This window comes from Chromobacterium sp. (genome assembly GCF_041912965.1).
Classification (GTDB): domain Bacteria; phylum Pseudomonadota; class Gammaproteobacteria; order Burkholderiales; family Chromobacteriaceae; genus Chromobacterium; species Chromobacterium aquaticum.
In genome coordinates this window covers 1-110299 of sequence record NZ_JAYSGF010000002.1, presented here as the reverse complement: position 1 = coordinate 110299, position 110299 = coordinate 1, and the positions used below count along the sequence as shown (strand labels likewise).

At 64.7% G+C, this 110299-nt stretch carries 110 protein-coding genes, 1 tRNA gene, 1 other RNA gene and 1 pseudogene (1 of these 113 cut by a window edge); 78 read left to right on the top strand and 35 right to left on the bottom strand.

Features of this window, described 5'->3' with window-relative positions; all coding sequences use genetic code 11:
* Positions 1–3399, top strand: partial view of a translocation/assembly module TamB domain-containing protein gene (locus tag ACE3QM_RS01625; protein ID WP_374419742.1) — the 3' portion only. The gene continues 414 nt to the left of window position 1, outside the view; only the last 3399 of its 3813 coding nucleotides appear in the window; its start codon lies beyond the left edge, outside the window; the stop codon is at positions 3397–3399.
* Between the two features lie 17 nt (positions 3400–3416).
* Here the strand turns inward: ACE3QM_RS01625 and ACE3QM_RS01620 are convergent, their stop codons facing one another.
* The gene (locus ACE3QM_RS01620) at positions 3417–4367 is read right to left on the bottom strand and encodes a LysR family transcriptional regulator (protein WP_374419740.1); all 951 of its coding nucleotides are present in this window, start codon (positions 4365–4367) and stop codon (positions 3417–3419) included.
* Between the two features lie 171 nt (positions 4368–4538).
* On the opposite strand from ACE3QM_RS01620, the gene ACE3QM_RS01615 reads away from it, so the two are divergent.
* Both ACE3QM_RS01615 and ACE3QM_RS01610 read left to right on the top strand, forming a co-directional pair.
* Positions 4539–5729 carry a M20 aminoacylase family protein gene (locus tag ACE3QM_RS01615; RefSeq protein ID WP_374419738.1) on the top strand — a complete coding sequence of 397 codons (1191 nt, stop codon included), beginning with the start codon at positions 4539–4541 and terminating at the stop codon, positions 5727–5729.
* Entirely contained in the window at positions 5726–7027 is a 1302-nt protein-coding gene (locus ACE3QM_RS01610) for an MFS transporter (RefSeq protein ID WP_374419736.1), read from the top strand. The genes ACE3QM_RS01615 and ACE3QM_RS01610 overlap by 4 nt, the downstream gene beginning before the upstream one ends.
* Positions 7028–7064: 37 nt before the next feature.
* Here ACE3QM_RS01610 and ACE3QM_RS01605 read toward each other — a convergent pair whose 3' ends face one another.
* Positions 7065–10244 (bottom strand): EAL domain-containing protein, encoded by a 3180-nt coding sequence (locus tag ACE3QM_RS01605; RefSeq protein ID WP_231464751.1) that lies wholly within the window; start codon positions 10242–10244, stop codon positions 7065–7067.
* A gap of 106 nt (positions 10245–10350) precedes the next feature.
* On the opposite strand from ACE3QM_RS01605, the gene rnpB reads away from it, so the two are divergent.
* The 6 genes from rnpB (at position 10351) to purD (ending at position 15863) form a co-directional block, all read left to right on the top strand.
* Positions 10351–10814, top strand: an RNA gene (gene rnpB, locus ACE3QM_RS01600) — RNase P RNA component class A.
* Between the two features lie 130 nt (positions 10815–10944).
* Positions 10945–11988, top strand: a complete 1044-nt coding sequence (gene dusB, locus ACE3QM_RS01595; RefSeq protein WP_048407963.1) for a tRNA dihydrouridine synthase DusB — start codon at positions 10945–10947, stop codon at positions 11986–11988.
* A gap of 31 nt (positions 11989–12019) precedes the next feature.
* Entirely contained in the window at positions 12020–12256 is a 237-nt protein-coding gene (gene fis / locus ACE3QM_RS01590; protein WP_019100932.1) for a DNA-binding transcriptional regulator Fis, read from the top strand.
* 74 nt (positions 12257–12330) lie between these two features.
* Positions 12331–13908: a bifunctional phosphoribosylaminoimidazolecarboxamide formyltransferase/IMP cyclohydrolase gene (purH, locus tag ACE3QM_RS01585; protein WP_231464749.1), complete on the top strand. Its 1578-nt coding sequence runs from the start codon at positions 12331–12333 to the stop codon at positions 13906–13908.
* Between the two features lie 63 nt (positions 13909–13971).
* Complete coding sequence (gene pagP / locus ACE3QM_RS01580) at positions 13972–14532, top strand: lipid IV(A) palmitoyltransferase PagP (RefSeq protein ID WP_374419733.1); 561 nt, start codon at positions 13972–13974, stop codon at positions 14530–14532.
* Between the two features lie 53 nt (positions 14533–14585).
* Positions 14586–15863, top strand: a complete 1278-nt coding sequence (gene purD / locus ACE3QM_RS01575; protein WP_374419731.1) for a phosphoribosylamine--glycine ligase — start codon at positions 14586–14588, stop codon at positions 15861–15863.
* A gap of 222 nt (positions 15864–16085) precedes the next feature.
* On the opposite strand, the gene rfbC is transcribed toward purD, so the two are convergent.
* From rfbC to rfbB, 4 genes are read right to left on the bottom strand one after another with little or no spacing between them, the layout of a single operon-like run.
* Entirely contained in the window at positions 16086–16631 is a 546-nt protein-coding gene (rfbC, locus tag ACE3QM_RS01570; protein ID WP_374419729.1) for a dTDP-4-dehydrorhamnose 3,5-epimerase, read from the bottom strand.
* Between the two features lie 16 nt (positions 16632–16647).
* Complete coding sequence (rfbA, locus tag ACE3QM_RS01565) at positions 16648–17535, bottom strand: glucose-1-phosphate thymidylyltransferase RfbA (RefSeq protein WP_231464745.1); 888 nt, start codon at positions 17533–17535, stop codon at positions 16648–16650.
* Positions 17532–18458 (bottom strand): dTDP-4-dehydrorhamnose reductase, encoded by a 927-nt coding sequence (rfbD, locus tag ACE3QM_RS01560; RefSeq protein ID WP_374419726.1) that lies wholly within the window; start codon positions 18456–18458, stop codon positions 17532–17534. The genes rfbA and rfbD overlap by 4 nt, the downstream gene beginning before the upstream one ends.
* Positions 18451–19512 carry a dTDP-glucose 4,6-dehydratase gene (rfbB, locus tag ACE3QM_RS01555; protein ID WP_374419724.1) on the bottom strand — a complete coding sequence of 354 codons (1062 nt, stop codon included), beginning with the start codon at positions 19510–19512 and terminating at the stop codon, positions 18451–18453. The genes rfbD and rfbB overlap by 8 nt, the downstream gene beginning before the upstream one ends.
* A 309-nt stretch (positions 19513–19821) precedes the next feature.
* On the opposite strand from rfbB, the gene ACE3QM_RS01550 reads away from it, so the two are divergent.
* From ACE3QM_RS01550 to yedA, 4 genes are read left to right on the top strand one after another with little or no spacing between them, the layout of a single operon-like run.
* On the top strand, positions 19822–20022 hold the full coding sequence (locus tag ACE3QM_RS01550; RefSeq protein ID WP_374419722.1) for a hypothetical protein: 201 nt from the start codon (positions 19822–19824) through the stop codon (positions 20020–20022).
* Positions 20023–20080: 58 nt separating this feature from the next.
* Complete coding sequence (locus ACE3QM_RS01545; RefSeq protein ID WP_231464737.1) at positions 20081–20671, top strand: L-threonylcarbamoyladenylate synthase; 591 nt, start codon at positions 20081–20083, stop codon at positions 20669–20671.
* Between the two features lie 35 nt (positions 20672–20706).
* Positions 20707–21366 (top strand): protein TolQ, encoded by a 660-nt coding sequence (gene tolQ, locus ACE3QM_RS01540; protein ID WP_369799179.1) that lies wholly within the window; start codon positions 20707–20709, stop codon positions 21364–21366.
* A gap of 52 nt (positions 21367–21418) precedes the next feature.
* Positions 21419–22315: a drug/metabolite exporter YedA gene (gene yedA, locus ACE3QM_RS01535; RefSeq protein ID WP_374419720.1), complete on the top strand. Its 897-nt coding sequence runs from the start codon at positions 21419–21421 to the stop codon at positions 22313–22315.
* A gap of 50 nt (positions 22316–22365) precedes the next feature.
* Here yedA and ACE3QM_RS01530 read toward each other — a convergent pair whose 3' ends face one another.
* Both ACE3QM_RS01530 and ACE3QM_RS01525 read right to left on the bottom strand, forming a co-directional pair.
* Positions 22366–22893 (bottom strand): cytochrome b, encoded by a 528-nt coding sequence (locus tag ACE3QM_RS01530; protein WP_048407972.1) that lies wholly within the window; start codon positions 22891–22893, stop codon positions 22366–22368.
* A 195-nt stretch (positions 22894–23088) separates the two neighbouring features.
* Positions 23089–24252, bottom strand: coding sequence for a lytic polysaccharide monooxygenase (locus ACE3QM_RS01525; protein WP_374419717.1), 1164 nt, complete (start codon positions 24250–24252; stop codon positions 23089–23091).
* A 441-nt stretch (positions 24253–24693) separates the two neighbouring features.
* Between ACE3QM_RS01525 and ACE3QM_RS01520 the strand changes: the two genes are divergently transcribed.
* From ACE3QM_RS01520 to gap, 6 genes are all read left to right on the top strand, one after another.
* Positions 24694–25428, top strand: a complete 735-nt coding sequence (locus ACE3QM_RS01520) for a GntR family transcriptional regulator (RefSeq protein ID WP_048407974.1) — start codon at positions 24694–24696, stop codon at positions 25426–25428.
* A complete protein-coding gene (gene nagA / locus ACE3QM_RS01515) occupies positions 25425–26546 on the top strand; it encodes an N-acetylglucosamine-6-phosphate deacetylase (RefSeq protein ID WP_374419715.1) in 1122 nt (373 codons plus the stop codon). Before ACE3QM_RS01520 ends, nagA begins: the two co-directional genes overlap by 4 nt.
* Positions 26539–27549 carry an SIS domain-containing protein gene (locus ACE3QM_RS01510; protein ID WP_374419712.1) on the top strand — a complete coding sequence of 337 codons (1011 nt, stop codon included), beginning with the start codon at positions 26539–26541 and terminating at the stop codon, positions 27547–27549. Before nagA ends, ACE3QM_RS01510 begins: the two co-directional genes overlap by 8 nt.
* A gap of 159 nt (positions 27550–27708) precedes the next feature.
* Positions 27709–30213 carry a phosphoenolpyruvate--protein phosphotransferase gene (gene ptsP / locus ACE3QM_RS01505; protein WP_374419710.1) on the top strand — a complete coding sequence of 835 codons (2505 nt, stop codon included), beginning with the start codon at positions 27709–27711 and terminating at the stop codon, positions 30211–30213.
* A gap of 119 nt (positions 30214–30332) precedes the next feature.
* The gene (gene nagE / locus ACE3QM_RS01500) at positions 30333–32009 is read left to right on the top strand and encodes an N-acetylglucosamine-specific PTS transporter subunit IIBC (RefSeq protein ID WP_374419708.1); all 1677 of its coding nucleotides are present in this window, start codon (positions 30333–30335) and stop codon (positions 32007–32009) included.
* A 183-nt stretch (positions 32010–32192) separates the two neighbouring features.
* The gene (gap, locus tag ACE3QM_RS01495) at positions 32193–33206 is read left to right on the top strand and encodes a type I glyceraldehyde-3-phosphate dehydrogenase (protein WP_048407977.1); all 1014 of its coding nucleotides are present in this window, start codon (positions 32193–32195) and stop codon (positions 33204–33206) included.
* Positions 33207–33261: 55 nt separating this feature from the next.
* Here the strand turns inward: gap and ACE3QM_RS01490 are convergent, their stop codons facing one another.
* From ACE3QM_RS01490 to ACE3QM_RS01475, 4 genes are all read right to left on the bottom strand, one after another.
* Entirely contained in the window at positions 33262–33672 is a 411-nt protein-coding gene (locus ACE3QM_RS01490; RefSeq protein ID WP_048407978.1) for a PaaI family thioesterase, read from the bottom strand.
* Complete coding sequence (locus ACE3QM_RS01485) at positions 33669–34841, bottom strand: ABC transporter substrate-binding protein (RefSeq protein ID WP_197081342.1); 1173 nt, start codon at positions 34839–34841, stop codon at positions 33669–33671. Before ACE3QM_RS01485 ends, ACE3QM_RS01490 begins: the two co-directional genes overlap by 4 nt.
* 120 nt (positions 34842–34961) lie before the next feature.
* Positions 34962–35783: an IclR family transcriptional regulator gene (locus tag ACE3QM_RS01480; RefSeq protein ID WP_374419705.1), complete on the bottom strand. Its 822-nt coding sequence runs from the start codon at positions 35781–35783 to the stop codon at positions 34962–34964.
* A 223-nt stretch (positions 35784–36006) separates the two neighbouring features.
* Positions 36007–36450: an Lrp/AsnC family transcriptional regulator gene (locus ACE3QM_RS01475; RefSeq protein WP_048407980.1), complete on the bottom strand. Its 444-nt coding sequence runs from the start codon at positions 36448–36450 to the stop codon at positions 36007–36009.
* 429 nt (positions 36451–36879) lie between these two features.
* Between ACE3QM_RS01475 and phoB the strand changes: the two genes are divergently transcribed.
* The 3 genes from phoB to tal all read left to right on the top strand — a co-directional run bounded on the left by phoB (position 36880) and on the right by tal (position 40265).
* A complete protein-coding gene (gene phoB, locus ACE3QM_RS01470; protein WP_019101332.1) occupies positions 36880–37569 on the top strand; it encodes a phosphate regulon transcriptional regulator PhoB in 690 nt (229 codons plus the stop codon).
* Between the two features lie 6 nt (positions 37570–37575).
* Positions 37576–38883, top strand: coding sequence for a phosphate regulon sensor histidine kinase PhoR (gene phoR, locus ACE3QM_RS01465; protein WP_048407981.1), 1308 nt, complete (start codon positions 37576–37578; stop codon positions 38881–38883).
* Between the two features lie 320 nt (positions 38884–39203).
* Entirely contained in the window at positions 39204–40265 is a 1062-nt protein-coding gene (tal, locus tag ACE3QM_RS01460; protein ID WP_374419701.1) for a transaldolase, read from the top strand.
* Positions 40266–40355: 90 nt separating this feature from the next.
* On the opposite strand, the gene ACE3QM_RS01455 is transcribed toward tal, so the two are convergent.
* Positions 40356–40889 (bottom strand): hemerythrin domain-containing protein, encoded by a 534-nt coding sequence (locus tag ACE3QM_RS01455; RefSeq protein ID WP_231462269.1) that lies wholly within the window; start codon positions 40887–40889, stop codon positions 40356–40358.
* A 225-nt stretch (positions 40890–41114) separates the two neighbouring features.
* Between ACE3QM_RS01455 and ACE3QM_RS01450 the strand changes: the two are divergent.
* A pseudogene (locus ACE3QM_RS01450) lies at positions 41115–41531 on the top strand (GNAT family N-acetyltransferase); the annotation flags it as partial.
* Between the two features lie 15 nt (positions 41532–41546).
* Positions 41547–42134, top strand: coding sequence for a 1,6-anhydro-N-acetylmuramyl-L-alanine amidase AmpD (gene ampD, locus ACE3QM_RS01445; protein ID WP_374419839.1), 588 nt, complete (start codon positions 41547–41549; stop codon positions 42132–42134).
* 62 nt (positions 42135–42196) lie between these two features.
* Here the strand turns inward: ampD and kup are convergent, their stop codons facing one another.
* Positions 42197–44062: a low affinity potassium transporter Kup gene (kup, locus tag ACE3QM_RS01440; protein WP_231462270.1), complete on the bottom strand. Its 1866-nt coding sequence runs from the start codon at positions 44060–44062 to the stop codon at positions 42197–42199.
* A gap of 309 nt (positions 44063–44371) precedes the next feature.
* On the opposite strand from kup, the gene ACE3QM_RS01435 reads away from it, so the two are divergent.
* Both ACE3QM_RS01435 and ACE3QM_RS01430 read left to right on the top strand, forming a co-directional pair.
* Positions 44372–46081 carry a proline--tRNA ligase gene (locus tag ACE3QM_RS01435; RefSeq protein ID WP_048407985.1) on the top strand — a complete coding sequence of 570 codons (1710 nt, stop codon included), beginning with the start codon at positions 44372–44374 and terminating at the stop codon, positions 46079–46081.
* Between the two features lie 7 nt (positions 46082–46088).
* Positions 46089–46724, top strand: a complete 636-nt coding sequence (locus ACE3QM_RS01430; RefSeq protein ID WP_048407986.1) for a lytic transglycosylase domain-containing protein — start codon at positions 46089–46091, stop codon at positions 46722–46724.
* 87 nt (positions 46725–46811) lie between these two features.
* On the opposite strand, the gene ACE3QM_RS01425 is transcribed toward ACE3QM_RS01430, so the two are convergent.
* Both ACE3QM_RS01425 and ACE3QM_RS01420 read right to left on the bottom strand, forming a co-directional pair.
* The gene (locus ACE3QM_RS01425) at positions 46812–47309 is read right to left on the bottom strand and encodes a MarR family winged helix-turn-helix transcriptional regulator (RefSeq protein WP_048407987.1); all 498 of its coding nucleotides are present in this window, start codon (positions 47307–47309) and stop codon (positions 46812–46814) included.
* A 126-nt stretch (positions 47310–47435) separates the two neighbouring features.
* On the bottom strand, positions 47436–47879 hold the full coding sequence (locus ACE3QM_RS01420) for a carboxymuconolactone decarboxylase family protein (protein ID WP_374419698.1): 444 nt from the start codon (positions 47877–47879) through the stop codon (positions 47436–47438).
* Between the two features lie 91 nt (positions 47880–47970).
* Here ACE3QM_RS01420 and ACE3QM_RS01415 point away from each other — a divergent pair, with 91 nt between their 5' ends.
* A complete protein-coding gene (locus ACE3QM_RS01415; protein WP_374419696.1) occupies positions 47971–48873 on the top strand; it encodes a LysR family transcriptional regulator in 903 nt (300 codons plus the stop codon).
* A gap of 3 nt (positions 48874–48876) precedes the next feature.
* Here the strand turns inward: ACE3QM_RS01415 and ACE3QM_RS01410 are convergent, their stop codons facing one another.
* From ACE3QM_RS01410 to ACE3QM_RS01395, 4 genes are read right to left on the bottom strand one after another with little or no spacing between them, the layout of a single operon-like run.
* The gene (locus ACE3QM_RS01410; RefSeq protein WP_048407990.1) at positions 48877–49434 is read right to left on the bottom strand and encodes an RDD family protein; all 558 of its coding nucleotides are present in this window, start codon (positions 49432–49434) and stop codon (positions 48877–48879) included.
* Positions 49421–49810, bottom strand: a complete 390-nt coding sequence (locus ACE3QM_RS01405; RefSeq protein ID WP_231462274.1) for a DUF3106 domain-containing protein — start codon at positions 49808–49810, stop codon at positions 49421–49423. Before ACE3QM_RS01405 ends, ACE3QM_RS01410 begins: the two co-directional genes overlap by 14 nt.
* The gene (locus tag ACE3QM_RS01400) at positions 49803–50168 is read right to left on the bottom strand and encodes a DUF3619 family protein (protein ID WP_082150819.1); all 366 of its coding nucleotides are present in this window, start codon (positions 50166–50168) and stop codon (positions 49803–49805) included. Before ACE3QM_RS01400 ends, ACE3QM_RS01405 begins: the two co-directional genes overlap by 8 nt.
* Positions 50165–50731 (bottom strand): RNA polymerase sigma factor, encoded by a 567-nt coding sequence (locus ACE3QM_RS01395; RefSeq protein ID WP_048407993.1) that lies wholly within the window; start codon positions 50729–50731, stop codon positions 50165–50167. The genes ACE3QM_RS01400 and ACE3QM_RS01395 overlap by 4 nt, the downstream gene beginning before the upstream one ends.
* Before the next feature lie 196 nt (positions 50732–50927).
* Here ACE3QM_RS01395 and ilvB point away from each other — a divergent pair, with 196 nt between their 5' ends.
* From ilvB to ilvC, 3 genes are read left to right on the top strand one after another with little or no spacing between them, the layout of a single operon-like run.
* Entirely contained in the window at positions 50928–52694 is a 1767-nt protein-coding gene (gene ilvB, locus ACE3QM_RS01390) for a biosynthetic-type acetolactate synthase large subunit (protein WP_048407994.1), read from the top strand.
* A gap of 11 nt (positions 52695–52705) precedes the next feature.
* Complete coding sequence (ilvN, locus tag ACE3QM_RS01385) at positions 52706–53197, top strand: acetolactate synthase small subunit (RefSeq protein WP_019101853.1); 492 nt, start codon at positions 52706–52708, stop codon at positions 53195–53197.
* Between the two features lie 59 nt (positions 53198–53256).
* Positions 53257–54273, top strand: coding sequence for a ketol-acid reductoisomerase (ilvC, locus tag ACE3QM_RS01380; RefSeq protein ID WP_048407995.1), 1017 nt, complete (start codon positions 53257–53259; stop codon positions 54271–54273).
* Positions 54274–54347: 74 nt separating this feature from the next.
* Here ilvC and ACE3QM_RS01375 read toward each other — a convergent pair whose 3' ends face one another.
* Both ACE3QM_RS01375 and asd read right to left on the bottom strand, forming a co-directional pair.
* Entirely contained in the window at positions 54348–55025 is a 678-nt protein-coding gene (locus ACE3QM_RS01375; protein WP_374419692.1) for a transaldolase family protein, read from the bottom strand.
* A gap of 52 nt (positions 55026–55077) precedes the next feature.
* Positions 55078–55920: an archaetidylserine decarboxylase gene (gene asd, locus ACE3QM_RS01370; RefSeq protein ID WP_374419690.1), complete on the bottom strand. Its 843-nt coding sequence runs from the start codon at positions 55918–55920 to the stop codon at positions 55078–55080.
* 235 nt (positions 55921–56155) lie between these two features.
* Here asd and ACE3QM_RS01365 point away from each other — a divergent pair, with 235 nt between their 5' ends.
* From ACE3QM_RS01365 to ACE3QM_RS01335, 7 genes are all read left to right on the top strand, one after another.
* On the top strand, positions 56156–57964 hold the full coding sequence (locus tag ACE3QM_RS01365; protein WP_374419688.1) for a 2-isopropylmalate synthase: 1809 nt from the start codon (positions 56156–56158) through the stop codon (positions 57962–57964).
* A 300-nt stretch (positions 57965–58264) separates the two neighbouring features.
* Positions 58265–58903: a dethiobiotin synthase gene (gene bioD, locus ACE3QM_RS01360; protein WP_231462279.1), complete on the top strand. Its 639-nt coding sequence runs from the start codon at positions 58265–58267 to the stop codon at positions 58901–58903.
* A 186-nt stretch (positions 58904–59089) separates the two neighbouring features.
* Positions 59090–60193, top strand: coding sequence for a cytochrome c oxidase subunit II (gene coxB / locus ACE3QM_RS01355; RefSeq protein WP_374419685.1), 1104 nt, complete (start codon positions 59090–59092; stop codon positions 60191–60193).
* Positions 60194–60231: 38 nt separating this feature from the next.
* Complete coding sequence (ctaD, locus tag ACE3QM_RS01350; protein ID WP_231462281.1) at positions 60232–61869, top strand: cytochrome c oxidase subunit I; 1638 nt, start codon at positions 60232–60234, stop codon at positions 61867–61869.
* Positions 61870–61879: 10 nt separating this feature from the next.
* Positions 61880–62434: a cytochrome c oxidase assembly protein gene (locus tag ACE3QM_RS01345; RefSeq protein WP_374419683.1), complete on the top strand. Its 555-nt coding sequence runs from the start codon at positions 61880–61882 to the stop codon at positions 62432–62434.
* The gene (locus ACE3QM_RS01340) at positions 62431–62607 is read left to right on the top strand and encodes a DUF2970 domain-containing protein (RefSeq protein WP_081544914.1); all 177 of its coding nucleotides are present in this window, start codon (positions 62431–62433) and stop codon (positions 62605–62607) included. The genes ACE3QM_RS01345 and ACE3QM_RS01340 overlap by 4 nt, the downstream gene beginning before the upstream one ends.
* Before the next feature lie 21 nt (positions 62608–62628).
* Positions 62629–63492 carry a cytochrome c oxidase subunit 3 gene (locus tag ACE3QM_RS01335; protein ID WP_374419681.1) on the top strand — a complete coding sequence of 288 codons (864 nt, stop codon included), beginning with the start codon at positions 62629–62631 and terminating at the stop codon, positions 63490–63492.
* A gap of 78 nt (positions 63493–63570) precedes the next feature.
* On the opposite strand, the gene ACE3QM_RS01330 is transcribed toward ACE3QM_RS01335, so the two are convergent.
* On the bottom strand, positions 63571–63768 hold the full coding sequence (locus ACE3QM_RS01330; RefSeq protein WP_048408003.1) for a DUF2909 family protein: 198 nt from the start codon (positions 63766–63768) through the stop codon (positions 63571–63573).
* A gap of 85 nt (positions 63769–63853) precedes the next feature.
* On the opposite strand from ACE3QM_RS01330, the gene ACE3QM_RS01325 reads away from it, so the two are divergent.
* The 22 genes from ACE3QM_RS01325 (at position 63854) to ACE3QM_RS01220 (ending at position 80639) form a co-directional block, all read left to right on the top strand.
* Positions 63854–64477 carry an SURF1 family protein gene (locus ACE3QM_RS01325; protein WP_231462284.1) on the top strand — a complete coding sequence of 208 codons (624 nt, stop codon included), beginning with the start codon at positions 63854–63856 and terminating at the stop codon, positions 64475–64477.
* Positions 64474–64992, top strand: a complete 519-nt coding sequence (locus ACE3QM_RS01320; protein WP_374419679.1) for a hypothetical protein — start codon at positions 64474–64476, stop codon at positions 64990–64992. Before ACE3QM_RS01325 ends, ACE3QM_RS01320 begins: the two co-directional genes overlap by 4 nt.
* A gap of 74 nt (positions 64993–65066) precedes the next feature.
* Entirely contained in the window at positions 65067–66083 is a 1017-nt protein-coding gene (locus tag ACE3QM_RS01315; protein ID WP_374419677.1) for a heme A synthase, read from the top strand.
* A 24-nt stretch (positions 66084–66107) separates the two neighbouring features.
* Entirely contained in the window at positions 66108–67007 is a 900-nt protein-coding gene (locus ACE3QM_RS01310) for a heme o synthase (RefSeq protein WP_048408006.1), read from the top strand.
* Positions 67007–67594 (top strand): SCO family protein, encoded by a 588-nt coding sequence (locus ACE3QM_RS01305; RefSeq protein WP_231462288.1) that lies wholly within the window; start codon positions 67007–67009, stop codon positions 67592–67594. Before ACE3QM_RS01310 ends, ACE3QM_RS01305 begins: the two co-directional genes overlap by 1 nt.
* 93 nt (positions 67595–67687) lie before the next feature.
* Positions 67688–68404: a flagellar brake protein gene (locus tag ACE3QM_RS01300; protein ID WP_231462290.1), complete on the top strand. Its 717-nt coding sequence runs from the start codon at positions 67688–67690 to the stop codon at positions 68402–68404.
* Positions 68405–68458: 54 nt separating this feature from the next.
* Positions 68459–69100 carry an ATP phosphoribosyltransferase gene (hisG, locus tag ACE3QM_RS01295; protein WP_048408009.1) on the top strand — a complete coding sequence of 214 codons (642 nt, stop codon included), beginning with the start codon at positions 68459–68461 and terminating at the stop codon, positions 69098–69100.
* 11 nt (positions 69101–69111) lie between these two features.
* Positions 69112–70404 (top strand): histidinol dehydrogenase, encoded by a 1293-nt coding sequence (hisD, locus tag ACE3QM_RS01290; protein ID WP_374419674.1) that lies wholly within the window; start codon positions 69112–69114, stop codon positions 70402–70404.
* A 105-nt stretch (positions 70405–70509) separates the two neighbouring features.
* Positions 70510–71451 carry an ABC transporter substrate-binding protein gene (locus ACE3QM_RS01285; protein WP_374419672.1) on the top strand — a complete coding sequence of 314 codons (942 nt, stop codon included), beginning with the start codon at positions 70510–70512 and terminating at the stop codon, positions 71449–71451.
* 100 nt (positions 71452–71551) lie between these two features.
* Entirely contained in the window at positions 71552–72622 is a 1071-nt protein-coding gene (gene hisC, locus ACE3QM_RS01280) for a histidinol-phosphate transaminase (RefSeq protein WP_374419670.1), read from the top strand.
* 3 nt (positions 72623–72625) lie between these two features.
* Positions 72626–73219: an imidazoleglycerol-phosphate dehydratase HisB gene (hisB, locus tag ACE3QM_RS01275; protein WP_231462293.1), complete on the top strand. Its 594-nt coding sequence runs from the start codon at positions 72626–72628 to the stop codon at positions 73217–73219.
* Positions 73220–73299: 80 nt separating this feature from the next.
* On the top strand, positions 73300–73941 hold the full coding sequence (gene hisH / locus ACE3QM_RS01270) for an imidazole glycerol phosphate synthase subunit HisH (protein ID WP_374419668.1): 642 nt from the start codon (positions 73300–73302) through the stop codon (positions 73939–73941).
* A 20-nt stretch (positions 73942–73961) separates the two neighbouring features.
* Complete coding sequence (gene hisA, locus ACE3QM_RS01265) at positions 73962–74702, top strand: 1-(5-phosphoribosyl)-5-[(5-phosphoribosylamino)methylideneamino]imidazole-4-carboxamide isomerase (protein WP_374419666.1); 741 nt, start codon at positions 73962–73964, stop codon at positions 74700–74702.
* A gap of 75 nt (positions 74703–74777) precedes the next feature.
* Entirely contained in the window at positions 74778–75542 is a 765-nt protein-coding gene (gene hisF, locus ACE3QM_RS01260; protein ID WP_231462295.1) for an imidazole glycerol phosphate synthase subunit HisF, read from the top strand.
* 118 nt (positions 75543–75660) lie between these two features.
* Entirely contained in the window at positions 75661–76053 is a 393-nt protein-coding gene (hisI, locus tag ACE3QM_RS01255) for a phosphoribosyl-AMP cyclohydrolase (protein WP_048408016.1), read from the top strand.
* A 125-nt stretch (positions 76054–76178) separates the two neighbouring features.
* Positions 76179–76505 carry a phosphoribosyl-ATP diphosphatase gene (locus ACE3QM_RS01250; RefSeq protein ID WP_043589545.1) on the top strand — a complete coding sequence of 109 codons (327 nt, stop codon included), beginning with the start codon at positions 76179–76181 and terminating at the stop codon, positions 76503–76505.
* Positions 76506–76527: 22 nt separating this feature from the next.
* A complete protein-coding gene (locus ACE3QM_RS01245; RefSeq protein WP_048408017.1) occupies positions 76528–76851 on the top strand; it encodes a histidine triad nucleotide-binding protein in 324 nt (107 codons plus the stop codon).
* Positions 76852–76923: 72 nt separating this feature from the next.
* The gene (gene tatA, locus ACE3QM_RS01240; RefSeq protein ID WP_043589548.1) at positions 76924–77133 is read left to right on the top strand and encodes a Sec-independent protein translocase subunit TatA; all 210 of its coding nucleotides are present in this window, start codon (positions 76924–76926) and stop codon (positions 77131–77133) included.
* An 18-nt stretch (positions 77134–77151) separates the two neighbouring features.
* The gene (gene tatB / locus ACE3QM_RS01235) at positions 77152–77652 is read left to right on the top strand and encodes a Sec-independent protein translocase protein TatB (RefSeq protein WP_048408018.1); all 501 of its coding nucleotides are present in this window, start codon (positions 77152–77154) and stop codon (positions 77650–77652) included.
* A gap of 61 nt (positions 77653–77713) precedes the next feature.
* Positions 77714–78454: a twin-arginine translocase subunit TatC gene (tatC, locus tag ACE3QM_RS01230; protein ID WP_374419662.1), complete on the top strand. Its 741-nt coding sequence runs from the start codon at positions 77714–77716 to the stop codon at positions 78452–78454.
* The gene (locus ACE3QM_RS01225) at positions 78451–78804 is read left to right on the top strand and encodes a DUF2069 domain-containing protein (RefSeq protein WP_048408020.1); all 354 of its coding nucleotides are present in this window, start codon (positions 78451–78453) and stop codon (positions 78802–78804) included. The genes tatC and ACE3QM_RS01225 overlap by 4 nt, the downstream gene beginning before the upstream one ends.
* A gap of 212 nt (positions 78805–79016) precedes the next feature.
* Entirely contained in the window at positions 79017–80639 is a 1623-nt protein-coding gene (locus ACE3QM_RS01220) for a methyl-accepting chemotaxis protein (RefSeq protein WP_374419660.1), read from the top strand.
* A 70-nt stretch (positions 80640–80709) separates the two neighbouring features.
* Here the strand turns inward: ACE3QM_RS01220 and ACE3QM_RS01215 are convergent, their stop codons facing one another.
* The 6 genes from ACE3QM_RS01215 to kynB form a co-directional block, all read right to left on the bottom strand.
* Positions 80710–81504, bottom strand: coding sequence for a TatD family hydrolase (locus ACE3QM_RS01215; protein ID WP_374419658.1), 795 nt, complete (start codon positions 81502–81504; stop codon positions 80710–80712).
* Positions 81505–81519: 15 nt separating this feature from the next.
* A complete protein-coding gene (locus tag ACE3QM_RS01210) occupies positions 81520–83277 on the bottom strand; it encodes an ABC transporter ATP-binding protein (RefSeq protein WP_374419656.1) in 1758 nt (585 codons plus the stop codon).
* Entirely contained in the window at positions 83267–85039 is a 1773-nt protein-coding gene (locus tag ACE3QM_RS01205) for an ABC transporter transmembrane domain-containing protein (protein ID WP_374419654.1), read from the bottom strand. Before ACE3QM_RS01205 ends, ACE3QM_RS01210 begins: the two co-directional genes overlap by 11 nt.
* 313 nt (positions 85040–85352) lie before the next feature.
* Positions 85353–86741, bottom strand: coding sequence for an amino acid permease (locus tag ACE3QM_RS01200; protein WP_374419652.1), 1389 nt, complete (start codon positions 86739–86741; stop codon positions 85353–85355).
* A 290-nt stretch (positions 86742–87031) separates the two neighbouring features.
* Positions 87032–88285: a kynureninase gene (gene kynU / locus ACE3QM_RS01195; RefSeq protein WP_231462302.1), complete on the bottom strand. Its 1254-nt coding sequence runs from the start codon at positions 88283–88285 to the stop codon at positions 87032–87034.
* Between the two features lie 12 nt (positions 88286–88297).
* On the bottom strand, positions 88298–88951 hold the full coding sequence (gene kynB, locus ACE3QM_RS01190; protein WP_231462303.1) for an arylformamidase: 654 nt from the start codon (positions 88949–88951) through the stop codon (positions 88298–88300).
* A gap of 140 nt (positions 88952–89091) precedes the next feature.
* On the opposite strand from kynB, the gene ACE3QM_RS01185 reads away from it, so the two are divergent.
* From ACE3QM_RS01185 to ACE3QM_RS01175, 3 genes are all read left to right on the top strand, one after another.
* Complete coding sequence (locus tag ACE3QM_RS01185) at positions 89092–89562, top strand: Lrp/AsnC family transcriptional regulator (protein ID WP_231462305.1); 471 nt, start codon at positions 89092–89094, stop codon at positions 89560–89562.
* A 122-nt stretch (positions 89563–89684) separates the two neighbouring features.
* On the top strand, positions 89685–91955 hold the full coding sequence (locus ACE3QM_RS01180; protein WP_374419649.1) for a TonB-dependent receptor domain-containing protein: 2271 nt from the start codon (positions 89685–89687) through the stop codon (positions 91953–91955).
* A gap of 259 nt (positions 91956–92214) precedes the next feature.
* A complete protein-coding gene (locus ACE3QM_RS01175) occupies positions 92215–92775 on the top strand; it encodes a DUF2939 domain-containing protein (protein ID WP_374419647.1) in 561 nt (186 codons plus the stop codon).
* A 63-nt stretch (positions 92776–92838) separates the two neighbouring features.
* On the opposite strand, the gene ACE3QM_RS01170 is transcribed toward ACE3QM_RS01175, so the two are convergent.
* Both ACE3QM_RS01170 and rsmI read right to left on the bottom strand, forming a co-directional pair.
* A tRNA-Leu gene (locus ACE3QM_RS01170) sits at positions 92839–92923 on the bottom strand.
* Between the two features lie 70 nt (positions 92924–92993).
* On the bottom strand, positions 92994–93890 hold the full coding sequence (gene rsmI / locus ACE3QM_RS01165) for a 16S rRNA (cytidine(1402)-2'-O)-methyltransferase (protein ID WP_197081450.1): 897 nt from the start codon (positions 93888–93890) through the stop codon (positions 92994–92996).
* Between rsmI and ACE3QM_RS01160 the strand changes: the two genes are divergently transcribed.
* The 5 genes from ACE3QM_RS01160 (at position 93885) to ACE3QM_RS01140 (ending at position 97578) form a co-directional block, all read left to right on the top strand.
* On the top strand, positions 93885–95003 hold the full coding sequence (locus tag ACE3QM_RS01160; RefSeq protein ID WP_374419645.1) for a penicillin-binding protein activator: 1119 nt from the start codon (positions 93885–93887) through the stop codon (positions 95001–95003). The two genes, rsmI and ACE3QM_RS01160, sit on opposite strands and share 6 nt — an antisense overlap.
* A complete protein-coding gene (locus ACE3QM_RS01155) occupies positions 95000–95335 on the top strand; it encodes a YraN family protein (protein WP_048410006.1) in 336 nt (111 codons plus the stop codon). Before ACE3QM_RS01160 ends, ACE3QM_RS01155 begins: the two co-directional genes overlap by 4 nt.
* 24 nt (positions 95336–95359) lie before the next feature.
* Entirely contained in the window at positions 95360–95950 is a 591-nt protein-coding gene (locus ACE3QM_RS01150) for a phosphoheptose isomerase (RefSeq protein WP_048410007.1), read from the top strand.
* Entirely contained in the window at positions 95951–96532 is a 582-nt protein-coding gene (locus ACE3QM_RS01145; RefSeq protein WP_048410008.1) for a BON domain-containing protein, read from the top strand.
* Between the two features lie 242 nt (positions 96533–96774).
* Entirely contained in the window at positions 96775–97578 is an 804-nt protein-coding gene (locus tag ACE3QM_RS01140) for a DNA-binding protein (RefSeq protein WP_053074382.1), read from the top strand.
* Between the two features lie 13 nt (positions 97579–97591).
* On the opposite strand, the gene ACE3QM_RS01135 is transcribed toward ACE3QM_RS01140, so the two are convergent.
* The 4 genes from ACE3QM_RS01135 to ACE3QM_RS01120 all read right to left on the bottom strand — a co-directional run bounded on the left by ACE3QM_RS01135 (position 97592) and on the right by ACE3QM_RS01120 (position 101464).
* Positions 97592–98785: an EAL domain-containing protein gene (locus ACE3QM_RS01135; RefSeq protein WP_374419641.1), complete on the bottom strand. Its 1194-nt coding sequence runs from the start codon at positions 98783–98785 to the stop codon at positions 97592–97594.
* A gap of 144 nt (positions 98786–98929) precedes the next feature.
* Positions 98930–99919, bottom strand: a complete 990-nt coding sequence (locus ACE3QM_RS01130) for a Tim44 domain-containing protein (protein ID WP_374419639.1) — start codon at positions 99917–99919, stop codon at positions 98930–98932.
* 55 nt (positions 99920–99974) lie between these two features.
* Positions 99975–100673, bottom strand: coding sequence for a tRNA (N6-threonylcarbamoyladenosine(37)-N6)-methyltransferase TrmO (gene tsaA / locus ACE3QM_RS01125; protein WP_048410098.1), 699 nt, complete (start codon positions 100671–100673; stop codon positions 99975–99977).
* Positions 100674–100714: 41 nt separating this feature from the next.
* Entirely contained in the window at positions 100715–101464 is a 750-nt protein-coding gene (locus ACE3QM_RS01120) for a GNAT family N-acetyltransferase (RefSeq protein ID WP_048410012.1), read from the bottom strand.
* Positions 101465–101662: 198 nt separating this feature from the next.
* Between ACE3QM_RS01120 and mnmG the strand changes: the two genes are divergently transcribed.
* From mnmG to ACE3QM_RS01065, 11 genes are all read left to right on the top strand, one after another.
* A complete protein-coding gene (gene mnmG, locus ACE3QM_RS01115) occupies positions 101663–103558 on the top strand; it encodes a tRNA uridine-5-carboxymethylaminomethyl(34) synthesis enzyme MnmG (RefSeq protein WP_048410013.1) in 1896 nt (631 codons plus the stop codon).
* A complete protein-coding gene (rsmG, locus tag ACE3QM_RS01110; protein ID WP_048410014.1) occupies positions 103555–104196 on the top strand; it encodes a 16S rRNA (guanine(527)-N(7))-methyltransferase RsmG in 642 nt (213 codons plus the stop codon). The genes mnmG and rsmG overlap by 4 nt, the downstream gene beginning before the upstream one ends.
* The gene (locus tag ACE3QM_RS01105; protein WP_374419635.1) at positions 104193–104984 is read left to right on the top strand and encodes a ParA family protein; all 792 of its coding nucleotides are present in this window, start codon (positions 104193–104195) and stop codon (positions 104982–104984) included. Before rsmG ends, ACE3QM_RS01105 begins: the two co-directional genes overlap by 4 nt.
* Positions 104985–104989: 5 nt before the next feature.
* The gene (locus tag ACE3QM_RS01100) at positions 104990–105847 is read left to right on the top strand and encodes a ParB/RepB/Spo0J family partition protein (RefSeq protein WP_374419633.1); all 858 of its coding nucleotides are present in this window, start codon (positions 104990–104992) and stop codon (positions 105845–105847) included.
* A 90-nt stretch (positions 105848–105937) separates the two neighbouring features.
* Entirely contained in the window at positions 105938–106300 is a 363-nt protein-coding gene (locus ACE3QM_RS01095) for an ATP synthase subunit I (protein WP_048410017.1), read from the top strand.
* Between the two features lie 11 nt (positions 106301–106311).
* A complete protein-coding gene (gene atpB / locus ACE3QM_RS01090; RefSeq protein ID WP_374419631.1) occupies positions 106312–107124 on the top strand; it encodes a F0F1 ATP synthase subunit A in 813 nt (270 codons plus the stop codon).
* Positions 107125–107201: 77 nt separating this feature from the next.
* Entirely contained in the window at positions 107202–107489 is a 288-nt protein-coding gene (atpE, locus tag ACE3QM_RS01085) for a F0F1 ATP synthase subunit C (protein ID WP_019101091.1), read from the top strand.
* Between the two features lie 50 nt (positions 107490–107539).
* Positions 107540–108010, top strand: a complete 471-nt coding sequence (locus ACE3QM_RS01080) for a F0F1 ATP synthase subunit B (protein ID WP_048410019.1) — start codon at positions 107540–107542, stop codon at positions 108008–108010.
* 7 nt (positions 108011–108017) lie between these two features.
* A complete protein-coding gene (locus tag ACE3QM_RS01075; protein WP_048410020.1) occupies positions 108018–108554 on the top strand; it encodes a F0F1 ATP synthase subunit delta in 537 nt (178 codons plus the stop codon).
* Between the two features lie 8 nt (positions 108555–108562).
* Entirely contained in the window at positions 108563–110107 is a 1545-nt protein-coding gene (gene atpA / locus ACE3QM_RS01070) for a F0F1 ATP synthase subunit alpha (protein ID WP_048410021.1), read from the top strand.
* 43 nt (positions 110108–110150) lie between these two features.
* A partial coding sequence (locus ACE3QM_RS01065; RefSeq protein WP_374419836.1) for a F0F1 ATP synthase subunit gamma occupies positions 110151–110299 on the top strand: 149 nt, incomplete at its 3' end.

The following is a 110299-nucleotide window of genomic DNA, read 5'->3' as shown; positions in this document are numbered from 1 at the left end:
GCGCCGGAATCGCTGGCCTTGCCCCTGTCCATCCGCCTGGACAAGCTCAGCGTCGCCAGCCTGACGCTGGAGCCGGCCAAGCTGCGGTTGTACGGCCTGGAAGCCGGCTATGTCTACGACGGCCGGCGCCACGATCTCAAGCTCAAGCGCCTGGGCTCGCCCTGGGGCGAGGCCGAGGCCGCGCTGCAATTGGCCGACGCCAAGCCCTTCGCGCTGCAAGGCAGGCTCAGCGCCGGCGGCGAATTGGACAAGATTCCCTACCAGGCCAAGCTGGCGCTGGGCGGCAGCCTGTTGCAGCTGAGCTTTGACGGCGAGCTGGCCGGCAAGGGCCTGGTGGCCGACGTCAAGGGCGGTCTACTGCCCTTCGCCAGCAATCCCTTTAACAGTTTCACCCGGCTGGACGCGCGCATGGCCGGCATTAATCCGCAGGCCATCCTGCCGGAATGGCCGCGCGCCAAGCTCAGCCTGGCGGTGTTCGCCGAGCCGGACGCCGGCCAGCGCGTCAAGGGCGGCCTGACCCTGCTCAACGAGCAGGCAGGTCCCTTGTCCGAGCAAAAGCTGCCGCTGTCCTTGCTGGCCGGCGAATTCCGCGCCGACGACAAGGCGCTGGAGCTGTTCAATACCCATGCGCGGATCGCCGACGGCGAAATCGGCCTGGCCGGCCAGGTGCGGCCGGACCAGCTCAAGCTGGCGCTGGACATTTCCAAGCTGGGGCTGCGGCAATTGCACGCCAGCGCGCCGGATGATCGCCTGGACGGCCGGGTGACGCTGGAAGGCCCGCTCGCTGGTCCGAACATCATCGCCCAGCTCAAGGGCAAGACCTTGCAGGCCAAGGCCGATGTCGGTTTCGCGCCGGCGCCGCATGCGGCGCTGCTGATCCGGCAAGCGGAATTGACCGCCGGCGTTGGCACCCTGACGCTGGCCGGCCAGCTGGGCCTGGATGGCAAGCAGCTGTTCGATTTCAGCGGCAAGCTCAACCGCGCCGATCCGTCCAAGCTCAAGCCCGGCCTGCCCAGCGGTGATCTCAACGCCAGCCTGCAGGCCAAGGGCCAACTGGCCAGCCCGCTGAACGTGGCGGCCAAGCTGCAATTCGCGCCCAGCAAGCTGTCCGGCGCGCCGCTCAGCGGCGGCGCCGATGTGCTGCTGCAAGGCGAGCGACTGAAGTCGCTCAGCGCCGATCTGAGGCTGGCGCAGAACCGGCTGCAGGCCAATGGCGCTTACGGCGCCATCGGCGACAAGCTCAAGCTCTTGATCGACGCGCCCAATCTCGGCCTGATCGGTCCCGGCTTCTCCGGCGTGATCAAGGGTCAGGGCGAACTGGCCGGCACGCCCAAGGCGCCGCTGATCAGCGCCAATCTGCAAGCGGACCGGCTCAAGCTGCCTGGGAATATCGCGCTGCAAAGCCTGCAGTTCAGCGGCAACGTCAAGGCCGACCAGAACAGCCCGTTCCAGCTCAAGCTGGATGTGGCGGCGCTGCAGGCCGGCGGTTTCCGCGCCGAGCAGCTGCGCGCCAGCGCCAGCGGCACCCGCGCGCGCCACGGCTTGCAGCTGGATGGCCGTTTCCGCCTGGCCGACCACCCGTATGTGCTGCAACTGGCGGCCAGCGGCGGCCTGCGCGGTGAGTCCGGCCCTTGGGCCGGCACCCTGAGCAAGCTGGAATTGAACGGCAGGCCCGGCCTCAGCCTGCTGGCGCCGGTGGCGCTGGAACTGGGCGAGCAGATCAAGGTGGGCAATGCCCGATTGGCGGCGCTGGGCGGCAGCATCACGCTGGCCGAACTCAATCGCGGCGCCAACGGCGCGCTCAGCACCCGCGGCTCGGCGCGCGGCCTGCGGCTGGCGGAACTGGGCCCCTTGCTCAGCCTGCCGCTGAAGCAGGACCTGAGTTTCGATTCCGACTGGAACCTGAATCTGGCGGCCAATGCCAAGGGCCAGTTCGTGCTGCGCCGCGCCGGCGGCGATGTGCAACTGCCGGGCGACAAGGGCAAGGGCGTGGCGCTGGGTCTGAAGACCGCGGTCGCCACCCTGACGCTGGACGGCGGCCGCGCCTTGTTCGACCTGAATCTGGACAGCCGCTACGCCCAGTTGCAGGGCAAGGGCTCGATGCCGTGGAACGGCGGCGCCATCGACGCCAAGACCCCGCTCAACGCCACGGTCAGCGCCAGCGTGCCCTCGCTGGCGACGCTGGCCAGTTTCGCCGGCCCCTCGCTGGAACTGGGCGGTCAGATCAGCGCCAATATGGCGCTGACCGGCGCGCTGAGCCAGCCTATGGCGCAGGGAACGATACGCGGGGACAAGCTCTTGCTGGCCGACCGCCGCACCGGCATCCGCCTGGGTGACGGCAGCCTGCTGGCGCGGCTGGACGGCCGCAAGCTGGTGCTGGAGCGCTTGCGTTTCGCCGGCGGCGAAGGCGAGGTGGCGGCCAGCGGCGCGCTGGATCTCAGCGGTGATACCCCGGACGCGCGCGTGGCGGTGGAGTTGCGCAAGTTCGGCGTGTTCGACCGGCCCAACCGCCGCCTGGTGGTGTCCGGCCGCACCGAGCTGGCGATGGTGGCCGGAAAATTGTCGCTGACCGGTCATATCCGCGCCGACCAGGGCCGCATCGGTCTGCCCAAGTTCGGCGCGCCCAGCCTGGGCGACGATGTGTTGGTCAAGGGCCGGCCGGAGCCGGAGCCGTCGGCCTTCGCCAGCATGCCGCTGACGGTGGCGCTGGATCTGGACCTGGGCGACCGCTTCCGCTTCTCCGGCCAGGGCCTGAACGTGGACCTGACCGGCTCGGTGCGCGTCAGCGCCAATCCCGGCGAAGCGCCGGGCGCCAAGGGCCAGGTGCGCGTGGTCAAGGGCCGCTACAAGGCCTATGGCCAGGACCTGGACATCGAGTACGGCGCCATCACCTTCAATGGCCCCTTGGACAACCCCTTGCTGAATGTGCGCGCCAAGCGCCGGCTGTCGCCGGTGGGCGCCGGGGTGGAAGTCAGCGGCTCGGTATCCATGCCCAAGGTGCGGCTGGTCGCCGACGAGCCGATGTCGGAGAAGGACAAGCTGGCCTGGCTGGTGCTGGGCCGGGCGGCGAGCGGCGATCGCGACGACAATGATCTGGCGGCGTCCGCCGGCATGATGCTGGCCGGTTCGCTGAATGATCAGATCGGCCTGTTCGACGACCTGGGCGTGTCCAGCCGCAAGGAAAAGACGCTGGCCAACGGCACGGTGAGCCCGGCGGAGCAGGTGGTGACGGTGGGCCGTCAACTGACCCGCGAGCTCTATCTGGGCTATGAGTACGGCGTGACCAGCGCCAATCAGGCGGTGAAGATGGTGTACCAGCTGAGCAAGGGCTGGTCGGTGGTGATGCGGGCCGGCACCGACGCCTCGGTGGAATCGCGTTACACCCTGCGTTTCGATTGAGCGCGCCGCGGCGGGCTTTAAAACCGCAGCGTCAGCATCCGCGCCAAGGCCCGGTCCTCCGGCCGAGCCGAGCGCATGCGCTGGCGCAGCGTCTGCTGCAGACAGGCGATGAAACAGCTGGCGGCATAGCCATGAACGCGTCCCTGGCGGCCGATCACCCCTATGGTGATGTCCTCCAGCCGTTCCCGCAGCGGCAAGGCCTGCGCCTTGCCGGCGAAGTCCGGACACAATAGCAGCGGCTCCGGGCCGTAGCTGAGCATGCCGGCCTGCACCAGGCCGGCCAGCAGCGCGACCGACTGTGCGCAGACCAGCCGTTCCGGCGCGATGCTCAGGCCATGGCGGGCGAACAGCGCGTTCAGCACCTGGCGATAACTGGCCGGGCTGTAATTGACCACCCAATCCTGTTCCAGCAACTCGGCCAAGGACTGCGCGCGCAACGCCGGGTGGCCGTGGCGGGCGATGACCTGGCAGGCGTGGCTGAATAGCGGCTGCCAGTGAAACTCCTGATTGGACAGGTCGCCGGGCAATGGGCCGATCGCGCAGTCCATCTGGCCGTCGCGCAGCCGTGGCAGCGCCACCGCCTGCAGGGCTTCGAACAGCTCCAGCCGTATCGACGGCAGCCGTTGGCGGAATTGCAACACCACTTCCGGCAGCAGGGTGCGCGCCAGCCAGGGTGTGACGCCTATGCATAGCCTGGCGTCGTGCCGGCCGCGCAGCGCGTCCATCTCATCGCGAGCGCGCTCGATCTGCGTCGAGATCTGGCGCGCATGGGTCAGCAGCGCCTGACCGGGTTCGGTCAGCCGCGCGCCGCTGGCGTGACGTTGCAGCAAGGGCAGCTGTTGGTCTGCCTCCAGTTCGCGCAAGGCCTTGCTGACGGCGGCCTGGGACAGGCCCAGCATGCGCGCGGCGGCGCGGATGCCGCCGCCGTCGGCCAGCGCGATCAGCGCTTGTAATTGTTGCAGCTTCATCTCTCCTCCCTGTCGACAACCAAAAGTGTTCTCGATCACTTTTTCACATCTATTCACCTATTAAGTATTTCGTCTAGTCTTGTCCGTCGTCGCTGTCGCGGCGTCGCCTTGGTTTTCGGTCGCCGCGACAGTGTGCGGCAAGCCGTAAATACCTACCAAGGAGACCACGCCATGAACGACCGCGTCCTGCCCGGCATTCGCGATATCGCCCCGGCGATGATAGCGCTGCGCCACGATATCCACGCCCATCCCGAGCTGGGCTTCGAAGAGGTGGAAACCCGCCGCCGCGTGATCCATTGCCTGCGCGATTGCGGCTACGAGATCCATGAAGGACTGGGCCTGACTGGCGTGGTCGGCACCCTGCGTCGCGGTGAGGGGCCAACGATAGGTCTGCGCGCCGACATGGACGCGCTGCCGATACACGAGGCCACCGGCCTGCCCTGGGCCAGCCGCGTGGATGGAAAAATGCACGCCTGCGGCCACGATGGCCATACCGCGATGCTGCTGGCGGCGGCCTGCGAGCTGGCGCGGCGCGAATCCTGGCGCGGCACGGCGCATCTGATATTCCAGCCGGCGGAGGAGGGCCATGGTGGCTCCGGCGCCAAGCGCATGCTGGACGACGGCCTGTTCCGGCTGTTTCCCTGCGACGCCATCTTCGCGATGCACAATATGCCGGGTTTTCCGGCTGGCCAGCTGGGTTTTCGTCCCGGCCCCTTCATGGCTTCCACTGATACCGCGCTGATCCGCATCCAGGCCACCGGCGGCCATGGCGCGGTGCCGCACAAGGCGGTGGACCCGGTGGTGGTGGCCGCGTCGCTGGTGATGGCGCTGCAAAGCGTGGTGGCGCGCAATGTGTCGCCGCTGGACATGGCGGTGGTGACGGTGGGAGCCATCCTGGCCGGGGAGGCGCCGAACGTGATTCCGCACAGCGCCGAAATGCGCTTGAGCATCCGCGCCTTGAATCCCGAGGTGCGCGCGCTGCTGCGCCGGCGCATCGAGACGCTGGCCGAGGCTCAGGCCGCCGGTTTCGGCGCGCGCGCGGAAGTGGATTACCAGCTTGGCTACCCGGTGCTGGTCAACGATGCGGCCGCCACCGCGCTGGCGCGGCAGGTGGCGCTGGACTGGCTGGGCGAGGATGGGCTGGTGGCGGAGATGCCGCCGCTGACCGGCAGCGAGGATTTCGCCTTCTGGCTGGAGCAGGTGCCGGGCTGCTACCTGATCATAGGCAATGGCGACGGCGAGGGCGGCTGCATGGTGCACAACCCCGGCTATGACTTCAACGACCAGATCCTGCCCTTGGGCGCCAGCTATTGGGTCCGGCTGGTGGAGCATTATCTGGGCGCAGCGGAGGGCGGGCAATGACGGCGGCCGAAGCGACGCTGGCCGCGCGTCCGGCCGCGCCCAGCCGCCGCGCGATCACCGCCATCACCGTGGGCAATGCGCTGGAGTTCTACGACTTCATCGTCTACAGCGCGCTGGCCACCTTGATGGGGCGCTTGTTCTTCCCGTTCAGCGACGAGCCGTTGCTGCAACTGATGTTGTCCTTCGCGGTGTTCGGCACCGGCTTCGTCAGCCGGCCGATAGGCGGCATCGTCATCGGCCTGTACGCGGACCGCAAGGGCCGCAAGCCGGCGCTGCGGCTGAGCTTGTGGCTGATGGCGATAGGCTCGCTGCTGTTCGTGGTGGCGCCGACCTATGCCCAGGCCGGCCTGTTCGGGCCGGCGCTGGTGGTGCTGGGGCGGCTGGTGCAGGGCTTCGCCGTCGGCGGCCAGGTGGGCGCGGCCACCTCGATGCTGATGGAGTACGCCGACGACAAGTCGCGCGGCTACTACTGCAGCTGGCAGTTGTTCAGCCAGGGACTGGGGGTGCTGGCCGGCACCTTGGTGGTGAGCATGTTGAGCGGGCTGCTGCCGGCGGCGGCGATGGACGCCTGGGGCTGGCGGCTGGTGTTCGCCATCGGGGTGCTGGCGATTCCGGTGGGCGAGTATATCCGCAGCCAGCTGGACGAAACCGCCGCCATCGCGGTGGCGCCGCAGGCGGCGGCGACGGCCGAGCCGGCTGGCGTCTTGCTGCGCCAGCACTGGCGGCAACTGCTGGCCGGGGTATTGCTGACCATAGGCGGCACCGCGCCCACCTTCATCGTCGGCCACTACCTGGCCAACCACGCGGTGACGGTGTTGGGCATGCCGCTGGCGGTGGCGATCTGGGCGGCGTCGACCGCGGCCTTGCTGCAGGTGCTGTTGTCGGTGGCGGCCGGACGCTGGAGCGACCGTATTGGCCGGCGTCCATCCATCCTGTGGCCGCGGCTGGTCCTGCTGCTGCTGATCTATCCCGGCTTCATGCTGGTCAACGCCGTGCCCAGCTGGCCGGTGCTGCTCTTGGTGGTGGCGCTGCTGACGGTGCCGCTGGTGCTGACCTCGGTGCCCAGCATCGCGGTGTTGCCGGAGTTGTTTCCGCGCCGCATCCGCGCCAGCGGCATGTCCATCGTCTATTGCGTGGGCGTGATGATTTTCGGCGGTTTCGCCCAGTTCTTCGCCGCCGGCCTGATCAAGCTGACCGGCAACCCCAATGCGCCGGCGCTGTACGCGGTGCTGTGCATGCTGGTGTCGCTGATAGGCCTGAAGATGGTGCCGGAGACGGCGAACCGGCCGCTGGATTGAGCTTGGGCTGCTGGCCCGGCGTGAGGCCGGGCCGGCGTCACACCGACAGCCGCTGGCGCAGCGTGTCCATGCGCTGCTCCATCGCTTCCGCCGACAGCGGCGCGCCCAGCAGATAGCCCTGCATCGCCGAGCAGCCGAGCTTGCCCAGATAGGCCTGTTGCTGCGGATGCTCGACGCCCTCGGCCAGGGTGTCCATGCCCAGCGCGTTGGCCAGGTGCACGATGGCGGAGACGATGGCGGCGTTTTCCTCGTCCTGCGGCAGGTCGATGATGAAGGAGCGGTCAATCTTGATGGTGTCCGGCGCGAAGCGCTTCAGATAGGCCAGGCTGGAATAGCCGGTGCCGAAGTCGTCTATCGACAGCCGCACCCCCATCGCCTTGATCACCGCCAACTGGCGCGCGGCGAAGTCGGCGTCTTCCATCAGCGTGCTCTCGGTGACTTCGACTTCCAGGCAGTAGCCGGGCAGGCCGCTGGCCTGCAGCGCGTCGCGCACATCGTCGACGAAGTCCGGCCGCGTCAGCTGCCGCGCCGAGACATTGACCGCCATGCGCACCGGGCGCAGGCCGCTTTCATACCATTGCGCCGCCTGGCGGCAGGCCTCGCGCAGCACCCAGCGCCCCAGCGGCACCACCAGGCCGGTGTCCTCGGCGATGGGGATGAAGCGCGAGGGCATGATCAGGCCGTGTTCCGGATCGCGCCAGCGCACCAGCGCCTCGCAGCCCAGCAGGCGCTCGCCGCTCATATTGAATTGCGGCTGGTAGACCAGGTAGAGCTCACCGTGCTCGATGGCGCGGCGCAGCCGGGTTTCCAGGTGCAGCCGCTCCGCCACTTCCACATTCATTTCCCGGGTGTAGAAGCGGAAGGTGCTGCGACCGTGCGCCTTGGCGTGGTACATCGCCAGGTCGGCGTTCATCAGCAGGTTTTGGATGTCGCGGCCATCGTCCGGCATCAGGCTGATGCCTATGCTGCAGCTGACGCTGAGCTGGTGGGAGCCGAGTTCGAACGGCTGCTGCATCGCGGCCAGCACCCGCTCGGCCACTTGCGCGGCCTCGCCGGGCTGGTCGATGGCGGGTAGGATCAGCACGAATTCGTCGCCGCCGGTGCGGCCGACGGTGTCCAGCGCGCCCACCGCGGCGCCCAGGCGGCTGGCCGCCTGTTTCAGCAGCTCGTCGCCCAGGCTGTGGCCCAGGGTATCGTTGATGTTCTTGAAGTGGTCCAGATCGACGAACAATACCGCCAACTGTCCCTGGCGCAGTTCGGCCTGGCGGATCGCCTGCTGCAGCCGGTCGTTGATCAGCACGCGATTGGGCAGATCGGTCAGCGCGTCGTATTCCGCCAGATGCTGTACCCGCGCCTCCTGCTCCTTGCGCTCGGATATATCGGTGAACAGCGCCACGTAATGGCTGATCTCGCCCTGCTCGTTCAGCAACACGCTGATGTTCAGCCATTCCGGGAAGATGTCGCCGTTCTTGCGGCGGTTCCAGATCTCGCCGGACCACTGGCCGCGCTGGCGCAGCTGCTGCCACATGTTTTCGAAGAAGGCCGGATCGTGGCGGCCGGAGGCGAGCAGGGCCGGGGTCTGGCCCAGCGCTTCGGCCTCCTCGTAGCCGGTGATCGCGCAGAAGGCGCGGTTGACCGCCAGGATGCGGTTGTCCGGGTCGGTGACCAGGATGGCTTCATTGCTGGATTCGAACACCTTGGCGGCCAGCCGCAGCTGGCGGTCGGTCTGGCGGCGCGCGGTGATGTCGCGGCCGGTGGCGCACAGATAGTCTTCGCCCTGATAGCCCAACTGGTTGACGGTGACTTCCAGGTACTGGGTTTCGCCGCAGCACTGCAGCTTGGTCTCGAAGGTCCGTGGCAGTTCGCCGGCCGGCAGGCGGAACAGCGCGCGGGTCAGCTCCTCGGCGTCGCAGCCGCAGTCCAGCCGCTGGCGCGCCGCCTGATTGCAGTAGACGATGGCGCCGCCGGCGTCGCGCAGCGCGATCAGGTCGGTGGCGTTGTCCACCATGAAGTGGCTGAGGCGCAGATCGCGCGAGCGCTGTTCCAGCGAGTGGTGGCTTTGTTCCAGGTCCTGGCGATAGCGCTGCACCAGCACATTGAGCCAGCGCAGGAAGCACCAGCAGAAACCGCCGGCGCTGAGCAGGGCCACCAGGGTCAGCAGCAGGGTGGCGGCGATGCGCTCGCGCAGGCTGCGCTCCAGTTCCTGGCGCGCGCGCTGGCTGCTGTCTTCTATCGACTGCACATGCAGGCTGGCCACCAGGGTCCAGTCCCAGCCGGGCAACTGGCGCGCATAGGACAGATAGCGTTCGCCCTGCGGCGCGTCCAGGCTGCTGATCAGGTATTCCATGAAGCCGCCTTGCTTGCCGCGGCGCATCAGTTCGGCGATGCGGCCGCGGTCGGCGCCGGGCAGGGTCGAATAATGCTTGCCGTTCATTGTCGGATTGGCCGGGTCCAGCAGGATCACGCCGCGGTGATCGATGATCATGAAGTCGCCGCTGTCGTGGCCGAAGCGCATGCGCGCCAGCATTTCCAGACCCTGCTTCTGCATGTCGGCCTCGACATTGTTCAGGTATTCGCCGCTGCCTATCAGCCAGTCATAGGGCTGGAAGCGGCGCGCATAGGCCACTTTCTCGCTCATCTCGCCGCTGCCGGGCTGGTACCAGCGATAGGAGCTGAAGCCGCGGCGCTGTTCGTTGGCCACCGATTCGATCAGCGCGCGCATGATGTAGCGGCCCTGGTCGTCGCGGTTGGCCAGCAGCGAACCGCCTTCCAACTGCGGCGCGGTGGGCAGCAGCACGCAGCTGCCGTCCAGGCCGTCGATGAAAAAATAGCCGCGGCCGTCGAAGTAGCGCAGCGGCCGCAAGGCCTCCACGATCAGGCGCTGCACCTGGCGCGGCGGCCGGCGCAGGCGTTCCTGGCGCCAGATGGCGTCGGCCAGCGTCCAGGCCTGGTCCACCTGCTCGCGCAGTCTTTGCTTCAGGGTGTCGTTGGTACGTTCGCGCAGCGCGGACAGGGTTTGCGCGGCGTGGTCGGCGTAGGAGCGCAGATAGTCGCGCGCGCGCGCGTAAGCGTCCTGGCGTATGGTGTGCTGGCGGGCCTGGAAGTCGTTCCAGCTGGTCAACAGGAAATAGCTGGACAGCGTCAGCGCCAGCATGAACACAATGGCGAGCGTGCCAAACAATTGCAAACGGGACAGCTTGGCCTGGTTCAACTCCATGTTTTTGTCGTTATCGCTCGATGGACCCGCCAGTATAAGGGATTATCGCGTTTGTCATGGCAAAATGTCGGGCCGGCGGGCGTGGAATCGGGTAGAATGGCGCCCGGAAGTTGGCCAGACAGTCGCCGCGCGAATTCGCAAGAAGGAGCGGGGAGGAAAGTCCGGGCTCCGTAGAGCAGGATGCCGGTTAATGGCCGGACGCCGTGAGGCGATGGAAAGTGGCGCAGAGAGCTGAACCGCCGATGGCCGGAAGAAGCGTCCGCAAGGACGTGGATTCTTTATTTCGCCGCGCAAGCGGCGAGACGGATCAGGCAAGGGTGAAAAGGTGTACTGGCCGGGCGAGAGCCCGGTCGGACAGGTAGGGTGTGGTGCCCTATTCTGCGGTAAGAGCGCACCGCGGACGTGGTAACACGGACGGCAGGCAAAACCCCATCCGGAGCAAGACCAAATAGGGGGAATTATCGTTGCTCGCGTTTGTCCCCGGGTAGGTCGCTTGAGCCTGTCGGTAACGGCAGGCCTAGAGGAATGACTGTCCAACGACAAGACCCGGCTTATCGGCCAACTTCCACCTCATCCCTCGCCGGCCCATGGCTTGCCGCTATGGCGCTTGCTCAAAAAATAAGCAAAAAAAATCCACCCGCCGGGAAAAAGGCTTTACAATACCGGCCCTTCAGTCTGCTATCTCCAGAGTTGTCTCCGCATGCGCATTGGTTCGTACTCATTGAAAAACCGGCTTATCGTGGCGCCCATGGCCGGGGTGACGGATAGACCGTTCCGCATGCTGTGCAAGCGCCTGGGCGCCGGCATGGCGGTATCGGAAATGATCACCTCCAACAAGGCCTTGTGGACCACCGCCAAGACCTTGCGCCGCGCCGACCACGCCGGCGAGGTGGAGCCGATCTCGGTGCAGATCGCCGGCTCCGATCCGGCGCAGATGGCCGAGGCGGCGCGGCTGAACGTGGAGCGAGGCGCGCAGATCATCGACATCAATATGGGCTGTCCGGCCAAGAAGGTGTGCAATGTGGCGGCCGGCTCGGCCTTGCTGCGCGACGAGGCGCTGGTGGCGCGCATCCTGGACGCGGTGGTCAGGGCGGTGGATGTGCCGGTGACGCTGAAGACGCGCACCGGCTGGAGCCCCGAGCATCGCAATGCGCTGCGGGTGGCGAAAATGGCCGAGGATTGCGGCATCGCCGCGCTGGCCTTGCATGGCCGCACCCGCGAGGACATGTACCGCGGCGCGGCCGAGTACGACACGATACGCGAGGTGAAGCGGCAGATCGGGATTCCGCTGATCGCCAACGGCGACATCGACACCCCGCAGAAAGCACAGTGGGTGCTGGAACATACCGGTGCCGATGCCATCATGATAGGACGGGCGGCCCAGGGCCGGCCGTGGATTTTCCGCGAAATCCAGCATTTCCTCGAGCATGGCGAGTGCCTGCCGCCGCCGGCGGTGAGCGAGGTGCGCCAGCTGTTGCTGGAACATCTGGATGAGCTATACCGGTTTTACGGCGAATACTCGGGCTGCCGCATCGCCCGCAAGCACATCGCCTGGTACACCAAGGGACTGCAGGGCGGCAACGCTTTCCGCCAGCAGATGTACCAACTCGAGACCACGGCGGAGCAGCGCTTGGCCGTGGCGGCCTATTTCGACCGTTTGGCCGGGGACTCCGAACGGCTGGTGTATTTGGATGGCGCTGGGGAAGCGTTGGACCACGACCTGGAGACGGTGGTGGATGGCTAACTCCAATCAAGACTTGGATAAAATAATAACCATGCAGAACAATGACCATATCTCGCAGTCGGTGCGGCTGGCGATGGAGCAGTATTTTCGCGATCTGGACGGGGAGAATCCCTCGGCCATCTACGACATGGTGCTGGCTTGCGTGGAAAAGCCATTATTGGAGGTGGTGCTGATACACACCCAGGGCAACCAGACGCGAGCGGCGGAGTTGCTGGGCTTGAACCGCAACACCCTGCGCAAGAAGATGAAATCTTATGATTTGATATGAAGACAAACCGGCCACACCGTAACAGGATGGCCGGTTTTTTTTGTGTTCCTTTTTAGTTAACGCGGTAGAGAACCATGAGCAAAATCGAACGCGCGCTGATCAGCGTCTCCGACAAGACCGGCATTCTGGAATTCGCCCAGGCCCTGGCCGCCCAGGGCGTGCACATCCTGTCCACCGGCGGCACCGCCAAGCTGCTGGCCGACGCCGGCGTGCCGGTGACCGAAGTGTCCGACTACACCGGCTTCCCGGAAATGCTGGACGGCCGGGTCAAGACCCTGCACCCGAAAGTGCACGGCGGCATCCTGGGCCGCCGCGACCTGCCGGAACACGTGGCCAAGATGGCCGAGCACGAGATCGGCAATATCGATCTGGTTTGCGTCAATCTCTACCCCTTCGAAGCCACCATCGCTAATCCGGACTGTGCGCTGGAAGACGCGATCGAGAACATCGACATCGGCGGCCCGACCATGGTGCGCTCCGCCGCCAAGAACTGGGCGCATGTGGCCATCGTCACCGACGCCGCCGACTACGCGACGCTGGCCGCTGAAATGAGCGCCAACGGCGGCGCGCTGTCCAAAGCCACCCGCTTTGAACTGGCCAAGAAGGCCTTCACCCATACCGCCGCCTATGACGGCGCGATCTCCAACTACCTGACCAGCCTGGCCGACGGCGCGCTGGCGGGCAAGCCGGAACGCGTGGTCTTCCCCAAGCGCCTCAACGCGCAGTTCGTCAAGGTGCAGGACATGCGCTACGGCGAGAACCCGCACCAGGCCGCCGCCTTCTACCGCGACCTGGACCCGGCCGCCGGCTCCATCGCCCATTATCGCCAGCTGCAGGGCAAGGAGTTGTCCTATAACAATATCGCCGACGCCGACGCCGCCTGGGAGGCGGTGAAGACCTTCGACGATACCGCCTGCGTCATCGTCAAGCACGCCAATCCCTGCGGCGTGGCGGTGGCGGCGGACACGCTCAGCGCTTACCGGCTGGCCTTCGCCACCGACACCACCAGCGCCTTCGGCGGCATCATCGCCTTCAACCGCCCGGTGGACGCCGCCACGGTGGAAGCGGTGACCGGCCAGTTCCTGGAGGTGTTGATCGCTCCGGCCTTCACCGACGAGGCCAAGGCCGTCATCGCCGCCAAGAAGAATGTGCGCGTGCTGGAAATCCCGTTGCAGGCCGGAGCCAACCGTTTCGAGCTGAAGCGCGTCGGCGGCGGCGTGCTGGTGCAGAGCCCGGACATCCGCAATGTCGGCCCGGAGGAGTTGCGCGTGGTGAGCAAGCGGCAGCCGACGCCGCAGGAGCTGTCCGACCTGCTGTTCGCCTGGCGCGTGGCCAAATACGTGAAGTCCAATGCAATTGTTTTCTGCAAGAATGGTCAGACCGTAGGTATCGGCGCCGGTCAGATGAGCCGTGTCGACTCCACCCGCATCGCCGCGCGCAAGGCGGCCGACGCCGGCTTGAGCCTGCAGGGCGCGGTGGCGTCGTCCGATGCCTTCTTCCCGTTCCGCGACGGCATCGACGTGATCGCCGAACAGGGCATCAAGGCCATCATCCAGCCGGGCGGTTCGATGCGCGATGAGGAAGTCTTCGCCGCCGCCGACGAGCACGGCATGGCGATGGTATTGACCGGCGTGCGTCATTTCCGCCACTGAGCCGTTTTATCAACCGGGGAGCCGGCTGGCCGGCATCCCCAGCTTATTGACGCTGTTTTCCTGATGAGATCTATTGCATTCTGTTTGGGCGCCGGGCTGCTGGCGCTCGGCAGCCCGGCGGCGTTGGCCGCCGACAACACGGCCGCCGAACCCGGCTTTTGGCAGCGCAGCCGCGACAATGTCGAGGCGACCTGGCGTTCCGAGCGCTACGAACTGTACGTGCCGGCCGTGACCTGGCATAACCGCGCCTTCTACGACAGGGCGAAAATCGACTCCTTCAACGAGCGGCCCTGGGGTCTGGGCTTTGGCCGTTACCGCTACGACGCCGATGGCGATTGGCACGCGCTGTATGCGATGGCCTTCCTGGACTCGCACAAGGATGTCGAACCCTTCGTCGGCTACGCCTACCAGAAAACCTGGCGGCCGCTGGACGGCTGGCGGCTGGGCGCCGGTTTCACCGCCGGCGTCACCGCGCGTTCGGACTATAGCTATATCCCGTTGCCGGCGGTGCTGCCGCTGGTGTCGGTGGAGTATCGCCGGCTGGCCTTGCAGGCCACCTATATCCCGGGCGGGCACAATAACGGCAATGTATTGTTCGCCTGGCTGCGTTGGCAGCTCGATTGAGTGAAGAATCCGGCGCGTTGCGGCGCGCCGCTAAGAACAGATGGAGCATTGACATGAAAGTAATGGTTATCGGCTCCGGCGGGCGCGAACACGCGCTGGCCTGGCGCATCGCCAAATCGCGCCGGGTGTCCAAGGTCTTCGTCGCGCCCGGCAACGCCGGCACCGCGCTGGACCCCAATCTGACCAACGTCGAGCTCGGCAGCGTGGCGGAATGGGTGGCTTTCGCCAAGCAGGAGAAGATCGAACTGACGGTGGTGGGACCGGAGGCGCCGCTGGCGGCCGGCGTGGTCGATGCCTTCCGCGCCGAGGGGCTGCGGATTTTCGGCCCCACGCAATATTGCGCGCAGTTGGAAAGCTCCAAGGATTTCGCCAAGGCCTTCATGAAGCGCCACGGCATCCCCACCGCCGGCTACGAAACCTTCAGCGACGCTAGCGCCGCCCATGCCTATGTCGACGCCAAGGGCGCGCCCATCGTGATCAAGGCCGACGGACTCGCCGCCGGCAAGGGCGTGGTGGTGGCGCTGACGCTGGACGAGGCGCACGCGGCCATCGACGATATGCTGGTGGGCAACAAGATGGGCAGCGCCGGCGCGCGGGTGGTGATCGAGGACTTCCTGCAGGGCGAGGAGGCCAGCTTCATCGTGATGGTGGACGGCGACCACGTGCTGCCGATGGCCACCAGCCAGGACCACAAGCGCCTGCTGGACAACGACCAGGGTCCCAACACCGGCGGCATGGGCGCGTATAGCCCGGCGCCGGTGGTGACGCCGGCGGTGCACAACCGGGTGATGCGCGAAATCATCCTGCCGACGGTGTTGGGCATGAAGAAGGACGGCCACAGTTATACCGGCTTCCTTTACGCCGGCCTGATGATAGACGCGCAGGGCAACCCGCACACTATCGAATTCAACTGCCGCTTCGGCGATCCGGAAACCCAGCCCATCATGGCGCGGCTGAAGTCGGACTTCACCGTGCTGCTGGAGGCCGGCGTCAACGGCCGCCTGAACCAGGTGGAGGCGGAGTGGGACCGCCGCGTGGCCTTGGGCGTGGTGTTGGCGGCCGAGGGCTATCCGGACGCGCCGCGCAAGGGCGATCTGATCAGCGGCCTGCCGGCCGAGAGCGAGGACGGCATGGTGTTCCACGCCGGCGTCAGCCTGGACGCGGACAAGCAGCTGCGCAGCAACGGCGGCCGCGTGCTGTGCGCGGTGGGCCTGGGTGACAGCGTCAAGATGGCGCAGGGCAAGGCATATGCCTTGGCCGATCAGGTCCATTTCGCTGGCAAGCAGCTGCGCCGCGACATCGGCGCGCGCGCGATTGGCCGCAAACACTGAGAATCTGTTTACGATCAGCTGCGCGTCGGCGGGATAGTTAGACAAGGGCGTTGAAAACAACTTCAGAATGCTCATGTACCGTTTGTACACTCCGCTTCTTCCGCTGTTTTCGCCTTGTCTCGCGCTAGCTCGCGAGAGCGTGAACAGGTTCTGAGTCCCACCGTTTGATAGAGAAACAGCGCCGCTTGCGGCGCTGTTTTCATTTCCGGGCTTGGATCCGGCTCAGCCCAGTTCGGCCTGACGCAGGCCTGGCGCGTCGCAATCCTTGGCCGACAGCTGCGGTTCTCCGTCCAGCGGCCAGGCGATTGCCAGCTCGGGATCGTTCCAGGCTATGGTTCGCTCCAATTCCTTGAACCAGTAATCCGTGGTCTTGTACAGAAACTCGGCGCTGTCCGACAGGGTGACGAAGCCGTGGGCGAAGCCGGGCGGCACCCACAGCTGGCGCTTGTTGGCGGCGGACAGGTGCACGCCCACCCATTGGCCGAAACTGGCCGAGCCGCGACGGATGTCGACGGCGACATCGAAAACCTCGCCGGCGATCACCCTAACCAGCTTGCCCTGGGCATGCGGCGCCAACTGATAGTGCAGGCCGCGCAGCACGCCCTTGCTGGAGCGGCTGTGATTGTCCTGCACGAAGGGTGCGGCGCAGCCGATGGCGGCTTCGAAGCGCTGCTGATTGAAGCTTTCGAAGAAGAAGCCGCGTTCGTCGCCGAACACGGTGGGTTCTATGATTTTGACGTCGGCAATGGCGGTGTCGATGATGTTCATAAGCGGCTCGTCAGTATCAATAGACAGTCTGGTCCAGCATCGCCAGCAGATAACGGCCGTAGCCGGTCTTCTGCAGCGGCTTGGCCAGTTGGCGCACCTGTTCGTCGCCTATCCAGCCGGAGCGGTAGGCGACTTCTTCCGGGCAGGCCACTTTCAGGCCCTGGCGGCTTTCTATGGTGGCGATGAACTGGCTGGCTTCCAGCATGGATTCATGGGTGCCGGTGTCCAGCCAGGCGTAGCCGCGGCCCATGGTCTGCACCGACAACTGGCCCTGCTGCAAATAGACATTGTTGACGTCGGTGATTTCCAGCTCGCCGCGCGGCGAGGGTCTGATGGACTTGGCGATATCGACCACCTGCTCATCGTAGAAGTAGAGGCCGGTCACCGCGTAATTGGACTTGGGTTGCGCCGGCTTTTCCTCTATCGACAGTGCCTTGCCGTCGGCGTCGAAGGCGACCACGCCGTAGCGCTCCGGATCGTTGACGCGGTAGGCGAACACGCTGGCGCCGCTGTGCTTGGCGTTGGCGTCCTGCAGCAAGGCGGAGAAATCGTGGCCGTAATAGATATTATCGCCCAGCACCAGCGCCGATGGCGCGCCGGCCAGGAAGCCCTCGCCGATGATGAAGGCCTGGGCCAGGCCGTCCGGGCTGGGTTGCACCGCGTAGCTCAGTCGCAAGCCCCATTGGCTGCCGTCGCCCAGCAACTGCTCGAAGCGCGGCGTGTCCTGCGGGGTGGAGATGATCAGGATTTCCTGGATGCCGGCCAGCATCAGCGTGGTCAGCGGATAATAAATCATCGGCTTGTCGTAGATCGGCAGCAATTGCTTGCTGACGGAAATGGTGGCCGGGTATAGCCGGGTGCCGGAGCCGCCGGCCAGGATGATGCCTTTGCGTGCCTGGGTCATTGCTTGTCTTTCGTTTGCGGCTGGGCGCAGAGTTCGGCCAGCACTTGTTGGACGCCGGTCTCCCAGCGTGGCAGCGCGAGGCCGAAGGTTTGCCGCAGCTTGGCGCAGTCCAGCCGGGAGTTGGCCGGCCGCGGCGCCGGCAGCGGGTAGTCCGCCGTGGCGATAGGCGCGATGTCGGCTGGCCTCAGCCGCAGCACGCAGCCCTGTTTTACCGCTTCGGCGGTCAGCAGTTGAGCATAGCCGTGCCAACTGGTTTCGCCCTGCGCCGCCAGGTGGTAGCTACCGTAGGCGAAGCCGGCCGGATCGCGCAAGTAAGCGCGCAGCAGCGCCACGGTGACGTCGGCGATCAAGGCGGTGGAAGTGGGCGCGCCGATCTGATCGGCCACCACGCTCAAGCTGTCGCGCTCTCGGGCCAGACGCAGAATGGTTTTCAGGAAATTGCCGCCGTGAGCGCCGAACACCCAGCTGGTGCGCAGGATCAAATGCCGCGGCGCGGCGGCGCGCACCGCTTGCTCGCCGGCCCATTTGCTCTGGCCGTAGACCGAGCGCGGCTCGGCCGCATCGTCTTCGCGCCAGGGTTGTTCTCCGGCGCCGCTGAACACGTAATCGGTGGAATAGTGCAGCAACAGCGCCTGGCGCCGCGCCGCCCATTGCGCCAGCAAGGCCGGCGCGGCGGCGTTGACCGCGTGGGCTTGTTCGGGTTCGCTCTCGGCGCGGTCCACCGCGGTGTAGGCGGCGGGATTGACGATGATGTCGGGCTGGTGGCGTTCCAGCGCCTGGCGGATGCTGTCGGCCTGACCCAGGTCCAGTTCAGCGCGGCTCAGCGCGACGACTGCGCCCAGCGGCGCCAGCGCGCTTTGCAACTGGTGACCGAGCTGGCCGTTGATTCCGGTCAGCAGAATGGTGGGCGCGTGCTCAGCCATAGTGTTGGTTCACCCAGTCGCGATAGGCGCCGCTGCTGACATTGGCGACCCAGTCCTGATGTTGCAGATACCAGGCCACGGTTTTGCGGATGCCGCTGTCGAAGGTTTCCTGCGGCCGCCAGCCCAACTCGCGTTCCAGCTTGCGCGCGTCTATCGCGTAGCGGCTGTCGTGGCCGGGACGGTCGGCGACGAAGGCGATCTGCTCGGCGTAGCGGCGCGTCGGGTCGGTCTGCGGCGCCAATTCGTCCAGCAAGGCGCAGATGGTTTTGACCACGTCCAGATTGGTTTTCTCGTTCCAGCCGCCGACATTATAGGTTTCGCCGGGCGTGCCGGCTTCCAGCACCCGGCGGATGGCGCTGCAATGGTCTTTGACGTAGAGCCAGTCGCGCACCTGGCTGCCGTCGCCGTAGATAGGCAGCGGCTTGCCGGCCAGGGCGTTGAGGATGACCAGCGGGATCAGCTTCTCCGGGAAGTGATAGGGGCCGTAGTTATTGCTGCAATTGGTGGTCAGCACCGGCAGGCCGTAAGTGTGGTGCCAGGCGCGCATCAGGTGATCGGACGCGGCCTTGGACGCGGAGTAGGGGCTGTTCGGCTGGTAGCGGTGATTTTCTGTGAACGGCGCGTCGTCGGGGCTCAGCGAGCCGTAAACCTCGTCGGTGGACACATGCAGCAGGCGGAAGGCGGCGCGCTCCGCGTCCGTCAGTTGGCCCCAGTAGCCGCGCATGCTTTCCAGCAGATTGAAGGTGCCGACCACATTGGTCTGAATGAAATCGCCCGGTCCGTGGATGGAACGGTCGACATGGCTTTCCGCGGCGAAGTTGATCACCGCGCGTGGGCGGTGCTCGGCCAGCAGGGCATCGACCAGCGCGCGGTCGCCGATATCGCCGTGCACGAAGACATGGCGCGGGTCCTGCTCCAGGGATTTCAGGGTGTCGAGATTGCCGGCGTAGCTGAGCGCGTCCAGATTGACGACGGTTTCGTCGCTCTGCGCCAGCCAGTCCAGTACGAAATTGCCGCCGATGAAGCCGGCGCCGCCGGTTACCAAGATGCTCATAGCGTTCGTTCTTTCAATAACTTGAATCAGGAAACTGGCTCATTGCGGCCGCGGGATGGCGCGGCGGCAAGAGGATGGCAAAAATATTTTATGGGTTCAATGAATGATATCGACAGCTTGGCTAGGTTCCAAATGCTTAAAAATATCGGAGCGGGCCGGTGGAGGAAAGGGGCAGATTTATGGCATTTTTGCAGCCGGCATCGAAAATTCGACATTGGCTTGATGCGGCTTCTTCTAGATTGGAGGCGAGTGGCGCAGGCAGGGCGGTTGCCAGCCGGATACTGCGCCTGATGCCGAGGAGAAGACATCATGAGTCACATCGCACCGGCGGCAGAGCCGGAGGCCGAAGGCCGATGGCGCAAGGTTGCGCATTTCCTGCGCCATGAGCGCCGCTGCTGGCGCCGGCTGGCGTATTGGTTGAAACAATTCCACAGCGACAGGCCGCCGCTGCGTTGCTATGCCTGGCGCCCGGCGCCGGAAGACGACGATGGGGATGCGTTGAAGCGCTAGGTCGCCGTCGCGGACAGCGGTACAATGCGGCTTTATTTTCGCATCGCCGCCCATCATCATGAAGTTCACCCCCGGCCGGGAGCGGCCCTTGCCCCGGCTGCCCGGACGCCCGTTGCAGCTCAAAGCCCGCGCCGCGCTGAAACAGGGCGAGGTCATCGCCTATTCCACCGAGTCCTGCTACGGCCTGGGCTGCAATCCGCTGGATGTGCGCGCCATCCGCAAGATTCTGGCGATCAAGGCCAGGCCCAATCACAAGGGGCTGATCGTGATCGCCGCCGATGTCGGCCAGATCCGCCACCTGATCCGCCCGCTGTCCGCCGCTCAATACGCGGAACTGGCGCGCTACTGGCCGGGTCCATATACTTTTTTGCTGCCGGCCTCGCGCCGGGTGCCACCGGCGCTGCGCGGCAAGCACGACAAGATCGCGGTGCGCGTCACCGCCCATGGCGAGGCCGCCGCGCTGTGTCGCAGCCTGGGCACGGCGCTGGTGTCCACCTCGGCCAACCGCGCCGGCCAGCAATCGCTGAAAACCGCGCGCGCCTGCCAACAGGCTTTCCGCCAGCGAGTGCTGACCCTGCCGGGCCGCATCGGCAAGAGGCGCAAACCGTCCACCATCATTGATTTGGAAACAGGCCGCGTATTGCGCTGAGCCTGGCGATTACAAGAGGAGTTGCCGTGCAACAGATTTCTTTCCTGAGCCTGATCCTGGACGCCAGCTTGATGGTGCAATTGGTGATGGCCGGCCTAGCCTTGATGTCGGTGCTGTCCTGGGCGTTGATTTTCAACAAGATCGCGGTGCTGCGCGCGGCGCGGCGCAATAGCGACGAGTTCGAGCGCAATTTCTGGAGCGGCGCGGACTTGAATCGTCTGTATGAGGATGCCAGCCGCCGCAACGACACCGTGGGCATGGAGCGCATCTTCCAGTCCGGTTTTGCCGAGTTCCTGAAACTGCGCGGCCGCAACGGCACCGAGCTGTCCGACATCATGGCCGGCTCGCGCCGGGCGATGAAGGCGGCGGCGCAGCGCGAGCTGGATACTTTGGACAGCCATACTTCCTTCCTCGCCACCGTCGGCTCGGTCAGCCCTTACATTGGCCTGTTCGGCACGGTGTGGGGCATCATGCATGCCTTCATCGGCTTGGGCAATGCCGGCCAGGCCACCTTGTCCACGGTGGCGCCGGGCATCGCCGAGGCATTGGTGGCCACCGCCATCGGCCTGTTCGCGGCGATTCCGGCGGTGGTGGCGTATAACCGCTTCGCCACCGACGTCGACCGCTTGGCCACCCGCTTCGACAGTTATATGGAAGAGTTCTCCAACATTTTGCAGCGCCTGGCCACGCGTTGAGTCGGCCGCGTCCGCGGCAAAATTAGACTTGCCACGGACATTCCCATACGGCATGGTATCCGGTTCCACTTTCCCGAGCCGCACCATGCCGTTTTCGCGCATCCCCCCGCTGACCCTCGCCGCTTTCTTCGCCCTGTACGTGATCTGGGGCTCAACCTATATGGGCATACGCATAGGCATCGAGTCCTGGCCGCCGATGATGATGGCCGGCCTGCGCTTTTCCCTGGCCGGCTGGCTGATGCTGGCCTATCTGTGGCTGCGCAAATACCCGATGCCGAACGCGCGCGAGCTGGGCGGCGCCGCCTTGCTCGGCGTGCTGATGCCGGCGGTGGGCAACGGCTTGGTCACCGTGGCGGAGAAAGACGTGTCCTCGGGCGTGGCCGCCTTGGTGATCGCCACCGTGCCGCTGTTCACCCTGTTGTTCGCGCGCATGTTCGGTCAAAAGGCGCGCAAGGTGGAATGGGCCGGCATTGGTCTGGGCGTTTGCGGCATGGTGCTGTTGAATATGGGGGCCAATCTGAAGGCCAGCCCCAGCGGCGCCGCGCTGCTGCTGCTGGCCTCCGCCGGTTGGGCGCTGGGTTCGGCCTGGAGCCGCCATCTGGCTCAGCCCAAGGGACCGATGGGCAGCGCCTGGATGATGATCTTCGGCGGCGCGGCCTTGTTGCTGGCCAGCCAGGCTTATGGCGAGAAGCTGCAGGCGATGCCGACTCTGTCCAGCTGGCTGGCCTTGTTTTACCTGGCGGTGTTCGGCTCCATCATCGCTTACAGCGCCTATCTGCACTTGCTGAAGACGGTGTCTCCGGCCGCCGCCACCAGCTACGCCTACGTCAACCCGGTGATCGCGGTTTTGCTGGGCGTGGTCTTCCTCGGCGAGCACATCGGCCTGCACGAGATGCTGGCGATGAGCGTGATCGTGGCTGCGGTGGTGTTGATCAGTTGGCGGCGTTAGAGCCTGTTCAACGCCGTATCGCCGAAGCGCAGCAGACTTTGAACAGATTCTTAGCCCGTCAGTAGCGACATACGCCGTAGCAGGCGCCGGCCCTGGCGCTGGTGTTGAATCACCGCGCCGATATGGGCGGTCAATAGCAGGGCCAAGAGAACGTTGCTGGCGAAGTGCAGCCTGGCCAGCGCTTGGGTGCTTGCTCCGGCCTCCAGGCTGGGCGGCAGCGTGATCAGGCCGAACACGTCGACCGGCCGCTCCATCATCAACCAGCCGCTGGCCAGCGATAAACCACTCAGCAGATAGAGCAGCGCATGCGCGCGGCGCGCCAGCCGGTGCTTGGCCGGCGGAATGCCGGCCGGCGGCGGCATGCGGAAGCTGGCGCGGTAGACGACGCGCAGCAGGAACACGGGCATCAACAGCGTGGTCAGCGCGACGTTGAACGGCGGAATCGCCGCGGCGACGGCGGGCGGCAGCGCGCCGGAGGCGAGCGCGAAGCCGCTGATCATCGCCCACAGGATCACGACTGCGCAAATCCAGTGCAGCCAGGCGGCGATGGGCGGATAGGTCTGGGTCGAGCTTGGCATCGGAATCGGCTTTCTTGCATATCCCGCAGGCGACGCGCGGCAGCCGTCCTGCCGGCGCGCGGGCATGGCGTGGCCGCCGTCCGAGGCGTGGACCCGCGGCAGGAGGAGGGTGGGAGAAACCGGCCTTCCGGGATCGGGAAGGCCGGCGAGTCAGCGCGTCAGAGCTTCAGCCCGCGCGCCGACTAGGCGGGATGCTCAGACCGGCGCCCACAAGGCGGGCTGGCTGGACGGGGTCCAGCCGGCGCCGGCCCAGGCGGTGTGCGGCTGCAGGCAGCGGTACTTCTTGCCCTGATAGCTGACGATCTGGCCGGCGGTGTAGGACACGCCTTCTTTCCAGGCGTCGCCCACCGGCGGCGGGTTGATGCCGCCGTCGCCCTTCTTCAGGTCGATCTGGTAGGTATAGCCCTTGTAGCCGTCATTCAGATACACGCGGTTGGCGGTGGCGCTGCGTTCCGGCGTGATGTTCACCGTGCGCTGCTTCTGGTTCATCACGCCGATGCGGATCGCCTTGGAAGTCGCGTTCACTTTCACGCCCAGCTCGTACGGCCAGTTGGCCATTTGGCCGCTGACGGCGTCCAGCTTGACCTGGATGGTTTCCGCGTCGCCGCCCTTGGCGTCGAACACGCGCAGCGTGGCGGTGCTGTTGTTCGGCAGGTTCTCATAGGCGGTCACCTTGCCGATTTCCTTCCACGGATTGGTCACCGGCGGCGGTTCCGGCGGATTGGTGCCATCGCCGAACACCACGTCGGAGCACGAGTAGAACGCTTCCTCGCTGTCCGCGCGTTTCCAGACATTGAAGATGATGTGCGGACCGCTCTTGCCGGCCGGCAGCTTGGCCACCATGTGGTAGCGCTTGTTGGCGTCCAGCGGCGGATTGCCGGTCACGGTGTGGAAGGGCTGCGGATCCAGGTCCGACCATTTCAGCGGCTTGCTCTGATCCCAGCCGTTCTTGGTCACATAGAACTTGAAGTACTTGGTCTGGTGCGGCGCGGTGGCGTGGTAGACGAACTCGTAGTTGCCGTTGGCGTCAGTCACCAGCTTGGTTTTCGGCCAGTCGGTGCGCGCCAGGTTGAAGCCCTTGAACTTGTCCTGGCCGCCGGCGCAAAGCTTGCCGTCCGGCACCACCGCCGCGTGATTGTCGCCCTGCGGATTCTGGTTGATGCCGTTCCAGTCGTACATGGCCTGGGTACCGCCCACGCGGCGGGCTTCCTGGCAAGCGGCGGACTTGGGCGATTCCGCGCCTTCCTTGAAGCAGCTATAGGTACGGTTGATCGGCACTTCCATGGTGCCGTGGGCCCAGAGCGGCGCGCTGAGGCAGGCCAGGGCGAGGGCGGCGGGAAGGCGCAGTTGTGGTTTCATTCTGACTCCTTTGAGCTACGAGTGGTATGCAAGCGCCCAGCAGTTTGCCGAGCAGTCCAATCATCATATGAATGCCATATGATTTAAAATGGGACGACTATTTTTAATGTAAGTTTGGCGGTGGGTACTATTGCCATACTTACTGTGTGGTCTTGCATCCGCTTGATTCTTGCAAAAAACGCTCATCCACAGACCTGTCCCGACGGTCACGGCGCGAGAGGCCGTCATTTTTTCCTGCCAAATCATCCCTTTGTCGTTTTGCTGCCATGCAGCAAGCTGACGGCAAGGGAGGTAAATAAAATGGTATTGACGTGGTATTAATGTGGTATTAACGTTCGCGGTATGCCAGCAGCGCTGGATTCGCGCGGCGCTCGTGTCGGAGATGCCAGCTTGGGGACGCCGGTTATACACTGGTGTTTTCAGACCACTTGCAGACAACCCATGGAAAATCGCTGGCTAGCATTGAAACCGGATGAAACCCTGACCACGCCGCTGTATCTGCAGCTGTCGCGGAAACTGGCCGACGCCATCAACGCCGGCTGGTGGCAGGCGGACGAGGCGCTGCCGTCGGAGCGCACGTTTTCCGAAGAACTGGGCATTTCGCGCGTGACGGCGCGCAAGGCGATGGATGTGCTGCTGGAGCAGGGCCTGATTCGCCGGCGCCAGGGCTCGGGCACCTTCATCACGCCGCGGCTGGAACAGCCCTTGTCGCGGCTGACCGGCTTTACCGAACAATTGCGCCAGCGCGGCTTCGTGCCGTCGTCGGTGTGGCTGGAGCGCGGCGTGTTCGCGCCCAGCAATGAGGAAGTGATCAAGCTGGGGCTGTCGCCCACCTCGCAAGTGTCGCGGCTGAAGCGCCAACGCTTGGCCGACGGGGTGGTGATGGCGATCGAGATGACGACGCTGCCGGTGGCTTATCTGCCGGAGCCGCAGCAAGTGGGCACCTCGCTGTACGCCCATCTGGACGCCAACGGCCATTCGGTGGTGCGCGCGCTGCAGCATATCCGCGCGGTGAACGCCTCCGGCGACATCGCCACGCTGGCCGGCATCCGCCCCGGAGAAGCGATGTTGCTGATCACCCGCATCGGCTTCAACGCCGAGAACATCGCGATTGAATTGACCGATACCTATTGCCGTAACGACTACTACGATTTTGTTGCCGAACTGAGACGATGACCCAACACCGAGTGCTGCAAGGACGCATCCTGACCGAAGCCGGCTGGATGGACGGCGAACTGAAACTGGCTGCCGACGGCCGCATCGAGGCCATAGACGCGCGGCTGGCCTCCGGCCGCGCGGTCGAACGCTATCTGCTGCCGGGCTTCATCGACCTGCACGTCCATGGCGGCGGCGGCGTCGACATCATGGAAGGCGGCAGCGCCGCCGAAAAGGTGGCCAGGCTGCATGCGCGCTTCGGCACCACATCCTTGCTGGCCACCACCATGACCGCGCCGCCGGACGAGATCGAACAGGTGTTGCGCGCGCTCGGTTCCTCCTGTCGCGAACGCCGTCCCGGCGGCGCCCGCATCCTGGGCGTTCACCTGGAAGGCCCCTACATCAACCCCGGCAAGCTGGGCGCCCAGCCGGACGACGCCTGTCGCGCGGTGATGGCCCAAGTGGACGCCTACCGCGCGCTGGCGCCGGTGTCGCTGATCACGCTGGCGCCGGAAATCGCCGGCCATATGGACATCATCCGCCAGTTGGCGCAGCAGGGCGTCAAGGTGCAGTTGGGCCATACCTTGGGCAGTTACGAAGACGGGGTGCAGGCGCTGGAGCAAGGTGCGTCCGGCTTCACCCATCTGTTCAATGCGATGAGCGGCCTGCACCACCGCGAGCCCGGCATGGTGGGCGCGGCGCTGGCGCATGCCGAGTACGCCGAGCTGATTCCCGATCTGCTCCACGTTCACCCCGGCGCGATCCGCGCCGCCCTGCGCTCGATTCCGCGTCTGTACTGCGTTACCGATTCCACCGCCGCCGCCGGCATGCCGGACGGCGAATACAGGCTGGGTTCGCACTCGGTGACCAAGTGCATGGGCGGCGTGCGCCTGACAGACGGCACCCTGGCCGGCAGCACGCTGACCACCGATCAGGCGCTGCGCAATCTGGTGTCCATCGGACTGCCGCTGGCCGATGCGTCGAACCGCCTGTCCTTGTACCCGGCCGACTACCTGGGCCTGGCCGATCGCGGCCGCCTCGCCGCCGGCGCCTGGGCCGACATCGTGGTGATGGACGCGGATTTGAATTTGCAGCAAGTCTACGTAGAGGGAGAACAGATTGGCCTCGTTGATGCTTGAAGAAGCGCTGTACGCCGCCGAAGCGGTGGCCGCGCAGCATATGTACGCCGATGAAGCGCTGGCCGCCTTGGGCCGCGCGCTGGCGGCGGAACGCCCCAGCCTGGCGCTGACCGTGGCCCGGGGCAGTTCCGACCACGCCGCCATTTACTTCGCCTATCTGGCGATGCAGCGCCTGGGCGTGCCGGTGGTGTCCTTGCCGATGTCGCTGATCACCCTGCATCAGGCGCCGCTGGCGGTGAAGGGCCAGTTGGCGGTGGCCTTGTCCCAGTCCGGTCAGAGCCCGGATCTGATCGACACCATGAAGGCGCTGGGCGTCGCCGGCGCGCGCACCGTGGCGCTGGTCAACAAACATCAATCGCCGCTGGCCGCCGCCTGCGAATGGGCGGTGCCCTTGTGCGCCGGCGACGAGAAAAGCGTGGCCGCCACCAAGAGCTATATCGCCACCCTGTCCGCGGTGGCGCGTTTGGTCGCGCACTGGCAGGGCGATGAAGGCCTGCTGGCCGCGCTGGCCAATCTGCCGCAGCGCCTGACCGAAGCCACGCGCCAGGACTGGCGGCCGGCGGTGGACGCGCTGGTGGACGCCGAACGCATCATGGTGGTGGGCCGCGGCCTGGGCTTCACCGTGGCGCTGGAGGCCGCGCTCAAGTTCAAGGAAACCTGCGTGATCCAGGCCGAGGCCTTCTCCGGCGCCGAGATCAAGCACGGCCCGATGGCGCTGATCGACGATGGCTATCCGCTGCTGATTTTCGCGCCGCGCGGACCCGAGCAGCAGGGGCTGATCGAATTGGCCGCCGAGATGCGCGGTCGCGGCGCCAAGGTGCTGTTGGCCGCGCCGGCCGATGTCGCCAGCCGCGACCTGACGCTGGCGTTGGCCGACGACCCGGCGCTGGACCCGCTGCTGGCGGTGCAGAGCTTCTACCTGATGGCGGCGAGCCTGTCCGAGGCGCGCGGCCTGAACCCCGACGTGCCGCGCCATCTGTCCAAGGTGACCTGCACCCGCTGAGCGCCCGGCGCGCAGCACCGCACCAGAAGAAAACCGCGCCCCGATCAGCCATGCGAATCGGGGCGCGTCGCAAGCGCCCGTCCTTGCCGGCGGGCTCGCCGCCAGGGCCGATAGGGACCGGCCCGGCGCGGCGCTCAACAACAAGATGGAGGAGTCCCCATGTCTGCTACGCTCGAACTCACCGCGCCGTTCGACGGCCCGGCGGTAGCGCTGAACCGGGTGCCCGATCCGGTGTTCGCCGGCCTGATGATGGGTGACGGTCTGGCGATAGAGCCGCTGTCCGGCTCCCTGCTGGCGCCCTGTGACGGGGAGGTGGCGCAACTGGCGCGCACCGGTCACGCGCTGACGCTGCGCGCGGCCAATGGCGCGGAAGTGCTGATCCATATCGGCATCGATACCGTCAAGCTGGACGGCGACGGTTTCCGGCCCTTGGTGCGGACCGGAGAGCGCGTGCGTCGCGGCCAGCCGCTGATCGAGGTGGACCTGGACGCGGTGGCGCGCCGCGCGCCGTCGCTGCTGACCATGGTGGTGATCGCCAATGGCGAGGACTACGCGCTGGAGCATAAGGCGGAAGGCATGCTGCAAGCCGGGCGCACCCCGTTGCTGACGCTGAGCGGCGGCGGCAATGGCGCCGAAGACCTGGCCGACGAGGGCCCGCAAAGCCGCGGCCAGGCCACGGTGCGCCATGCCGGCGGCCTGCACGCGCGGCCGGCGGCCTTGGTGCAGAACGCGGCGCGCCAATATCGAGCCAGCGTGCAGGTGGAATTCAACGGCCAGGCGGCCAATGCCCGCAGCGTGGTGGCCTTGATGGGCCTGGGCGTGGCCGAGGACGACGATGTGGCGGTGCTGGCCCAGGGCGAGGATGCCGCCGCGGCCGCGGCCGCGGTGATCACCGCCTTGCAGACCCGCACCGAATCCGGCCACGGCGCGCCGGCGACGGTCGTCAGCGCGCCGGCGCGCGACCTGCCGGCCGGCTGGATAGGCGGCGTGTGCGCCGCGCCGGGCCTGGCCATCGGCCAGGTGGTGCGCCTGGACGCTTTCGAGCCGGCGCTGCCGGAGTTCGCGGTCAACGCCGACGAGGAACGCGAACAGCTGCGCCGGGCGCTGGCTCAAGTCAGCTCCGGCATTGCCACCGCCATCGACGACGCGCTGCGTCGCGGCCAGACCTCGCAGAGCGATATTTTCTCCGCGCATCTGGCGCTGGTGGAAGACCCTGAGCTGCAAGCCGCCGCCGAGCGGGACATCGCCGCCGGCCACGGCGCCGGCCACGCTTTCCGCCAGGCGGTGCGCACGCAATGCCGCGTGCTGTCCGGCCTGGGCAGCCCCTTGCTGGCGGAACGGGCAACCGATCTCAAGGACATCGAACGTCAGGTGCTGCAGGCGCTGCTCGGCGACGCGCAAGGCGCGCCCGAACTGTATCCGGCCTCCATCCTGGTGGCCGAGGACCTGGCCCCTTCCGAATTGACCCGGCTGCCGCGCGAGCGGGTGGCCGGCATTCTGTCCGCCGCCGGCGGCGCCAGCGGCCACGTGGCCATCCTGGCGCGCGCGCTCGGCATTCCGGCGCTGGTGGCGTGCGGACCGCAGGTGCTGCGGCTGGAAGCCGGCAGCCAATTGCTGCTGGACGCCGGCCAGGGCTGGTGCCAGCCGGAGCCGGACGCCGACGCCTTGGCCACCGCGCGGCAACAGATGAGCGCGCTGGAACAGCGCCGCGCGGCGATGCGCGCCGACGCCGATGGCGCGGCGGTGACGCTGGATGGCGTGCGCATCGAAGTGGCCGCCAATATCGCCAATGAGCAGGACGCGCGCGACGCGGTGCTCCACGGCGCCGACAGCGTCGGCCTGCTGCGCACTGAATTCCTGTTCATCGACCGCCAGCACGCGCCGGATCGCTATGAACAGGCCAATGCCTATCAGGCGGTGCTGGACGAATTGCAGGGCCGCGCCGCCATCATCCGCACGTTGGACGTGGGCGGCGACAAGGAAGTGCCCTATCTGACCCTGCCGCCGGAACCCAACCCGGCCTTGGGCCTGCGCGGCATCCGCACCGGCTTCGCCCACCCGGAAATGCTGGACGAACAGCTGCGCGCGCTGCTGATGCTGCAGCCCTTGTCGCGGCTGCGCATCCTGGTGCCGATGATCGCCGAGGTCGGCGAACTGCGACGCCTGCGTCGGCGCATCGACGAACTGGCCGAGGAAATGGGGCTGAGCGAGCGGCCGCAGTTGGGCGTGATGGTGGAAGTGCCCTCCGCCGCGCTGCTGGCCGACCAACTGGCCGCCGAGGCCGATTTCCTGTCCATAGGCACCAATGATCTGACCCAATACACGCTGGCGATGGACCGCTGCAACGCCTCGCTGGCCGCCAGCCTGGACGCGCTGCACCCGGCGCTGCTGCGCCTGATCGCTCAGACCGTGGCCGGCGCCAGCCGGCACGGCAAATGGGTGGGCGTGTGCGGCGCGCTGGCTTCGGATCCGCTGGCGACGCCGGTGCTGGTCGGCCTCGGCGTCGCCGAGCTGTCGGTCAGCCCCGGCCTGGTGCCGGAGATCAAGGCCAGGGTGAGAACACTGGAACAGCAAGGCTGTCGCCAGCGCGCAGAAGCGCTGCTGGCGCTGGACTCCGCCGCCGCGGTGCGCGCGCGCGCCGCCGAATGGTGGCCGCTGGATTGAAGTTCGAGGTTTGACGCGCATGCCGCGGGGACAACGCGGCAGCGAGACACTTAGCGCAACACACACAAGAAGGCTGGGACGCCATGCCTCCATGGCGACCAAACATTGGGAGATGAGACGTGAGTACCTCTGACAATAAATTCGCCGGCATCCAGCAGCTGGGCCGCGCGCTGATGCTGCCTATCGCCGTTCTGCCGGTGGCGGGCCTGCTGCTGCGCCTGGGCCAGCCCGATCTGCTCAACATCAAGATGATGGCCCAGGCCGGTGACGCCATTTTCGGCAACCTGGCGCTGATTTTCGCCATCGGCGTGGCGGTGGGCTTCGCCAAGGACAATAACGGCACCTCCGGCCTGGCCGGCGCCATCGGCTACCTGGTGATCACCGCGGTGCTGAAGGTGATAGACGAAAAACTCAATATGGGGGTGCTGTCCGGCATCCTGTCCGGCCTGGTGGCCGGCGCCTTGTACAACCGCTACAAGGACATCAAGCTACCCAGCTATCTGGCCTTCTTCGGCGGCAAGCGCTTCGTGCCCATCGTCACCGGTTTTTCCATGCTGCTGCTGGGCGCGGTGCTCGGCTATGTGTGGATGCCGGTGCAGATCGGCATCGATAGCGTGGGCCGCTGGCTGATCGGCGCCGGCGAGATCGGCGTGTTCGCCTATGGCGTGCTCAACCGCGTGCTCATCGTCACCGGCCTGCATCACATCCTCAACACCATAGTCTGGTTCCAGGTGGGCGACTTCGCCAGCGCCGCCGGCAAGGTGGTGCACGGCGATCTGACCCGTTTCTTCGCCGGCGACAAGACGGCCGGCATGTTCATGTCCGGCTTCTTCCCGGTGATGATGTTCGGCCTGCCGGCCGCCTGCCTGGCGATGTACCGCACCGCCAAGCCGGAAAACAAGCAAGCCGTCGGCGGCCTGCTGTTCTCGATGGCGCTGACCGCGATGCTGACCGGCGTCACCGAGCCGGTGGAATTCGCCTTCATGTTCCTGGCCCCGGCGCTGTACGCCATCCACGCGGTGCTGACCGGCCTGGCCATGGCCTTGATGCACGCGCTCAACATCAAGCTGGGTTTCGGCTTCTCCGCCGGCCTGTTCGATTACCTGCTGAACTTCGGCCTGTCCACCAATCCGTTGTTGCTGGTCCCGGTGGGCATAGGCTATTTCGCGCTCTACTACGTGCTGTTCGTGTTCTTCATCAAGAAGTTCGACCTCAAAACCCCGGGCCGTGAAGATGTCGTTGTGGCCATGGCTGCTGTCTCCGCCGGCAGCGGCCGCGCGCGCGCCTTCATCGCCGCGCTGGGCGGCGGCGCCAATCTGAAATCCGTTGACGCCTGCACCACCCGCTTGCGCCTGCAAGTGGCCAGCAATGACAAGGTGGACGAAGCCGCGCTGAAGGCGCTGGGTTCGCGCGGCCTGATCAAGCCGGCCGCCGGCAGCGTGCAAGTGGTGCTGGGACCGGAGGCGGACCTGATCGCCGACGAGATCCGCGTCGCGCTGGGCAATCCCGAAGCGGCTGCCGCGCCGTCCGCCACGGCGCCGGTTCAGGCCTTGGGCGAAGTGGTCGGCATCGACCGCGAACGCTGGCTGGCGGCGCTGGGCGGCGCGGCCAATGTGCGCAAGGTGGAGGCCGTGGCCGGCAGCCGGCTGCGGGTGGAAGTGGCCGACGCGGCCTTGGTGGACCAGGCGGCTTTGCAACAGCTGGGCGCCAGCGGCGTCACCGCCTTCTCCGGCACGCTATTGCATATAGTATTGAATAGCGACGCCGGCGATTACGCCGCCGCCTTGCAGGGTTGAACACCGGGCGGCGGACGGCGGAATTTGACGCACGGCAAGCGCTGGCGGAATTTCCGCACTGTCGATGTTGGTAATTCGCCCACTACTTATGTAGCGAGTTGATTACAAGCGGAATCAGGCGGACAGTGGTGGCGCAGGGCACGGGAAGATGACCTTGCGCCATTTCAACTTGGAGGATGCATCATGACGTTGCGAGTTGCTATCAATGGTTACGGCCGCATCGGCCGCATGATTGTGCGTGCATGGCAAGAGCGCTATGCCGATCAGGACATCGAGATCGTCGCCATCAACGATCTGGCCTCGCCGGAGCTGCATGAACACCTGACCCGTTACGACAGCGTGCATGGTCCGTTCGCCGCTTCCGTGGCGCTGGACGGCGATCATCTGGTGGTCAATGGCAAGAAGATCAAGCTGCTGGCCATCCGCAACCCGGCCGAGCTGCCGTGGAAAGAATTGAACGTGGACGTGGTGATGGAATGCACCGGCTTGTTCACCTCCCGCGAAAAAGCCGGCGCGCATCTGCAGGCCGGCGCCAAGAAAGTGCTGATCTCCGCTCCGGGCGGCGAAGGCGTGGACGCCACCGTGGTTTACGGCGTCAACCATCAGCAGTTGAGCAGCGCGATGACCATCGTCTCCAACGCCTCCTGCACCACCAACTGTCTGGCCCCGATGGTGCAGCCGCTGATCGACACCATAGGCATCGAACGCGGTCTGATGACCACGGTGCACGCCTACACCAATGACCAAGTGCTGCTGGACACCGATCACAAGGATCTGCGCCGCGCCCGTTCCGCCGCCGTGTCCATGATCCCGACCAAGACCGGCGCCGCCGCCGCGGTGGGCCTGGTGCTGCCGCAGCTGAAAGGCAAGCTGGACGGTTTCGCCGTGCGCGTGCCGGTCAGCAATGTGTCGCTGGTGGACCTGACCTTCACCGCCGGCCGCGATACCAGCAAGGAAGAAGTGAACCAGCTGATCACCGCCGCCGCCAACGGCCCGCTGAAGGGCGTGCTCGGCGTCAACACCCTGCCGCTGGTGTCCTGCGACTTCCTGCACAACCCGGCGTCCAGCACCTTCGACGCGACGCTGACCCGCGTGATCGGCGGTCGTGAAGTCAAAGTGCTGGCCTGGTACGACAATGAATGGGGCTTCTCCAACCGCATGATCGATACCGCGGTGGCCTGGCAGGCCGCCAAGTAAACTCGCCGGCTGTTGCACCGCTCAGGCCATGGTTCCAAGGAACCATGGCCTGATTTCATTCCGGCGCGCCGCGGTAGCGCAGGCAGGCTTCGCCAAAGGCCAGCAGCCGTCGCTGCTCGTCGAACGCTTCCGCGCTGGCATGGTAGATGCGCCGCCCCTGGCTGCGCAGGGTGGCCACCGTGTGGATGCGGCCGGCGCAGACCTGGCGAGTGAAGCTGGTGGTCAGCGACAAGGTGACGCAGGCGCGCGGCGTCTCGCCCAGCGGCCGCCAGGTGCCGCACAGCCCGCAGGCCGCGTCCAGCAAGGCGGCGTAGACGCCGCCGTGCACCACGCCGGCCGGGTTCAAATGCCGAGGGCCGATGTCCAGTTCGACGATGGCAAGGCCGGCTTCCCAGCGGACGACGTGGAAGCCCAGCAGTTCGCGCAAGCCGTGCTCGGGGGCGGCGGGGGAAACAAAGTCGGTCATTGATCCTTGCCTTTGATCTGCCACGGCACCGCTGGGTAATTCAGCTTGCCGGTGGCCTGCGCGGCGGGCGAGACCAGCACCACGCGGCCGCCGTCCTGATGCTGGCCTATGTATTGGGTGAAGTGGGGATTGTCGCCATTGGCGTCGAAGCTGAGCGGGCCGATCAAGGTGTCGCGCCGGGTGTTGCGCAGCTCCGCCGCCAGTCCGCCGGGGCGTTTCAGGCTGCCCTTGTCGGCGGCGCGGGCGATGGCCTCGAACAAAACTTGGCCTTGCACATAGGCCATCTCGCTCATGTAGTCCGGCGCGTTCCGGTAGCGCGCATGGTAGCTGGCGTAGAAGCGCCGGCCGGCCTCGGTTTTGAAACTGGGTGGATAGGACAGCAAGGCCGCTCCCAGCACATTGTTGACCAGTTCCGGGAAATCGGCGGCCATCTTCGAGGTGGCCAGGCCCCAGACCCCCAGCATGGCCTTGACCTCCGGCTTGAGCACGCGGGCGGCGCGCAGCATGCCGATATAGTCGTTTTCATAGGCGATCATCACGATGATGTCCGGCTTGTCCCGCAGCCTCACCTTGTTGAGCAAGGGCTTGAAATCCTGCACCCCGGGCTCGAAGCCATGCATGAGGTTGCGTCGGATGCCGCGCGCCTGGTTGTGCCGCAGCAGCAGCTGAGCCAGCTCCTGGCTGGCATCGCGGTTGGAATAAAGAATGGACACCGATGCGACGCCGACCTCGGCGAGGAAGCGGGACACCGCCCGCGCATAGCCGTTGTTGTCGTTGATGCGAAAGAAGTTGGACAGGCCGCGGCGGCTGAGGCCCTGGCTCAGCGCGCCGCTGGTCAGGTAGACCAGGCCCAGCCTGTTGGCGCTGTCCGAGGCCGGAGCGACGATATTGGAGCTGTAGCCGCCGACGATGGCGACGACGCCCTGGCTGGCCAGCCGTTCGACCGCGGCCACCGCCTTGGCCGGCGCGGACTCGTCGTCCTGCACCAGCAAGCGGATGCGATGGCGCGACTGGGACTGGTTGAAGTCGGCGGCGGCGGTGGCGATGCCGCGTTCCATTTCGCTGCCGACGCGAGCCAGGCCGCCGCTGAGCGACAGCGGCACGCCGACCAGGAATTCGGCGGCGCGGCAGTCGGCGGCGAGGGCGCTGGAGATGAGGATGCCGAGCAACAGCCCGCCGTTTAAGACCGGCGCCGGACGCGCCCGTGGTGCCGGTTTGTGCAAGCGCCGCGTGGTTTCCGGCCGGGGGCATTGTGGATTGGGATCGTGAATCATCATCGACTCCTTTTGCTAATGGTCGTCGTCGAAGTCCATCGCGGCCAGCCTACGCGCCATGTCCAGCAGCCGCGGTCCGATGTCTTCCTCCAGCCGGCGGCGCTTGAGCTGGAAGCTGGGTCCGCCGCAGTTGAAGGAGATCAGGCCGTGGCTGGGATGGCGCATCGCGACGCCGACTGAGTTGACGCCGCGCTGCCACTCGCCCAGAGACAGGCAGAAACCGCGTTCGGCGTAATCGCGGAATGCCTGTTCCAGCGACAGCCGGATGGCGGCCCAATCGTCGGGGCGGCGGCGGCGGAGGTGTTCCAGCAGAAAGGCGCGTTCGGTTTCCGGCATGGCCGCCAGGCAAGCCTTGCCCATGGCTGAGCTGTGCAGCGGAATGCGCGAGCCGACCTGGCGGCGCATGGTGAGGTGGGCCTCGCTGTGCGCCACGTGCAGATACACCATGTCCAAGCGGTCGCGGGCGCCTATCGCCACCGCGGCCTGGGCCTGGCGCGCCAGCGCCGCCATCGGCGCATGCGCGGCGTCGCAGATGGCCAGGTTGTCCAGCATCGCATAGCCGAAGGCCAGCACGCCGATTTCCAAATGGTATTTGCCGGAGGCCGGCGTGTAGCGCAGATAACCCAGCCGGGTCAGCGTATGCGTCAGGCGCGACACCGTGGGGCGGGGCAGACCGCTGCGGCACGCCAGTTCCTGATTGCCCAGCGCCTTGCCGTCCGGAGTGAAGCAGCGCAGCAGTTCCAGGCCGCGCGCCAGCGCGGTGACGAATTGCCGCTTATCGTCGGCTTCCACCATGTCTGGCGCCAGCAGCGGCCAGTCCGGAAAGCTGGGTTTCATCGCATCCCCTTCGCTGACGGGCCAGCCATCGGCAACCGGCCCAGAGTGCGCTTCCACTGTATGCGCCGGGGTGGCGGAAGGGGATTATTTCGAAGTTAAGTTTCGCTGTGCGAAATTGCCAGCGTCATTGCAGCGGCCTATCGGCACAGGAATGATTAAAAATCAGATATTTGGGAGCGGAGGAACATTGATGCGGCTTGTCGCCATTTGACCACAAGCGTTTTCAGTCGTCCTGCTGCAGATCGGGTAGGCGTGGCGGCACCGGAACCTCGATCACGATCGAGGTCTTGGTGTCGCCGAACTGCATCAGGCGCGCGATCAATGCCTGCAGCGTGGGCATATTGTCCACCACCACCTTCATCATCAGCCCGCTGGTGCCGGTCACCGACATGCATTCGATGATCTCCGGCATGGTGCGGATTTCCTCTATCACCGCGAAGTACTCCAGATGCTTGACCGTCAGCTCTATCATGCAGCAGATCGGCATGCCCACCTTGTTGGGATCGATGGTGGCGCGGTAGCCGGTGATCACTCCGCCGCGCTCCAGTTTGCTCACCCGGTCCGCCACCGCCGGCGGCGACAGGTTCACGCGCCGGGCCAGTTCCGCGAAGCTGATGCGGGCGTTTTCGTGCAGTGCGGCGATGATTTTTCTATCAAACTTATCCATACTTCGATTATAAGGAAATATGACGAAACAAACTTATAAAAAAAGGTGAAATGGCTGAAAATCCAATCAACCATCTGATCAAAACGCCTGTTTGCTACGTAAAATGCTGGCCGTATCAGGGTTGGCCGCACTGTCCCGCGGCCCGCCTGTCCAGATCCGTTGCGGATGAGAACAGTCCCAATACGCTCTCATTTGAAACTGTCCTGGTGATCTCTTTGTCCCTGGTCTCTAGTCAGATCAAATCTGTATTGACGACGACCATTCCGGGCCTGTTCACAGCAACAGGCCCGTTTTTTTTGGCTTTGGCGACGTCTACGGCTGGCGCGTTAAAATAATCTGCGCCAAAGTGGGAAAGTTTGACGAAATGTCATATTTTTGTAATCACCCGTTTTTATCCTTGCCACACACTCAAACGGGAATGGATCAACCATGCCAGCCAATATCTTGCTTGTTGAAGACGAACCGGCAATCCAGGAGCTGATTGCCTTCAACCTGGCGCAGGCCGGCCACCATGTGCTGCGGGCCAGCACCGCCGAAGCGGCGCTGACGCTGGTGCGCAACGCGCTGCCGGATCTGGTGCTGCTGGACTGGATGCTGCCGGGCGCCAGCGGCGTGGACATCGCCAAGCGCCTGCGCGCCGACGAGCGTACCCGCCATGTGCCCATCATCATGCTGACCGCGCGCTCGGACGAGCAGGACAAGATCACCGGTCTGGAAACCGGCGCCGACGATTACATCACCAAGCCGTTCTCGCCGCGCGAGCTGCTGGCGCGCATCAAGGCGGTGCTGCGCCGTCGCGCGCCGCAGATGACCGACGACGCGGTGGACGTGCAAGGCCTGCGGCTGGACCCGGTCACCCATCGCGTCACCGGCAACGGCGGCGTCATCGATCTGGGCCCCACCGAATTCCGCTTGCTGCACTTCTTCATGACCCATCCGGAGCGGGTGCATTCGCGCTCCCAGTTGCTGGACCAGGTATGGGGCGACCATGTGTTCGTGGAAGAACGCACCGTGGACGTGCATATCCGCCGGCTGCGCAGCGCGCTGGAGGGCACCGGCCACGATGCGCTGATCCAGACCGTGCGCGGCACCGGCTACCGCTTCTCCACCCAGCAGTGAGGCCTGATGCCTGAATTCCTGAAACGCACGCTGGCCTCGCTACTGGCGACCGCCGTCATCGGCCTCGGCTTCTGGCTGGGTTCATCGGCGGAAGACGGACTGATCGCGGTGGCCATCTGCCTGGGCAGTTGGCTGGCCTTCAATCTCTACCATGTGGCGCTGCTGCTGCGCTGGCTGCAACGGCCGACGCCGGAGCGGGTGCCGGATGGTTTCGGCGTCTGGCACACCATCTTCATGACGCTGTACCGCATCACGCGCACCCAGAGCCAGAGCCAGAGAAAACTCACCCACGCGCTGGAACGTTTCATCAACGCTGGCGAGGCGATGCCGGACGGGGTGGTGGTGCTGGACGAGCACGACCGCATCGAGTGGATCAACCCGATGGCGGTGGAGCATCTGGGCCTGGACCGCAAACGCGACGTGGGCAACCAGGTTCTCAATCTGATCCGCCAGCCGGCCTTTCACGCCTATATGAGCGAAGCGCGCTTCAGCCAGCCGCTGGTGCTCAACTTCGTGCAGCCGCGCGAACTGGTGATCTCCTTGCAGATGGTGCCCTTCGATTCCACCCGCAAGCTGCTGCTGACCCGCGACATCACTCAGCTGGAACGGGTGCAGACCGTGCACAAGGATTTCGTCGCCAATGTCTCGCACGAATTGCGCACGCCGCTGACGGTGGTGGGCGGCTTTCTGGAGACGCTGGGGGATATGCCGCAGGTGGACGACACCACCTTCCGCCAGTTCCTGCCGATGATGCTGGAACAGTCACGGCGCATGCAAAGCCTGGTCGAGGACCTGCTGACCCTGTCCAAGCTGGAGAACAGCCCCAAGGCGACGGTGTCGGAGCGGGTGGACATGCAGGACATGCTGGACACGCTGATGGTGGAGGCCGAGGGCCTGTCCCACGGCCGCCACCAGGTCAAGCTGGACCGGCACAGCGACGCCTGGTTGTGGGGTAGTCAGCAGGAACTGCATTCGGCCTTTGGCAACCTGGTGTCCAACGCGGTGCGCTACACGCCGGAAGGCGGCTGCATCACGTTGAGTTGGAAGGAGGAGGGCGAGCAGTTGCGCTTCTCTGTCAGCGACACCGGCATCGGCATCCCGCGCGAGCATATCCCGCGGCTGACCGAGCGTTTCTACCGGGTGGACCGCGGCCGTTCGCGCGGCAGCGGCGGCACTGGCCTGGGCCTCGCCATCGTCAAGCATGTGCTGGCGCGCCACCATGCGCGGCTGGAGATCCGCAGCGAGCCGGACAAGGGCAGCGTGTTTTCCGCGGTGTTCCCGCGCGACCGCCGCAGCGGCTCGCAAGCGGCCTGAGCGCCGCGCCGCGGGGCCGCATGCGGCGTATTCTTGCAAGCTTGGGTCGGCGCTCTTGGCGCGCCGCTCCAAGCGGGTTAGGATGTCCGTTTTAGCCCGCCGATTTTAGAACCTGTTCAAAGTCTGCTGCGCTTCGGCGATACGGCGTTAGAAACCCGCTTCGAAATGCTCATGTACCGTATGTGCATTCCGCTTCCTCGGCTGTTTTCGTCTTGTCTCGCCCTTGTGCGCGAGACTCTGAACAGGCTCTATGGCGCGGCCACCACCGGCCGGCTCGGCGACGCCGGGCCCGCTCTGACTTTATCCTGGATCGTTCCACCATGAATCGACTGCAATCCATCCGCCCCTTCGGCCAGCGCATCTGGCTGGACAATCTGTCCCGCGAACTGATCGCTTCCGGCGAACTGGCGCGCCTGCTGGCCGACGACGGCATCGCCGGCGTGACCTCCAATCCGGCGATCTTCTACAAGGCGATCAGCGGCGACGCCAGCTACCAGGCCGATCTGGCCCGTCTGAAGGCGGACGCCGGTCTATCGGCCGAGGCGCGTTACGAAGCGCTGGTGGTGCCGGACATCCAGGCCGCCTGCGATCTGTTGCGCGGCCAGTACGACGCCAGCCAGGGCAATGACGGCTATGTCAGCCTGGAAGTGTCGCCGGAGCTGTCCAACGACGAGGCCGGCACCCTGGCCGCTGCGCGCCGCCTGTGGGCGGAAATCGCCCGCCCCAACGCCATGATCAAGATTCCGGCCACCGCCGCCGGCATCCGCGCGTTTCAGGCGCTGACCCGCGAAGGCGTCAACGTCAACATCACCCTGCTGTTCTCGCTGCCGCAAGTGGAAGCGGTGTGGGACGCCTACATCGCCGGCCTGTCCGCCCGTCTCGCCGACGGCAAGGATGTGTCCGGAATCAAGGCGGTGGCCAGCTTCTTCCTGTCCCGCGTCGACAGCCTGCTGGACCCGCAAGTGGGCGCCGCTCATCAGGGCAAGGTGGCCATCGCGCTGTCCAAGGCCGCTTACGCCCGCTACCGCGAGCGTTTCCATGGCGCCGAGTTCGCCGCCTTGAAAGCCGCCGGCGCGCGTCCGCAATACCTGCTGTGGGCGTCCACCGGCACCAAGAACGCCGCTTACTCCGACGTGCTCTACGTGGAAAACCTGATTGGCGACGAAACCGTCAACACTGTGCCGGACGGCACGCTGGCCGCCTTCCGCGACCACGGCCAGGCCGCGCTGACGTTGCCGCAAGGCATGGACGACGCGCAGACCCTGCTGCATGCGGTAGAGGCTGCCGGCGTGGATCTGGCAGCCGCCGGCGAAAAGCTGCAGCGGGATGGCTTGAAGCTGTTCGAGGATGCGTTCGAGCAGTTGCTGAAGCTGACCGCCTGAGAATGTAAACAGGCGCTGAGCGCGGCAAGATAAAAAGGCTGACCGCGCTGGTCAGCCTTTTTTGCGCGTGCGGCCGGGAGCGGCCGTCGTTCAGGCGGCCTGCTGCATCCGGCGCGCCGCCATGCGCTGCCCGGCGGCGCTCATTTCCTCGGCGCTGATGGCGGAGGCGGCGGTGGGAAACAGCCAGCTTTCCTCGGCGGCGGCGTGTTCGCGGTACTGGCGCGCGAACTCTTCCAGCTCATTGCGGCTGATGCTGTTGATCTTGCCGTCGCGCAGCGCCAGCAGATCGTCGCGGATCGCGTTCCAGCAGGAATGCAGATAACCGTGTTCGGCGCTCAGCTGCTCCAGCCGCGAGGCGGCGGTGGGCACCCGCTGCAAAATCAGCGGGAACAGCTCGTCCTCCTCGTCGGTATGATGGGCGGGGCCGGCCAGGTCGAAATAGCGGACCACGCCGTCTATCGTATTGCGGGCGGCCTCGTTGACGCCGTGTTGCTCGATATAGGATGGCAGCTGGTCCAGCTGATCGCAGAAGCGGCGAATCTTGTCATGGCAGGCCAGCAGCATTTCCAGCGGCTGTTCGAAGCTGGGCGCGGCGGCGCTGCTCAAGGTGTCCAGGGTCAGCATTGGCGTTCTCCTGTAGTGGGTGACGGGCTGCATTCTGCGGCATGGAGCGGGCTGCGGCCATGATCCGGCTCAAGCCGGCGCGTGGCGGCGCTAGAATGCCGGGGCGGCCTTGCCGCTCCCCGGTTGTTCTTGATACTGCGTTGGCCGGCAGAAAACAAGTGAGATATTGGACTGTTCCGATGACTAAAATGTTGCGTGCGCAAGCGCAGTGCCACAGGAGGTTGGATGCAAGCCCCGTTTGAAGTGAAATGCCTGGATCTACGCGAGGCGGCGTTGGCCGCGCGCGCCTTGGAGTTGCAATTGGCGGCCCACCAGTTGGAAGCGGAATGGCTGTCCTATCCGCAGCTGCCCTTGCTATGGGCGGATCTGGCCGCGGCGCGGGCCTGCGCCGACAGAGTCTGGGGCGCGTTCGAGGGCGAGGCGCTGCGCGGCCTGCTGGTGGCCTCGCGCCGCGACGACGATGGCTTGCACATTGAACGAGTGGTGGTGGATCCGCAACACTTGCGCGCCGGCTGGGGCTATCGTCTGCTGAACCGGGCGCTGGTGGGTGAGCGCGAGGTCAGCGTGGACACCGCCGAGGTCAATATCGCCGCGCTGTCCTTGTATCGCAAGGCCGGCTTCGTCGCCGAGCAGCGCTGGTCCACGCCGGATGGGCTGATGCTGTGGCGCTTGAATTATCAGCCGCCGCAGCCGCCGGAGTTCCAGCTATTGGACGATGGCTGGGTCGACGGCGCGCGCAGGCTGCCCTCGCCCAATCACGATGAACGCGCCGAGGGCATGGCGCCGGAGTTGCTGGTGGTCCATAACATCAGCCTGCCGCCGTATCGCTACGGCGGGCTGGGCGTGGAGCAGCTGTTCCAGAACCGGCTGAATCCGGACGAGCATCCGTTCTATGCCGAGATCCAGCAGCTGCGGGTGTCGTCCCATTTCTTCATTCGTCGCTCCGGCGAGCTGCAACAGTTCGTGCCGGTGACGCGGCGCGCCTGGCATGCCGGCGTGTCCAGCTGGCGGGGGCGTGAGCGCTGCAATGATTTTTCCATAGGCGTGGAACTGGAAGGCTGCGATTTCGAACCGTTCAGCGAGGCGCAATACCGCACGCTGCAAGCGCTGACGCTGGCATTGCGGCGCAAGCTGCCGCTTAGCGCCATCATCGGCCATGAGCACATCGCGCCGGGTCGCAAGACCGATCCCGGCCCGTTCTTCGATTGGGCGCGGGCGGAGGCGGACAGCGGTCTGCAGCGCTAGAGTCGGCCACGAAAAAACCGGACGGGCAAGGCCGGTCCGGCTTGTGAGCGGGGCGGGAGGCGTTACAGCTCGACTTGCGCGCCCAGCTCCACCACTCGGTTGGTCGGCACCTGGAAGAAGTCGGTGGCGCGCATCGCGTTCTTGCTCATCCACACGAACAGCTTCTCGCGCAGTCGCGACATGCCTGGACGCTCGGTGGACACGATGGTCTCGCGCGACAGGAAGAAGGACGTGTCCATCAGTTCGAAGGCCAGGCCCTGGGCGGTGCAGTCCTCCAGTACCTGCAGCACGTTCGGGTCTTCCTTGAAGCCGTAGCGGGCCACCACGCGCCAGAACGAGGCCGACATCTGCACGATCTCCAGCCGCTCCTCCTCCGCCACATAGGGCACATCCTCGGTGCGCACCGTCATCAACACCACCCGCTCGTGCAGCACCTTGTTGTGCTTGAGGTTGTGCAGCAGCGCGTGCGGCACGCCGTGCAGGGTGCTGGTCAGGAACACCGCGGTGCCCTGCACCCGCGTCGGCGGGTAGGCTTCCAGATTTTCGATGAAGCTGTCCAGCGGCAGCGCCTGGTCGCGCAGGCGCGTGAACAGCAGCTCGCGGCCCTGTTTCCAGGTGCTCATCAGCGTGAAGATGGCCATGCCCAGCACCAGCGGCAGCCAGCCGCCGTCGGCCACTTTATGGATGTTGGCGCTGAAGAAGCCCAGATCTATGGTGGCGAACAGCAGGGTGATGCCCAGCGCCAGCGGCAGCGGCCAGCGCCAGTTGACCCGGGCCACCACGAAGAACAGGCAGGTGGTGATCAGCATGGTGCCGGTGACGGCGATGCCGTAGGCGGCGGCCAGGCTGGACGAGGTCTTGAAGGTCAGCACCACCACCATCACCGCGATCAGCAGCGCCCAGTTGATGAAGGGCATGTAAATCTGTCCGATCTCTTTTTCCGAGGTGTGCTGCACTTCCAGCCGCGGGCAGTAACCCAGCTGGATGGCCTGGCGGGTCAGCGAGTAAGCGCCGGAAATCACCGCCTGCGACGCGATCACCGTGGCCAGCGTCGCCATCACGATCAGCGGCAGCAGCGCCCAGTCCGGCGCCAGCAGGAAGAAGGGATTCTTGATCGCCGCCGGGTTCTGCATCAGCAGCGCGCCCTGGCCGAAATAATTCAGCGCCAGGCCGGGCAGCACCAGGCTGAACCAGGCGCGGCGGATGGGCGAGCTGCCGAAATGGCCCATGTCGGCGTACAAGGCCTCGGCGCCGGTCAGCGCCAGCACCACCGAGCCCAGGGTCAGGAAGGAACCCCAGCCGTTGTGGCCGATGAAGTGCAGCGCGTGGTAGGGATTGAGCGCCTGTAGCACCTGCGGCGCCTGCACGATCTGGTGCAGGCCGAGCAGGCCGAGCACGGAAAACCAGATCAGCATGATGGGGCCGAACAGCAGGCCGACGCTGGCGGTGCCGAAGCGCTGCAGCAGGAACAGGCCGGTCAGCACGCCGATGGCCATCGGCAGCACATAGCTTTCCATCGCCGGCGAAATCAGCTCCATGCCCTCGGCGGCGGACAAGACCGACACCGCCGGGGTGATGATGGCATCGCCGTAGAACAGCGCCGCGCCAAACAGCCCCAGCAGCACGATCTTCCAGCGCGCGGCATGGGTGGTGTAATGGCGGGCCAGCGCCATCAGCGCCATGATGCCGCCTTCGCCGCGGTTGTCGGCGCGCAGCACGAAGGCGACGTATTTGATGGAAACCACGAAAATCAGCGACCAGAAAATCAGCGACAAGATGCCGAAGATGTTTTCCGGGGTGGTGGGGATGCCCTGGCCGGTGAAGCACTCGCGCAGGGTATACAGCGGACTGGTGCCGATGTCGCCGTATACCACGCCCAGAGCGGCCAGGGTCAGGCCAGCCATGGCCTGTTTGTTGTGATCCTGCATAAGCATCCAATGGAATTGATTCGTCATCGTATATTGCTGCACAGCAATATCGATGGTTCTTGAGCGCGCAGATTACTCCAGAGGTCTGGGTAAGCCAAGCAAAGGCCGCGCAAGTGCCGGGATGTGTTCTTGTAAAACGACAGAGTTCGGCCGCTGGCTTGCGCGGCCGGCGCATCTGGGGTAGCCGGCAGGGCGGCGAGACACGCATCTTTATAGCGCAAATAGGCGATACCGGCGCAAGGCTTGGCCGCGAGGCGCGGCAAACGCTACAATCAAGCCCTCATTACACCGTATTACCAAGGACGCATCATGCGCGCATCGCAGTTTTTCATTTCCACCCTGAAGGAAGCCCCCGCCGACGCGGACATCGCCAGCCAGAAGCTGATGATGCGCGCCGGTTTCATCCGCAAAGTGGCCGCCGGCATTTACTCCTGGATGCCGATGGGCCTGCGCAGCGTGCGCAAGGTGGAAAACATCGTGCGCGAAGAGATGGTGCGCGCCGGCGCGATCGAGGTCAGCCTGCCGGTGGTGCAGCCGGCCGGGCTGTGGCAGGAAACCGGACGCTGGGACAAGATGGGCGAGGAGCTGCTGCGCTTCAAGGATCGCCATGAGCGCGACTTCGCCTTGCAGCCCACTTCCGAAGAGCTGATCACCGACATCGCCCGCAACGAGCTGCGCAGCTACCGCGCGCTGCCCAAGAACTTCTTCCAGATCCAGACCAAGTTCCGCGACGAGCGCCGCCCGCGCTTCGGCGTGATGCGCGGCCGCGAGTTCACCATGAAGGACGCGTACTCCTTCGATCGCAGCGTCGAAGCCGCCGGCGTCAGCTATGACAATATGTATGCCGCCTACTGCCGCATCTTCGACCGCCTGGGCCTGAGCTACCGCGCCGTCGCCGCCGACACCGGCGCGATTGGCGGCGACCGCTCGCATGAATTCCAGGTGATCGCCGACACCGGCGAGGACGCCATCGTCTACTGCCCGGACTCCGACTACGCCGCCAATATCGAGCTGGCCGAAGCGGTGGCCCCGGCCGGCGAACGCGCGGCCGCCGGCGCGGCCATGGCCAAGGTGCACACCCCCAAGGTCAAGACCATCGCCGATCTGGTGGACTTCCTGAAAGTCGATATCAAGCAGACCGTCAAGGCGGTGGTGGTGGACGGCGACGAAGATCAGCCGGTGCTATTGCTGGTGCGCGGCGACCACGAGCTGAACGAAGTCAAGGCCGAGAAAATCGCCGGCATCAAGAAGCCGCTGACTTTCGCCGCTCCGGCCGCGATCAAGGCCGCCTTCGGCGCCAATCCCGGCTCGCTGGGCCCGGTGGGCTTCAAGGGCCGCGTCATCGCCGACCGCACCGTCGCCAAGATGGCCGACATGATCACCGGTGCCAACGAGGACGACCAGCACTATACCGGCGTCAACTTCGGCCGCGATTGCGCGGAGCCGGAAGTGATGGACATCCGCAATGTGGTGGCCGGCGATGCCTCGCCGGACGGCAAGGGGGTGTTGGCGATCCAGCGCGGCATCGAAGTGGGCCATGTGTTCTATTTGGGCACCAAGTACTCGGAAGCGATGAACGCCACCTTCCTGGACGAGGACGGCAAGCCCAAGCCGTTCGAGATGGGCTGCTACGGCATCGGCGTCACCCGTATTCTGGGCGCGGCGATCGAGCAGAACTTCGACGATAAGGGCATGATCTGGCCGGACGCCATCGCGCCGTTCAGCGCGGTGATCTGTCCGGTGGGCTATGACCGTTCCGCCGAGGTGAAGGCCGCCGCCGACGCCTTGTATCAAGGCCTGCTGGCCAAGGGCGTGGACGTGATCCTGGACGACCGCGGCGAACGCCCGGGCGCGATGTTCGCCGACTGGGAGCTGATAGGCGCGCCGCACCGCATCACCATCGGCGACCGCGGCCTGAAGGAAGGCAAGGTCGAGTACCAGCACCGCCGCGACGAAGCGGCGAGCGCGCTGGCCGCGGATGCTATGCTGGAACAAGTGCTCGCCAAACTGGGGCTGTGACCGCCATATGATCCGATCCGGCATCGTCGTGTTGTTGGCCGCGCTGGCAGCGATGCCGGCGTGGGCCGGCGCGCAGAAGGAAGAGGCGCTGGCCGCCAACGTCGCGTCCACCATGCGTCGTTCGGTGTCTGACGCCAACGCGCCGCGGCTGGTGTTCGACGACCAGCGCGAAGCCGACGCCTGGCTGGGCGAAATGTCCAGCCGGCTGGCCAAGCGGATTCCGGACAAGTGGACGCGCGAGCGCCTGCTGACCGCCATTCACTACGAAGCCACCCGCGCTGGCCTGGATCCGCAACTGGTGCTGGGCCTGGTTCAGGTGGAGAGCGGCTTCAACAAGTACGCGATCTCCGGCGTCGGCGCGCGCGGGCTGATGCAGGTGATGCCGTTCTGGGTGCGCAGCATAGGCAATCCGCAGCACAATCTGTTCGATCTCACCACCAATCTGCGCTACGGCTGCACCATTTTGCGCTACTACCTGGATATCGAGCGCGGCAATCTGTTCCGCGCGCTGGGCCGCTACAACGGCAGCCTGGGCCGCGCCGAGTATCCCAATCTGGTGATGGGTGCCTGGAAGGGCCGCTGGCACTGGGTGGCGCCGTTGCCGGTGAAGACGGCGTCGGTCGCGCCGCTACAACTGCGCTGAAGCGCGGATGCAAAAAAACCGGCGCTGGGATCCAGGCCGGTTTTTTTATCGCTTCATAGCGGCAGGCTACAGGAGTGAGCGCGCATCTCAATCCTCCTGGGTTTGCAGCATTTTCTTCAGCAAGCGCGCCAGCGTCGCCCGCTCCTCCGCGTCCAGCATCTCGATCAGTTCCGCTTCCGCCGACAGATGATTGCCGACGGCGTCCTCGATCACCTCGAAGCCCTTGGGCGTCAGCGTCACGATCACGCCGCGGCGGTCGGCCGGGTCCGGCGAGCGGGTCACCAGGCCGGCTTCTTCCAGCCGGTTGATGCGGTTGGTCAGCGCGCCGGAGGAAATCAGCACCATGCCCTGCAGTTGATTAGGAGACAGTTGAAACGGTTCGCCGCCGCGGCGCAGCGCGGCCAGCACGTCGAATTCGCCGACATTCAGATTGTGGCGCGCCAGATCGTGCAGCACGCGGCGGGTGACAAAATACTCCATCCGCACAAGGCGGCCGACCACTTCGGTGGAGGACGGGTCCAAGTCCGGGCGAACCTCGCGCCACAGGGCCACGATACGGTCAATCTGGTCTGGTGCTTGTTGCATCACTGACGGTTCCTGATGTGTGGGTGACAACTGGATGACTACCGGGCGCAGAGATTAGCACGGCTTGAAGCTAGTTTATCTTCATATGAAGCATAGTCGCCAGCGATCGCCCACACTAGACGCGGCTTATTGGCGCATGCCCACCGCCAGCCGGTTGAAGGCGTTCATCAGGGCGATGGCGAAGCTGAGGTCGGCGATCTCCTCGGCGGTAAAATGCGCCTGCAGCGGCAGGTAGTGTCGGTCCGGCGCCTGGGTGACGGCGATATGCGTCAGCGACTCCGCCCACTCCAGCGCCGCGCGTTCGCGCGCGCTGAACCACTCGCTGACGCGCCAGCCGGCCAGTGCATCGATGCGCTCATTGTTTTCCCCCCTGGCGCGCAAGGCCGACGCGTGCATTTTCAAGCAAAAGGCGCAGCCGTTGATCTGGGACACGCGCAGATAAACCAGTTCGATCAAGGGCAGGCCCAGGCTGCTGTGTTGCAGGCTGGCCTTGACGCTGGCCAGCCCCTGGTAGGCGGCGGGGGACAATTGGGCATAAGGCAGGCGCAGGGCCATGGCGATTCCTTTCATTCACGTTTGCGTAAGTGCAGCGCGAGTCTAGAAAAAAACCATTTGCGCAAATAGACTTAAAAAATCAAATTCAAATTGCAAAAATGAAATCATGCTGGATGATCTGCAACTTTTCGTGCGCATCGTCGACGCCGGCAGCCTGAATGCGGCGTCCCGCGTGCTGGAGATGCCGGCCGCCACCTTGTCGCGCCGGCTGCAGGCGCTGGAGCGGCGGCTGGGCTGCCGCTTATTGCACCGCAGCGCGCGGCGCATGGAGCTGACGGCGGAGGGCGGACAATACTACGAACATTGCCGGCCGCTGCTGGCCGCGCTGCAACAGCAGACGGAATCGCTGGGAACGGCGCTGAACCAGGTCAAGGGCGTGCTGCGGGTGCTGTCGCCGTTGAGCCTGGGCAATGATCTGCTGGTACCGGTGTGGCGGCGCATGCTGCAGCGCTATCCGGAACTGCGGCTGGAACTGCGTCTGAACAATGCCATCGACGATTTGTTCAGCGGCATGGCCGATCTGGCCTTGCGCGTCGGGGAGCAGCCTGATTCGCGGTTGAACCAGCGCTTATTGGGCTGGGTGCGCACCTTGCTGGTGGCCTCGCCCGCCTATCTGGCGGAGCGGGGCGAGCCCGGCGCGCCGGAGGCGCTGGCGAACCATGCGCTATTGCTGGCGGAACCGTTCGAACGCTGGCGGCTGTGGCGCGCGGCCGATGGCGCGGAATCGGAATTGCCGCCGGCCAGCTTGCAAGTCAACGATATGCTGCTGCCGCGCCGCTTGGCCGAGGCCGGCGCCGGCGTGGCGGTGTGCCCGCACAGCCTGTGCCATGCTCAATTGCGGGACGGCAGTTTGCGCCAGCTGTTGCCGGAGTGGGAAATGGCGCCGCGGCCGGTGTACGCGGTGTGGCCGCAACGGCGCCATGTGCCGGCGCGGGTGCGAGCATTGCTGGACGCCTTGACGGAGTTCGCCGAGGCGGAGCCCTTGCTGGCGCGGCCTGCCTGCGTTTAGGGATCAGTCCGGCGCGGAGTCGCCGCGTCGTTTCTTGCCGGGATGCGGCGGTTTGGGCAGCACGATCTGGCGGGTGCCCGCCAGCCTGTCGTGCAGGAAGAGCTTGTCGCGGTCGTAAAACTTGGCCAGGAAGGGAATCAGGCACCAGCTCAGCGCCAGCCACAGCGCCTGCGGCTGGTGGCCGTAGGCGTTGGCCCAGCCGAGATAGGACACTGCCGGCATGCCGACGAACAAGGCCATGCCTACCAGATAGCGCACCGCCGCCTGTTTCCAGACGATGCCGCCGCCGTGGGCGTTGACCAGCTTGATGCGCCAGGTCTTCATCGCCACGGTCTGGCCGCTGCGCACCCAGCAATAGCCGAAGTAGCCGAACAGCGCGATGGCCAGCACCGCCTTGAGCAGTGTCTTGAACAGCGTGTCCTGGCCGATCAGCATCTGCAGCGGCGTCAGCACGGCGGTGACGGTGAGCAGCAAGGCGGCGACCAGCAGCAATTCATAGAACAGGCTGGCCAGGCTGCGTTTCAGCGTGGGCGGGGGCAGGGTGGCGTCAGCGGGAGGCATCTTGGGTCTTGTGTTGTTGCCGCAGGCGCTGGATGGCCTGCTGGCGTTGTTCGGGCGGCATCTGTTGCAGCGCTTTCCAATTGGCGCGAATTTCATCGCGCTGCTGCTGGCTCAGCTCTGACCATGCCTTCAGCTTCTGTTGCACGCGCAGGCGCTGTGTTTCCGGCAGTTGGCGGAACTGCGGCACGATGGCCAGCAGGTTCTGCTTCTTGTACGGCGCGTAGCGGTCCCATTCCTCGGCCAGCGGCGCCAGCACCTCCTGCTGCTCCGGGCTCAACTGCGCCCAGCCGGGATTGGCCGGCGGGCTGGCCTTGGCCGCCGGCGTCAGCAGGCCGCTCAGGCATAGCGCGAGCAGCAGCCGACGGCCGCTATTCATGCAGCCCCCGGCTGAAATGCGGCTCCAGCAGCGATTCGAACGGCAGGTCCTGCGCCAGCACCGCGGCGTCCACCGCTTCTTCTTCCAGCAGCAGGTCCTCGGCCAGCATCATGCCGGCGCCGGTCAGCAGCGCGAAGCCCAGCGCCAGGCTGCCTCGGCGCAGCAGCAGCACATGGCGCTGCGCCCACAGCCCCAGCCGTTCGCGCGAGGACTCCGCCTGGGCGGCTTGGGCATCGAAACGGGCCAGCGCGCGAGCGCGCGCCTGGCGCAGCTTGTGTTCCACGGCGGGGTCGAGATCGGCGCCGGCATGATCCAGCACGCGTGCGACGTGGCCGGGCAGGGGATTGGAAGGTTTCATAGCGTCACTCCCTTTTGCGTCAGGATGGCGGCCAGTGTGTGGTTGGCGCGCGAGCAATGCGTTTTCACGCTGCCTTCGGAGCAGCCCATCACGCGCGCGGTGTCGGCAACATCCAGACCTTCCCAATAACGCAGCAAAAACGCCTCGCGTTGACGGGTGGGCAGCAGTTGCAGCGAAGCCTCGATCAGCACCGCGGTTTCCTTGCGCGCATACCAGCGCTCCGGGTTGTGCTGAGCCTCGTCGGCGGCCACGTCCAGCAGTTCCAGCGGATCCGGGCTGTCGTCTTCCTCGCGGGTGGGAATCAGCGAGGACAGCAGCGTGCTGACGAAGCGGCGCGCCTTGCTGCGGCGGTAGTAGTCGCGAATGGTGTTTTGCAGGATGCGCTGGAAGATCAGCGGCAGCTCCGCCGCCGGGGCGTGCGGATAGCGATCCGCCAGTTTCATCATCGAGTCCTGCACGATATCCAATGCGCTGTCTTCATTCTGGACCGCATACCACGCTTGCTTGAAAGCGCGTTTTTCCGCCGACTCCAGAAAGTCGGCCATTTCCTTGCGGCTAGCCATTGGATGAGAGTTTGAGTAGATGCCAACAGAAGATGGTAGCAGAGCGTCGCCGATTCGGCCAAGCCTGATTTTTTTCCTGAATTTACCGAGGCTTAGATGCATATTGCACCTGCACAAAAGCACTTGACCGGCTTCAAAGCTATACGCTAAGGTCGTCCGATACGGGATGAAACTAACACAAAGACAAAGAGGCGATATGCAGATATCGGGCGCGGAAGCGGTTGTCCGCTGCCTGCAGGAAGAAGGTGTCGAATTCGTTTTCGGCTACCCCGGCGGCGCGGTGCTGGAAATCTACGATGCCATTTTCCGGCAGGACAAATTCAAACATGTGCTGGTCAGGCACGAGCAGGCGGCGGTGCATGCCGCCGATGCCTACTCCCGTTCCAGCGACAAGGTGGGCGTGGCCCTGGTCACCTCCGGCCCCGGCGCGACCAATGCCGTGACCGGCATTGCCACCGCCTATATGGACTCCATCCCCATGGTGGTGCTGTCCGGCCAGGTGCCGTCTCCGGCCATCGGCCTGGACGCCTTCCAGGAAGTGGACATGGTGGGCATCACCCGCCCGTGCGTGAAGCACAACTTCCTGGTCAAGGATGTGAACGAGATCGCCGCCACCATCAAAAAGGCGTTCTACATCGCCAAGACCGGCCGTCCCGGCCCGGTGGTGGTGGACATCCCCAAGGACATCACCCAGCAGCGCACGGAATTCCAATACCCGGAAAGCGTGCATATCCGCTCCTACGTGCCGGCTACCCGCGGCCACCCGGGGCAGATCAAGAAAGCGGTGAACCTGCTGTTGGAAGCCAAGCGCCCCTTTATTTACGTGGGCGGCGGCGCGGTGCAGGGCAATGCCGCCGGCGAAGTGACCGAACTGGTCAAATCGCTGGGCCTGCCGTGTACCAACACCCTGATGGGCCTGGGCGCCTATCCGGGTTCCGATCCGCAGTTCCTCGGCATGCTGGGCATGCACGGCACTTATGAAGCCAATATGGCGATGCAGTACTGTGACGTATTGGTGGCCATAGGCGCGCGTTTCGACGATCGCGTGATCAGCGTGCCCTCGCACTTCCTCAGCCAGCCGAAGAAGATCATCCACATCGACGTGGACCCGTCCTCCATCTCCAAGCGGGTGAAGGCGGACATTCCCATCGTCGGCGACGTCAAGCATGTGCTGAAAGACATGCTGGACCTGCTGAAGCAATCCGGCCAGAAGCCGGACGCTCAAGCCTTGGCCGGCTGGTGGAAACAGATCGAAGAATGGCGCGGCCACAACTGTCTGCTGTACACCCCGTCCAGCGAGCTGATCAAGCCGCAATTCGTGGTGGAGCAGCTGTACGAGATCACCGGCGGCAAGGCCATCGTCACGTCCGACGTGGGCCAGCACCAGATGTGGGCGGCGCAGTACTACAAGTTCGACAGCCCCAAGCAGTGGCTGAACTCCGGTGGCCTTGGCACCATGGGCTTCGGCCTGCCGGCGGCGATGGGCGCGCAATTGGCCAATCCGGACGCCACCGTCGCCTGCATCACCGGCGAGGGCTCGATCCAGATGAATATCCAGGAGCTGTCCACCTGCAAGCAATACCACACCCCGGTGAAGGTGCTGGCGCTGAACAACCGCTATCTGGGCATGGTGCGCCAGTGGCAGCAGTTCTTCTATGGCACGCGTTACTCCGAATCCTATATGGACGCCTTGCCGGACTTCGTCAAAATCGCCGAGGCTTACGGCCATGTCGGCTTCAAGGTGGAAAACCCCGCCGATGTGGAGCCGGTGCTGAAGGAGGCGTTCAGCCAGAAGCTGAAAGAACGCCTGGTGTTCCTGGATTTCCGTACCGATCAGTCCGAGAACGTGTTCCCGATGGTGCAGAATGGCAAGGGTCTGGACCAGATGGACCTGCCCGCGCACATGAGCGAGGTGCAGAACGTGCCTTTCGAGAACAACCGTGACTACGGCAATATGTGTTGAGGCCAGCCGGTATGCGACATATCCTATCCATTCTTCTGGAAAACGAAGCGGGCGCATTGTCCCGCGTGGTGGGTCTGTTTTCGGCCCGTGCCTACAACATCGATTCGCTGACAGTGTCCACGACCGAGGACCCGACGCTGTCGCGCATGACTATCGTCACTCACGGTTCCGACGAAGTCATCGAGCAGATCACCAAGCAGCTCAACAAGCTGATCGAGGTGGTCAAGGTGATAGACCTCAATGAATCCGAGCACATCGAGCGCGAGCTGATGCTGATCAAGGTCCGCGCCACCGGCAAGGACCGCGAGGAGATGAAGCGCATGGCCGACATCTTCCGCGGACGCATCATCGACGTGACGGAAAAGACTTACACCATCGAGCTGACCGGTACGAGCGAAAAGCTCGGCGCCTTCATCGAGGCGGTGGACCGCACAGTGATCCTGGAAACGGTCCGTACCGGCGCATCCGGCATTGGTCGGGGTGAGCGGGTTCTGAAAATCTGAAGCAGGCGGGCGCCGGCCCAGGGCCGGGCCGCCTAAACAAACGAAATCAAGGATTGCAAATGAAAGTTTTCTACGACAAAGACGCTGACCTCTCCATCATCAAGGGCAAGAAAGTCGCCATCATCGGCTACGGTTCCCAGGGCCATGCCCATGCGCAGAACCTGAAAGACTCCGGCGTGGACGTCGTGGTGGGCCTGCGCAAGGACGGCGCGTCCTGGAAGAAGGCGGAAGCGGCTGGCCACAAGGTCAAGGAAGTGGCCGAGGCGGTGAAGAAGGCCGACGTGGTGATGATTCTGCTGCCGGACGAATCGCAGCCGGACGTCTACGGCAAGGACATCGCCCCCAATCTGAAGAAGGGCGCGGCGCTGGCCTTCGCTCACGGCTTCAACATCCATTACAACCAGATCGTGCCGCCGGCCGACGTCGACGTGATCATGGTGGCGCCGAAAGGCCCGGGCCACACCGTGCGCTCCGAATACCTGAAGGGCGGCGGCGTGCCGACGCTGATCGCGGTTTACCAGGACAAGTCCGGCAAGGCGCGCGACGTGGCATTGTCCTACGCCGCGGCCAACGGCGGCACCAAGGGCGGCGTGATCGAGACCAATTTCCGCGAGGAAACCGAGACCGATCTGTTCGGCGAGCAGGCGGTGTTGTGTGGCGGCGCGGTGGAACTGGTCAAGGCCGGCTTCGAAACCCTGGTGGAAGCCGGCTATGCGCCGGAAATGGCTTACTTCGAGTGCCTGCACGAACTGAAGCTGATCGTCGACCTGATGTACGAAGGCGGCATCGCCAATATGAACTACTCGATCTCCAATAACGCGGAGTACGGCGAGTACGTGACCGGCCCGGAAGTGGTGACCTCGGCCACCAAGGACGCGATGAAGAAGGCGCTGTATCGCATCCAGTCCGGCGAATACGCCAAGATGTTCATCCTGGAAGGCAAGACCAACTATCCGAGCATGACCGCGCGTCGTCGTCTGACCGCCGATCACCCGATCGAGAAAGTGGGCGCCGAACTGCGCGCGATGATGCCGTGGATCGCCAAGAACAAGCTGGTGGACCAGTCCAAGAACTGATGGCCGTTGGCCGCAGCCGCAATGACGAAGCCGGGCGCGCAGCCCGGCTTTTTTACGTTTGCGCCCAAGGGCGCTTATGCGGCGGAGAACAGCGCCGACCCGGCGGCGAGCGGGTTCGCGCTCCAGGCGCTGTCGAAGCGCTGCAGCGCCGCGTCCAGTTCCGGACTGGAGGCGAACAGCAGCCGATAGGTGTCGGCCGGCAAGGTGGCGGCGCCAATGCCGGCGCGCGCGCATTGCATGAACTGCTCCGCCGACTTTACAGCGGCGCCCATGATCACCGTGGGCTGGCCATAGCGATCGAGAATCTGCTGCGACTCCCGCAGCAATAGGGCGGCATCCCGGCCGGCTTGTTCGATGCGGTTGATATAGGGCGCGGCGTAGCGCACGCCCAGTTGGCCGGCCAGCACGATCTGGCGCGATTCGAAAATGGCGGTGGCCAGCGTGGGAATGCCCTCGCGCTCCAGCGTGGCCATGGTTTGAAAGCCTGCTCCGACGGCGGGAACCTTGACGACGATGCGTCCGCTCTTGGCGGCCAGCCGGCGCGCCTGCAGCAACTGGACGGCGGGATCCGCGCTGGTGACCTGTACCGCCAGCAGGCCGGGTTGCAGGTCCAGCAACGCGTCCAGCACTTCCTCTACCGGCCGTTCCGCGGCGGCGAGTATCGACGGATTGGTGGTCACGCCGGCGAGCACGCCCAACTGGCGGGCGTGGCGGATGGTGGTGAAATCTATGGTGTCCAGCCAGATCTGCATGCCGCTCCCCTTCTCATCGTTGCCGGGCGGCGGCGCCGTCCGGCGGTGTCGCTCAATCGGCCATCGCCTCGCCCAGCCGCACCGGCTTGGCCGCGTGCCAGCCGGCGTCGAAACTCAGCGGCCCGGCCGGGAACAGCAGCACCACGGTGGAGCCGAGCAGGAAGCGCCCCATCTCCTCGCCCCTGGCCAGGCGGATGTCCTGATCGCGGTAATCCCACAGGCAGACCTCGGCGCGGCGCGGCGGATTGACGACGCCATGCCAGACGGTGGCCATGCTGCCGACGATGGTGGCGCCCACCAGCACCATGACGAAGGGCTGGCCGTCCTCGTCTTCGAAGTTGCAGACCACGCGCTCATTGCGCGCGAACAGGCGGTCCACGCCGCGGGCGGTGGCGGGGTTCACCGAGTACAGCTCGCCCGGCACATAGCGCATGTCCAGCAAACGGCCGGCGCAGGGCATGTGGATGCGGTGATAGTCGCGCGGGCTCAGATAGATGGTGGCGAAGTGGCCATCGTCGAAACGGCGCGCCAGCGTGGCATCTCCGGCCAGTAGCGCGGTACTGGAATAGCTGCGGCCCTTGGCCTGAAAAATCTGCTCGCGCTCGATGCGGCCGAACTGGCTGATGGCGCCGTCCACCGGGCAAATCAGGCGCGCAGCCGCCAGCGGGCGCGCGTCGGCGCGCAAGGCGCGGGTGAAGAAGGCGTTGAAGCTGGCGTAGGCGGCGGGGTCGCTGGCGGCGGCTTCGCTCATGTCCACCTGATAGCGGGCGATGAAGCGGCGAATGATCCATTGGGTCAGGGCGCCGGCTTCCCAGTTGGCGATGCAGCCGGCGAACTGGGTCATGGCCAGTTTGGGCATCAGGTGTTGCAACAGCACGAACAGGCGTTCGGACACTGGTTTGTCCTCGATCGATCTGACTAAACCCTAGATTATAACCGATCTGCCGGCGCCGAATCGGGTGTCCACTGCCTATAATTTGAGCATGTTACGGCTTAAAATAGACAATTTGTCTGATATTTTATGCTTGGACATGAGGTGTGACGTTTTAATCACAGTTTTCAATGCGCAAATTTGACTTTGTGTCCTGCTTGCCGGTAGGCTGGATCAAAATTTGCTGCGGGAGCACATGATGCAATTGGACATTGAACGCTTGATTGCGGACTTCGGCGGGCCGGGACAGCTGGCCGAGGACCTGAATCGCTTGTTCGCCGATGAGCCGGTGACCCGGGCGGCGATATACAAATGGAGAGAACGCGGCAGCCTGCCGCTGGCCCAGCTCAACAAGCTGGCCGGCCTGGCGGTGAGCCAGGGAAAACGCTTCGATTTCAACGATTATCTGATCGGCGTCGGGACAGGCGCGGAAATTGCAACGCAGGGACCAGGGAGAAACAGCAAGATGGGCAATCGTCTTTATATATTCGACACCACCTTGCGCGATGGCGAACAATCGCCGGGCGCATCGATGAGCAAGGAAGAGAAGATCCGGATTGCGCGTCAGTTGGAGCGGCTGGGCGTGGACATCATCGAAGCCGGCTTCGCCGCGGCAAGCCCGGGCGACGCCGATGCCATCCGCGCGATTGCCGAAGTGATCAAGGATTCCACCGTCTGTAGCCTGGCGCGCGCCAACGAGCGCGATGTGCGCGCCGCCGGCGAGGCGATCAAGCCGGCCGCGCGCGGCCGCATCCACACCTTCATCGCCACCAGCCCCATCCATATGGAAAAGAAGCTGCGCATGAGCCCGGACGAAGTGGTGGCGGCGGCGGTGGAAGCGGTGACCATAGCCCGCGAATACACCGACGATGTCGAGTTCTCTGCCGAAGACGCGCTGCGCTCGGACATCAACTTCCTGGCGCGCATTTTCGGCGAAGTGATCAAGGCCGGCGCCACCACGCTGAACGTGCCGGATACCGTAGGCTACGCGGTGCCTTTCGCCACCGAGGCCTTCTTCCGCGAACTGATCGCCAAGACGCCGGGCGGCGACCAGGTGACCTGGTCCACGCACTGCCACAATGACCTGGGCATGGCGGTGGCCAATAGCCTGGCCGCGGTGCTGGGCGGCGCGCGCCAAGTGGAGTGCACCATCAACGGCCTGGGCGAGCGCGCCGGCAACGCCAGCCTGGAGGAAGTGGTGATGGCGGTGCGCACCCGCAAGGATATTTTCGGGCTGGAAACCGGCATCGACGCCACCCAGATCGTGCCGGCCTCCAAGCTGGTTTCCACGGTGACCGGCTACCCGGTGCAGCCCAACAAGGCCATCGTCGGCGCCAACGCTTTCGCCCACGAATCCGGCATTCATCAGGACGGCGTGCTCAAGCACCGCGAAACCTACGAAATCATGTCCGCCGAATCGGTGGGCTGGAGCACCAACCGGCTGACGCTGGGCAAGTTGTCCGGCCGCAACGCTTTCAAGACCAAGCTGGTCGAACTGGGCATCGTGCTGGACAGCGAAGAAGCGCTGAATGCCGCCTTCGCCCGCTTCAAGGAATTGGCGGACCGCAAGCGCGAGATTTTCGACGAAGACCTGCACGCGCTGGTGTCGGACGAACTGAGCTCCAGCCGTGAAGAGGAATACAAGCTGGTGTCCTTGAAGATCGCCACCGAAACCGGCGAAGCGCCAGTGGCCTCCATCGTGTTCCTGGCGCATGGCGAAGAGCGTCGCGCCCAGTCCAGCGGCTCCGGCCCGGTGGACGCCGCCTTCAAGGCGATTGAGAGCGTGGCGGACAGCGGCGCGGAACTGGAACTGTATTCGGTGAACGCCATCACCAAGGGCACCGAATCCCAGGGCGAAGTGACGGTGCGCCTGGCGCTCGACGGCCGCATCGTCAGCGGTCAGGGCGCCGACACCGACATCATCGTGTCCTCGGCCAAGGCGTATCTGTCGGCCTTGAACAAATTGATGAACCAGGAGCAAAGGCTGAACGCACAAGCGCTGGTATGAGGTTTTCCGGTCGCGGTGGTCAGCGCGGCGCGTCGTCGACAAGGTTTTCCATCCCGTCCTTGTCGGCGCGCAGTCAGCGTTAGACCGCCCGGCCCAGGGGGTTCACTTTATCGATTGTGAAGTCCATCAGGCCCACAAGGCCGCCCCATTTGGCCCCGGCTCACAAGGCCGCGCGGCGGATCGCCGACCCAAGAGGTCGGCGTCGTTGCGCGGCGGAGCCGGGGTTTTTTGCGTTTTACGCGCGGCCGGGGCGGCGCTAGACTGCCAGCTCTCAACTTAAATCCATGACGGAAAACGCCCATGTCCGCAGCCTTCTTCATCACCGGCACCGACACCGAAATCGGCAAGACCCATGTCGCCGTGCAATTGATCCGTCAATGGCAGGCCGAAGGCAAGCGCGTGCTGGCGATGAAGCCGGTGGCCTCAGGCTGCGAGTTGCTGGCGGACGGCAGTTGGTGGAACGACGATGTGGCGCGGCTGACCGCAGCCACCGGCCAGTCCGATCTGGAGCTGATGAATCCCTACCGGTTCTTGCCGCCGGTGTCGCCGCATATCGCAGCGAGCGAGGCCGGCGTGGAAATTCGGCTGGACGTGATCGTCGACCATTATCAGCAATTGGCCGCCAGCGCCGACGTGGTGGTGGTGGAAGCGGCGGGCGGCTGGATGGCGCCGCTGTCCGATAGGCTGTTCATGGCCGATATGGCCAAGGCCTTGCAATTGCCGGTGATTCTGGTGGTGGGCATGCGGCTGGGCTGCATCAATCACGCCTTGCTGACCGCGCGCGCGGTGCTGGACGCCGGCCTGCCGCTGGCCGGCTGGGTGGCCAATCGAGTGGTGCCGCAGCAACAGGCTTACGAACAGAATCTGGAAACCCTACAGCGGCATATGCCGGCGCCGCTATTGCTGGAAGTGCCCTATCAGGCCGGCGAATCCAGCTGAGCCGCCGGTGCGCGGCAGCGCGCGCCGCGACTTGCATCTGTAATATTTTATTGCGTTGCCGCAAGACATTTTCTTGTTTTCCTTGACCTTTTTTTCTAGCATGCGATTAACCGGCCGTCAGAACAGACCGGACTAGTCTGCGTTTTTCATGTCAGTCGAGGATTTCAAGGGGGGCTTATGTCCTGTATGCGCGTCCTTTGCTGTTTGCTGCCGATTTCCTGCGCGTCAGCGGCCGAGCTGAACCTGCAAACCCCCGTCACACCCATTGCGCGCCAGCAGTACGATCTGCACACCATGCTGCTGATCATCACCGGCGTGATCTTCGCGCTGGTGTTCCTGGTGATGCTCTACGCCATCGTTCGCCATCGCAAGGCCGCCGGCCATCAGGCCAAGCACTTCCATGAAAACACCACGGTGGAAATCATCTGGACGGTGATCCCGCTGCTGATCCTGATCGGCATGGCCTGGCCGGCCACCAAGGTGGTGTTGTCGCAGAAAAGCACGCGCGGCGAGGACATGACCATCAAGGTCACCGGCTATCAATGGAAGTGGCGCTACGACTATCTGGACGACAGTTTCGGCTTCATGAGCCATCTGTCCACGCCGCGCGAGGCCATCGCCAACGCCGCGGCCAAGCCGACCAACTATCTGCTGGAAGTGGACGAGCCGCTGGTGGTGCCCACCGGCAAGAAAGTCCGGCTGCTGCTGACCGCCAACGATGTGATCCACTCCTGGTGGGTGCCGCAGCTGGGCGTCAAACAGGATGCGATTCCCGGCTTCCTGCGCGACAGCTGGTTCCGCATCGACAAGCCCGGCACCTATCGCGGCCAGTGTTCCGAGTTGTGCGGCAAGGACCACGGCTACATGCCCATCGTGGTGGAAGCCAAGGCGCCAGAGGATTACGCCAAGTGGCTGGAAGCCAAGAAAAAACAGATGGCCGCGGCGGCGGATGATCCCAACAAGGTGTGGACGCTGGCCGACTTGAAAGCCCGCGGCGAAAAAGTCTATGCCCAGAACTGCGTCGCCTGCCACCAGGCCAACGGCAAGGGCCTGCCCGGTGCCTTCCCTGCCTTGGACGGCTCCAAGATAGCCACCGCCGACAAGCCGGCGCACATCCACATCGTGCTGTTCGGCAGCCAGAAAAACCCGGCGATGCAAGCCTGGGGCAAGCAGCTGTCCGATACCGACATCGCCGCGGTGATCACCTATGAGCGCAATGCCTGGGGCAATCACACCGGTGAAATGGTACAGCCCAAAGAGATCAAGGCGGCCCGCGGCGCCACCGGCTGAGCCCGGCGCTGAAGGCGGACCCTCGCAAGGAGAGCGATATGGCAATTGTCGACGACGCCGGCCATGCCGGCCACGCGCCGGAGCATCATGAACGCCCGCGCGGCATCATGCGCTGGCTGGCGGCCACCAACCACAAGGACATCGGTTCGATGTATCTGTGGTTCTCCTTCACCATGTTCCTGTCCGGCGGGGTGATGGCGCTGTGCATCCGCGCCGAGCTGTTCCAGCCCGGCCTGCAGTTCTTCCAGCCGGAGCTGTTCAATCAATTCACCACCCTGCACGGCCTGATCATGGTATTCGGCGCCATCATGCCGGCCTTTACCGGCCTGGCCAACTGGATGCTGCCGTTGATGATAGGCGCGCCAGACATGGCCTTCGCGCGCATGAACAACTGGAGCTTCTGGCTGCTGCCGCCGGCGGCCTTGCTGCTGCTGCTGTCCTTCATCGTGCCCGGCGGCGCCGCCGCGGCCGGCTGGACGCTGTACGCGCCCTTGTCCACCCAGATGGGCATGGGCATGGACATGACCATCTTCGCCATCCACATCATGGGCGTCAGCTCCATCATGGGGTCGATCAACATCATCGTCACCATCCTCAATCTGCGCGCGCCGGGCATGACCATGATGAAGATGCCGATGTTCGCCTGGGCCTCGCTGATCACCGCCTACCTGATCATCGCGGTGATGCCGGTGCTGGCCGGGGTGGTCACCATGGTGCTGACCGACCGCCATTTCGGCACCCATTTCTTCAATGCCGCCGGCGGCGGCGATCCCATCCTGTACCAGCACGTGTTCTGGTTCTTCGGTCATCCCGAGGTCTACATCATGGCCTTGCCGGCTTTCGGCATCATCAGCCAGGTGATCCCGACCTTCGCCCGCAAGCCCTTGTTCGGCTACACCTCCATGGTTTACGCCACCTCCAGCATCGGCGTGTTGTCCTTCATGGTGTGGGCGCACCATATGTTCGCCACCGGCATGCCGGCCACCGCCCAGCTGTTCTTCATGTACGCGACCATGCTGATCGCGGTGCCCACCGGGGTCAAAGTGTTCAACTGGGTGGCCACCATGTGGCAGGGCAGCATGACGTTTGAAACGCCGATGCTGTTCGCCATCGGCTTCATCCTGCTGTTCACCATAGGCGGACTGTCCGGCGTCACCCTCAGCGTGGCGGCGGTGGATATCCAGCTGCACGCCAGCTACTACGTGGTCGCCCACTTTCATTACGTGCTGGTGGCCGGAGCGCTGTTCAGCCTGTTCTCCGCCATCTATTACTGGTTTCCCAAGATGACGGGCAAGATGTACCACGAGGGCCTGGGCAAGCTGCACTTCTGGTGGTCCTTGCTGTGGTTCAACGTCACCTTCTTTCCCATGCACTTCCTTGGCCTGGCCGGCATGCCGCGGCGGATTCCCGACTACGCGCTGCAATTCACCGAGTTCAACCAGATCGCCAGCATCGGCGCCTTCATGTTCGGCTTCGGTCAATTGATCTTCCTGTTCAACATCCTGCGCTCGCTGCGCCACGGCAAACCGGCGCCGCAACTGCCGTGGGAGGACGCCAATACGCTGGAATGGACGATTCCGACCCCGGCGCCCTACCACAGCTTCGTCGAAGCGCCGCAGCTGGAAGTGATAGAGAACGGCGTGGTGGTGTCCAGCCGCGGCGGCGAGCACCACTGAGACCGATGCGATGGAAGCCGCCGCCAAACAGAGCCGCAGCAACCGCCAGCTGATGAAGAAGCTGGCGGTGGTGGCGCTGCTGATGTTCGTCTTCGCCTGGGGGCTGATCCCGCTATACCGCGTGGTGTGCGAAGTCACCGGTCTCAATAACGTGGTCAAGGCCGATAGCCTGGACGAGTCCGCGCCGGCCACGGCGGCGGCGCACGATGTGGAAATGACTTTCGATGCCACGGTGCAGGCCGGCCTGCCGTGGCAGGTGCGGCCCTTGCAGACTCGGCTCAAGGTGAAGCCCGGCCAGTTCGTGCAGGTGGAATATGAAATCACCAATGCCAGCGGCCAGCGGGTTGTGGGGCAGGCGATTCCGCGTTACCTGCCGGCGGCGGCGGCTGAGTATGTGAAGAAGCTGGAATGCTTCTGCTTCCGCCAACAGGCGTTCGCGCCGGGCGAAACCCGGCGTTTTCCGGTGGTATTCGTCGTAGACAAGCGTTTGCCGGCCTCGATAGACAGCATCACGCTGGCCTATACCGTATTCGATGTGCCGGGCAACGCGGGAGCCGGTTCATGAGGGCATGGCAAGGAGTGTTGGCGGTGCTGTCCGCCTTTTTCGGCGTGCGCCGCAAGGCGGACGCGCGCGAGGACAGCAAGCTGTCGCCGCTGCAGCTGATATTGACCGCGCTGTTGTTGGCGGCCACTTTTATTGGAGTGTTGCTATTGGTGGTGCGGCTGGCCACGTCCTAATCGGTGTGCGGGGAGAACGCAATGACGACAGCGAATGAGCAGGAGCAGACGCATTATTTCGTGCCACAGCCATCGCGCTGGCCGGCGGTGGGCGCGGTGGCGTTGTTTTGCCTGGGATTGGGCGCGGCTTTCGCCGTCAATGGCCAGCCGCTGGGCAAGCTATCGCTGGGCGTGGGCGCGCTGATCTTGATCTATATGCTGTTCGGCTGGTTCGGCGATGTGATCCGCGAAAGCCGGCATGGCGATTACCAAGGCAAGGAGGACATGTCCTTCCGCTGGGGCATGGGCTGGTTCATCTTCTCGGAAGTGATGTTCTTCGGTGCCTTTTTCGGCGCCTTGTACTGGGTGCGGGTGGTATCGGTGCCGACCTTGGGCGAAATGGACTACAAGATACTGTACCCGGACTTCGACCCCTCCTGGCCGCTGGCCACCGGGCCCGGCATCACCAAACCCTACCAGGCGATGGGCGCCTGGGGCCTGCCGGCCTTGAATACCTTGATCCTGCTGAGTTCCGGCGCGATGGTGACCTGGGCGCATTGGGCATTGCTGCAGGGCAAGCGGCAGCAGTTGAAGCTGGGCCTGCTGTTGACCGTGCTGCTGGGTAGCTTGTTCCTGTGCCTGCAACTGTTCGAATACGGCCATGCGATGTCGGAGCTGAACCTGACCCTGGCCTCGGGCGCCTACGGCATGACCTTCTTCATGCTGACCGGCTTCCACGGCCTGCATGTGCTGCTGGGCACCATCATCCTGGGCGTGGTCTGGCTGCGGGTGATGCGCGGACATTTTGACGGCCAGCACCATTTCGCCTTCGAGGCGGCGGCTTGGTATTGGCACTTCGTCGACGTGGTGTGGCTGTTGCTGTTCGTTTTCGTCTACTGGTTGTGAGAGACAGCTTAGCTATCTGCCGCGCGGCGGCAGAACCAAAGGCCAGGGGCCGCCGCCGGACGGGGGCGGCCGCTTCGGCTAAGCTTGGTGAGGACGCCACCAACCAAACAGCGCGCCCAGCAGCAAGAGCAGGAACAGGCCGATGGACAGGCCTATGCGCAGAGTGAGGGAACGAACCAGACGTTGAGAGCCCTGATCGGACTTCAGCAAGCCGGTCAGACCCCAGAACAGAGCGAGCAAGATGCAGGCGAGCAAGAACAGGATGACAAATTTCATCGCGCAATCCCCCGGTCGATTGGATCGTCAGTCTTCAGCTTTAAAGTCTAGCGGCAAACGCTTGGCTTGGCTGTGTTTATTGCTCATGGCCTTGCTGCCCTTCCTGTTGGCGGCATGGCAATGGCAGCGCGCGCAGGAAAAGGCCGAGTTGCTGCGCTCGCTGACCAGCGCCATCGGCGTGCAACCGGTCAGCCTGCTCTACCGCGAGGCCAGCCCGCAGCCGGAGTTCACCCGGGTGGCGCTGCCGGACGCGCATCCGGCCGGACCGGTGCTGCAGCTGGAAAACAGCTATCTGGGCGAGGTCAAGGGGCGGCGGGTATTGCAGCCATGGCGGCTCAGCGACGGCGCGATGGCCCTGGTGGACCTGGGCTGGCTGGCCGACGGCGTGACGCTGCCCGCCATCGACCCGCAGGCGCTGACCTTGCGCGGCCATTGGATGCCCTTGCCGCGCCATTTCGTGCTGCCCGGCGCGGTGGCCGGCATCCAGGGGCGAGTCGATTCCATCGATATGACCGCGCTGCGCCAGCGCTACTCCGGTCCCTGGCATCAGGGCGTGGTGGTATTGGAGCATTCGCAGGATCCGCTGCGGCATTGGCCGGTGCTGCCGGAGTTCATGCCGGAACGCCATTACGCCTATGCGGCGCAATGGCTATTGCTGGGCCTGCTGCTGCTCTTGTCCTTGTATTCACTGAGGAGGCGTTCCCAATGACGCAGGTGGAGGTGTCGCCGACGGCGCGTCGCGGCCGGCTGAAGCTGTTGTTGATGGCGGCGATCTGCCTGGCGCCGGTGCTGGCCTCCTGGGCGGTGTACCGGCTGATGCCGCCGCAGGGTGGCAAGAGCTACGGTCAGTTGCTGCCGACCCGGCCGTTCGTGCTGACCGGCGCGCAAGGCTGGCCGCGCGGCAAATGGGTGCTGGCGGCCAGGATAGAGCCGGGCTGCCAGGCGCGCTGCCAGCAGCGCTTTTTCGCGATGCGCCAGATCCAGATCGCGCAGGGCGAGGCCGCCGGCCGGCTGACCCGGCTGGGTTGGCAGGACCAGGCGCTGCACGAGGATGTGGACGCCACCCACATCGTGCAAACCGTGCAGACGGACGTCGACGATGGCGGCTATTACCTGGTGGACCCGCTGGGCAACCAGGTCTTGTTCTACCCCGATGCCGCCGACCCCAAGAAAGTGATACAGGAAATCGGCCGGGTGCTGAAAACCAATAACGGCATCGGTTGAGTCCATTCTGTCGCGGCGCACGCGCGGTTCGCGACATTCGCAGTTTGTTGGCCGCTCGACAAGGGGAGCGCAGCATGAGGCGACTGATCTGGCTGGCATTCATCCTGGCATGCGTGGTCGTGCCTTTCGGCGCCTATGTGCGCCTGTCCGACGCCGGGCTGGGCTGCCCGGACTGGCCGGGATGTTACGGCCAGATTTCTCCGCACCACGCCGCCGCTGAAATCCTGCAGCAGCACGCACAGAACCCTGACGGACCGGTCAGCCTGGGCAAGGCCTGGCGGGAAATGGGGCATCGCTACCTGGCCGGCGCGCTGGGTTTGCTGATCGTCGCCATCGGCTGGCAGGCGTGGCGGCGCAAATACCATCGCCGCGCGGCCGGCGCCTTGTTGGCGGTGGTGTTGCTGCAGGGCTTGCTGGGCATGTGGACGGTGACCTTGCTGCTGAAACCGGCCATCGTCACCCTGCATCTATTGGGCGGCGCATCGGTGCTGCTGTTGCTGGCCTGGCTGGCGCTGTCGCCGCGGCTGCCGCCTTTGGCCGCGCCGGCGCCGCTGGCCTGGCTGGCGCGCGCGCTGGCGTTGGCGGTGGCATTGCAGCTGGCTCTGGGCGGCTGGGTGTCCACCAATTACGCGGCGCTGGCCTGTCAGGGTTTTCCCGCCTGCAATGGCGAATGGTGGCCGCAGATGCGCTTCGAACACGCTTTCCATCTATTCCGCGCGCTGGGCGAAGCACCTGACGGCAGTCCGCTGGCAGTGGGCAATCTGGTGGCCATCCACTGGCTGCACCGGCTGGGGGCCCTGTTGGTGGCCGCGCTGTGCCTGAGCGTGGTGCGCGCCGGCTGGCGGCTGCCGGCGCTGCGCGGCCACCTGTGTTGCTTGCTGGCGGCGCTGTCGCTGCAGATCGGGCTGGGCATCGCCAATGTGTTGCTGGCGCTGCCCTTGCCGGTGGCGGTGCTGCACAATGCCGGCGCCGCTTGTTTATTGCTGCTCAGCAGCTTGCTGGCCTGGCGGCTGCGCCCGCTGGCACGGCAGGCGCGGGCGGTGGAGCAGCCGTTGCTGCGCGCGGCCAAGGATGGCCGCGAATGGGTTTGAACGCCGGATGGCAAAGGGGAAAGCATGGACGCAATAGAGCTTAGGCAGGCGCGCCAGCATGCGCTGGCCCTGCTGCTGCTGGCCAAGCCCAGGGTGGTGGGGCTGATCGTGTTTTGCGCGGTGATCGGCATGTTTCTGGCGGGGCCGGGCTGGCCGGACCCGGCGCGCTTGCTGCCGGCCACCGCCGGCATCGCGCTGGTGGCTGGCGCGGCGGCGATGATCAATTGCCTGGTGGAGCGCTCGGTGGACGTCAATATGCGTCGCACCGCCTGGCGTGCCACCGCGCGCGGCGAAGCCGGCGTCGGCGAAACCCTGGTCATCGCGCTGACCGCCGGCGGCATCGGCATGGCCTTGCTGGCAGGCCTGGTCAATGCGCTGACCGCCTGGCTGACGCTGGCGACCTTCGTCGGCTACGCCATCGTCTACACCCTGCTGCTCAAGCCCAATACGCCGCAGAACATCGTGATCGGCGGCGCCAGCGGCGCGATGCCGCCGGTGTTGGGCTGGGCGGCGATGACCGGCGAGGTGCACGCGTTCGCGCTGGTGCTGTTCCTGATCATCTACGCGTGGACGCCGCCGCATTTCTGGGCGCTGGCGCTGTACCGCCGCGACGACTATGCCCGCGCTGGCCTGCCCATGCTGCCGGTGACTCACGGCCAGCGCTTCACCACGCTGTCGATTCTGCTGTACTCGCTGCTGCTGTCGGCGGTGACCTTGCTGCCGGTGGCGATGGGGATGTCGGGCTGGTTCTATCTGCTGGCGGCGCTGGCCCTGGACGCGCGGCTGGTGTTTCTTGCCGTGCGCCTGCATCGTCAGTATGCTGACGCTTTGGCCCGCCGCACGTTTGCTTGGTCGATCTGGTATCTGACCTGGCTATTCGCGGCTCTGCTGATAGACCATTACTGGCTGATACCCGTTTCCTGATGCGCAAATTGATAAAACTCGCCGGCTGGCTGCTGCTGCCGCTGTGGCTGGCCGCCTGCTCGCCGGAAGAACCCAAACTGGACCTGAAAGGCACCGATGTCGCCGGCGCGTCCATCGGCGGCGATTTCACCTTGACCGATCACCAAGGCCAGCGCCGTAGCCTGTCCCAGTACCAGGGCAAGGTGGTGGCGCTGTTCTTCGGCTACACCCATTGCCCGGACGTGTGCCCGACCACCATGCTGGAATACGCGGCCGCGGTGAAGCAGTTGGGCGATAAGGCCGGCGAGGTGCAGGTGCTGTTCGTCAGCATCGATCCCGAGCGCGATACGCCGCAGGTGCTGGCCGGCTATGTGCCGCATTTCAATCGCAGCTTCGTCGGCCTGACCGGCACGGCCGGCGAGGTGGAGCAAATCAAGAACCAGTACAAGATCGTTGCCCAGCGCGTCAGCCAGCCGGGCGGCGGCTATAGCGTGGATCACAGCGCCGGCTCCTATTTGCTGGACAAGAAGGGCCGCTTGCGGGTGTTTGAGGCCTATGGCACGCCGTCGGCGAGCTTGGCTCATGATATTGGCCAGTTGTTACGCTAAACTTGGGCTATCGGAAACTGACGCAGACATGAAAGTCGGATCAAAGTGAGCAACGACCATAACGCTGGCGCAACATCCGGCTCGCAGCCATCGTTGGACCTCGCCAAATACACGCTGTCCACGTCGGTGGAGATCGCCCATCATCTGGCTGGCATCGCCAAGAACGGCCACATGGTGACGGTGTTTTCCAATAAGGGAAAAACCTTCATCCTGACCCGTTTCCTGGAAGTGGACCACAAGGCCGGCACCCTGGTGTTCGACTGGGGCGCGGACCCGGAGACCAATGAACACTTGCTGGCCAGCGAGCGCAACGTCTTCGTCTGTTCGCCGGAAGGGGTCAAGACCCAGTTCGTCACCGGCCAGGTGCGGCGCATAGACTGGGACGGCCAGCCGGCGTTCCAGGCCGACCTGCCCGAGCAAGTGATCAAGCTGCAGCGCCGCGAGTTTTTCCGCATCCAGACGCCGGTGGCCAACCCGGTGATCTGCCATGTGGCCGATTATCCGCACAAACCGGCGGACCTGATCCTATTCGACATCAGCCTGGGCGGCGTCAGCATGTGGCTGCCGCAGGCCGGCACGCCCGGCTTCGAGATCGGCCAGCAATACCAGCGCTGCACGCTGGACCTGAAACCGCTGGGCGCATTGCATCTCGGCCTGGAGGTCAGGCATAGGCTGGCCGCCAAGCTGCGCAACGGCAACGAGGCGGTGCGCATCGGCTGCTCCTACCTGGGGCTAACCCCGGCGCTGGAAACGCAGATCCAGCGCTATGTCGGCCTGCTGGAGCGCGAACGCCGCGCGCTGGTGGGCTAGCCCGACGCCTAAGCTCTGTTTTCATTCCGATTTTCATTCTTGCCGCAAGACACCATGAAGCTGACTATTGCCCTGTCCAAAGGGCGCATCTTTGAAGAAACCCTGCCTCTGCTGGCCGCCGCCGGCATCATTCCGGCGGAGGACCCCGAAGCCTCGCGCAAGCTGATCATCGGCACCAACCATCCGGGCGTGCAACTGGTGATCGTGCGCGCATCCGATGTGCCGACCTATGTCCAGTACGGCGCGGCCGATCTGGGCATCGCCGGCCGCGACGTGCTGATCGAGCACGGCGGCGCCGGCCTGTACCAACCGCTGGATCTGAATATCGCCAAGTGCAAGATGATGGTGGCGGTGCAGAATGGCTTTGACTACGAGGCAGCGGTGCGCCGCGGCGCGCGCTTGAAGATCGCCACCAAGTACCCGCAGATCGCGCGCGAACACTTCGCCCGCAAGGGCGTGCACGTCGATATCATCAAGCTCTACGGCTCGATGGAACTGGCGCCGCTGGTCGGCCTGGCCGACGCCATTGTCGACCTGGTGTCCACCGGTGGCACGCTGCGCGCCAATGATCTGTGCGCGGTCGAGCACATCGTCGACATCAGTTCGCGGCTGGTGGTCAACCAGGCCGCGCTCAAGCTCAAACACGACGTGATCCAGCCGGTGCTGGACGCATTCGCCGGCGCCGTGCCGGCCTGAGGTCTGTCCCCATGCTGAAACTGTCCTCCTCCCAAGCCGATTTCACCGTCCGCCTGCAGGCGCTGCTGGCCTTTGAAACCGCGCAGGACCCGGCTGTCGACGCTGCCGTCGCCGCCATCTGCGACGACGTCAAGGCGCGCGGCGACGCCGCGGTGATCGATTACACCAACCGATTCGACCGCATGCGCGCCGCGTCCATGGCCGACTTGACGCTGTCGCGGGGGCAACTGGAAGCCGCCTTCCACCGGCTGAGCGACCCGGTGCGCCACGCGCTGAGCACCGCCGCGGAGCGGGTGCGCCGCTATCACGAAAAGCAGTTGGCGCATTCCTGGAGCTACCAGGACGAGGACGGTACCCTGCTGGGCCAGCAAGTGACGCCGCTGGACCGCGTCGGCATCTATGTGCCGGGCGGCAAGGCCGCCTATCCCAGCTCGGTGTTGATGAACGCGATGCCGGCCAAGGTGGCCGGCGTCGGCGAAATCATCATGGTGGTGCCGACGCCGGACGGCGAGCGCAACGATCTGGTGCTGGCCGCCGCCTACATCGCCGGCGTGGACAAGGTGTTCACCTGTGGCGGCGCGCAAGCGGTGGCGGCGCTGGCCTACGGCACCGAGACCGTGCCCCAGGTCGATAAAATCACTGGGCCGGGCAATGCCTATGTCGCCGCGGCCAAGCGCCGCGTGTTCGGCGTGGTCGGTATCGACATGGTGGCTGGTCCGTCCGAGATCCTGGTGATCTGCGACGGCGACACCCCGCCGGATTGGGTGGCGATGGACCTGTTCAGCCAGGCGGAGCACGATGAAATCGCCCAGGCCATCTTGTTGTGCCCATCGGCGGACTATATCGCCGAGGTCGAGGCCAGCATCGCCAAGCTGCTGCCGCAGATGCCGCGTCGCGCCATCATCGAGGCCAGCCTCGGCAATCGCGGCGCGCTGATCCAGGTTGGTGACCTGGCCGAAGCCTGCGAGATCGCCAACTACATCGCGCCCGAGCATCTGGAGCTGTCGGTGGCGAACCCGGACGAATTGCTGCCGCTGATCCGTCACGCCGGCGCCATCTTCATGGGACGCTTCACTTCGGAAAGCCTGGGCGACTACTGCGCCGGCCCCAATCATGTGCTGCCCACCAGCCGCACCGCGCGCTTCGCCAGCCCGTTGGGCGTCTATGATTTCCAGAAGCGCAGCAGCCTGATCCGGGTGTCCCAGGCCGGCGCGCAGTCGCTGGGCCAGGTCGCCAGCCTGTTGGCCCATGGTGAAGGCCTGAGCGCGCACGCGCGCGCGGCCGAGTTGCGGCTGGACGCCTAGCCTAGGGAGCAAAGCGCGGTCGTATCGCTTAAGCTGGGAAGATAACCGGAGAATGCGATGCTCAGCCTGCCACGTATCGCGGCCGGACTCTGTCTGGCCGTTTTCATGTCCGCTGCCTGCTGGGCGCAGCCGCGCGTGTTTGTCGTCGAAAGCTATCACAGCGATTACCCCTGGGATCAGGATTACCGCCGGGCGATACAGGAGCGCCTGGGCAAGCGGACGCAACTGAGTTATTACGCGATGGACACCAAGCGCCTGCCGCCGGCCCAGCACCAGGCGCGCGCCGACGAGGCGCTGGCGATGGCGGCGAAAATAAGGCCGGACCTTGTCATCGTCGGCGACGACGCCGCGTTACAGAGAGTGGGCAGCAAGCTGGCGCAGCAAGGCGTGCCGGTGATCTATCTGGGCATCAACAACAATCCGCGCAATTATTTCCCGGGCGCGGCGCCTCGCGTCAGTGGCGTGCTGGAACGGCCGCTGATCCTGCGCAGCGTCTTCGAGCTGGGCAAAGCCGTCAAAGGGCTGCGCAGCGCGCTGGTGCTGTTCGATGACGACCTCACCTCGCGCATCATCCGCGACGAAACCTTCGTCGGCCGCGACAGCATGCTGCTGGCCAATATCCACGTCGATCTGGCCTTGACCGGTTCCTACGCCGAATGGCAACGGCGGGTGCAGGGCGCGGCTGGTCGTTACCAGGCGATCTGGGTGGGGCTCTATTTCACCTTGCGCGGCGCCGACGGCAAGGTGGTGCCGGGAGACGAGGTGCTGCGCTGGACCGCCGCCCATGCCCGTCTGCCCTTGTTCGCGTTCTGGGATTTCGCCGTGGGCAAGGACAAGGCCGCCGGCGGCCTGGTGCTGTCGGGCTACGAGCAAGGCAGGGAGGCGGCCAAGATGGCCGAGCAGGTGTTGTTTCAGCAGCAGCCGGTCGCCAGCCTGTTCCCGGTGACGCCGTCGGAAGGGCGCTATGTTTTCAGCCGCAGCGCGCTGGCGCGCGACGGAGTGGAACTGCCCGCGCGGCTGCAACAACGGGCGCATTGGCTCGAGTAGCTGAAAGCGAATGAACCAGCTACTATAGCTTTTCGCCGTTTCCGATAACGCGGCCTCGTCAGCGGGGCTCTTGTTGGCCGCAAGGCCGTATTGCAAGATCATGAAAAAGTCCGTCCGACAATTGGTGCGCGATGAGATCGCCGCCATCAGCGCCTACCCGGTAGCCTCCGCAGATGGCTACATCAAGCTCGACGCCATGGAGAATCCGTGGCCCTTGCCGGCCGAACTGCGCCAGGAACTGGCGCGGACCCTGGCCGATGTCGCCGTCAACCGTTACCCGGACCCGTCCGGCGGCACGCTGAAAGCCCAGCTGAAGCAGGCGTTTGCCATACCCGAGCCGGCCGAGGTGCTGCTGGGCAACGGCTCCGACGAGCTGATCACCCTGGTGGCGCAAGCGCTGGCCCGTCCCGGCGCCAAGCTGCTGGCGCTGGAACCGTCCTTCGTGATGTACAAGATGAACGCGCTGTTCTCCGGCCTAGACTATGTCGGCGTGCCGTTGCGTTCCGATTTCAGCCTGGACCTGCCGGCGACGCTGGCGGCCATCGCCGAGCATCAGCCGGCGGTGGTGTTCGTGTCCTACCCCAACAACCCGACCGGCCCGCGCTTCGCCCGCGCCGAGGTCGAAGCCATCTGCGAGGCCGCGCCCGGCCTGGTGGTGGTGGACGAGGCTTACCAGGCCTTCGCCAGCGACAGCTTCATGAACCTGGCCGGCCTGCGCGACAATCTGATCGTGATGCGCACGCTGTCCAAGCTGGGCCTGGCCGGCATCCGCCTGGGCTATGCCGCCGGCCCCGCCGCCTGGATCCAGGAGCTGGACAAGGTGCGGCCGCCGTACAACGTCAATGTGTTGACCCAGGCCGCCGCGCGTTTCTCGCTGCGCCATATCGAGGTGTTCAACCGCCAGGCGGCGGAGCTGTGCGAGGAACGCGGCCGATTGGCCGCCGGCCTGGCGCGTCACGCCGCCATCGAGGCTTTCCCGTCGGAAGCCAATTTCATCACCATCCGGGTGCCGGACGCGCCGGCCTTGTATCAGCATTTCAAGGCCAGCGGCATCCTGATCAAGCAATTGCACGGCAGCCATCCGCTGCTGGCGCAATGCCTGCGCCTGACCGTGGGCGCGCCGCAGGAAAACGACGCCATGTTGGCGGCCCTGGACGCTTACTTCGCCTGAGCCATGAGAACTGCAACCGTTACCCGCAATACCCTGGAAACCCAGATCACCGTCAGCCTGAACCTGGACGGCACCGGCGTGGGCCGCTTTGAAACCGGCGTGCCCTTTCTCGATCACATGATGGATCAGATCGCCCGCCACGGCTTGATCGATCTGGACGTGGTCGCCCACGGCGATCTGCACATCGACGCCCACCACACGGTGGAGGACATCGGCATCACCCTGGGGCAGGCCTTCGCCAAGGCGATAGGCGACAAGAAGGGCATCCGCCGCTATGGCCACGCCTACGTGCCGCTGGACGAGGCCTTGAGCCGGGTGGTGATCGATCTGTCCGGCCGCCCCGGCCTGGTATACAAGGTTGAATACACTCGCGCCAGCATCGGCCAGTTCGATGTCGACCTGTTTTCCGAGTTCTTCCATGGCTTCGTCAATCACAGCATGGTCACGCTGCATATAGACAATCTGCGCGGGGTCAACAGCCATCACCAGGCCGAGACCATCTTCAAGGCCTTCGGCCGCGCCTTGCGCATGGCCTGTGAGGTGGACGAGCGCATGGCCGGACAGACGCCGTCGACCAAGGGCACGCTGAGCGCATAAGCCGGTCGCGCCGTTTTTTCCCCAGGGCTCCGGATTCGGCTGGAGCCCTGCCACCCCCGAAGCGAACTTGTAGGATGGCGATGAAAGTTGCAGTAGTGGATTACGGCATGGGCAATCTGCATTCGGTGCTCAAGTCGGCGCAGGCGGTCAACGATATCGGCGCGGAGATCTTTCTCACCAGCGCGCCGGAGGCCGTGCTCAAGGCCGACAAGGTGATTTTTCCCGGCCAGGGCGCGATGCCGGACTGCATGCGCGAGCTGAACCAGCACGGGCTGGCCGAGGCGATAAGGGAAAGCACCAAGAACAAGCCGTTTTTTGGCATCTGCGTCGGTGCGCAGCTATTGTTCGAGGAAAGCGAGGAGGGGCCGACCCAAGGCCTGGGCCTGTTTCCCGGCAAGGTGGCGCGCTTTGCCGCCGGATTGCGCGACGCCGAGGGCGAACGGCTGAAAGTGCCGCACATGGGCTGGAACCAGGTGTTCCAAACTGCGGTCCATCCCTTGTTCGCCGGCATCGCCGACGGCGAGCGTTTCTATTTTGTGCATAGTTACCACTTCGCGCCGGCCGATGCGGGCCTGACGCTGGCGGAAAGTGAATATCCAGAGCGGTTTTCATGTATTGTCGGTCGTGGGAACATCTTCGCAAGCCAGTTCCACACCGAAAAGAGCCACCGGGCCGGCCTTCAGATGATGAAGAACTTCCTGGCCTGGGATGGCAGTGTTTAACTCACGTTTGATTTAGCACCATGCTGCTCATACCCGCGATAGACCTGAAAGACGGTCAATGCGTACGCCTGAAACAGGGCGTGATGGACGATGCCACCGTTTTCTCCGACGACCCCGTGCAAGTCGCCGCCCATTGGCGCGATCAAGGCGCCCGGCGCCTGCATCTGGTCGATCTCAACGGCGCTTTCGCCGGCAAGCCCAAGAATCTGGCGGTGATCCGCGACATTCTGGGCGAGGTCGGCAATGAAATCCCCGTGCAACTGGGCGGCGGCATCCGTGATCTGGACACCATTGAGAAATACCTGGACATGGGCCTGTCCTACGTGATTATCGGCACCGCCGCGGTCAAGACGCCGGGCTTTCTGCACGATGCCTGCGACGCCTTTCCCGGCCAGGTCATCGTCGGCCTGGACGCCAAGGACGGCATGGTGGCGATAGACGGCTGGGCCAAGATCACCAACCACCACGTGACCGATCTGGCCAAGCGCTTCCAGGACTACGGCGTCAACTCGGTGATCTACACCGACATCGGCCGCGACGGCATGATGAACGGCGTCAATATCGACGCCACCGTCAAGCTGGCGCAGGCCTTGACCATCCCGGTGATCGCCTCCGGCGGCCTCAGCAATCTCGACGACATCCGCGCCTTGTGCGCGGTGGAGGACGAGGGGATTGAAGGCGCCATCACCGGCCGCGCGATCTACGAGGGCAGCATCGATTTCGCCGCCGCGCAGACGCTGGCCGACGAGCTGTCGGACTGATAGCCTGTTTCTGACTCATCAAGCCGCCGGCCCGTACGCACTGTTCGGGCCGGTTGGCCGTTTGCCGGACCCCATATGCTTGCCAAACGCATCATCCCCTGTCTGGACGTGACCGCGGGTCGCGTCGTCAAAGGCGTCAACTTCCTGGGTTTACGCGATGCTGGCGATCCGATTGAAATCGCCCGCCGCTACAACGAGCAGGGCGCGGACGAATTGACCTTTCTCGACATCACCGCCAGCTCGGACCAGCGCGACATCATCCTGCATGTGATCGAGTCGGTGGCGGAACAGGTATTCATTCCGCTGACCGTGGGCGGCGGCGTGCGGGAAGTGGCGGACATCCGCCGCCTGCTCAGCGCCGGCGCGGACAAGGTCAGCATCAATACCGCGGCGGTGAGCAATCCACAGCTGGTGAGCGACGCGGCGGATCGCTTCGGCAACCAGTGCATCGTGGTGGCGGTGGACGCCAAGGCGGTGACGCCGGAAAACGATCGCTGGGAAGTGTTCACCCACGGCGGTCGCAACCGCACCGGCATCGATGCGGTGGAGTGGGCGCGCAAAATGCAGCAACTGGGCGCCGGCGAAATCCTGCTGACCAGCATGGATCGGGACGGCACCAAGATAGGTTTCAATCTGGAGCTGACGCGCGCGGTGTCGGAAGCGGTGGAGATTCCGGTGATCGCCTCCGGCGGCGTCGGCACGCTGCAGCACCTGGTGGACGGCGTCAAGCTGGGCAAGGCCGACGCGGTGCTGGCCGCCAGCATTTTCCATTTTGGCGAACACACCGTGGGCGAGGCCAAACAGGCAATGCGGAACGCCGGCATCGAAGTGCGGCTGTGAGCGCCTTCCGATCGACACTCTTGCCGGCGTCTTAATTTGAGGCGAAGCGGGCGCCGCGCTGAATCATTTGCCGCGCCGCCACTCATAGCCAAGGCGCGCGGCCTTCTAAAGGTGAACCATGAATTGGTTGGATGAAGTCAAATGGGATGGCCAGGGCCTGGTCACCGCGATTGCCCAGGACGCCGCCAGCGGCCGGGTGCTGATGGTGGCGTGGATGAACCGGGAAAGCCTGGAACTGACCGCCGAAACCGGCGTGGCCCATTACTGGAGCCGCTCGCGTGGCAAGCTGTGGAAGAAGGGCGAGGATTCCGGCCATCTGCAAAGCGTCAAGGAGCTGCGGCTGGATTGCGACGGCGACGTGGTGGTGATGCAGATCGAGCAGGCCGGCGGCATCGCCTGCCATACCGGTCGCGAAAGCTGCTTCTATCGTCGCTTCGACCCGGCGCGGCAGGACTGGGAAGTGGTGGACGCGGTATTGAAGGATCCGGACGCCATCTACGGCAAGGGCTGACTTGCGCGCGGTCAACGCCTTGCGGCGGCTGGCCGTTAGAATGGCAGCCGGCGAGGCGATTGTTATCGTTTTGCCATCGGAACGACATATACTTGCCGGGGTTGCGGCGTTAAAGGAGGAGAGACATGAGCCAGGATGTGCTGAAAACCATAGCGGATACGCTGGAAGCGCGGCGCGAGGCCAGTTCGCAGTCTTCCTACGTGGCCTCCCTGTTTCACAAGGGCGAGGACGCCATTTTGAAGAAAGTGGCGGAAGAGGCGGCGGAAACGCTGATGGCCTCCAAGGACAAGGACAAGCTGCACCTGGTGCGCGAAGTGGCCGATCTGTGGTTTCACAGCATGGTGTTGCTGACCTACCATGGCCTGCGACCAGAAGACGTGCTGATGGAGTTGAAACGGCGCGAAGGCATTTCCGGCCTGGACGAAAAAGCCTCCCGCGCGCCCACCCCTTAAGATTGAGCGAGAGCCGACAATAATGACAGACTGCATCTTCTGCAAAATCGTGGCCGGGCAGATTCCGGCCAATAAAATCTACGAAGACGACGATGTGCTGGCCTTCCACGACATCCGTCCAATCGCCCCGGTGCATTTCATGCTGATTCCCAAGCAGCACGTGGATTCGCTGGCCCATTGCGGCCCCGAGCACGAGGCGGTGCTGGGCAAGATGCTGACGCTGGCACCCAAGCTGGCGCGCGAGCAGGGCCTGGAGGGCGGCTTCAAGACCGGCATCAATACCGGCCGCGGCGGCGGGCAGGAAGTGTTCCACCTGCACGTGCATGTGTTCGGCCACAAGAACTGATTGGCCCACGCGGCCGCAGCGGGAGGCCGGGCGGCCTCCGCGTACTAATTCGATTTGATAAGGAAGTGAATCATGGGTTCTTTCAGCATCTGGCACTGGTTGGTGGTTCTGCTGATCGTGGTGCTGGTGTTCGGCACCAAGAAACTGCGCAATATCGGTGAAGATCTGGGCGGCGCGGTCAAGGGCTTCAAGGAAGGCATGAACGGCGAGAACGACAAGGCCGCCAAGGACAAGCCGGCTGAAACCGGCCGCATCATCGACGGCGACGCCGACAAGAAATAAGGCGCGGGCGGCTCTAGCGTGTTTGAAATCAGCTTTGGCGAAATCCTGTTGATAGGCGTGGTGGCCCTGGTGGTATTGGGGCCGGAGCGCTTGCCGACGGTGGCGCGCACCTTGGGTGCGCTGGTAGGCCGCGCGCAGCGCTTCGTGGCCACGGTGAAGGCGGACATCCAGCAGCAGGCCAATCTGACCGGCTTGAACGAGCTGCGTCAGGATATCGAGGACGCGGCGCACTCGTTCAAAGGCCAGATCGACGCCGAAGTGCGGGGCGTGCGCGAGGCGATGGAGCAGAACAGCGCCGAACTGCGTTCGCTGGCGGACGAGGCGCGCGCGCCGGTGGAGGAAGCGGCCAACGCCATCCATGGCGGTTTGCAGCCGGATTTGCTGGACCCGCCGCCGGAGCAGGCCGAGGCCGCGCCGGCCAAGGACGAGAACCAACTGGATCTGTTCGACGATATCCCGCCGGCCAAGCCCGCCGCTTCCGCGGCGGCGCAGCCGGCCGAGCCGCCGGCGGCGCATTGAGCCCGCCCGGCAGGCCGGGCGGCCAGCCACGCCAACCTGACTCCATTGGAAACCCCCGCGAATGAATGAACAACCCTTGCTCGCGCATTTGATCGAGCTGCGCACCCGCCTGGTGCGGGCGCTGCTCGGCGTCGCGCTGGTGTTTCTCGGCCTGTTCCACTGGTCGGGCGATATCTACCATTTATTGGCCAAGCCCTTGCTGGACGCGTTGCCGCAAGGCGCCAACATGATAGCCACCGATGTCACCGCGCCGTTCTTCGTGCCGGTCAAGGTGACCATGCTGGTGGCTTTCCTGATCTCGCTGCCCAATACCCTGTACCAGATCTGGGCCTTCGTCGCGCCCGGGCTCTACCATCACGAGAAGCGTTTGGTGCTGCCCCTGGTGGTGGCCAGCCTGTTGCTGTTCCTCACCGGCATGGCTTTCGCCTACTTCCTGGTGTTCCCGGTGGTGTTCGGCTTCATGTCGGCGGTGACGCCGGTCGGGGTCAGCATGATGACCGATATCGATAAATACCTATCCTTCGTGCTCGGCATGTTCCTCGCCTTCGGCGTCACCTTCGAGGTGCCGGTGGTGGTGATCCTGCTGGTGCGCATGGGCGTGGTATCGGTGGACAAGCTGCGTCAGGGGCGGCCCTATGTGATCGTCGGCGCCTTCGTCGTCGCCGCCATCGTCACTCCGCCGGACGTGTTGTCGCAGACGCTGCTGGCGGTGCCGTTGTGGTTGCTGTACGAGGTGGGCATTTTCATGGCGGTGTTCCTGGGCCGCAAGAAGGAACGCGCGATGTTGGAGGACCGGCCATGAGCCGCAATGTTTGGCATTATGGCGCGGCGGCTTCGCTGATCGCGCTGATCCTGCTGTGCCTGGCCTGGGAGTTGTGGCTGGCGCCGCTGCGTCCAGGCGGTTCCTTGCTGGCGCTGAAGGCGGCGGTGCTGCTGTTGCCGCTGCGCGGCATCCTGAGCCAGCGTCTGTACACCTACCAATGGGCCAGCATGTTCATCCTGGCCTATTTCACCGAGGGTGTGATGCGCGGTTGGGCCGATCGCGGCCTGTCGCAACAACTTGCATGGGGCGAAATCTTTTTGAGCGGACTATTCTTCGTCTGTGTATTGGGCTTTGCCAGAACCTTCAAGTTGTCGCGTCAGCCGCAGTAGACCTCGCGCGCAGCCAAAAGGAAGCCGTCAGCTCATGCTGACGGCTTTTTTTGCGTCCATCGCGCATGCGGTAGGCAGACTGTGAAACTTGCCGTAGTCATGCGGCGAACGCCGCAAACGGCTTGGTTTACAATCGCCGCGAAACCGCGAACTTGAATCGGCGGGAATCCAAAAAAAACATAGTTTGGTTGGGGAGTGTATAAATGCGGAACATGACGATTGCGGCCCGGATTACCCTGGGTTTCGCCTTATTGCTGGTCGCGCTGTTGGTGACTGGAATGCTGGCCTTCATTGGCCTGGGCAGTATTTCCAGCCGGGTGGAGGCTGTCAGCACCCATGAGTTGGCCTTCTACCGCGATGTGGTGGAGCTGCAGCAGCACATGGGCAACTTGCGGCGCTTCGAGAAGGACTATTTCATTAATCTGGCCGACAACGCCAAGCGCGCGGAGTACAGCGAGAAATGGAGCAAGACGCTGGATGGCGCGCACGCGGCGATCAAGAATGCCGGCACTCATCCGCTCAACGGTGATTCCACCCAGCAACTGAGCGCGCTGGACGGCCTGCTCAACAGCTATGCCGATGGTTTCAAGGCGGTGGCCGGCAAGATCGACAAGCATGAGATCGCCAGCACCAGTGATGCCAATAGCGCGTTCAACCAGTACAAGAGCAGCATCCACCAGATGGAGGATGTGAGCGCCAAGCTGGCAAAAGGCGGTTCCGATGCGGTGGCGCAGTTGCGCAGCCAGATCGATGCGTCCGCCGACGCGGTGCGCAGTCAGTTGCTGAGCACGGTGGTGATTGGCCTGCTGGCCAGCCTGGTGGTGTCCTGGTACATCATCCGCTCCATCCGCATTCCGCTGCTGCAGATGCGCGATTCCGCGCAGCAGCTGGCGCAAACCTGCGATTTGAACCTGGCCTTGCCGGACTTTGGCCGCAACGAGCTCGGCAGCGTCGGCGAGTCGCTGGCCTCGCTGGTCGGCACCGTGCGCCGGCTGGTGCAGGAGGCGCAGGGTCACGCCACCCATCTGGCCGGCGCGTCCGGGCAGATGGCCGACGTCAGCCACCAAGTGTCCAATGCCTCGGCCAATCAGGCCGAGTCCGCCGCCAGCGGCGCCGCGGCGATCGAGCAGATGTCGGTCAGCATCAATCTGGTGGCCGACAATACCCGCGATGTGGAGCAGCAGGCGCGCCAGACCATGGCGCAGGCGGATCGAGGCAATGGACTGGCGGAAACCGCGGCCAGCGAAATCCAGCTGATCGCCAGCGGCATCACCGCAACCTCGGCCGTGATGGACCAGCTCAACCAGCGCTCCAGCGATATCGGCGACATCGTGCGGGTGATCCGCGACATCGCCGACCAGACCAATCTATTGGCGTTGAACGCGGCGATCGAGGCGGCGCGCGCCGGCGAGATGGGGCGCGGCTTCGCGGTGGTGGCCGACGAGGTGCGTCAGCTGGCCGAGCGTACTAGCCAGGCCACCGCCGAGATCTCCACCCATATCGAGGGGGTACAGACCGATACCCAGCGCGCTTACCAGAGCATGCAGCAGGCGAATGCCCGCATCGAAAGCGGGGTCAGCAGCACCTCCAGCGTGGCGGAGGCATTGCGTGAAATCCATCAGCTGTCGCAGCACTCGGTGGAACGCATCACCGACATCGCCAACGCGATCAAGGAGCAGAGTCACGCCAGCCAGCTGGTGGCGAACAATGTCGAGCAGATGGCGCAGATGAACGAGAGCACCGCCAAGGCGTCCGGCCAGGCCAGCCGCTTGTCGCAGGAATTGCAGCAGCTGTCGGTCGATCTGGACACCAATTTGAAGCGCTTCCGCACCTAAGAAGCTGTTTACGATCTGCTGCGCGTCGTGAAGCGTTGCACGGTGAGTCGCGCTCACGCTGCGCCATGGCTCAGCCGGCGATGCCCAGCGCGTCCAGGCTGTTGCGGCGCAAGGCGCGGCGCAGTTCCGGTTCCGGCAGGCCGCGCAGCTCGGCCAGCAGCGCGCTGAAGGCGGCGAGATGGGCCGGTTCATTGGGCCGGTCCTGGGCGAATTCCGGGCGGATGTCGGGTGCGTCGGTTTCCAGCACCAGGCCGGACAGCGGCAGCGTGGCCGCCAGCCGGCGGATGCGCTGCGAGCCGGAGTAGCTCATCGCGCCGCCGAAGCCCAGTTTCAAGCCTTGGCGCAACATTGCGTCCGCCTGCTGCGGGCTGCCGTTGAAGGCGTGGGCGATGCCCAGCTCGACGCGTTGCTCGCGCAGATGCTTGAGCACGCGGTCCACCGAGCGGCGCACATGCAGCACCACCGGCAGCGCGTATTTGCGCGCCAGTTTCAGTTGTTCGACGAACAAGGCCTCCTGCCGCGCCGGGTCCAGCTCCGGCAGGTAGAAATCCAGGCCGATTTCCCCCACCGCTTCCGGCCGCTGCTCGCGCAGCGCGCGCTCCAGCTGTTCCAGATGTTCGTCCAGATGCTGTTCCAGATAGATGGGATGCAGGCCGAAGCCTATCCAGCAGCCGTGTTCGCGGCGCATGGCGGCGGCCGTGTCGAAGGTGTCGGCGCGCACCGCCGGCACCAGGATCTGGCCGACGCCGGCGGCGCGCGCGCGTTGCAGCACCGCGGACAGCATTGGCGCCAGCTCCGGCGCGTCCAGGTGGCAATGGGTGTCGATCAGCGCCTCGGGCGCGGGCAGGGCGGGGAAACGGTGCATGGCGGATGGGCTCGCTCAGCCGGCTTCCGGCTGCAATTGCTGCAGCAAGTATAGCCGTTGGTAAATGCCGCCCAGGGTCATCAGCTCCTCATGGTCGCCGGTTTCGGCGATCTGGCCGTGATTCAGCACGATGATGCGGTCGGCGTCGCGGATGGTGGACAGGCGATGGGCGATGGAGATCAGCGTGATCTGGCCATGCAATTGTTCCAGCGCGCGCTGCACCAGCTGTTCGGTTTCGCTGTCGATATGCGAGGTGGCCTCGTCCAGCAGCAGGATGCGCGGCTTGCCGGCCAGTGCGCGGGCGATGGCGATCAACTGCTTCTGGCCGCTGGACAGCCGCGACCCGCTCTCGCCCATATCGGTGTCGTAGCCCTGCTCCAGCGCCAGGATCAGTTCGTGGGCGCCGGCGGCGCGCGCGGCGTCCTCGATCTGTTGTTGCGACAGTGGCCGGCCCATGGCGATATTGTCGCGCGCGCTGGCGGCCAGCAGGAAGGGCTCCTGCGGCACCAGGCCGACGCCGTCGCGGAAGGCCGCGTCGTTGAAGGACGTCAGCGGCTGCTCATCGATCAGGATGTCGCCGCCTTGCGGCGCATAGAAGCGCAGCAATAGCGACAGCAAGGTGGATTTGCCGCTGCCGGTGTGGCCGACGATGCCGATGAAGCCGCCGGCCGGAATCTCCAGCGATAAGTCGCGCAGCACCGGGTGTTCGGGTTGATAGGCGAAATTCAACCGGCGGAAACTGACCGCGCCCTGGCCGATGCGGCCCTGTCCGCCGTCGGCCGCCGCCGCGGGCTCCTGCAGCAGCGCATCCACCCGCGCCGCCGCCACCACCGCTTGCTGCAGCTGGCTGAACTGCATGGTGATCTGGATCAGCGGGTCCACCATGCGGCCGATATAGCTGATGAAGGCGTAGAGCACGCCGATCTGCAGCGCGCCCAGCGGCCGCTGGCTGAAGCTATAGATCACCGCGGCCAGCAGCAGCACCTTGAGCAGGTCCAGCGCCGGACGCAGCAGCCAGGCATTGGCGGTCAGCTCGGCCATGCGAGCCCGGTAGTAGTTGTGGTTGGCGCGGTCGAAGCGCTGGGCGAAGCGTCCGGCGGCGTTGCTGGCCTGCAGCACGCTCATGCCGGCGATGGATTCGGCCATCTGCGCGTTGATGTCGCTGCGCAGCGCCCGGGCGCGCGTCACCGAGGGCGCGCTCCAGCGCTGGTAGAGCCAGACGATGGCCAGCATCGCCGGCAGCAGCAGCGCGGCCAGCAGCATCAGCCGCCAGTCCAGCCAGGCCATCGCCGCCATCACGCCGACGACGACGATGCTGCTGTCCAGCATCACGAACAGCACCTGCACGTACAAGGCTTTCACCGACTCGGTGTCATTGGTGACGCGGCTGACCAATTGGCCTGTGATCGCCTTGTCGAAAAAGGCCATCGGCAGCCGGATCACGTGGCGGTAGACCTGTTCGCGCAGCCTTTGCACCGAGCGCATCGCCACGCCGGACAGGCGCACCAGCTGCAGATAGCGCAGGCTGGAAGCGGCGTAGCCGGCCAGCAGACAGGCGAACAGCAGCAGGCCCATTTCCAGCCACTGCGGCGCGCGCGGCAGCAGATAGCGGTCGATGAACACCTTGCCCAGCAGTGGCGACAGCGCCTCCAGCAGCGCGGCGGCGATCAGCCACAGCGTGCCCCACAGCACATGGCGCTTTTCCGGCGCGGCGGCCTGGCGCAGCAGGGCCAGCGCCCGGCTGCGGTTGATCGCGGATTGATCAGATTTCATCCAGGCTGGCCTCCAGTTGTTGATAGCGCCACTGGCTGGCGTACCAGCCGTTCAATTGCAGCAGCACCTCATGGCTGCCGGCTTCGGCGATGCGCCCCTGTTGCAGCACGATGATGTGGTCGGCGTCGGCCACCGCCGACAGCCGGTGACTGGCGATGATCACGCTGCGTCCGCGGCGCGCTTCGCGCAGATGCTGCAGGATCTGGGTTTCGGTCTGGGTGTCCACCGCCGACAAGGCGTCGTCCAGCAGCAGCAGCGGCGCGTCCGCCAGCAGCGCGCGGGCGATGGCCAGGCGCTGGCGCTGGCCGCCGGACAGCGCCACGCCTTTTTCGCCAACCGGCGTGGCGTAGCCCTGGGCCAGGCGCAGGATGTCCTCATGCACCGCCGCCAGCCGCGCCACGCGCTCGATCTCGCGCTCGGCGGCGTCCGGCCGCGTCAGCGCGATATTGTCAGCCACCGAGGCGGAGAACAGGAAGGACTCCTGCGGTACCCAGCTGATCGCCGCGCGCAGCGCGTCCATCTTGTATTCCTCCAGCGGCACGCCGTTCCAGCTGACGCTGCCGGCCGGCAGCGGGTATTGGCGCAGCAGCAGGCGCAGCAGCGTGGACTTGCCGCTGCCGGTGGGGCCGACGATGCCCAGGGTCTGGCCGCGTCCCAGGCGCAGCTCGATCGCGCGCAGCGCCGGCGTGACCTGCCCCGGATAAGTGAAGTCCAGGCCGTGCCAGCGCAGCTCGCCGCTGGGCTCGCTCGCGTCGGCGCCGCTGTCGTCCACCGAGGCCGGCGCGCTCAGCACCGGTTCCAGCCGGTTCCAGCCGGCGCGGCCGCGTTCCAGCAACGACAGCACCCAGCCGGCGGCGAACATCGGCCAGATCAACTGACCCAGATACATGCTGAAGCTGGTCAGCGCGCCTATGGTCAGTTGTTGCTGCCATACCAGGTAGCCGCCGACGCCCAAGGTGGTCACCGAGGCGGTGATCAGGGTCAGCCCCACCACCGGCTCGAACGCCGCCTCCCAGCGCTGCGCTTGCAGGCTGTTGTCGGCGGCGCTGGCGGCCAGGCCGGCCAGCTCGCGGCTATTGCGCTCCTCCAGGCCCAGGGTGCGCAGGGTGCGCACCCCGCTCAGGGTTTCCTGCACATGGTCGTTGAGCCGGCTGAAGCTTTGCAGCGAGCCGGCCCAGGCCTGGTGCACGCGGCGGGTGATGCGCCAGAAGGCGAAGGCCATCAGCGGAAACGGCAGCAGCGCGGCGGCGGCCAGCCGCCAGTCTATGCCCAGGGTCATCATCGCCAGCACCATCACCAGGGTCAGGCTGCCGTCGAAACCGGCCAGCATCGCCTCGCCGGCGGCCATTTCCACCGCGTCGATGTCATTGGTGGCGCGCGCCATCAAGTCGCCGGTGCGTTGATGGTGGTAGAAGCCCGGCCCCTGGAGGCTCAAGCGCTGGTACAAGCGGGTACGCAGCTCCACGCCCAACTGGTAGGCGGCGGCGAACAGCTGCAGCCGCCAGCCGGCGCGCAGCAAATAGATCACCACGCCGAACAGCAGCAGCCAGCCCAGCTCATGCAGCAGCTGAGGGCCGCTGAGTTCGTGCTTGGCCAGCAGGTCGACGATCTCGCCTATCTTGCGCGGGATCAGCACGGTGAGTAGCGCCACGGCGGCCAGCATCAGCGCGGCGCGCAGATAGTAAGGCCAGTGGCGGCGGACGAAGCCGCGCAATAGCGCGGACAGGCTGGCGCCGGGGACGAGATCGGACGGGGTGGGCATGGCGGGGCGGGCTATCCGGATCGGGTATCGAGTCGGACATTCTATGCCGAATCCGATGGCGGCGTCAGATGCGATGCAAAGGGTGTTGTGTGTTCCGCGCAGCGGTTCTTAGAGCCTGTTCAAAGTCTCGCGAACAAGGGCGAGGCAAGGCGAAAACGAGCGAAAAAGCGGAATGTACAAGTGGTACATGAGCATTTGAGCTTGGTTTCAACGCCGTATCGCTGAAGCGCAGCAGACTTTGAACAGGTTCTTAGCGGATTTGGCGTGGGGACGCCCGGGCCGGAAGCGTGTTCCGACCCGGGCGCGGCGGGCATTAATTCGCTTGCGTCGCCGGCGTCAGCCGCGGCTTGCGCACCTTGTGGAACAGAATGACCAGCAAGAGCAGGAAGGGCAGGCCGAAGACCAGGGTCAGCCGGAATACCTCGGTGAAGATGGTGGTGATCATGATCGCCAGCATCAGCAGCAGCCCGGTCAGCGTGCTGTAGGGAAACAGACGCATCTTGAACGGCAGCTCCAGCCCGCCCGCGCGGTCGTGATGGCGGCGGAAGCATAGATGGGTGTAGAAAATCATCAGCCAGGTGAACATCGCGCCGAACATCGACAGCGAAATCATCAGCGTGAACGCCTGCTGCGGAAACAGCACGTAGAGCGCGGTGGCCAGCGCGATGCCGCTGGTGGACAGCAATAGCGCGTTGGTCGGGATGCCGCGCTGGTTCAATTGGCCCAGCGCGATCGGCGCGTCGCCGGCGCGCGACAGGCTGAACATCATGCGGGTGGTGATGTAGAGCTGGCTGTTCATCGCCGACAGCGCGGCGATCACCACCACGAAGTTGAGGATGCCGGCGGCGTAGGGGATGTTCAGCACCTGCATCACGGTAACGAAGGGGCTGTTGCCGGCGCCGATCCGGTCCCAGGGCACGATGGCGATGATCAGGCTCAAGGACAGCAGGTAGAACACCACCAACCGCGCGATGGTGGCGCGGAAGGCCTGGCGCACCGCCTGCTCCGGGTTCTCCGCCTCGCCGGCTGCCACCGCTATCATTTCCACGCTCAGATAGCTGAAGATGGAGATCACCACCGCCACCCAGGTGCCCCAGGCGCCGTTGGGGAAGAAGCCGCCGCCGGCGCTGAAGTTGTGCGCGCCGTAAGCCGGGTTGCCGCTGCCCCACACCAGGTAGCAGCCCATCAGGATGAAGGCGACGATGGCGAAGATCTTAATGCTGGAGAACCAGTATTCGACGGTGCCGAAAGCCTTGACGCTGGCGGCGTTGACGCCGATCAGCGCGCCGGAGAACAGCAGGATCCAGATCCAGGGAGGGGTGTCGGGAAACCAGAAGCGCATGTATTCGGCCACCGCGGTGACCTCGGTGCCCACCGCCAGCACGATGCAGGCCCAATAGCTGTAACGCACCAGGAAGCCGGCCAGCGGGCTGACGTAGTGTTCGGCGTAGGCGCCGAAGGAGCCGGAGGTGGCATGCGCCACCGTCATTTCCGCCAGGCAGCCCATCAGCAGCAGGGTGATCAGGCCGCCTATGGCGTAGCTGAGCACCACGCTGGGGCCGGCAAAGCCGATGGCGAACTTGCTGCCGAGGAACAAACCGGTGCCGATGGCGCCGCCGATGGCGATCATGCTCATCTGTCCGGCGCTGAGCCGGCGCTGCAGGCCCTGCTCCCTATCCTTGATATCCTGGAAACTGCTCATGATGTTCTCCTCTGTCTATAAGGCGCGGTCTGGCGGGATCTGACGTCCCTTGCGCCTGGAACCGCCGCGCGGGGCTGCCGGCGGCGGCTTGATGCGGCGCGCGGCCAGGCCGCGCGCGATGCAGGTTTTGAACAGCTCTCAGAACCTGTTGACGATCTCGCGAGCTAGGGCGAGACAAGGCGAAAACGAGCGAAAAAGCGGAATGTACACGTGGTATATGAGCACTGAGCTTGGTTTCAACGCCCATTTCTATCCATCCCGCCGACGCGCAGCAGATCGTAAACAGGTTCTCAGGTCACCGCGCCGCGGCGGTGGAACTCCGGTTTATCCCAACTGCCGCTGTCCAGGATCTCGCGCAGGATTTCCACCGCGTCCCAGATGTCGGCATGGCTCAGGTAGAGCGGGGTGATGCCGAAGCGCAGCACTTCCGGTTCGCGGTAATCGCCGATGACGCCGTTGGCGATCAAGGCCTGCATCACCGCGAAGCCCTGGGGGTGGCGGAAGCTGACATGGCTACCGCGGCGCGCGTGTTCGCGCGGGGTGATCAGGGTCAAGGGGTGGCGACCGCAACGCTGCTCCACCAGTTCGATGAACAAATCGGTCAAGGCCAGCGATTTGGCGCGCAATTGCTGCGGCTCCACCTGCCGCGCCACGTCCAGACCACATTCCACCAAGGCCAGCGACACGATGGGCTGGGTGCCGCACAGGAAGCGACGTATGCCCTGGGCCGGCGCGTAATCGGTGGCCATTTCGAAGGGCTTGGCATGGCCCCACCAGCCGGACAAGGGCTGCCAGAATGTGTTTTGATGGCGCGGCGCCACCCAGATGAAGGCCGGCGAGCCTGGGCCGCCGTTCAGGTATTTGTAGGTGCAGCCCACGGCGAAATCAGCACCGGCGGCGTTCAAGCCCACCTCCACCGCGCCGGCCGCGTGCGCCAGGTCCCAGATCGTCAGCGCGCCGCGCTGATGGGCGCTGCGGGTGACCGCGGCCATGTCGTAGAGATAGCCGGTGCGGTAATTGACATGGGACAGCAGCAGCACCGCCACGTCCTCGTCCAGCGCCTGCTCCAGCGGCAGCGCCTCGTCGATCAGGCGCAGTTCATAGCCCTGCTGCAGGAATTCGATCATGCCCTGGATCATGTAGAGATCGGTGGGGAAGTTGTCGCGTTCGGACAGGATCACCTTGCGTTCCGGATGCGCTTGCTGCTGGATGCGCAGCGCCGCCGCCAGCGCCTTGAACAGGTTGAGCGAGGTGGTGTCGGTGACCACCACTTCGCCGGGGCCGGCGCCCAAGAGCGGCGCCAGCTTGTCGCCCAGCCGGGTCGGCAGTTCGAACCAGCCGGAAGTGTTCCAGCTGCGGATCAGCTCGTGGCCCCATTCGCGGCTGATCACCTGCTGGCTGCGTTCCAGCGCGCCCTTGGGCAGCACGCCCAGCGAATTGCCGTCCAGGTAGACGGTGTTGGGTGGCAGGTCGAATTGCTGGCGGAAACCGGCCAGCGGGTCTTGCTGATCGGCGATGAGACAGGTTTCGCGGGTATGTGTCATGGCGGGTCGGTCCTACGCAACAGGGGTGGAAACGGGCAAGGGCCGCAGCACGGCGCGTACCGGGCTGGCGTCCAGATTCATCAACTTCAGCGGCAGCGCGATCAACTCGTAATCGCCCTCCGGCGCGTGCTCCAGCAGCAGTTGTTCCAGGATGGCCATGCGTTGGCGCGCGGTGGCGTGGTGGGCATCCATGGTCTTGCTGTCCATCGGGTCCAGCGAGGCGGTGTCGACGCCTATCAGCCGCACGCCCTGGCCGCCCAGCCAGTCGATGGCGGCGGCCTCCACGCCGGGGAAGTCGGCATCCCAGGCGTCCAGCGGATAGCGTTCGTAGCTGCGGATCAGCAGCCGCGGCGGCAGTGGGCCGGTCATGGCGGCAAGCCGTGCGCGGATCTGTTCCAGCCGGATCAGCGGGCCGGGGGACAGGCAATGAATCAGCCGGCATGGGCCGAGATAGGCATCCAGCGCCACCTGGCCTATGCCCTGGCCGGCGGCCTGGAAATGGGCCGGCGCGTCGGCGTGGGCGCCGCTGTGCGGCGACAGCGTCAGCCGCGCCACATTCACCGGGCAGTGGGCGTCCAACTGCCAGGCCGGGCTGGCGTCGAAGGCGGTGTCGCCGGGCCAGACCGGCAGGCCGGCGCGCAGCGGGGGACTGATATCGAGCAACATGGAACGGTTCCTGAGCGGTAACAAGCCTGGAATCATGCTAGCACCAAGCCTTCCGCCAAAAATTGCAAGTTGCCGTTGCCGATGGCATGCTTTTCGCAGGAACTGCACTAGAACTAATCAGTATCGATGGGAAATTGCAAATGCAGCTCGACGCGATAGATTGCCGGATTCTTTCCGCATTGCAGCACAACGCCAGGCTCAGCAATCAGGACCTGGCGGACCAGGTGGCGCTGTCGCCATCGGCCTGTCTGCGGCGGGTGCGCGCGCTGGAAAACCAGGGGGTGATCCGCGGTTATCACGCGCAATTGGACCCAGCCCTGCTTGGCTACGAACTGGAAGCCATCGTCCATGTGACGCTGGACCGGGCGCGCGAGGATTGGCACGAAGACTTCATGGGCCGCATCCAGCAGTTCGAGGAGGTGGCCGCCGCCTATATCGTCGCCGGCCCCAGCAATTATGTGTTGCACGTGCGCTGTCGCAATCTAGCGGCCTTCAGCGGCTTCATCGTGGAGCGGCTGAACCGGCTGCCCGGCATGCGCGACATCTGTTCCTACATCGTGATGCGCACGCTCAAGGATTCGCGCTGGCAGGTGCCGCTGGGCGGGAAATAGCCGCGGCTTCCGCCCGCGTCGGCGGTGGGGCTGACGCGAGGCGTGGTTGGTATAATTACCATTGTTAATGATAATCATTAGCATTAACTTCGGCGCTCCTCAACCCCACCCCCACCCACATCATGAAATACCGGAGCCTTTCCGCCTGCCTGTTATTGTCGGCGGTCCATCCGCAAAACCTGCAGGCCGCCGAGCCCGCGCCGCAACTGGAAACCGTCCACGTCAGCGCCGAGCGCAAACCCGCGCTCCTGCATGGCGAGGTGCTGGACGCGGAGCAACTGCGCCGCGCGCGCGGCACCGGCAACGCCGACATCTTCTCGGCCCTGCCCAGCGTGCAGGTCAACAATATCCGCAACGAAGCCGGCGCCATCGACCTGGGTATCCGCGGCCTGCAAGGCGAGGGCCGGGTGCCGGTGCTGATAGACGGCAGCCTGCAATCCACCCACACCGCGCGCGGCTATCAGGGCACCAGCGACCGCACTTACATCGATTCAGACCTGATCAGCAAGGTCAGCGTCGAAGAGGGCGCCAGCAACGGCGCCTTCTCCAGCGGCGCGATCGGCGGCCTGGTGCAAATGCGCACCTTGGGCGTGGAGGATGTGTTGCGTCCTGGCAAGGATTTCGGCGTGCTGCTGAAAGGCAGCTTGTACAACAATAACAAGATGCCCACCGTGCCGGACGACGAGCGCGACCAGGTGTATTACCGGCTGAACAACGGCCTCAGCCCACGCGTGTTCAACAATGGCTCGGCCACGCTGGCGCTGGCCTACCGGCAGCCTGGCCTGGATGCCTTGCTGGCCTATAGCAAGCGGCGCACCGGCAATTACTTCGCCGGCAGCCACGGTTTCGACGGCTACCCGGAGGCGGTGGTGTCGCGCGGCCAGGAAGTGGTGAACACCAGTTACGAGAGCGATTCGTTGCTGGCCAAGCTCGGTTTTGCGCTGGACGATGCGCAGCGTCTGAAGCTGATCTTCCGCCGCCATCGCCAGCAGGCCGGCGAGTTGCTGGCCGCTTACTGGTACAAGAACTCCAACGACAAGCATTTCCAGGAGCTGCCGCCGGGGGTCGAGTCCATGCCGCAATGGGCGCTGGGCAGCGCCGTGGTGCATGCATATAGCGCCAACTACAGCTATACGCCCAGCGACAACAAGCTGATCGATCTGAACCTGGGCTTGTGGGCCACCGAGGCGGATCTGGACCAGCACAACGGCCTGTGGGCCGGCCGCCCCGGCGCTTCCTACGGCGATCAGTACATGCATGCCTACAACAACAAGCGCCATGGCTTCAATTTGCTCAACCGTTCGGAACTGGAGGCGCTGCCGCTGAGCCTCAGCTATGGCCTGGCCTTCCAGCAGGAGCGCACCCAGCCCACCAGCCGCTACACCGAGCAGCCGCGGACGCTGGAGGCGTCGCGCAACGGCGTGCGCAATGAGCGCAGCCTGTTCGCCAACGCGGTGCTGTCCTATCCCTGGGCCAGCTTCTCGCTAGGCGCGAATCTGCATGGCTCAATCACGCGCGACTATGCGACCAAACTGGAGGTGGATTACGCGCCCAAGCTGGACCTGACCGGCCAACTCGATGTTCACCTGGCCAAATGGCTGGATGGCTATGTGAAGGGCGGCCGCGCCTATCGCACCCCCAGCCTGTACGAAACCACCACCTCGTCCGAGGTGTTCAGCTACAACCCATACAACCCCTTGCGGCCGGAGCGTTCGCTGAATCTGGAGCTGGGTCTGAAGGCGAGTTTCCAGGATGTGTTCCGCGATAAGGAGCGCATCGGCTTCAAGGCCGCTTATTTCGACAACAAGGTGGCGGATTATATTTCCAGCGCCTGGCTGGACCGCACGCCGGGCATGCCGTCGTGGCAGGGCAATCTGACCTTCCTCAACTACGACAAGGTGGAGCTGCGCGGCTTCGAATTCGGCGCGGACTACCATAGCCCGTCCTTCTTCGTGGAGGCCGCCGCCACGCGCTACCTGGACCCGGAAGTGTGCTCGGTGAACCAGGCCGCCCGACGCGATGCCGCGGTGTGCAATCAGAACGGCTTCGCCTGGAGTCTGATCCCGACCCGCATCCCGCCCAAGAGCGTGTACGTGATTTCCGCCGGCAAACATCTGCTGAACGGCGACCTGACCGTGGGCGGACGACTGAAATACCATGCCGGCAAGACCAATCCGGCCGAGTGGTTGAAAGGCACCGGCGCGCAGCCGGTGCTGGAACTGCCGTCCGAACGCCTGGTGGACCTGTTCATCGAGTACCGTTTGAACAAGCAGGTCAATCTGAATTTGAACGTGGACAACCTGACCAACCGCTATGCGGTGGACACCGGAGCGGTGGTCAGCATGCCGATTCCGGGGCGGACCATACGGATGGGGATGGAAGCGCGCTTCTGAGAACCTGTCCAAAGCCAGCTGCGCGTCGTGAGACGTGACACGGTGAGTGCCGCTACGAAATGCTCTTGCACCACTCGTACATTCCGCTTTCTCAGCGGTTTTCGCCTTGTCTCGCTCTAGCTCGCGAGCCTTTGAACAGGCGCTGAGAACCGGCCGCGCAGGTTTTGCCGCGGCCGGCGGGAATCTGCGCGCCCTTTGTCGGTCTGTAGACTTTATGAGCCGCATGAACGCGGCCGCTTGATTCAGGGGGATCTCAAAAATGAGCATTAAAATGAAGCTGGCGCTGTGCGTGGCCTTGCTGGCAGTTGGCGGCTGGTTCTACGCAACGCCGTATTTGACGGTGCATGGCATGCAGCAGGCGCTGGACGCGCGCGACGCGGCCAAATTGTCCGGCTATGTGGACTACCCGGCCTTGCGCAGCAGCCTGAAGGAGTCGATCGCGCCCAAGGCGGTGCTGGAATTGAACCAATCCAAGGCCAATAATCCGCTGGCGGCGATGGGCGCCGCGATTGCCGACGCGGTGATCGCACCGGTCGTCGACGCGATGGTGACGCCGGAAAGCCTGGCGCTGATGATGCAGGGGATCAAGCCCAAGCCTGGCCTGCCGCATGGCGGCGCGTCGGCGGAAAACGATGGTGGCGGCGCGGAAGCGTCGGCCGAGCCGCGCGCTGGCGTCGAGACGACGATGGGCTACGAAGACATCGACCGCTTCGTGGTGACGGTGAAGAAGAAGGACGGCGGAGCCGGTCCGCTGGCTTTTGTCTTCAAGCGCGAAGGCTGGTTTGGCTGGAAGCTGGCGGCGCTGCGCCTGCCCGAATAAAACAAAAAACCCGCAGAGCTTGCGCTGTGCGGGGTTTTTGATGTTTCGGCCTGCCAAAATCGCTGGTGCCCAGAGTCGGACTCGAACCGACACACCTTGCGGCGGGGGATTTTGAATCCCCTGCGTCTACCAATTTCGCCATCCGGGCGTCTTCGGCATTCCGAGAGAACGAATGATAGCGATAGCAAATCGCTTTGTAAATCCTTTTTTCCTGGGCCTCAGTCCTGCTTCAGTTTGAGCGCGAGGTCGTAAAGCTGCTTGCGGTTGGCGCCGCAGATCTGCGCGGCCAGCGACGCCGCCTGCTTGGTGGGCAGCTCCGCCGCCAGCAGCTTGAGCACGCGCACGGTGTCTTCCGGCACCGCGTCGTCGGCCTCGTCGCGCGGCGGCGCGGCGTCCAGGATCAGCACGATCTCGCCGCGCTGCTGGTTGGAATCGGACTCCACCCACTCCAGCATGTGCTGGGCCGGCAGATTGCGGAAGGTTTCGAAAGTCTTGGTCAGCTCGCGCGCCAGCAGCACTCGGCGCTCCGCGCCCAGTTCCGCGACGATGTCGCGCAGGGTGTCGACAATGCGGTGCGGCGCTTCGTAACACACGGTCAGATGCGGCGCGGACAGCCATTGGCGCAGCGTCTTGCGGCGCTCGCCGCTCTTGGGCGGCAAGAAGCCGTGGAACAGGAAGGACGGCGCGGTCAGCCCGCTGGCGGACAAGGCGGCGATCACCGCGCTGGAGCCCGGCACCGGCCGCACCGGCAGACCGGCGGCGCGCACCGCTTCCGCCAAGCGCGCGCCGGGGTCGGACACCGCCGGGGTGCCGGCGTCGGACACCTGCACCACGATCTGGTCTTCGGACAGCCAGCGCACCACTTGCTCGGCCATGCCGCGTTCATTGTGCTCGCGCAGGCTGACCAGGCGTTTGGCGTGAATGCCGTAGGCGGACAGTAGCTGTCCGGTCACGCGGGTGTCCTCGGCGCAGACCACGTCGGCGGCGCTGAAGGCGGCCAAGGCGCGGGCGCTGATGTCGGCCAGGTTTCCAATGGGCGTGGCCACCACATATAATGTGCCGCGACAGAAACTTTCCCTGGCTGATTCAAGCAGATGAGCGAACGAAGTATGCAAAGACTGACTCCGCTGTTGGTTGGCGTCTTATTGACTTGGTTGACGCCGACGATGGCGCAAACCCCGGACTATATCATCCAAAGCAATACCGCGCCGCTCAAGTTGCTGGGCCAGCCGGCGTCGAAACCGGCCGTTCCGGCGGCCGCGCCGCGTGAGGCCAGCGCGGCGGCGGCGAAACCGCAGCCGGCCGCTGTCCGTGTGCGCATCGGCCTGCTGCTGCCCACCGGCTCCGCCACCCTGGGCGAAGCCGCGGCGGTGGTGCGCAGCGGCGTGGAAGCGGCGGCGAGCGTGGATCAGAACGCCGAGCTGGTGACCATAGACGCGTCCGAGGACACCGCCGTGGCCGGCTATAAGCAGGCCTTGGCCGGCGGAGTCAATGTGGTGATCGGCCCCTTGTCGCGCGGCGCCATCGCCGCGGTGGCGCCGCTGGTGTCGGTGCCGACGCTGGCCTTGAACTCGATAGGCCGCGAAGTGCCGGCCAATCCCAAGCTGTTTTCGCTATCCTTGACCGTTGAGGGCGAGGCGCGCCAGGTGGCGCGCCTGATGCGCGAGGACGGCCGGGTCAATCCGCTGCTGCTGTTCGGCGGCGATAGCCTGTCTCAGCGCCTGCGCCAGGCCTTCATCGATGAATGGCGGGTTCAGAGCCGCGGCAAGTCGCCGATGCTGCTGGAGGCGAAACCGGACAGCCTGCCCGCCATCCTGCAGGCGGCGGCCGGCGCCGACGCGGTGTTCATGGCGCTGGACGCGCGCGAGGCCGGCATCGTCAAGGCGGCGCTGGCGCCGGAACTGGCGGTTTACGGCACTTCCCAGCTCAATGGTCGCGGCAGCACGGTGGCCTTGGCCGGGGCGCGGGTGATAGACATGCCTTGGTTCCTGATGCCGGAACACCCGGCGGTACGGCGCTATCCGCGCCCGTCCACGCCGTTGACGATGCAGACCGAGCGTCTGTACGCGCTGGGCGTGGATGCCTGGCGGCTGGCGGTGCTGCTGGCCGGCGCGCGCCAGCCGCTTGGCCTGAAGCTGGATGGCGTCACCGGCGACTTGAAGCTGGGGCGCGATCGCCTGTTCGAGCGCCAGCTGCCGATGGCGGTGTTGAGTTCGGAGCAGCAGTGAATACCCTGGGCCGGCAAGCGGAAGATCGCGCGCTGGCCTGGCTGCTGCGGCGCGGCCTGACGCTGGTGGAGCGCAACTGGTCCTGCCGCGGCGGCGAAATCGATCTGATCATGCGCGATGGACGTTACTGGGTGTTTATCGAGGTGCGCCATCGCGCCAGCGCGGCCTTCGGCGGCGCGGCCGCCAGCATAGGAGCGGCCAAGCAAAGGAAACTCATGCTGGCCGCCGAGGTCTATCTGTCCCAACAGGGAATAGACGCGCCATGCCGTTTTGACGCGGTGTTGACCGTGGGCGAGGCGGAGCCGCAGTGGTTGCAGAATATTTTCATGTAGTGCTGAAAGAGATAAGGATGTCCCATGGATTTGATTGACCGCGTCAGCGGGCATTTCCTGGAAAGCATCGCCGTCAAGCAGGAGGCGATGGAATTGCTGTCGCCGGCGATCGCGGCGGCGGCGGAGCAAATGGTGGCTTGCCTGATGAACGAAGGCAAGATTCTGGCCTGCGGCAATGGCGGCTCGGCGGCGGACGCGCAGAATTTCGCCGCTGAGATGGTGGGGCGTTTCGAGAAGGAAAGGCCGGGCCTGGCGGCGATTTCGCTGGCCACCGACAGCTCGGCCCTGACCGCGATAGGCAACGACTACGATTTCGACATGGTGTTTTCCAAGCAAGTGCGCGCCTTGGGTCACACCAACGATTTATTGCTGGCGATTTCCGCGTCCGGCAACGCCGCCAATGTGATCGAGGCCATCTATGCCGCGCACGAGCGCGGCATGAGCGTGATCGCCTTGACCGGCATGGACGGCGGCAAGGTGGCCGAGATCCTGTCGCCGGAAGATATCCAGTTGATTGTGCCGGCGCTGCGTCGCTGCCGGATTCAGGAAGTCCATACCCTGATGGTCCACGCCTTGTGCGATACCATCGATTACATGTTGCTGGGAGGAGAGTAAATGAAGCGTCGCGTGTTTGCCGTATTGCTGGCCGTGGGTTTGAGCAGCACCCTGAGCGCTTGTTTCGGCGTGGTGGCGGCTGGCGCCGCTGGCGGCGCGCTGGTGGCGACCGATCGCCGCACCAGCGGCGCCTATGTCGATGACCAGGGCATCGAATTGAAGACCGCGGACCAGGTGGGCAAGCTGCTGCCCTCGGCCCATGTCAACACCACCAGTTTCAACCGCGCGGTGCTGCTGACCGGCGAAGTGCCCAGCGAGCAGGCACGCCAGCAGGCGGAGCTGACCGCGCGCGGCATCCCCAATGTGCGCCGCGTGTTCAACTACACCGTGGTGGCGCCGTCGTCGGGCTTCTCGGAACGCAGCAACGACACCTGGGTAACCAGCAAGGTGCGTACCCGCTTGCTGGACGGCAAGGGCTATAACCCGAACAACGTCAAGGTGGTGACCGAGCGCGGCGTGGTTTACATGCTGGGCATGGTGACCCAGGCCGAAGGCACCGCGGCGGCCAAGGTGGTCAGCGAGACTTCCGGCGTGCAGAAAGTGGTGACCTTGTTCGAATACATCAACGACATCGCGCAATAACGCGCTTCGATTTCGTTTGCTGAAACAGCCCGGCGTTTGCCGGGCTTTTTGTTGGCGCTTGGCCGCGGTTTCATCGAAAGTCGCGGAATTTTAAGAAAAGTCCTATAGCCGCTCCACGGCGCTTCTGCTGCAATTCCCGCTGCGGTCGAAAGCCATGCGCTTCGCCCGCATTTTCTGTGCCCGGAAGCATCCGGGCGCATCGGCAATGATAATGATGCAATCAGGGGTGAGGACGCGGGGTTATGAGTCAAGCGGTCAAGATTTCGGCGGAAGTGAGGGAGCGCGTGGTCGCCGCGGCGGCCGAGCTATATGAAAAGTCCGGTCGCAAGCGCTTTCCCGCGATAGACCAAGTCCGTCAGCTGGCGGGAGTGGACATGGACGCGGCCAGCGTGGTGCTCAAGGATTGGCGGCGGATTCAGCCGGCCACGGCGGCGGCGCTGGAAGGCGAAGTGCCGGAAGGCGTGCGCCAGGCGGGGCTAGCCGCGCTGGAAGCGATCTGGGCGCAAGCCCAGGCCTTGGCCAACGATAGCTTGTTGGCTGCCCAGGCCGCTTGGGAGCTGGAGCGCAGCGAGCTGGACGGCTTGCGCGCGGAACTGGCCAGCGCGTTTGAACGGCAGGCGGCGGAGCTGGACGCCACGCGCCGGCAGTTATCGGCCTCGCTGGCGCTGACCGCGCAACAGGCTCAGGACCTGGCGGTGGCGCAGCCGCAGGCCGAGGCGTTCCGCGCGCGCCTGGATCTGGCGGAAGGCCGAGTGGATGAATTGGAGAGCGAGCTGGCCGACACCAAGGAACGCCTGCAGCGGGCGCAGCGCGAATTGGGGCAGAGTTCGGCCGCCGGCCAGGCGGCGGAAGCGGCGCTGAGCAAGCTGCGCGGGGAACTGCTGCAATCCAGCGCCCAGACGGTGATGAAGGGCGAGGTGGCCAAGATCAGGAACCAGGCGGAGGCCAGACTGGGCTCGCCGGCGCCATCCGGCGAAGAAGGCGCCGCCTTGAAGGCCGCGTACACCCCGCAGCCAGCCGCCGAGGATATTCTGAAGTTCCGCTGACGGCGGGGCGTGGTCAATGCTGGGAAATCAGCACGTCGGCGCATAGCACGTGCATGATTTCATCGATTTCTATCGCCATCGAGATGGTGATGCAGGAGCGGGTGTCGGTCATCGACAGATAGGGCTCGCTCATATACAACACGCCGGGCTGGTCCACCGCGTGCTGGAAATAGCTGCGGCGCGACCAGACCGCGCCGGTGGTGTCCACCAGCGGCGCAAACTTGGGGTTGGCGACGGCGAGCGGCTGGCGGCTATTGAGGTTGCGGCCGATCTGGCGCCCCTCGCTGTCCAGCAGGAAGCAGCGCACCACATCCGGCAGCGCCAGCATCGGCTTGGCCGCCAGATTGAACGGCGTGCCCTGCATCAGCGAGATGGCGCTTTGCACGAAGGATTGCCGCGCCAGCTCGATCTGGCGCCGGGTCAGCTTGCGTTTCAGCAGCTCGCGCGCCATCAATTCATCCCAGCGCTCGTCTATGCGCGGGGTGATGATGTGGTCCTGGTCCGGCTGCTCATGCGGGTGGGCGATGAAATAGCCTTGCACCAGATCGCAGCCGGATTCCAGCGCAATCAGCACATCCTGATCGGTTTCTATGCCTTCCTCCACCACCAGCGCCCCAATTTCGTGCATCAGCCGCACCAGCTTGGCCAGCAGATTGCGGGTGCGCGGCTGGTGCACGGCGGCGCGCAGCAGATGACGGTCGAATTTGACCAGGTCCGGCTCCAATTGGCAGACCCGATCCAGATTGGAATGGCCGACGCCGAAGTCGTCGATGGCGATCAGAAAGCCGCTGCTTTTCAGCACATTGACGCCCTCTATCAGTGCGGCGTCCACTTCCAGCACATGTTCCAGCACTTCCAGCACCACCTGGCTGGGATCCAGCCCGGCGGCCTTGATGGTGTTGGCCAGCGCCATCGCGCGTTCCGGCCGCGACAGCGAGGCGGCGTCGATATTGAGAAACAGCCAGCATGGGTGGTCGCTTTGCATCTGGCTGAAGCGAGCGGCATGGGCTTCGCTCGTCGCCAGATCCAGCTGGTGACGGCGTTCGGGCGAGACGACGGAGTAAAAGGCCTCCGCCGGAGTCAGAATGGAGGAGTCCTGTCTGGCGCGCAGCAAGGCTTCCATGCCTATCGTGCGGCGATGCGCCAGGCTATAGATAGGCTGGAAGTGACTGCCGAGCTTCAAGCCGGCATGCTCGAATTCTTTCATGGAAACGCTGCCCTCCGTGGCGTGGACTCTACGGTCGGTATTGTTTTTTTGCCTGAAGCAATTGGCATTCCAGTTTAGTGCATCGCCATTAAAAATAAAAAACGGGCCAGGAGGCCCGTTTGGATAAAGATGTTAAAAAGCTTGTTACTGTTGGATGCCCGCCACCAGCCACTTGCCGTTGGTGCTGTCATCCTTGACGTAGTGCCAGTACTCGGTGAACGGCTCGGTCGGCGCGCCCACGGCTTCGCTGACCGTGCCGGAGAAGCGCACGCTGGCGATGTAGCGGTTGCCTTCGGTGCTGGCTTCGGACAGCTGGCAGTCCAGCTGCGGGAAGTCGGCGACGTCGGTATTGCCGGCGATGTCCTCGCGCAGCGCGTTGAACAGGTCCGGCGTCATGTACTTGCGCACTTCTTCCAGGCTTTCCGTGGTGTTCAGGCTTTGCAGGTGCAGGAAGGTGGCCTTGGCCTGGCGCAGGAAGTTAGGCGTTTCCGTGCCATCCGGCAGGCGAGCGGGGGCGTCGAACGCCGCCGGCGCGCCGAAGGCCGGCTGGGCGCCGCCAAGACCGGAGCCGATTTTCGGGATGGAATCGAAACGGGCCGGTTCCTGATAGCCGCCGCCGAGGTTCTGCGGCATGCCCGCTGCTTGCGGGGCTGCCATGGCCGGTCGCGCGGCGCCGGCCTTGCGGCGGAAGAACATGATGCCGCCGATCAGTACCGCGCCCAGCAGGGCCAGCGTGCCCCACGGCATGCCGCCGCTCTTCTGCGGTTGCTGGCCTTGTTGCGCCGCCAGAGCCGGATCGGAGTTGCCGTTGGCGGCTGCCGGAGCTTGTTGCTGGCCGCCTTTATCGCTCATGGCGGAGCCCAGCATATAGCCGGCGGCCGCGCCGGCCGCGCCGGCGGCTACCGCGGTGCCGATGCCCGGGCCGGATTTGGGTTGAGCTTGAGCCGGAGCGGGCGCTTGCGCAGGCGGCGCAACCGGGCGCGCCGGCGCTTGTTGTTGGTAAGAACGGGTGGGGGCCGAACGCTGCATGCCGGCGCTCTTGCCTTTACCTAGGCGGGCCGCTTCCGCGAACGGAGTGGCCAACACGGAAACCATGGTGAAGGCGAGCATGATCGTCTTCGCGCGAGTGGTCATATTGCTTTTTTCCTGAGTGGTTGGTATCGCCCCGATATGACTGGGGCGCAAAGGATTAGTTCGGGGTCAATGACTGAATTTCAATGACTTGCGCATGGTTTTTTTCGATGCGGAAGCGCACATTCCATTGCTGCAGCGCCACGCCATAAACCCGTTGCGGGTCGTCCTGATAGGCGGGGCGCGGGTCCTGGGCCAGCACCTGCTCCACCAGCAGCGCGAAATCGGCCGGCAGGCCGGGGGCTGCCAGCTGCGCGCGCGCGGCGGCGTCCCAGCCCACGCTCAATTGCGGCGGCGGGCCGTCGACGAAGCCGCCGCGGGCGTCCGGCCGGGCTTCGACGAAGGGAATATAGGGCTTGATGTCCAGCACCGGGGTGCCGTCCAGCAAGTCGGCTCCTTCCAGCGTCAGCACCACCTTGGGCTGGGTGTCGATGCGCAGCAGCCGCACCAGCGACAGGCCCAGCGGATTGGGGCGATGGGTGGCGCGGCTGGCGAACACGCCGACCTTGGCGTTGCCGCCCAGCCGCGGCGGACGCACCAGCGGCTGCCAGCCGCGTTCGGCGGTTTGATGGAACACGAAGCTGATCCAGACATGGGAAAACGCGTCCAGCCCGCGCACCATGTCGGGGTGATCATAGGGCGGCAGCAGTTCCAGCGTGATGCGGGCGGCGTTGACCAGCGAGGGCTGGCGCGGGATGCCGAATTTCTCGCGGTAGGGCGAACGGATCACGCCCACCGTTTCAAAGGTGTAGCTCATGGCCGGATTGTAGCATCCGGCCATGCGGGGAGCGTTTTCGCCTAGCCGACGAAGTGCTTGTTGTAGCGGCCGCTCAGCCGGCTCATCGGCAGCAGCATGAAAAAGTCGGCGCAGTTGAAGTCCGGGTCCCAGGCCGGCTCGCCGCAGATATAGGCGCCGGCGCGCAGATAGCCCTTGATCAGCGCCGGCATCGGCGCGGAAGGCGCATCGTCGCGAACGCGGTCCAGCGGCAGCGGCAGGTGGGGGAATACCCGCCATTCCGGCGGCGACAAGTGCTTGGTTTCCAGCTGGCGGTACAGGCTGACCGCCTGGTGGCCGCCGTCGCTCAGCGACACGCTGGCGCAGCCGGCCAGGTATTGGCCGCCGTGCTGTTGCACGTAATCGGCCAGGCCGGACCAGAGCAGGGCGATCACCGCGCCGGAGCGGAAATCGCGATGCACGCAGGAGCGGCCCACTTCGATCAGGCCTGCGCGCAAATGGGTCAGCCGCGCCAGATCGAATTCATGTTCCGAATACAGGCTGGGCGCGCGGCGCGCATTGTCCGGCGACAGCATGCGGTAAGTGCCCACCACCAGGCCGCTGGCGGCATCCTCGACGATCAGGTGTTCGCACAACTCGTCGTACTCGTCGCAATCGATGCCGAGTTCCCTGGAGTTGAGTTCGGCGCCCATTTCCCCGGCGAACACATCGAAGCGCAGCTTCTGCGCGCGGCGAATGTCCTGCGTCTCAGTGGCCACGCGCACGCTCAAACGCGGCTTGGCGCTCACGGCAAGCTGTTCATTTAGCAGCATGTTTTGCTCCCTTGAGTGATGAGCCCCATGCTAGGCAGCTTGTTTGACGCGGCGATGTCTTTAATATGACCATCGGGTGACCGGCGCTTGACGCCGCCATTACTAGCTGGATTTATTGAAATCAACGACTTACGCTATGTCAGGATTTGGCGTAGAATAGGCCGTTTTTCCGTTCGATTTGCTCTTTCCGACAAAGCCATGATTTATCCGACAAACTTCGACGTGATAGTGGTGGGCGGCGGCCATGCCGGCACCGAGGCCGCGCTGGCGGCTGCGCGCATGGGCTGCAACACCCTTCTTTTGACGCATAACATCGAGACCCTGGGTCAGATGTCGTGCAATCCGTCGATCGGCGGCATCGGCAAGGGCCATCTGGTCAAGGAAGTGGATGCCCTGGGCGGCGCGATGGCGCTGGCCACCGATATCGGCGGCATCCAGTTCCGCACCCTCAACGCCTCCAAGGGCCCGGCGGTGCGCGCCACTCGCGCCCAGGCCGACCGCATCCTGTACAAGGCGGCGATCCGCGAGATGCTGGAGAATCAGCCCAATCTGACGCTGTTCCAGCAGCCGGTGGACGATCTCCTGATCGAAGGCGACCGCGTTGCCGGGGCCATCACCGCCATCGGCATCACTTTCCGCGCCAAGACCGTGGTGCTGACCGCCGGTACCTTCCTGTCCGGCAAGATCCACGTCGGCCTGGAAAACTACACCGGCGGCCGCGCCGGCGATCAAGCCGCGTCCACGCTGGGCGAGCGCTTGCGCGAACTGGCCCTGCCGGTGGGACGGCTGAAAACCGGCACGCCGCCGCGCATCGACGGCCGCAGCGTCGACTTTTCGGTGATGGAAGAGCAGCCGGGCGACACGCCGGAGCCGGTGTTCTCCTATCGCGGCAGCCGCGTGCTGCATCCCAAGCAGCTGCCGTGCTGGATCACCCACACCAATGAGCGCACTCACGAGATCATCCGCTCCGGCTTCGAACGCAGCCCGATGTTCACCGGGGTGATCGAAGGCGTCGGCCCGCGTTATTGCCCGTCGATCGAGGACAAGATCAATCGCTTCGCCGACAAGGACAGCCATCAGGTCTTCCTGGAGCCGGAAGGCCTGACCACGCACGAGTTCTACCCCAACGGGATTTCCACCAGTCTGCCCTTCGACATCCAGTTGGCGGCGGTGCGCTCGATCCGCGGCATGGAGAACGCCCACATCCTGCGGCCCGGCTATGCGATCGAGTACGATTATTTCGACCCGCGCGGACTGAAGTCCACGCTGGAGACCAAGGCGATTCAGGGCCTGTTCTTCGCCGGCCAGATCAACGGCACCACCGGCTACGAAGAAGCGGCCGCCCAGGGCCTGCAAGCGGGCATGAACGCCGCGCTGCAGGCGCGCGGCGAAGAGGGCTGGTGCCCGCGCCGCGACGAAGCCTATCTGGGCGTGCTGGTGGACGACCTGATCACCAAGGGCGTGGCCGAGCCCTACCGCATGTTCACCAGCCGCGCCGAATTCCGCCTGCAGTTGCGCGAAGACAACGCCGACCTGCGCCTGACCGAGATCGGCCGCCGCTACGGCTTGATCGGCGATGTCCAATGGGACAGCTTCTGCCGCAAGCGCGACGCGGTGGAGGCCGAAAAGGCGCGGCTGAAGACCACCTGGCTGCATCCGGCGCGGCTTAGCGACGCCGCCGCGCTGCAAGCGCTGCTGGGCAAGGCGATAGAACGCGAATACAACTTGTACGACCTGCTGAAGCGGCCCAATGTCGCCTATGCCGACTTGATGGCGTTGCCGGAGGCCGGCGGCGCGGTGGCGGACGAGGCGGTTGCCGAGCAGGTGGAAATTCAGGTCAAATACCAAGGCTATATCAATCGCCAGAACGAAGAGCTGGCGCGCCGCGACAACCTGGAGGACGTGCGCCTGCCGGCCGATATCGATTATGGTCTGGTCAAGGGTCTGTCCAAGGAAGTGCAGCAAAAACTGAACCAGCAACGGCCGGAGACCTTGGGCCAGGCGTCACGCATCCAGGGCATTACCCCGGCGGCGATTGCTCTTTTGATGGTCCACCTGAAACGTGGCTTTGCCGACGCAACGAAAACCGCATGACACATAACGCAGAACTACAACAAGGCCTGTCGCAGCTGAAGCTGGAACTGAGCGACGCGCAAATCGATTTGCTGGACCGCTACCTGGCGCTGCTGGCCAAGTGGAACCAGACCTATAACCTGACCGCGGTGCGCGAGGAAAAGCGCATGGTCAGTTACCATCTGCTGGACAGCCTGAGCCTGGTGCCGCATCTGGACGGCGGCAGCCGTCTGCTGGACGTCGGCTCCGGCGGCGGCATGCCCGGCATCCCGGCGGCGATCGCCCGTCCGGATCTGCAAGTGGTGCTGTTGGATTCGAATCATAAGAAAACCACCTTCCTGCGTCAGGTGGTGGTGGAGCTGGGCCTGCCCAATGTGCAGGTGATGACCGAGCGGGTGGAGGCCTACCAGCCGGAGCAGAAGTTCGACCGCATCACCAGCCGGGCGTTTTCCGAGCTGGCCGAGTTCGTCAAGCTGACCCGCCACTTGCTGGCGGATCACGGTCAATATGTCGCAATGAAGGGTGTCTATCCTTACGAGGAAATCGCCTTGTTGCCGCAGGGTACGGTGGTTTCCGAAGTATTGCCGGTCACAGTGCCGGGCCTGGATGCCGAACGGCACCTGGTGAGAATGCGCCTGGAAGGGGTGGGTGCGCAATGAATTCAAGGGTGATCGCGGTCGCCAACCAGAAGGGCGGGGTCGGCAAGACCACGACTGTGGTGAATCTGGCGGCGGGCCTGGCTGAACTGGGCCGGCGCGTGCTGATTGTCGATCTCGACCCGCAGGGCAATGCCACCATGGGTAGCGGCATCGCCAAGCAATCCCTGAAACTGTCCGGCTACGACGTGCTGCTGGGCGAGGCCTCGATCGAAGAGGCGCGCCAGCCGGCGAAGGAGGGCGGTTACGACGTGCTGCCCGCCAATCGCGACCTGGGCGGCGCGGAGCTGGAACTGGTCAACGAGCTGGCGCGCGAGGCGCGGCTGAAGAACGCGCTGCAGGTGGTGGAAGAGCAGTACGACTACGTGCTGATAGACTGCCCGCCGTCGCTGAACCTGCTGACCCTGAACGGGCTGGTGGCGGCGCACAGCGTGCTGATCCCGATGGTGTGCGAGTACTACGCGCTGGAAGGCTTGTCCGACCTGGTGGCGACCCTGCGCAAGGTGAGGGTGGCGGTGAATCCCAAGATCGAGATCATGGGCCTGCTGCGCACCATGTTCGACGCGCGCAACAATCTGTCGCAGCAGGTCTCGGAACAATTGGCGCGCCATTTCGGCGCCAAGGTGTTCGATACCGTGATCCCGCGCAATGTGCGGCTGGCGGAAGCGCCCAGCCACGGTTTGCCCGGCCTGGTCTACGATCGCGCCTCGCGCGGCGCTCAAGCCTATCTGACGCTGGCGCAAGAGCTGGCGGACCGGCTCGAGCCCGCAACCACAACCCCCTCCGTCTAAGCATTATGGCCAAATTAAAAGGATTGGGGCGCGGTCTGGACGCGCTCCTGTCCACTGCTGAAACAGTGGACGACAGACTTACTTCCCTCCCCATAGACAGCATCCGGCCCGGCAAATACCAGCCGCGCAGCTTCATGGACGAGGGCGCGCTGGAGGAGCTGGCCGCGTCCATCCGCTCCCAGGGCGTGATCCAGCCCTTGGTGGTGCGTGAAATCGGTTTCGGCGATTACGAGCTGATCGCCGGCGAACGGCGCTGGCGCGCTTCGCGCAAGGCCGGTCTCGCCGAAGTGCCGGCGGTGATCAAGAGCGTGCCGGACGAAGCCGCGCTGGCGATGGCGCTGATCGAAAACATCCAGCGTCAGGAATTGGACCCGATAGAAGAGGCCCAGGGCCTCAAGCGTCTGATCGACGAATTCGGCCTGACCCACGAGGCCGCGGCCGACGCGGTGGGCCGCTCGCGCAGCGCGGTCAGCAATTTATTGCGCCTGCTGGCCTTGCCGCAGCCGGTGCAAACCATGTTGCATCAGGGGCAGCTGGAAATGGGCCATGCGCGCGCCTTGCTGGCGCTGCCGGTGGTGGAGCAGCTGGGCCTGGCGCAGGAAGTGGGCGAGAAAGGCCTGTCCGTGCGCGAGGTGGAGCGCCGGGTGCAGCAGAAAGCTGTGGAAAAAACCACAGTCGCACCGCAGCAGAAACGTACAGATCCGGACGTGGACAGACTGGCGGAACAGGTGTCGGAACGCATAGGCGCCCGCGTCAGCATCCGTCATGCAAATCGTGGCAATGGCAGGCTGGTCATAGAATACGCGACGCTGGACGAGCTGGAAGGCTTGCTGGAAAAGTTGCAGAAAAGCTCAGGAAAATGAGCGTGTTGCACTGCAACATCCCAATGACACGCAAGTTGACGCAAATCAAGCGTGAAGCCTATAATTCGGCGGTTTTTTTGCTGGGTCAGCATGGTTAATCCGGAAGTTAAGCGTATACTGCGCCTGCAGTGCACCCTGGTGGGGGTGGCGCTGTTGATTGGAGTGGTTGCAGGGGGAGGAAACCTGGCCATTCCGGTTTCTGTCTTGCTTGGCGGATTGTCGGCCGTGGTGCCGGCGCTGGTGTACGCCAGAATCGCCTACGCCAAGCGCCATGTCTCCCCTGCGGAACTGATGAAGGCGCATTTCAGGGCTGAGGCGGTCAAGTACGTCCTCACCATCCTGTTATTTGGTGCGACTTTGGTGTTTTTCAAGGATTTATCGATAGTCGGGCTGTTTGGGGGCTTTTTTGCCGCCGTGTCCGGCTACTGGTTCGGGCTTTTAATCAAAAATTGAGAAAATGAGCGATGGCAAGCAACGCAACTGACTATATCAAGCACCACCTCACCTTCTGGAATTCGGATCCTTCCGCCGGCTTCTGGAGCCTGCACCTTGATACCTTCTCCATTTCTCTGGTTCTCGCCTTCATTTTCGCCGGCGTGTTCGCCGTCGTGGCGCGCAAGGCCAAGCTGGAGAATCCGGGCCGGCTGCAGCTGTTAGTGGAAAGCATCGTGGAAATGGTGGACAAGCAGGTGCGCGATGTATTCCACGGCCAGAGCAAGGTCATCGCCCCGCTGGCGCTGACCATCTTCTGCTGGATCTTCCTGATGAACTTCATGGACTTGCTGCCGGTGGACCTGCTGCCGTCGCTGGCCCAGTGGGTTGGCTATACCTTCTTCGGCGCCGAGCCGCACCATGTTTACTTCCGCGTCGTGCCGTCCGCCGACGTGAACGCCACCTTCGCGATGTCCTTGTCCGTGATGTTCTGCATCATCGGCTTCTCCATCAGCGCCAAGGGCGTGGGCGGCTACACCAAGGAATTGTTCACCGCGCCCTTCCATGCTGAAGGCACCGTGGGCAAGATCCTGCTGGCCCCGGCCAACTTCCTGCTGCAGATGGTGGAACTGCTGGCCAAGCCGATTTCGCTGTCCCTGCGTTTGTTCGGCAATATGTACGCCGGCGAAATGATCTTCATCCTGATCGCGCTGCTGCCGTGGGGCCTGCAATGGCTGCTGGGCGCGCCGTGGGCGATCTTCCACATCCTGATCATCACCCTGCAGGCCTTCGTGTTCATGATGCTGACCATCGTGTACCTGAGCCTGGCGGTGGAAGCGCACTAATACCGGTTTCTTTGTTTTACCTTTGTTTCTTTAGCTTTTTTACCAACCATCCTTGATTAAGTCTTAGGAGATACACAATGGAAGCACTCGTTTCTCAGATCCAGTCCATGACCGTACTGGCCGCTGCCCTGATCATTGGCCTGGGCGCCATCGGTACTGCTCTGGGTTTCGCCATCCTGGGTGGCAAATTCCTCGAGTCCTCCGCCCGTCAACCGGAAATGATCCCGGTTCTGCAAACCAAACTGTTCATTCTGGCCGGTCTGCTGGACGCCATCTCCATGATCGGTGTTGGTATCGCCATGCTGTACACCTTCAATAACCCGTTCCTGTCCGCCGCCCTGGCCGCTCTGAAAGCCGGCGCTTAATTTTTAAGCGGAATTGGTTGTTGCAGTAATACTACTGGAGGAAAACAAGCGTGGAATTCAACGTAACACTACTGGGCCAGGCGATCACGTTCGCCATCCTGGTATGGTTCACCATGAAGTTTGTTTGGCCTCCGCTTACCAACATGATGGATGAGCGCGCCAAGCGCATCGCAGACGGCCTGGCCGCCGGCGAGCGTGGCAAGCAAGATCTGGAAGCCGCTGAAAAGCGCGTTGCGGATGAACTCCGCAAGGCCAAACAGCAAGCGACCGAAATCGTGATGGCCGCTGAAAAGCGCGCCAGCCAGATCGTGGACGAAGCCAAGGATGCCGCACGCGTTGAAGGCGCGCGCATTGTGGCCGACGCCAAGTCTGAGATCGATCAGGAAGTCCTGCGCGCCAAGGAAACCCTGCGCGCGCAAGTGGCCGACCTGGCGGTTGCGGGCGCGGAGAAGATCCTGCGCAAAGAGATCGACTCGGCCAAGCACGCTGATCTGCTTGCCTCCATCAAAGCGGAGTTTTAATTAACTCATGGCAGAACTCATTACCGTAGCTAGGCCCTATGCCGAAGCGGTATACAGCCTCGCCACCGAGCAGCACGCCACCCAGCAATGGTCGGAATCGCTGTCGTGGCTGGCTGCCATGGTGAAGAACCCGGATCTGGAAGCCGTCATCACCAATCCGAAACATACCGCACAAGAGCTTGAGGCGCTGATGCTGGATGTTCTGGGCGCGCGCGGCAACGAAGACGTAAAACGTTTTCTGGCCGCGCTGATCGAGAACAGCCGTTTGACGCTGCTGCCGCAAATCGCCGAACAGTTTGAAGTGTTCAAGGCGCAAGCGGAAGGCGTTGTGGATGCCGTGGTGGAAACGGCGTTTGCAATGAACGATGCGCAGAAGGCCGAACTGACCGACACGCTTTCCAAGAAGTACGGCAAATCCGTACGGATTGATGTGCGTGACAACCCTGACCTGATCGGCGGGGTTCGTGTGTTGGTGGGCGATGATGTCATCGACGCTTCCGTGCGCGGCAAACTGCAAGCCATGGCAGTAAGCCTCAAGAATTAGGAGAGATCATGCAGTTGAACCCCTCTGAAATCAGCGATCTGATCAAGGCGAAGATTCAGAACCTGGCCGAAGGCGCAGAAACCCGTACCAAAGGTACCGTGATTTCCGTGACCGACGGCATCGTTCGTATCCATGGCCTGGCAGACGTGATGCAGGGTGAAATGCTCGAATTCCCGGGCAACACCTTCGGCCTCGCGATGAACCTGGAGCGCGACTCTGTCGGCGCCGTGGTTCTGGGCGAGTACGAGCACATCTCGGAAGGCGACGAAGTTACTTGTACCGGTCGCATTCTGGAAGTTCCGGTTGGTCCGGAACTGATTGGCCGCGTGGTCAACGCCCTGGGTCAGCCGATCGACGGCAAGGGCCCGGTTAACGCCAAGCTGTCCAGCCCGATCGAAAAGATCGCGCCGGGCGTGATTGCGCGTCAATCGGTATCCCAGCCGATGCAGACCGGCCTGAAGGCCATCGACTCGATGGTTCCGGTTGGCCGCGGTCAGCGCGAGCTGATCATCGGCGACCGCCAGACCGGCAAGACCGCGGTGGCGCTGGATGCGATCATCAACCAAAAAGGCACCGGCGTAGTGTGCATCTACGTGGCGATTGGCCAAAAGGCCTCCTCCATCGCCAACGTGGTGCGCAAGCTGGAAGAGCACGGCGCGCTGGGCCACACCATCGTGGTGGCCGCGACCGCTTCCGAAGCCGCCGCGCTGCAGTTCATCGCCCCGTACTCCGGCTGCGCGATGGGCGAATACTTCCGCGACATCGGCGAAGACGCGCTGATCGTGTACGACGACCTGTCCAAGCAAGCCGTCGCCTACCGTCAGATTTCGCTGCTGCTGCGCCGTCCGCCGGGCCGCGAAGCCTACCCTGGCGACGTGTTCTATCTGCACTCCCGTCTGCTGGAACGCGCTTCCCGCATCAATGAAGACGAAGTGGCCAAGCTGACCAATGGCGAAGTGAAAGGCAAGACCGGTTCCCTGACCGCGCTGCCCATCATCGAAACCCAGGCCGGCGACGTTTCCGCCTTCGTGCCGACCAACGTGATCTCGATCACCGACGGTCAGATCTTCCTGGAAACCGACCTCTTCAACGCAGGCATCCGTCCGGCCATCAACGCCGGTATCTCGGTATCCCGCGTTGGCGGCGCCGCGCAGACCAAGGTGATCAAGAAGCTGGGCGGCGGTATCCGTCTGGCCCTGGCCCAGTACCGTGAACTGGCTGCGTTCTCGCAGTTCGCTTCCGATCTGGACGAGGCTACCCGCAAGCAACTGCAACACGGCGAAGTGGTTACCGAGCTGATGAAGCAGAAGCAGTTCCTGCCGCTGGCCACCGCCGAAATGGCGCTGACCCTGTGGGCGGTGAACAAGGGCAGCTACGAAGACGTTCCGGTGAAGAAAGCCCTGGCTTTCGAAGCGGCGTTCCTCGCCTATGTGCGCGCGAACCACCACGACGTGTTGGCCGCGGTGAACGCTTCCGGCGATCTGTCCGGCGACAACGAGAAAATCCTGGCCAAGGCGATGGAATCGTTCAAGGCTGGCTTCAGCTACAACTGAGTCTTTTCGGTTAACGCAAACAGTTACTAGGAAAGGTTCAGGAATGGCAGTCGGCAAAGAGATTCTCACCAAGATCCGAAGCGTGCAAAACACGCAGAAGATCACTCGCGCAATGCAAATGGTGGCGACCTCCAAGATGCGCAAAACGCAAGAGCGTATGCGCGCTGCCCGTCCTTACGCCGAGAAGGTGCG

Excerpts from the sequence above, each read along its gene's own strand:
- ACE3QM_RS01620 (WP_374419740.1), bottom strand. The coding sequence starts at position 4,367 with ATGAAGCTGCAACAATTACAAGCGCTGATCGCGCTGGCCGACGGCGGC.
- ACE3QM_RS01615 (WP_374419738.1), top strand. The coding sequence starts at position 4,539 with ATGAACGACCGCGTCCTGCCCGGCATTCGCGATATCGCCCCGGCGATG.
- ACE3QM_RS01610 (WP_374419736.1), top strand. The coding sequence starts at position 5,726 with ATGACGGCGGCCGAAGCGACGCTGGCCGCGCGTCCGGCCGCGCCCAGC.
- ACE3QM_RS01605 (WP_231464751.1), bottom strand. The coding sequence starts at position 10,244 with ATGGAGTTGAACCAGGCCAAGCTGTCCCGTTTGCAATTGTTTGGCACG.
- dusB (WP_048407963.1), top strand. The coding sequence starts at position 10,945 with ATGCGCATTGGTTCGTACTCATTGAAAAACCGGCTTATCGTGGCGCCC.
- fis (WP_019100932.1), top strand. The coding sequence starts at position 12,020 with ATGCAGAACAATGACCATATCTCGCAGTCGGTGCGGCTGGCGATGGAG.
- purH (WP_231464749.1), top strand. The coding sequence starts at position 12,331 with ATGAGCAAAATCGAACGCGCGCTGATCAGCGTCTCCGACAAGACCGGC.
- pagP (WP_374419733.1), top strand. The coding sequence starts at position 13,972 with ATGAGATCTATTGCATTCTGTTTGGGCGCCGGGCTGCTGGCGCTCGGC.
- purD (WP_374419731.1), top strand. The coding sequence starts at position 14,586 with ATGAAAGTAATGGTTATCGGCTCCGGCGGGCGCGAACACGCGCTGGCC.
- rfbC (WP_374419729.1), bottom strand. The coding sequence starts at position 16,631 with ATGAACATCATCGACACCGCCATTGCCGACGTCAAAATCATAGAACCC.
- rfbA (WP_231464745.1), bottom strand. The coding sequence starts at position 17,535 with ATGACCCAGGCACGCAAAGGCATCATCCTGGCCGGCGGCTCCGGCACC.
- rfbD (WP_374419726.1), bottom strand. The coding sequence starts at position 18,458 with ATGGCTGAGCACGCGCCCACCATTCTGCTGACCGGAATCAACGGCCAG.
- rfbB (WP_374419724.1), bottom strand. The coding sequence starts at position 19,512 with ATGAGCATCTTGGTAACCGGCGGCGCCGGCTTCATCGGCGGCAATTTC.
- ACE3QM_RS01550 (WP_374419722.1), top strand. The coding sequence starts at position 19,822 with ATGAGTCACATCGCACCGGCGGCAGAGCCGGAGGCCGAAGGCCGATGG.
- ACE3QM_RS01545 (WP_231464737.1), top strand. The coding sequence starts at position 20,081 with ATGAAGTTCACCCCCGGCCGGGAGCGGCCCTTGCCCCGGCTGCCCGGA.
- yedA (WP_374419720.1), top strand. The coding sequence starts at position 21,419 with ATGGTATCCGGTTCCACTTTCCCGAGCCGCACCATGCCGTTTTCGCGC.
- ACE3QM_RS01530 (WP_048407972.1), bottom strand. The coding sequence starts at position 22,893 with ATGCCAAGCTCGACCCAGACCTATCCGCCCATCGCCGCCTGGCTGCAC.
- ACE3QM_RS01525 (WP_374419717.1), bottom strand. The coding sequence starts at position 24,252 with ATGAAACCACAACTGCGCCTTCCCGCCGCCCTCGCCCTGGCCTGCCTC.
- ACE3QM_RS01520 (WP_048407974.1), top strand. The coding sequence starts at position 24,694 with ATGGAAAATCGCTGGCTAGCATTGAAACCGGATGAAACCCTGACCACG.
- nagA (WP_374419715.1), top strand. The coding sequence starts at position 25,425 with ATGACCCAACACCGAGTGCTGCAAGGACGCATCCTGACCGAAGCCGGC.
- ACE3QM_RS01510 (WP_374419712.1), top strand. The coding sequence starts at position 26,539 with ATGCTTGAAGAAGCGCTGTACGCCGCCGAAGCGGTGGCCGCGCAGCAT.
- ptsP (WP_374419710.1), top strand. The coding sequence starts at position 27,709 with ATGTCTGCTACGCTCGAACTCACCGCGCCGTTCGACGGCCCGGCGGTA.
- gap (WP_048407977.1), top strand. The coding sequence starts at position 32,193 with ATGACGTTGCGAGTTGCTATCAATGGTTACGGCCGCATCGGCCGCATG.
- ACE3QM_RS01490 (WP_048407978.1), bottom strand. The coding sequence starts at position 33,672 with ATGACCGACTTTGTTTCCCCCGCCGCCCCCGAGCACGGCTTGCGCGAA.
- ACE3QM_RS01480 (WP_374419705.1), bottom strand. The coding sequence starts at position 35,783 with ATGAAACCCAGCTTTCCGGACTGGCCGCTGCTGGCGCCAGACATGGTG.
- ACE3QM_RS01475 (WP_048407980.1), bottom strand. The coding sequence starts at position 36,450 with ATGGATAAGTTTGATAGAAAAATCATCGCCGCACTGCACGAAAACGCC.
- phoB (WP_019101332.1), top strand. The coding sequence starts at position 36,880 with ATGCCAGCCAATATCTTGCTTGTTGAAGACGAACCGGCAATCCAGGAG.
- phoR (WP_048407981.1), top strand. The coding sequence starts at position 37,576 with ATGCCTGAATTCCTGAAACGCACGCTGGCCTCGCTACTGGCGACCGCC.
- tal (WP_374419701.1), top strand. The coding sequence starts at position 39,204 with ATGAATCGACTGCAATCCATCCGCCCCTTCGGCCAGCGCATCTGGCTG.
- ACE3QM_RS01455 (WP_231462269.1), bottom strand. The coding sequence starts at position 40,889 with ATGCTGACCCTGGACACCTTGAGCAGCGCCGCCGCGCCCAGCTTCGAA.
- ampD (WP_374419839.1), top strand. The coding sequence starts at position 41,547 with ATGCTGTGGCGCTTGAATTATCAGCCGCCGCAGCCGCCGGAGTTCCAG.
- kup (WP_231462270.1), bottom strand. The coding sequence starts at position 44,062 with ATGCAGGATCACAACAAACAGGCCATGGCTGGCCTGACCCTGGCCGCT.
- ACE3QM_RS01435 (WP_048407985.1), top strand. The coding sequence starts at position 44,372 with ATGCGCGCATCGCAGTTTTTCATTTCCACCCTGAAGGAAGCCCCCGCC.
- ACE3QM_RS01430 (WP_048407986.1), top strand. The coding sequence starts at position 46,089 with ATGATCCGATCCGGCATCGTCGTGTTGTTGGCCGCGCTGGCAGCGATG.
- ACE3QM_RS01425 (WP_048407987.1), bottom strand. The coding sequence starts at position 47,309 with ATGCAACAAGCACCAGACCAGATTGACCGTATCGTGGCCCTGTGGCGC.
- ACE3QM_RS01420 (WP_374419698.1), bottom strand. The coding sequence starts at position 47,879 with ATGAAAGGAATCGCCATGGCCCTGCGCCTGCCTTATGCCCAATTGTCC.
- ACE3QM_RS01415 (WP_374419696.1), top strand. The coding sequence starts at position 47,971 with ATGCTGGATGATCTGCAACTTTTCGTGCGCATCGTCGACGCCGGCAGC.
- ACE3QM_RS01410 (WP_048407990.1), bottom strand. The coding sequence starts at position 49,434 with ATGCCTCCCGCTGACGCCACCCTGCCCCCGCCCACGCTGAAACGCAGC.
- ACE3QM_RS01405 (WP_231462274.1), bottom strand. The coding sequence starts at position 49,810 with ATGAATAGCGGCCGTCGGCTGCTGCTCGCGCTATGCCTGAGCGGCCTG.
- ACE3QM_RS01400 (WP_082150819.1), bottom strand. The coding sequence starts at position 50,168 with ATGAAACCTTCCAATCCCCTGCCCGGCCACGTCGCACGCGTGCTGGAT.
- ACE3QM_RS01395 (WP_048407993.1), bottom strand. The coding sequence starts at position 50,731 with ATGGCTAGCCGCAAGGAAATGGCCGACTTTCTGGAGTCGGCGGAAAAA.
- ilvB (WP_048407994.1), top strand. The coding sequence starts at position 50,928 with ATGCAGATATCGGGCGCGGAAGCGGTTGTCCGCTGCCTGCAGGAAGAA.
- ilvN (WP_019101853.1), top strand. The coding sequence starts at position 52,706 with ATGCGACATATCCTATCCATTCTTCTGGAAAACGAAGCGGGCGCATTG.
- ilvC (WP_048407995.1), top strand. The coding sequence starts at position 53,257 with ATGAAAGTTTTCTACGACAAAGACGCTGACCTCTCCATCATCAAGGGC.
- ACE3QM_RS01375 (WP_374419692.1), bottom strand. The coding sequence starts at position 55,025 with ATGCAGATCTGGCTGGACACCATAGATTTCACCACCATCCGCCACGCC.
- ACE3QM_RS01365 (WP_374419688.1), top strand. The coding sequence starts at position 56,156 with ATGCAATTGGACATTGAACGCTTGATTGCGGACTTCGGCGGGCCGGGA.
- bioD (WP_231462279.1), top strand. The coding sequence starts at position 58,265 with ATGTCCGCAGCCTTCTTCATCACCGGCACCGACACCGAAATCGGCAAG.
- coxB (WP_374419685.1), top strand. The coding sequence starts at position 59,090 with ATGCGCGTCCTTTGCTGTTTGCTGCCGATTTCCTGCGCGTCAGCGGCC.
- ctaD (WP_231462281.1), top strand. The coding sequence starts at position 60,232 with ATGGCAATTGTCGACGACGCCGGCCATGCCGGCCACGCGCCGGAGCAT.
- ACE3QM_RS01345 (WP_374419683.1), top strand. The coding sequence starts at position 61,880 with ATGGAAGCCGCCGCCAAACAGAGCCGCAGCAACCGCCAGCTGATGAAG.
- ACE3QM_RS01340 (WP_081544914.1), top strand. The coding sequence starts at position 62,431 with ATGAGGGCATGGCAAGGAGTGTTGGCGGTGCTGTCCGCCTTTTTCGGC.
- ACE3QM_RS01335 (WP_374419681.1), top strand. The coding sequence starts at position 62,629 with ATGACGACAGCGAATGAGCAGGAGCAGACGCATTATTTCGTGCCACAG.
- ACE3QM_RS01330 (WP_048408003.1), bottom strand. The coding sequence starts at position 63,768 with ATGAAATTTGTCATCCTGTTCTTGCTCGCCTGCATCTTGCTCGCTCTG.
- ACE3QM_RS01325 (WP_231462284.1), top strand. The coding sequence starts at position 63,854 with ATGGCCTTGCTGCCCTTCCTGTTGGCGGCATGGCAATGGCAGCGCGCG.
- ACE3QM_RS01320 (WP_374419679.1), top strand. The coding sequence starts at position 64,474 with ATGACGCAGGTGGAGGTGTCGCCGACGGCGCGTCGCGGCCGGCTGAAG.
- ACE3QM_RS01315 (WP_374419677.1), top strand. The coding sequence starts at position 65,067 with ATGAGGCGACTGATCTGGCTGGCATTCATCCTGGCATGCGTGGTCGTG.
- ACE3QM_RS01310 (WP_048408006.1), top strand. The coding sequence starts at position 66,108 with ATGGACGCAATAGAGCTTAGGCAGGCGCGCCAGCATGCGCTGGCCCTG.
- ACE3QM_RS01305 (WP_231462288.1), top strand. The coding sequence starts at position 67,007 with ATGCGCAAATTGATAAAACTCGCCGGCTGGCTGCTGCTGCCGCTGTGG.
- hisG (WP_048408009.1), top strand. The coding sequence starts at position 68,459 with ATGAAGCTGACTATTGCCCTGTCCAAAGGGCGCATCTTTGAAGAAACC.
- hisD (WP_374419674.1), top strand. The coding sequence starts at position 69,112 with ATGCTGAAACTGTCCTCCTCCCAAGCCGATTTCACCGTCCGCCTGCAG.
- ACE3QM_RS01285 (WP_374419672.1), top strand. The coding sequence starts at position 70,510 with ATGTCCGCTGCCTGCTGGGCGCAGCCGCGCGTGTTTGTCGTCGAAAGC.
- hisC (WP_374419670.1), top strand. The coding sequence starts at position 71,552 with ATGAAAAAGTCCGTCCGACAATTGGTGCGCGATGAGATCGCCGCCATC.
- hisB (WP_231462293.1), top strand. The coding sequence starts at position 72,626 with ATGAGAACTGCAACCGTTACCCGCAATACCCTGGAAACCCAGATCACC.
- hisH (WP_374419668.1), top strand. The coding sequence starts at position 73,300 with ATGAAAGTTGCAGTAGTGGATTACGGCATGGGCAATCTGCATTCGGTG.
- hisA (WP_374419666.1), top strand. The coding sequence starts at position 73,962 with ATGCTGCTCATACCCGCGATAGACCTGAAAGACGGTCAATGCGTACGC.
- hisF (WP_231462295.1), top strand. The coding sequence starts at position 74,778 with ATGCTTGCCAAACGCATCATCCCCTGTCTGGACGTGACCGCGGGTCGC.
- hisI (WP_048408016.1), top strand. The coding sequence starts at position 75,661 with ATGAATTGGTTGGATGAAGTCAAATGGGATGGCCAGGGCCTGGTCACC.
- ACE3QM_RS01250 (WP_043589545.1), top strand. The coding sequence starts at position 76,179 with ATGAGCCAGGATGTGCTGAAAACCATAGCGGATACGCTGGAAGCGCGG.
- ACE3QM_RS01245 (WP_048408017.1), top strand. The coding sequence starts at position 76,528 with ATGACAGACTGCATCTTCTGCAAAATCGTGGCCGGGCAGATTCCGGCC.
- tatA (WP_043589548.1), top strand. The coding sequence starts at position 76,924 with ATGGGTTCTTTCAGCATCTGGCACTGGTTGGTGGTTCTGCTGATCGTG.
- tatC (WP_374419662.1), top strand. The coding sequence starts at position 77,714 with ATGAATGAACAACCCTTGCTCGCGCATTTGATCGAGCTGCGCACCCGC.
- ACE3QM_RS01225 (WP_048408020.1), top strand. The coding sequence starts at position 78,451 with ATGAGCCGCAATGTTTGGCATTATGGCGCGGCGGCTTCGCTGATCGCG.
- ACE3QM_RS01220 (WP_374419660.1), top strand. The coding sequence starts at position 79,017 with ATGACGATTGCGGCCCGGATTACCCTGGGTTTCGCCTTATTGCTGGTC.
- ACE3QM_RS01215 (WP_374419658.1), bottom strand. The coding sequence starts at position 81,504 with ATGCACCGTTTCCCCGCCCTGCCCGCGCCCGAGGCGCTGATCGACACC.
- ACE3QM_RS01210 (WP_374419656.1), bottom strand. The coding sequence starts at position 83,277 with ATGAAATCTGATCAATCCGCGATCAACCGCAGCCGGGCGCTGGCCCTG.
- ACE3QM_RS01205 (WP_374419654.1), bottom strand. The coding sequence starts at position 85,039 with ATGCCCACCCCGTCCGATCTCGTCCCCGGCGCCAGCCTGTCCGCGCTA.
- ACE3QM_RS01200 (WP_374419652.1), bottom strand. The coding sequence starts at position 86,741 with ATGAGCAGTTTCCAGGATATCAAGGATAGGGAGCAGGGCCTGCAGCGC.
- kynU (WP_231462302.1), bottom strand. The coding sequence starts at position 88,285 with ATGACACATACCCGCGAAACCTGTCTCATCGCCGATCAGCAAGACCCG.
- kynB (WP_231462303.1), bottom strand. The coding sequence starts at position 88,951 with ATGTTGCTCGATATCAGTCCCCCGCTGCGCGCCGGCCTGCCGGTCTGG.
- ACE3QM_RS01185 (WP_231462305.1), top strand. The coding sequence starts at position 89,092 with ATGCAGCTCGACGCGATAGATTGCCGGATTCTTTCCGCATTGCAGCAC.
- ACE3QM_RS01180 (WP_374419649.1), top strand. The coding sequence starts at position 89,685 with ATGAAATACCGGAGCCTTTCCGCCTGCCTGTTATTGTCGGCGGTCCAT.
- ACE3QM_RS01175 (WP_374419647.1), top strand. The coding sequence starts at position 92,215 with ATGAGCATTAAAATGAAGCTGGCGCTGTGCGTGGCCTTGCTGGCAGTT.
- ACE3QM_RS01160 (WP_374419645.1), top strand. The coding sequence starts at position 93,885 with ATGCAAAGACTGACTCCGCTGTTGGTTGGCGTCTTATTGACTTGGTTG.
- ACE3QM_RS01150 (WP_048410007.1), top strand. The coding sequence starts at position 95,360 with ATGGATTTGATTGACCGCGTCAGCGGGCATTTCCTGGAAAGCATCGCC.
- ACE3QM_RS01145 (WP_048410008.1), top strand. The coding sequence starts at position 95,951 with ATGAAGCGTCGCGTGTTTGCCGTATTGCTGGCCGTGGGTTTGAGCAGC.
- ACE3QM_RS01140 (WP_053074382.1), top strand. The coding sequence starts at position 96,775 with ATGAGTCAAGCGGTCAAGATTTCGGCGGAAGTGAGGGAGCGCGTGGTC.
- ACE3QM_RS01135 (WP_374419641.1), bottom strand. The coding sequence starts at position 98,785 with ATGAAAGAATTCGAGCATGCCGGCTTGAAGCTCGGCAGTCACTTCCAG.
- ACE3QM_RS01130 (WP_374419639.1), bottom strand. The coding sequence starts at position 99,919 with ATGACCACTCGCGCGAAGACGATCATGCTCGCCTTCACCATGGTTTCC.
- tsaA (WP_048410098.1), bottom strand. The coding sequence starts at position 100,673 with ATGAGCTACACCTTTGAAACGGTGGGCGTGATCCGTTCGCCCTACCGC.
- ACE3QM_RS01120 (WP_048410012.1), bottom strand. The coding sequence starts at position 101,464 with ATGCTGCTAAATGAACAGCTTGCCGTGAGCGCCAAGCCGCGTTTGAGC.
- mnmG (WP_048410013.1), top strand. The coding sequence starts at position 101,663 with ATGATTTATCCGACAAACTTCGACGTGATAGTGGTGGGCGGCGGCCAT.
- rsmG (WP_048410014.1), top strand. The coding sequence starts at position 103,555 with ATGACACATAACGCAGAACTACAACAAGGCCTGTCGCAGCTGAAGCTG.
- ACE3QM_RS01105 (WP_374419635.1), top strand. The coding sequence starts at position 104,193 with ATGAATTCAAGGGTGATCGCGGTCGCCAACCAGAAGGGCGGGGTCGGC.
- ACE3QM_RS01100 (WP_374419633.1), top strand. The coding sequence starts at position 104,990 with ATGGCCAAATTAAAAGGATTGGGGCGCGGTCTGGACGCGCTCCTGTCC.
- ACE3QM_RS01095 (WP_048410017.1), top strand. The coding sequence starts at position 105,938 with ATGGTTAATCCGGAAGTTAAGCGTATACTGCGCCTGCAGTGCACCCTG.
- atpB (WP_374419631.1), top strand. The coding sequence starts at position 106,312 with ATGGCAAGCAACGCAACTGACTATATCAAGCACCACCTCACCTTCTGG.
- atpE (WP_019101091.1), top strand. The coding sequence starts at position 107,202 with ATGGAAGCACTCGTTTCTCAGATCCAGTCCATGACCGTACTGGCCGCT.
- ACE3QM_RS01075 (WP_048410020.1), top strand. The coding sequence starts at position 108,018 with ATGGCAGAACTCATTACCGTAGCTAGGCCCTATGCCGAAGCGGTATAC.
- atpA (WP_048410021.1), top strand. The coding sequence starts at position 108,563 with ATGCAGTTGAACCCCTCTGAAATCAGCGATCTGATCAAGGCGAAGATT.